General features: G+C 41.3%; 112 protein-coding genes, 3 tRNA genes and 1 riboswitch (1 of these 116 only partly in view). Of the genes, 56 read left to right on the forward strand and 59 right to left on the reverse strand.

The window, feature by feature from the left end:
- The 7 genes from KO511_RS01895 to KO511_RS01925 form a co-directional block, all read left to right on the forward strand.
- Positions 1-881, forward strand: the end of a protein-coding gene (locus KO511_RS01895; RefSeq protein WP_215985806.1) for an IucA/IucC family protein. Its footprint begins 931 nt before the window's first position; 881 of the gene's 1,812 nt are visible here — the last part of the coding sequence; its start codon lies beyond the left edge, outside the window; its stop codon occupies positions 879-881.
- A gap of 6 nt (positions 882-887) precedes the next feature.
- Positions 888-2,084, forward strand: a complete 1,197-nt coding sequence (locus KO511_RS01900) for an MFS transporter (RefSeq protein ID WP_215985807.1) — start codon at positions 888-890, stop codon at positions 2,082-2,084.
- Positions 2,056-3,903, forward strand: coding sequence for an IucA/IucC family protein (locus KO511_RS01905; RefSeq protein WP_215985808.1), 1,848 nt, complete (start codon positions 2,056-2,058; stop codon positions 3,901-3,903). Before KO511_RS01900 ends, KO511_RS01905 begins: the two co-directional genes overlap by 29 nt.
- Entirely contained in the window at positions 3,896-5,098 is a 1,203-nt protein-coding gene (locus KO511_RS01910; RefSeq protein WP_215985809.1) for a type III PLP-dependent enzyme, read from the forward strand. Before KO511_RS01905 ends, KO511_RS01910 begins: the two co-directional genes overlap by 8 nt.
- A gap of 504 nt (positions 5,099-5,602) precedes the next feature.
- Entirely contained in the window at positions 5,603-7,189 is a 1,587-nt protein-coding gene (locus KO511_RS01915) for a DUF4041 domain-containing protein (RefSeq protein ID WP_215985810.1), read from the forward strand.
- Between the two features lie 247 nt (positions 7,190-7,436).
- Positions 7,437-9,374, forward strand: coding sequence for an AAA family ATPase (locus KO511_RS01920; RefSeq protein ID WP_215985811.1), 1,938 nt, complete (start codon positions 7,437-7,439; stop codon positions 9,372-9,374).
- Between the two features lie 123 nt (positions 9,375-9,497).
- Positions 9,498-9,950 (forward strand): tyrosine-type recombinase/integrase, encoded by a 453-nt coding sequence (locus KO511_RS01925; RefSeq protein WP_252724207.1) that lies wholly within the window; start codon positions 9,498-9,500, stop codon positions 9,948-9,950.
- 119 nt (positions 9,951-10,069) lie between these two features.
- Here KO511_RS01925 and KO511_RS01930 read toward each other — a convergent pair whose 3' ends face one another.
- Together KO511_RS01930 and KO511_RS01935 are read right to left on the reverse strand one after the other, a co-directional pair.
- Complete coding sequence (locus KO511_RS01930; RefSeq protein WP_215985812.1) at positions 10,070-10,510, reverse strand: YcgN family cysteine cluster protein; 441 nt, start codon at positions 10,508-10,510, stop codon at positions 10,070-10,072.
- 90 nt (positions 10,511-10,600) lie between these two features.
- Positions 10,601-10,999: a DUF2850 domain-containing protein gene (locus tag KO511_RS01935; protein WP_215985813.1), complete on the reverse strand. Its 399-nt coding sequence runs from the start codon at positions 10,997-10,999 to the stop codon at positions 10,601-10,603.
- Between the two features lie 262 nt (positions 11,000-11,261).
- Between KO511_RS01935 and KO511_RS01940 the strand changes: the two genes are divergently transcribed.
- Positions 11,262-11,510, forward strand: coding sequence for a YkgJ family cysteine cluster protein (locus tag KO511_RS01940; RefSeq protein ID WP_215985814.1), 249 nt, complete (start codon positions 11,262-11,264; stop codon positions 11,508-11,510).
- A gap of 35 nt (positions 11,511-11,545) precedes the next feature.
- Here the strand turns inward: KO511_RS01940 and KO511_RS01945 are convergent, their stop codons facing one another.
- The 4 genes from KO511_RS01945 to KO511_RS01960 all read right to left on the reverse strand — a co-directional run bounded on the left by KO511_RS01945 (position 11,546) and on the right by KO511_RS01960 (position 15,266).
- Positions 11,546-12,745, reverse strand: coding sequence for a NupC/NupG family nucleoside CNT transporter (locus KO511_RS01945; protein WP_215985815.1), 1,200 nt, complete (start codon positions 12,743-12,745; stop codon positions 11,546-11,548).
- A gap of 216 nt (positions 12,746-12,961) precedes the next feature.
- Positions 12,962-13,903 (reverse strand): LysR family transcriptional regulator, encoded by a 942-nt coding sequence (locus KO511_RS01950; RefSeq protein WP_215985816.1) that lies wholly within the window; start codon positions 13,901-13,903, stop codon positions 12,962-12,964.
- A gap of 48 nt (positions 13,904-13,951) precedes the next feature.
- Positions 13,952-14,923, reverse strand: a complete 972-nt coding sequence (locus KO511_RS01955; protein ID WP_215985817.1) for a lytic murein transglycosylase — start codon at positions 14,921-14,923, stop codon at positions 13,952-13,954.
- 61 nt (positions 14,924-14,984) lie between these two features.
- Positions 14,985-15,266: a YcgL domain-containing protein gene (locus KO511_RS01960; protein ID WP_215985818.1), complete on the reverse strand. Its 282-nt coding sequence runs from the start codon at positions 15,264-15,266 to the stop codon at positions 14,985-14,987.
- 161 nt (positions 15,267-15,427) lie between these two features.
- On the opposite strand from KO511_RS01960, the gene minC reads away from it, so the two are divergent.
- From minC to KO511_RS01980, 4 genes are all read left to right on the forward strand, one after another.
- Positions 15,428-16,090, forward strand: coding sequence for a septum site-determining protein MinC (gene minC, locus KO511_RS01965; RefSeq protein WP_215985819.1), 663 nt, complete (start codon positions 15,428-15,430; stop codon positions 16,088-16,090).
- An 18-nt stretch (positions 16,091-16,108) separates the two neighbouring features.
- On the forward strand, positions 16,109-16,921 hold the full coding sequence (minD, locus tag KO511_RS01970; RefSeq protein ID WP_125320364.1) for a septum site-determining protein MinD: 813 nt from the start codon (positions 16,109-16,111) through the stop codon (positions 16,919-16,921).
- A complete protein-coding gene (minE, locus tag KO511_RS01975) occupies positions 16,922-17,185 on the forward strand; it encodes a cell division topological specificity factor MinE (protein WP_152430021.1) in 264 nt (87 codons plus the stop codon).
- Between the two features lie 427 nt (positions 17,186-17,612).
- Positions 17,613-18,053, forward strand: coding sequence for a hypothetical protein (locus KO511_RS01980; RefSeq protein ID WP_215985820.1), 441 nt, complete (start codon positions 17,613-17,615; stop codon positions 18,051-18,053).
- Between the two features lie 105 nt (positions 18,054-18,158).
- On the opposite strand, the gene KO511_RS01985 is transcribed toward KO511_RS01980, so the two are convergent.
- Positions 18,159-18,323 (reverse strand): hypothetical protein, encoded by a 165-nt coding sequence (locus tag KO511_RS01985; protein ID WP_215985821.1) that lies wholly within the window; start codon positions 18,321-18,323, stop codon positions 18,159-18,161.
- Positions 18,324-18,364: 41 nt separating this feature from the next.
- Here KO511_RS01985 and metG (KO511_RS01990) point away from each other — a divergent pair, with 41 nt between their 5' ends.
- Positions 18,365-19,921, forward strand: a complete 1,557-nt coding sequence (gene metG / locus KO511_RS01990) for a methionine--tRNA ligase (RefSeq protein WP_215985822.1) — start codon at positions 18,365-18,367, stop codon at positions 19,919-19,921.
- Between the two features lie 108 nt (positions 19,922-20,029).
- Here metG (KO511_RS01990) and adhE read toward each other — a convergent pair whose 3' ends face one another.
- The gene (gene adhE, locus KO511_RS01995) at positions 20,030-22,723 is read right to left on the reverse strand and encodes a bifunctional acetaldehyde-CoA/alcohol dehydrogenase (RefSeq protein ID WP_215985823.1); all 2,694 of its coding nucleotides are present in this window, start codon (positions 22,721-22,723) and stop codon (positions 20,030-20,032) included.
- Positions 22,724-23,307: 584 nt separating this feature from the next.
- Between adhE and KO511_RS02000 the strand changes: the two genes are divergently transcribed.
- A complete protein-coding gene (locus KO511_RS02000) occupies positions 23,308-23,946 on the forward strand; it encodes a YchE family NAAT transporter (RefSeq protein ID WP_171359849.1) in 639 nt (212 codons plus the stop codon).
- Between the two features lie 51 nt (positions 23,947-23,997).
- Positions 23,998-24,834 (forward strand): ion transporter, encoded by an 837-nt coding sequence (locus KO511_RS02005; protein ID WP_215985824.1) that lies wholly within the window; start codon positions 23,998-24,000, stop codon positions 24,832-24,834.
- 49 nt (positions 24,835-24,883) lie between these two features.
- Here the strand turns inward: KO511_RS02005 and asd are convergent, their stop codons facing one another.
- Positions 24,884-26,014 (reverse strand): aspartate-semialdehyde dehydrogenase, encoded by a 1,131-nt coding sequence (gene asd / locus KO511_RS02010; protein ID WP_215985825.1) that lies wholly within the window; start codon positions 26,012-26,014, stop codon positions 24,884-24,886.
- Positions 26,015-26,437: 423 nt separating this feature from the next.
- Here asd and nhaC point away from each other — a divergent pair, with 423 nt between their 5' ends.
- Together nhaC and KO511_RS02020 are read left to right on the forward strand one after the other, a co-directional pair.
- Positions 26,438-27,874, forward strand: coding sequence for a Na+/H+ antiporter NhaC (nhaC, locus tag KO511_RS02015; RefSeq protein ID WP_215985826.1), 1,437 nt, complete (start codon positions 26,438-26,440; stop codon positions 27,872-27,874).
- A gap of 176 nt (positions 27,875-28,050) precedes the next feature.
- Complete coding sequence (locus tag KO511_RS02020) at positions 28,051-28,659, forward strand: class I SAM-dependent methyltransferase (RefSeq protein WP_215985827.1); 609 nt, start codon at positions 28,051-28,053, stop codon at positions 28,657-28,659.
- Positions 28,660-28,686: 27 nt separating this feature from the next.
- Here KO511_RS02020 and KO511_RS02025 read toward each other — a convergent pair whose 3' ends face one another.
- The 3 genes from KO511_RS02025 to yejK all read right to left on the reverse strand — a co-directional run bounded on the left by KO511_RS02025 (position 28,687) and on the right by yejK (position 31,539).
- On the reverse strand, positions 28,687-29,925 hold the full coding sequence (locus KO511_RS02025; protein ID WP_215985828.1) for an Hpt domain-containing protein: 1,239 nt from the start codon (positions 29,923-29,925) through the stop codon (positions 28,687-28,689).
- 253 nt (positions 29,926-30,178) lie between these two features.
- Positions 30,179-30,346 (reverse strand): hypothetical protein, encoded by a 168-nt coding sequence (locus KO511_RS02030; RefSeq protein ID WP_215985829.1) that lies wholly within the window; start codon positions 30,344-30,346, stop codon positions 30,179-30,181.
- A 188-nt stretch (positions 30,347-30,534) separates the two neighbouring features.
- Positions 30,535-31,539: a nucleoid-associated protein YejK gene (gene yejK, locus KO511_RS02035; protein WP_215985830.1), complete on the reverse strand. Its 1,005-nt coding sequence runs from the start codon at positions 31,537-31,539 to the stop codon at positions 30,535-30,537.
- Between the two features lie 85 nt (positions 31,540-31,624).
- Here yejK and KO511_RS02040 point away from each other — a divergent pair, with 85 nt between their 5' ends.
- The 8 genes from KO511_RS02040 to KO511_RS02070 all read left to right on the forward strand — a co-directional run bounded on the left by KO511_RS02040 (position 31,625) and on the right by KO511_RS02070 (position 38,694).
- Positions 31,625-31,849 (forward strand): YejL family protein, encoded by a 225-nt coding sequence (locus KO511_RS02040; RefSeq protein ID WP_215985831.1) that lies wholly within the window; start codon positions 31,625-31,627, stop codon positions 31,847-31,849.
- A 27-nt stretch (positions 31,850-31,876) separates the two neighbouring features.
- Entirely contained in the window at positions 31,877-33,679 is a 1,803-nt protein-coding gene (locus tag KO511_RS02045) for a DUF3413 domain-containing protein (RefSeq protein ID WP_215985832.1), read from the forward strand.
- A 53-nt stretch (positions 33,680-33,732) separates the two neighbouring features.
- Positions 33,733-33,809, forward strand: a tRNA-Pro gene (locus KO511_RS02050).
- Between the two features lie 265 nt (positions 33,810-34,074).
- Complete coding sequence (locus tag KO511_RS02055) at positions 34,075-35,085, forward strand: TAXI family TRAP transporter solute-binding subunit (protein ID WP_215985833.1); 1,011 nt, start codon at positions 34,075-34,077, stop codon at positions 35,083-35,085.
- A gap of 33 nt (positions 35,086-35,118) precedes the next feature.
- Entirely contained in the window at positions 35,119-37,251 is a 2,133-nt protein-coding gene (locus KO511_RS02060; RefSeq protein WP_215985834.1) for a TRAP transporter permease, read from the forward strand.
- Between the two features lie 162 nt (positions 37,252-37,413).
- Positions 37,414-37,504, forward strand: a tRNA-Ser gene (locus KO511_RS02065).
- Positions 37,505-37,752: 248 nt separating this feature from the next.
- The gene (locus KO511_RS22185) at positions 37,753-37,944 is read left to right on the forward strand and encodes a hypothetical protein (RefSeq protein ID WP_252724209.1); all 192 of its coding nucleotides are present in this window, start codon (positions 37,753-37,755) and stop codon (positions 37,942-37,944) included.
- Positions 37,945-38,052: 108 nt separating this feature from the next.
- Positions 38,053-38,694 (forward strand): hypothetical protein, encoded by a 642-nt coding sequence (locus KO511_RS02070; protein WP_252724210.1) that lies wholly within the window; start codon positions 38,053-38,055, stop codon positions 38,692-38,694.
- A gap of 58 nt (positions 38,695-38,752) precedes the next feature.
- Here the strand turns inward: KO511_RS02070 and KO511_RS02075 are convergent, their stop codons facing one another.
- Entirely contained in the window at positions 38,753-39,487 is a 735-nt protein-coding gene (locus KO511_RS02075; protein WP_215985835.1) for a substrate-binding periplasmic protein, read from the reverse strand.
- A gap of 408 nt (positions 39,488-39,895) precedes the next feature.
- Between KO511_RS02075 and KO511_RS02080 the strand changes: the two genes are divergently transcribed.
- A complete protein-coding gene (locus tag KO511_RS02080) occupies positions 39,896-40,234 on the forward strand; it encodes a type II toxin-antitoxin system RelE/ParE family toxin (RefSeq protein ID WP_215985836.1) in 339 nt (112 codons plus the stop codon).
- Between the two features lies 1 nt (position 40,235).
- On the forward strand, positions 40,236-40,550 hold the full coding sequence (locus tag KO511_RS02085; protein WP_215985837.1) for a helix-turn-helix domain-containing protein: 315 nt from the start codon (positions 40,236-40,238) through the stop codon (positions 40,548-40,550).
- Between the two features lie 171 nt (positions 40,551-40,721).
- On the opposite strand, the gene KO511_RS02090 is transcribed toward KO511_RS02085, so the two are convergent.
- On the reverse strand, positions 40,722-41,204 hold the full coding sequence (locus tag KO511_RS02090) for an NUDIX domain-containing protein (RefSeq protein ID WP_215985838.1): 483 nt from the start codon (positions 41,202-41,204) through the stop codon (positions 40,722-40,724).
- A complete protein-coding gene (locus tag KO511_RS02095) occupies positions 41,201-42,139 on the reverse strand; it encodes a histone deacetylase family protein (protein ID WP_215985927.1) in 939 nt (312 codons plus the stop codon). Before KO511_RS02095 ends, KO511_RS02090 begins: the two co-directional genes overlap by 4 nt.
- Before the next feature lie 159 nt (positions 42,140-42,298).
- Here KO511_RS02095 and KO511_RS02100 point away from each other — a divergent pair, with 159 nt between their 5' ends.
- Positions 42,299-42,979, forward strand: coding sequence for an SDR family oxidoreductase (locus KO511_RS02100; RefSeq protein ID WP_215985839.1), 681 nt, complete (start codon positions 42,299-42,301; stop codon positions 42,977-42,979).
- Positions 42,980-42,987: 8 nt separating this feature from the next.
- Here the strand turns inward: KO511_RS02100 and KO511_RS02105 are convergent, their stop codons facing one another.
- The gene (locus KO511_RS02105) at positions 42,988-44,937 is read right to left on the reverse strand and encodes a DNA topoisomerase III (protein WP_215985840.1); all 1,950 of its coding nucleotides are present in this window, start codon (positions 44,935-44,937) and stop codon (positions 42,988-42,990) included.
- Positions 44,938-45,027: 90 nt separating this feature from the next.
- The gene (locus tag KO511_RS02110) at positions 45,028-45,366 is read right to left on the reverse strand and encodes a Grx4 family monothiol glutaredoxin (RefSeq protein ID WP_125320430.1); all 339 of its coding nucleotides are present in this window, start codon (positions 45,364-45,366) and stop codon (positions 45,028-45,030) included.
- 268 nt (positions 45,367-45,634) lie between these two features.
- Between KO511_RS02110 and sodB the strand changes: the two genes are divergently transcribed.
- The 3 genes from sodB to KO511_RS02125 all read left to right on the forward strand — a co-directional run bounded on the left by sodB (position 45,635) and on the right by KO511_RS02125 (position 47,717).
- Complete coding sequence (sodB, locus tag KO511_RS02115; protein WP_215985841.1) at positions 45,635-46,219, forward strand: superoxide dismutase [Fe]; 585 nt, start codon at positions 45,635-45,637, stop codon at positions 46,217-46,219.
- Positions 46,220-46,347: 128 nt separating this feature from the next.
- Complete coding sequence (locus KO511_RS02120; protein ID WP_171359868.1) at positions 46,348-46,857, forward strand: VC2046/SO_2500 family protein; 510 nt, start codon at positions 46,348-46,350, stop codon at positions 46,855-46,857.
- Positions 46,858-47,054: 197 nt separating this feature from the next.
- Entirely contained in the window at positions 47,055-47,717 is a 663-nt protein-coding gene (locus KO511_RS02125; protein WP_215985842.1) for an SDR family oxidoreductase, read from the forward strand.
- Positions 47,718-47,749: 32 nt separating this feature from the next.
- On the opposite strand, the gene KO511_RS02130 is transcribed toward KO511_RS02125, so the two are convergent.
- Positions 47,750-48,202: a low molecular weight protein-tyrosine-phosphatase gene (locus KO511_RS02130; RefSeq protein ID WP_252724211.1), complete on the reverse strand. Its 453-nt coding sequence runs from the start codon at positions 48,200-48,202 to the stop codon at positions 47,750-47,752.
- A gap of 91 nt (positions 48,203-48,293) precedes the next feature.
- Here KO511_RS02130 and cobO point away from each other — a divergent pair, with 91 nt between their 5' ends.
- Positions 48,294-48,899: a cob(I)yrinic acid a,c-diamide adenosyltransferase gene (gene cobO / locus KO511_RS02135; RefSeq protein ID WP_215985843.1), complete on the forward strand. Its 606-nt coding sequence runs from the start codon at positions 48,294-48,296 to the stop codon at positions 48,897-48,899.
- A gap of 69 nt (positions 48,900-48,968) precedes the next feature.
- Here the strand turns inward: cobO and KO511_RS02140 are convergent, their stop codons facing one another.
- From KO511_RS02140 to apbC, 3 genes are all read right to left on the reverse strand, one after another.
- A complete protein-coding gene (locus KO511_RS02140; protein WP_215985844.1) occupies positions 48,969-51,122 on the reverse strand; it encodes an AsmA family protein in 2,154 nt (717 codons plus the stop codon).
- 153 nt (positions 51,123-51,275) lie between these two features.
- Positions 51,276-51,917 carry a uridine kinase gene (udk, locus tag KO511_RS02145; RefSeq protein ID WP_215985845.1) on the reverse strand — a complete coding sequence of 214 codons (642 nt, stop codon included), beginning with the start codon at positions 51,915-51,917 and terminating at the stop codon, positions 51,276-51,278.
- A gap of 288 nt (positions 51,918-52,205) precedes the next feature.
- Positions 52,206-53,279 (reverse strand): iron-sulfur cluster carrier protein ApbC, encoded by a 1,074-nt coding sequence (gene apbC, locus KO511_RS02150; RefSeq protein WP_215985846.1) that lies wholly within the window; start codon positions 53,277-53,279, stop codon positions 52,206-52,208.
- 159 nt (positions 53,280-53,438) lie between these two features.
- Here apbC and metG (KO511_RS02155) point away from each other — a divergent pair, with 159 nt between their 5' ends.
- From metG (KO511_RS02155) to KO511_RS02165, 3 genes are all read left to right on the forward strand, one after another.
- Complete coding sequence (gene metG / locus KO511_RS02155; protein ID WP_215985847.1) at positions 53,439-55,514, forward strand: methionine--tRNA ligase; 2,076 nt, start codon at positions 53,439-53,441, stop codon at positions 55,512-55,514.
- A gap of 168 nt (positions 55,515-55,682) precedes the next feature.
- A complete protein-coding gene (locus tag KO511_RS02160) occupies positions 55,683-56,531 on the forward strand; it encodes a 2OG-Fe(II) oxygenase family protein (RefSeq protein WP_215985848.1) in 849 nt (282 codons plus the stop codon).
- A gap of 5 nt (positions 56,532-56,536) precedes the next feature.
- Entirely contained in the window at positions 56,537-57,736 is a 1,200-nt protein-coding gene (locus KO511_RS02165; protein WP_215985849.1) for an MFS transporter, read from the forward strand.
- A 149-nt stretch (positions 57,737-57,885) separates the two neighbouring features.
- On the opposite strand, the gene udp is transcribed toward KO511_RS02165, so the two are convergent.
- The 11 genes from udp to moaA all read right to left on the reverse strand — a co-directional run bounded on the left by udp (position 57,886) and on the right by moaA (position 69,753).
- Positions 57,886-58,644 carry a uridine phosphorylase gene (gene udp / locus KO511_RS02170; protein ID WP_215985850.1) on the reverse strand — a complete coding sequence of 253 codons (759 nt, stop codon included), beginning with the start codon at positions 58,642-58,644 and terminating at the stop codon, positions 57,886-57,888.
- Between the two features lie 253 nt (positions 58,645-58,897).
- On the reverse strand, positions 58,898-61,198 hold the full coding sequence (locus KO511_RS02175; RefSeq protein ID WP_215985851.1) for a zinc/cadmium/mercury/lead-transporting ATPase: 2,301 nt from the start codon (positions 61,196-61,198) through the stop codon (positions 58,898-58,900).
- A gap of 57 nt (positions 61,199-61,255) precedes the next feature.
- Positions 61,256-62,722: an MATE family efflux transporter gene (locus KO511_RS02180; protein WP_215985852.1), complete on the reverse strand. Its 1,467-nt coding sequence runs from the start codon at positions 62,720-62,722 to the stop codon at positions 61,256-61,258.
- Positions 62,723-62,803: 81 nt separating this feature from the next.
- Positions 62,804-63,220, reverse strand: a complete 417-nt coding sequence (locus KO511_RS02185; protein ID WP_215985853.1) for a CBS domain-containing protein — start codon at positions 63,218-63,220, stop codon at positions 62,804-62,806.
- Positions 63,221-63,435: 215 nt separating this feature from the next.
- On the reverse strand, positions 63,436-66,159 hold the full coding sequence (locus KO511_RS02190) for a hypothetical protein (RefSeq protein WP_215985854.1): 2,724 nt from the start codon (positions 66,157-66,159) through the stop codon (positions 63,436-63,438).
- 569 nt (positions 66,160-66,728) lie between these two features.
- A complete protein-coding gene (nrtS, locus tag KO511_RS02195) occupies positions 66,729-66,932 on the reverse strand; it encodes a nitrate/nitrite transporter NrtS (RefSeq protein ID WP_215985855.1) in 204 nt (67 codons plus the stop codon).
- 56 nt (positions 66,933-66,988) lie between these two features.
- A complete protein-coding gene (moaE, locus tag KO511_RS02200) occupies positions 66,989-67,438 on the reverse strand; it encodes a molybdopterin synthase catalytic subunit MoaE (RefSeq protein ID WP_215985856.1) in 450 nt (149 codons plus the stop codon).
- Complete coding sequence (gene moaD / locus KO511_RS02205; protein ID WP_215985857.1) at positions 67,439-67,684, reverse strand: molybdopterin synthase sulfur carrier subunit; 246 nt, start codon at positions 67,682-67,684, stop codon at positions 67,439-67,441.
- Positions 67,681-68,160, reverse strand: a complete 480-nt coding sequence (moaC, locus tag KO511_RS02210) for a cyclic pyranopterin monophosphate synthase MoaC (protein ID WP_215985858.1) — start codon at positions 68,158-68,160, stop codon at positions 67,681-67,683. Before moaC ends, moaD begins: the two co-directional genes overlap by 4 nt.
- Positions 68,161-68,169: 9 nt before the next feature.
- Positions 68,170-68,682, reverse strand: coding sequence for a molybdenum cofactor biosynthesis protein B (gene moaB, locus KO511_RS02215; RefSeq protein WP_215985859.1), 513 nt, complete (start codon positions 68,680-68,682; stop codon positions 68,170-68,172).
- A gap of 84 nt (positions 68,683-68,766) precedes the next feature.
- Entirely contained in the window at positions 68,767-69,753 is a 987-nt protein-coding gene (gene moaA, locus KO511_RS02220) for a GTP 3',8-cyclase MoaA (RefSeq protein WP_215985860.1), read from the reverse strand.
- Positions 69,742-69,876: riboswitch (molybdenum cofactor riboswitch) on the reverse strand. Its footprint overlaps the gene before it by 12 nt.
- A 179-nt stretch (positions 69,877-70,055) precedes the next feature.
- On the opposite strand from moaA, the gene yvcK reads away from it, so the two are divergent.
- Positions 70,056-70,943, forward strand: coding sequence for a uridine diphosphate-N-acetylglucosamine-binding protein YvcK (yvcK, locus tag KO511_RS02225; RefSeq protein ID WP_215985861.1), 888 nt, complete (start codon positions 70,056-70,058; stop codon positions 70,941-70,943).
- On the opposite strand, the gene luxU is transcribed toward yvcK, so the two are convergent.
- The 3 genes from luxU to uvrB form a co-directional block, all read right to left on the reverse strand.
- Positions 70,929-71,267, reverse strand: a complete 339-nt coding sequence (gene luxU / locus KO511_RS02230; RefSeq protein ID WP_171359885.1) for a quorum-sensing phosphorelay protein LuxU — start codon at positions 71,265-71,267, stop codon at positions 70,929-70,931. The genes yvcK and luxU overlap by 15 nt on opposite strands.
- Positions 71,268-71,271: 4 nt before the next feature.
- The gene (gene luxO / locus KO511_RS02235; RefSeq protein ID WP_215985862.1) at positions 71,272-72,666 is read right to left on the reverse strand and encodes a quorum-sensing sigma-54 dependent transcriptional regulator LuxO; all 1,395 of its coding nucleotides are present in this window, start codon (positions 72,664-72,666) and stop codon (positions 71,272-71,274) included.
- A gap of 328 nt (positions 72,667-72,994) precedes the next feature.
- Positions 72,995-75,025, reverse strand: coding sequence for an excinuclease ABC subunit UvrB (gene uvrB / locus KO511_RS02240; protein ID WP_215985863.1), 2,031 nt, complete (start codon positions 75,023-75,025; stop codon positions 72,995-72,997).
- 552 nt (positions 75,026-75,577) lie between these two features.
- Here uvrB and KO511_RS02245 point away from each other — a divergent pair.
- Both KO511_RS02245 and KO511_RS02250 read left to right on the forward strand, forming a co-directional pair.
- Positions 75,578-75,653: transfer RNA gene (locus KO511_RS02245), tRNA-Asn, on the forward strand.
- Positions 75,654-76,290: 637 nt separating this feature from the next.
- Positions 76,291-76,872 carry an outer membrane beta-barrel protein gene (locus KO511_RS02250; RefSeq protein ID WP_215985864.1) on the forward strand — a complete coding sequence of 194 codons (582 nt, stop codon included), beginning with the start codon at positions 76,291-76,293 and terminating at the stop codon, positions 76,870-76,872.
- Between the two features lie 50 nt (positions 76,873-76,922).
- On the opposite strand, the gene KO511_RS02255 is transcribed toward KO511_RS02250, so the two are convergent.
- From KO511_RS02255 to KO511_RS02310, 12 genes are all read right to left on the reverse strand, one after another.
- A complete protein-coding gene (locus tag KO511_RS02255) occupies positions 76,923-77,396 on the reverse strand; it encodes a hypothetical protein (RefSeq protein WP_215985865.1) in 474 nt (157 codons plus the stop codon).
- The gene (locus KO511_RS02260) at positions 77,383-78,108 is read right to left on the reverse strand and encodes a winged helix-turn-helix domain-containing protein (RefSeq protein WP_215985866.1); all 726 of its coding nucleotides are present in this window, start codon (positions 78,106-78,108) and stop codon (positions 77,383-77,385) included. The genes KO511_RS02255 and KO511_RS02260 overlap by 14 nt, the downstream gene beginning before the upstream one ends.
- A gap of 255 nt (positions 78,109-78,363) precedes the next feature.
- On the reverse strand, positions 78,364-78,804 hold the full coding sequence (locus KO511_RS02265) for a bactofilin family protein (RefSeq protein WP_215985867.1): 441 nt from the start codon (positions 78,802-78,804) through the stop codon (positions 78,364-78,366).
- Entirely contained in the window at positions 78,690-79,658 is a 969-nt protein-coding gene (locus KO511_RS02270) for a M23 family metallopeptidase (RefSeq protein WP_215985868.1), read from the reverse strand. The genes KO511_RS02265 and KO511_RS02270 overlap by 115 nt, the downstream gene beginning before the upstream one ends.
- A 173-nt stretch (positions 79,659-79,831) precedes the next feature.
- Entirely contained in the window at positions 79,832-80,278 is a 447-nt protein-coding gene (locus tag KO511_RS02275) for a flagellar export protein FliJ (protein WP_215985869.1), read from the reverse strand.
- 9 nt (positions 80,279-80,287) lie between these two features.
- Positions 80,288-81,634, reverse strand: a complete 1,347-nt coding sequence (locus KO511_RS02280) for a FliI/YscN family ATPase (RefSeq protein ID WP_215985870.1) — start codon at positions 81,632-81,634, stop codon at positions 80,288-80,290.
- Complete coding sequence (gene fliH / locus KO511_RS02285) at positions 81,627-82,376, reverse strand: flagellar assembly protein FliH (RefSeq protein ID WP_215985871.1); 750 nt, start codon at positions 82,374-82,376, stop codon at positions 81,627-81,629. The genes KO511_RS02280 and fliH overlap by 8 nt, the downstream gene beginning before the upstream one ends.
- 3 nt (positions 82,377-82,379) lie before the next feature.
- Positions 82,380-83,399: a flagellar motor switch protein FliG gene (locus KO511_RS02290; RefSeq protein WP_215985872.1), complete on the reverse strand. Its 1,020-nt coding sequence runs from the start codon at positions 83,397-83,399 to the stop codon at positions 82,380-82,382.
- Entirely contained in the window at positions 83,362-85,110 is a 1,749-nt protein-coding gene (fliF, locus tag KO511_RS02295; RefSeq protein WP_215985873.1) for a flagellar basal-body MS-ring/collar protein FliF, read from the reverse strand. Before fliF ends, KO511_RS02290 begins: the two co-directional genes overlap by 38 nt.
- A 3-nt stretch (positions 85,111-85,113) precedes the next feature.
- On the reverse strand, positions 85,114-85,470 hold the full coding sequence (gene fliE / locus KO511_RS02300) for a flagellar hook-basal body complex protein FliE (protein ID WP_215985874.1): 357 nt from the start codon (positions 85,468-85,470) through the stop codon (positions 85,114-85,116).
- 13 nt (positions 85,471-85,483) lie between these two features.
- Positions 85,484-86,815 carry a sigma-54-dependent transcriptional regulator gene (locus tag KO511_RS02305; RefSeq protein WP_215985875.1) on the reverse strand — a complete coding sequence of 444 codons (1,332 nt, stop codon included), beginning with the start codon at positions 86,813-86,815 and terminating at the stop codon, positions 85,484-85,486.
- A 2-nt stretch (positions 86,816-86,817) separates the two neighbouring features.
- Positions 86,818-87,774, reverse strand: coding sequence for a MotY family protein (locus tag KO511_RS02310; RefSeq protein WP_215985876.1), 957 nt, complete (start codon positions 87,772-87,774; stop codon positions 86,818-86,820).
- Positions 87,775-88,142: 368 nt separating this feature from the next.
- Between KO511_RS02310 and KO511_RS02315 the strand changes: the two genes are divergently transcribed.
- The 8 genes from KO511_RS02315 (at position 88,143) to lafA (ending at position 95,427) form a co-directional block, all read left to right on the forward strand.
- The gene (locus tag KO511_RS02315; protein ID WP_215985877.1) at positions 88,143-88,961 is read left to right on the forward strand and encodes a FliM/FliN family flagellar motor switch protein; all 819 of its coding nucleotides are present in this window, start codon (positions 88,143-88,145) and stop codon (positions 88,959-88,961) included.
- Complete coding sequence (gene fliN / locus KO511_RS02320) at positions 88,958-89,326, forward strand: flagellar motor switch protein FliN (protein WP_215985878.1); 369 nt, start codon at positions 88,958-88,960, stop codon at positions 89,324-89,326. Before KO511_RS02315 ends, fliN begins: the two co-directional genes overlap by 4 nt.
- A gap of 12 nt (positions 89,327-89,338) precedes the next feature.
- On the forward strand, positions 89,339-90,097 hold the full coding sequence (gene fliP, locus KO511_RS02325) for a flagellar type III secretion system pore protein FliP (protein WP_215985879.1): 759 nt from the start codon (positions 89,339-89,341) through the stop codon (positions 90,095-90,097).
- 11 nt (positions 90,098-90,108) lie between these two features.
- A complete protein-coding gene (fliQ, locus tag KO511_RS02330; RefSeq protein ID WP_215985880.1) occupies positions 90,109-90,378 on the forward strand; it encodes a flagellar biosynthesis protein FliQ in 270 nt (89 codons plus the stop codon).
- Positions 90,378-91,154 carry a flagellar biosynthetic protein FliR gene (gene fliR / locus KO511_RS02335; RefSeq protein WP_215985881.1) on the forward strand — a complete coding sequence of 259 codons (777 nt, stop codon included), beginning with the start codon at positions 90,378-90,380 and terminating at the stop codon, positions 91,152-91,154. The genes fliQ and fliR overlap by 1 nt, the downstream gene beginning before the upstream one ends.
- Positions 91,151-92,278 (forward strand): flagellar biosynthesis protein FlhB, encoded by a 1,128-nt coding sequence (gene flhB / locus KO511_RS02340; RefSeq protein WP_215985882.1) that lies wholly within the window; start codon positions 91,151-91,153, stop codon positions 92,276-92,278. The genes fliR and flhB overlap by 4 nt, the downstream gene beginning before the upstream one ends.
- A gap of 30 nt (positions 92,279-92,308) precedes the next feature.
- Entirely contained in the window at positions 92,309-94,399 is a 2,091-nt protein-coding gene (gene flhA / locus KO511_RS02345) for a flagellar biosynthesis protein FlhA (protein WP_215985883.1), read from the forward strand.
- A 200-nt stretch (positions 94,400-94,599) separates the two neighbouring features.
- The gene (lafA, locus tag KO511_RS02350) at positions 94,600-95,427 is read left to right on the forward strand and encodes a lateral flagellin LafA (RefSeq protein ID WP_215985884.1); all 828 of its coding nucleotides are present in this window, start codon (positions 94,600-94,602) and stop codon (positions 95,425-95,427) included.
- 146 nt (positions 95,428-95,573) lie between these two features.
- Here lafA and KO511_RS02355 read toward each other — a convergent pair whose 3' ends face one another.
- Positions 95,574-96,581: an LD-carboxypeptidase gene (locus KO511_RS02355; RefSeq protein WP_354668143.1), complete on the reverse strand. Its 1,008-nt coding sequence runs from the start codon at positions 96,579-96,581 to the stop codon at positions 95,574-95,576.
- A gap of 336 nt (positions 96,582-96,917) precedes the next feature.
- Positions 96,918-97,679 carry a hypothetical protein gene (locus KO511_RS02360; RefSeq protein WP_215985885.1) on the reverse strand — a complete coding sequence of 254 codons (762 nt, stop codon included), beginning with the start codon at positions 97,677-97,679 and terminating at the stop codon, positions 96,918-96,920.
- A gap of 575 nt (positions 97,680-98,254) precedes the next feature.
- Here KO511_RS02360 and KO511_RS02365 point away from each other — a divergent pair.
- The gene (locus KO511_RS02365) at positions 98,255-98,887 is read left to right on the forward strand and encodes an alternative oxidase (protein ID WP_215985886.1); all 633 of its coding nucleotides are present in this window, start codon (positions 98,255-98,257) and stop codon (positions 98,885-98,887) included.
- 25 nt (positions 98,888-98,912) lie between these two features.
- Positions 98,913-99,095: a hypothetical protein gene (locus tag KO511_RS02370; protein WP_215985887.1), complete on the forward strand. Its 183-nt coding sequence runs from the start codon at positions 98,913-98,915 to the stop codon at positions 99,093-99,095.
- 10 nt (positions 99,096-99,105) lie between these two features.
- On the opposite strand, the gene KO511_RS02375 is transcribed toward KO511_RS02370, so the two are convergent.
- On the reverse strand, positions 99,106-99,603 hold the full coding sequence (locus KO511_RS02375) for a DJ-1/PfpI family protein (RefSeq protein WP_215985888.1): 498 nt from the start codon (positions 99,601-99,603) through the stop codon (positions 99,106-99,108).
- Positions 99,590-99,934 carry a hypothetical protein gene (locus KO511_RS02380; RefSeq protein WP_215985889.1) on the reverse strand — a complete coding sequence of 115 codons (345 nt, stop codon included), beginning with the start codon at positions 99,932-99,934 and terminating at the stop codon, positions 99,590-99,592. The genes KO511_RS02375 and KO511_RS02380 overlap by 14 nt, the downstream gene beginning before the upstream one ends.
- 188 nt (positions 99,935-100,122) lie before the next feature.
- On the opposite strand from KO511_RS02380, the gene KO511_RS02385 reads away from it, so the two are divergent.
- Positions 100,123-100,695 carry a TetR/AcrR family transcriptional regulator gene (locus KO511_RS02385; protein WP_215985890.1) on the forward strand — a complete coding sequence of 191 codons (573 nt, stop codon included), beginning with the start codon at positions 100,123-100,125 and terminating at the stop codon, positions 100,693-100,695.
- A 69-nt stretch (positions 100,696-100,764) separates the two neighbouring features.
- Here KO511_RS02385 and KO511_RS02390 read toward each other — a convergent pair whose 3' ends face one another.
- Together KO511_RS02390 and KO511_RS02395 are read right to left on the reverse strand one after the other, a co-directional pair.
- Positions 100,765-101,016: a hypothetical protein gene (locus tag KO511_RS02390; protein ID WP_215985891.1), complete on the reverse strand. Its 252-nt coding sequence runs from the start codon at positions 101,014-101,016 to the stop codon at positions 100,765-100,767.
- Between the two features lie 273 nt (positions 101,017-101,289).
- Entirely contained in the window at positions 101,290-102,738 is a 1,449-nt protein-coding gene (locus KO511_RS02395; RefSeq protein ID WP_215985892.1) for an aerolysin family beta-barrel pore-forming toxin, read from the reverse strand.
- A 568-nt stretch (positions 102,739-103,306) separates the two neighbouring features.
- Between KO511_RS02395 and KO511_RS02400 the strand changes: the two genes are divergently transcribed.
- Entirely contained in the window at positions 103,307-104,740 is a 1,434-nt protein-coding gene (locus KO511_RS02400; RefSeq protein WP_289847763.1) for a catalase, read from the forward strand.
- Positions 104,741-104,854: 114 nt separating this feature from the next.
- On the opposite strand, the gene KO511_RS02405 is transcribed toward KO511_RS02400, so the two are convergent.
- On the reverse strand, positions 104,855-105,361 hold the full coding sequence (locus KO511_RS02405) for a Spy/CpxP family protein refolding chaperone (protein WP_215985894.1): 507 nt from the start codon (positions 105,359-105,361) through the stop codon (positions 104,855-104,857).
- 438 nt (positions 105,362-105,799) lie between these two features.
- Here KO511_RS02405 and KO511_RS22490 point away from each other — a divergent pair, with 438 nt between their 5' ends.
- A complete protein-coding gene (locus KO511_RS22490; RefSeq protein WP_354668146.1) occupies positions 105,800-106,822 on the forward strand; it encodes a bifunctional glycosyltransferase family 2/GtrA family protein in 1,023 nt (340 codons plus the stop codon).
- An 87-nt stretch (positions 106,823-106,909) separates the two neighbouring features.
- On the opposite strand, the gene KO511_RS02415 is transcribed toward KO511_RS22490, so the two are convergent.
- The gene (locus KO511_RS02415; protein WP_215985896.1) at positions 106,910-107,395 is read right to left on the reverse strand and encodes a porin; all 486 of its coding nucleotides are present in this window, start codon (positions 107,393-107,395) and stop codon (positions 106,910-106,912) included.
- 322 nt (positions 107,396-107,717) lie between these two features.
- On the opposite strand from KO511_RS02415, the gene KO511_RS02420 reads away from it, so the two are divergent.
- A complete protein-coding gene (locus KO511_RS02420) occupies positions 107,718-108,701 on the forward strand; it encodes a hypothetical protein (RefSeq protein WP_215985897.1) in 984 nt (327 codons plus the stop codon).
- An 88-nt stretch (positions 108,702-108,789) separates the two neighbouring features.
- On the opposite strand, the gene KO511_RS02425 is transcribed toward KO511_RS02420, so the two are convergent.
- The gene (locus KO511_RS02425; RefSeq protein ID WP_215985898.1) at positions 108,790-109,257 is read right to left on the reverse strand and encodes a DUF3429 domain-containing protein; all 468 of its coding nucleotides are present in this window, start codon (positions 109,255-109,257) and stop codon (positions 108,790-108,792) included.
- A complete protein-coding gene (locus tag KO511_RS02430; RefSeq protein ID WP_215985899.1) occupies positions 109,254-109,799 on the reverse strand; it encodes a glutathione peroxidase in 546 nt (181 codons plus the stop codon). Before KO511_RS02430 ends, KO511_RS02425 begins: the two co-directional genes overlap by 4 nt.
- Before the next feature lie 362 nt (positions 109,800-110,161).
- Between KO511_RS02430 and KO511_RS02435 the strand changes: the two genes are divergently transcribed.
- From KO511_RS02435 to KO511_RS02450, 4 genes are all read left to right on the forward strand, one after another.
- Positions 110,162-110,680: a hypothetical protein gene (locus tag KO511_RS02435; protein WP_215985900.1), complete on the forward strand. Its 519-nt coding sequence runs from the start codon at positions 110,162-110,164 to the stop codon at positions 110,678-110,680.
- Between the two features lie 54 nt (positions 110,681-110,734).
- The gene (locus tag KO511_RS02440) at positions 110,735-111,373 is read left to right on the forward strand and encodes an acyl-homoserine-lactone synthase (protein ID WP_215985901.1); all 639 of its coding nucleotides are present in this window, start codon (positions 110,735-110,737) and stop codon (positions 111,371-111,373) included.
- 318 nt (positions 111,374-111,691) lie between these two features.
- Positions 111,692-112,096, forward strand: a complete 405-nt coding sequence (locus tag KO511_RS02445) for a hypothetical protein (protein WP_215985902.1) — start codon at positions 111,692-111,694, stop codon at positions 112,094-112,096.
- Positions 112,097-112,601: 505 nt separating this feature from the next.
- A complete protein-coding gene (locus KO511_RS02450) occupies positions 112,602-113,318 on the forward strand; it encodes a class I SAM-dependent methyltransferase (protein ID WP_215985903.1) in 717 nt (238 codons plus the stop codon).
- Here the strand turns inward: KO511_RS02450 and KO511_RS02455 are convergent.
- Positions 113,266-114,555 carry an MFS transporter gene (locus tag KO511_RS02455; RefSeq protein WP_215985904.1) on the reverse strand — a complete coding sequence of 430 codons (1,290 nt, stop codon included), beginning with the start codon at positions 114,553-114,555 and terminating at the stop codon, positions 113,266-113,268. The genes KO511_RS02450 and KO511_RS02455 overlap by 53 nt on opposite strands.
- The gene (locus KO511_RS02460) at positions 114,527-115,291 is read right to left on the reverse strand and encodes a PAS domain-containing protein (protein WP_215985905.1); all 765 of its coding nucleotides are present in this window, start codon (positions 115,289-115,291) and stop codon (positions 114,527-114,529) included. The genes KO511_RS02455 and KO511_RS02460 overlap by 29 nt, the downstream gene beginning before the upstream one ends.
- Between the last annotated feature and the right edge of the window lie 52 nt (positions 115,292-115,343).

Genomic DNA, 115,343 nt, shown 5'->3' on the forward strand with positions numbered 1-115,343 from the left:
ATGGACACTGGTTTGAACGTTTACTCACTCATCTAGAGCAAAGCGATAATGATTTGCAAGGCTCGCTTTTTCACTGCAATGAAAAACATGGTGGGCATGTTGGCGAGGAAAAAAGTTTCGCCTACATAGTGCGAGAATACCCGCTCAATCATTCAACAGACAAAGCCCTTGTCCCTGTTGCCGCGCTCGCAAGTCCAATGCCGGATGGACGCCTGTTCTTAGAGCACCTCGCGCACCAATATTATAAGCAAGACACCTTAGCTTGGTTCAAAGATTATGTTGAGCTGTTATCTAAGGTTCATCTTACTTTATGGATTCGCTATGGCATTGCGTTGGAGTCTAACCAACAGAACGCCATCATTGCTTTTAATGACCAAGGTAAGATGACTTTAGCCATGAAAGACAATGACGCAGCGCGCATTTGGCCAGAGCGATTTAAAGCCTATGAGCAAGCCTCTCCTGTAAAGTGCGAGCAGCTTTTGGATCAACGTATCAAGGTCGACAATGAACTGGCGCTTGGTCAGATGTTCACCACGATTACATTACAGCTCGACATTGCCGCTATTATCGAAGCGATGGCCGCTAAAGGCATTGCAAGCTCGGCTTCCCTCTACAAGGTAGTCGCTGATAGCCTTTCCCAACAGCTTGAGCAGCTTAGTAGTCAGGGCCACAACATCAAGCTTGCTAAAGAGATACTGTTTGAGTCGCCATACTTGTACGCCAAGTACTTATTAAGCTCTGGCAGCTTGTTATCCAAACAAGCGTCGGGCGCTAGCGATATAAACAAGTTCTATGGATTATCCGCGCCTAACTTCTTGCTGCTTACTAGTGAAAAAGCACAAAAAGCTTACTTAGAGACCATAAAGGAAAGCGTGAGCTAATCCATCATGACCAAACTCATATATTGCGTACTGCTTTGCCACTTTATTGCGGCATTTTCAGCATTAGGAATGCCTTTGTTCTTGCCAATGGTATTACCCACCCTTGGCGCACACATTGACGCAAATTGGGCAGGTGCCCTATTTATTCTGCCTACCTTTTGCACGGCTTTGGCTGCACGATTTTGGGGGCAGTTTGCCGATAAATATGGCAGGCGACGCTCTCTATTGCGTGCTCAGCTTGGACTCGCAGCAGGGTTTGCTCTTTGTGGCTTGGCAGACAATCTAGCAATGTTTGTGTTTGGTCTTATTATTCAAGGAACCTTTGGCGGCACAATGGCGGCTTCTAATAGCTATTTGTCTAGCCAGATTAAAGATGCAAAAACTCTCGGAGCCTCTCTTAATAAGACTCAACTCTCTGCTCGCTTGGCGCTGATCATCGCACCAATTGGGCTGGGATGGAGTTTGTCAGAAACTAGCCCGCTCAGCGCATACCTTTGGCTATCTGTTCTGCCTTTAATTGCCATGGCAATTACTTTGACATTACCGGCAGATACTATCGCTAAGCCTAATGCCCTAGGCCAAGAAAAAGGTCAGCAACAAGATAACAAAAACGCTTCATTACGCTCTCTGTATTGGGTGTTCGTGGCGCAGTTTTGCTTTGCGTTTGCAATGGTTGTTACCTTCCCCTATTTCTCGCTTTTCGTGCAGCAGTACGGGGTGACAAATCAAGCATGGGTCGGCTTTCTGTATGCTCTTCCACATGGTGTCTATTTAGTTTTTACTGGCAAAGCACAGAGTTTATCTGAGTGGCTCAATCGTCATCATAAACTCAATACTTTGCTGCTTGGTTTTGGTTTGCTCTCGCTAGGTACTCTGATGCACATCATGCCTTACCAAGAGGTGTTGATCATCGCTCGTATTCTATTTGGATTGGGCATGGTCTGTTGCTATCAAGGATTACATAAAGCTTTAGCAGACCAAATCGACAGGCAACAAAGCGGTAAGATATTCTCACGCTTTGATGCAATGTCTAAATGGGGCGGAGTTGCAGCCGGGTTAAGCGCTTCTTTTATCTCGAGTTTGGGTTGGCTTGAGGTTCTTTTCTTACTTTCTAGTCTGGTCAGCGCTTGCACTGCGATAGCGCTGCTCATCCATTCAAAATTTGGACATCGACATGTTACACACACAACCATCTCCAACTGAGAACTTAACACAGAATATAGGCCTATTAGGTCATAAAAAAACTCAGCTCAATCATGAGAAAGCCCAGCTCAATACTATTATGAGCGTCGTAAATTGTTATCTGCGTGAATACGCCATACCAAATAAGCAGGTCAAGTGGGGCTTTAGCTCGTTCTCACTTCCACAGACATTGAAAAGAAGCTATAGCCCAAGTCAGCTCTTGGCGATCTGTCTTAATGAAGGCGAACTACTGGTATTACCCGTGGAATACATAAGCCAATTAGGCAAGGTAAAGCTGTCTGACAGACCTTGGTCTAAAACATCAGGGACAGGATGGTCTAAATTGGACGCAACCCAAACTCTGACTCTGCTTCTACAATACCTAACACAAGCATTAGTGATCCCATTTAATCACGATCTGATTGAGCAAATGGAAAACAGTTTGTTGATTACTGAACAATTCCTCAACTCGGAGCCTACCCACCAGCATCACAATCAATTTATCGCCTCAGAGCAATCATTGATTTGGGGGCACTCTTTCCACCCAACGCCAAAGAGCCGCTCCGGCGTCAGTATCGATGACTTGCTCATTTGCTCACCAGAAGTTGGCGCACAAGTCCCTTTGTACTGGTTTGAAGTAGAAAGCTCACTGCTTGACGTATTGCAGTCAGATAAGCGCAAAACTCCACAGACAATGCTGGACAAACTCGCTCCTGAAAAATGTCATGCCGAATCGACAGTGCTTTATCCATGCCACCCATGGGAAAGCTATACCATTTTACAAAACCCCGCCGTCAAACGTGCGATTGAACAAGGTAAAATTACTCCTCTAGGTTTAGGCGGTGAAAAACTCCTGCCAACGTCTTCAGTGCGTACGCTTTACCATCCTGATATGGACTGGTTTGCGAAATTTTCTATCAATGTGCGTTTAACCAACTGTGTGCGCAAAAATGCGTGGTATGAACTCGACAGTGCGGTTCAGTTGACCTCGATTTTGCGCTCGATAAAAGAGAGTGAGCAACTGCGCAATCCTGTGTTTAAGGTCATGACTGAACCTTACGCAACCACGCTAAATCTAGAATCCATCGCAGGGCTAGAACATGACGATGTAATAAAAGCTCGAGAATCATTCGGTATTTTGTACCGTGAAAACTTCACTCAAAGTGAAACGGATATCTTGGAGCCGACTTTAGCCGGAGCGCTTTTTGCCTACGACCGAGATGGTAATAGTTGCATCGCCACTGAGTTAAAACAAAAAGCAAAGGGAAACCAAAGCCAATACGAGGATGTCGCAACACTATGGTTCGAACGCTACTTGCACTGCTTAATTCCGGGCGTATTTAATTATTACTTTAAACACGGTGTGGCGTTTGAACCGCATTTACAAAATACACTCATTGGATTTGACAAAGGCATGCCTTGCTGTGTTTGGATTCGTGACTTAGAAGGCACAAAATTGCTTTCTGAGTTTTGGCCTGCAGACTCCTTAAACCAATTATCTGAACGTGCTCTACAATCGGTTTATTACAGCCGCGATCAAGGGTGGAATCGCATTGGTTATTGTACTTTTATCAATAACATAAGTGAGGCAGTATTCTTTATTTGTGAAGGTAACTCAAAACTTGAGCAGGCATTGTGGAGTATTTTGAGAGACGCCATCATATGCTGGCAGTCGATCAACGGCAAGCAACCAGAATTAGAAGCACTGCTCGATGGCGGATATTTCCCAAGTAAAAACAATTTTACCACTCGATTGATGCAAAACGCTGACAAAGAGTCGAGCTATACCCAAGTGTTAGCACCATGGACGACTCGAAACGAAGGTGAAAGCCATGATTAATTCTTTGCAACTTCCTTCATACATTGAACAAGAAATAAAGCAACTGGCCAAGCAACAGGAACAACCACTGTGTGCTTATCTCTATGACCTTAAAGCACTTGAAAATCACATCAAAGGTATGCGTCACGTACTGCCCAAAAACGTTGAGTTGTTTTATGCGGCCAAAGCGAATCCTTCTGAACCGATATTACGTACTCTAGCACCTTATGTTGACGGGTTTGAAGCTGCATCTGGCGGTGAGTTAAATCATCTTCACCAACAATTACTTAACAAGCCTCTGATCTTTGGTGGCCCTGGCAAAATGGTGAGCGAATTAGAACAAGCGATTAAACTGGATGTGGATGCGATTCATGTGGAAAGTATCACCGAATTACAACGTATTGGTGCCTTAACTCAGAAACTAAACCAAAGCGCGTCTATTTTTCTGCGCATGAACATCGACATTGGTGATATCACGCTCAGCAAATTGGCCATGGGAGGCAAACCAACACCATTTGGTTTAGATGAAGCCGAGCTAGATAACGCCATCATGTTGTTGCGTGATTATCCATTAATCCAATTAAAAGGCTTTCACTTCCACTTAATGTCGCATCAGTTGGATGTGAGCCGTCACTTAGCTTTGATGGGACGGTATTTTCAAGTTGTAAAAGGTTGGAAACAGAAATACTCACTCGATGAGCTCACCATCAACCTCGGTGGCGGTATGGGCATCAATTACCAAGACCCTCAGCAGCATTTTCCGTGGAGCGAGTTCTGCGACAAACTCGAATTTTTGATTGCCAAAGAACAAATGCAAAATTGGGTATTGCGTTTCGAGTGCGGACGTTATATCTCGGCGCCTTGCGGTTACTACGTAATGGAAGTACTGGATATTAAACAAAACCTTGGTGAAAACTTTGTCATCGCTCGTGGCGGTACCCACCATTTTCGCACACCCGCTGCCCAAAGCCATGACCATCCTTTTGTGATTCTAAACAATCAGCAGCGCCCACCGATTTCGAACCCAATCGGCCACACGACAGCGACTTTGGTCGGTCAGCTGTGTACGCCTAAAGATGTCCTCGCGCGCAATCAAGTCATAGAGCGCATCGACATCGGGGATTATGTGGTGTTCACTTTGGCAGGCGCTTACGCTTGGAACATCTCCCACCAAAACTTTTTAATGCACGAACCTCCCCTGTTTCATTACTTCTAAATTTGGGTGAATACACTCAAAAGAGATAGACGGACACAGGACAAAAAGAAAGGCGGTGACAAACTCATGTTTATCATCGCCTGAATATATCTTGATGCGCCTTGCTACACCTAGTCCCTATTAGGATGATTCAAAATATGGTCTTATTCTGTGACTGATTTTTACTATTAAATATCAGCCACTTAAAATTTCAGGTACTTATCAGCATCAAAAGAAGATACACATATTTAGAAAAAACTGATTTAAATCTCCAGTTTTCAACCATTTCGATCAAGTTAGGAATTCTGTCTCGAAGTTGTATTAAAAAAGTTCGAGCAATTTATATCTAGTGGACTCTATCTTCACCTCTAACTGTTGTGCTTGGACGTGGGCACTGACAATATAAAAACCATTCGCACCTAGTCATAGCTCACACATACACATTAATATGCACGCTTGCCCATATACTAACTAGTGAATTCGGTTACAATTTAGCACTCAGTTTGTTGGTTAGGAGCTAAATATATGAATATAGGTGCGTTAATTGGCATTGCGATTTTCTTTTTACCCTTACTAATACTCATCATAAATTTAGTATTAGGTAAAAAGAGAAAAAAAGCTTTCGAAGATAAACTAACCCAATCCAGTCTAGAGCTAAAACAGACTTACGAAAAACTTGCTAATGTCGAAATCGAACGAAATGAGTTAGTTGAAAAATACTCTCCTATTTTAGATACCGAAAACTACGCGGCTAAGTTACTAGATGATATAGAAGAAGATGCAGCAGCCAAACGAGAGCAGTCACTAAAGCTTCTATCAGAAGCAGGGCTAGAAGCTGACGAAATCCGAGATGATGCCAAACAGCTCCGTTTGGAAGCTTCCCAGCGAGTAAAAGACTCAAAAGAAAAGGCGGAAACAATAAAGAATGAGGCACGTGAAGAAGCATCTAAAATTATCAGCTTTGCAGATGCTCAAGCTAGGGAAATTGCTGGAGACGCGTATGAAGCTAAGGCCAAGGCTGATTCATATGACAAAGCTATCCGTGCAATGCGCAATACTATTGATGGGTACAAAGACGACTACATCATTCCTAATCACTCTGTATTAGATGACTTAGCAGATGAATTTGGCCATAAAGAAGCAGGTGACGAACTAAAAGCAGCTAGAAAAAGAGTTCGAGAAATGGTGAAAAATGGATATGCAGGTGCATGTGACTACGCAGAGCTCCACAGAAAAACCTATGCAATCCATTTTGCCGTTGATGCCTTTAACGGAAAAGTTGATAGTGCCTTATCAAAAGTGAAGCATGATAACTATGGGAAGATAAAACAAGAAGTCATTGACGCTTTTGCTTTGGTAAACCATAACGGGAATCCTTTCAGAAATGCACGTATCAACCAAGAATATTTGGACGCTAGACTAAACGAATTGAAATGGGCCGTCGCAACATTTGAACTCAAGAAGATTGAGAGAGAAGAGCAAGCTGAAATCAAAGCACAAATTCGTGAAGAAGAACGTGCTATCCGAGAGATGGAAAAAGCCCGTAAGGAAGCAGAAAAAGAAGAACATATGCTCCAAAAAGCTCTTGAAAAGGCACGCTCTGAGTTAGCAGCTGCAAATGATGAGCAAAGATCTCAATTTGAAACACAGCTCGCTGAACTAGAAGAAAAACTAAAAGAAGCCGAAGACAAAGGTCAGAGAGCTTTATCTATGGCTCAGCAAACTCGTCGAGGACATGTTTACGTTATCAGTAACATTGGCAGCTTTGGCGAGAAAGTATTCAAAATAGGCATGACGCGTCGATTGGAGCCAATGGATCGAGTGAAAGAACTTGGAGATGCTTCCGTACCCTTCTCTTTTGACGTGCACGCAATGATTTATAGTGAAGATGCTCCAACATTGGAAAAAGAGCTTCACAGGAAGTTTGATTTAAATTCTGTAAACAAAGTAAATCCTAGAAAAGAATTCTTTAGAACTACTATTGCGGAAATCAAACGGGCAGTTGAGCAACAAGGCGTTTCAGACGTCCATTGGACTCTTAAAGCAGAGGCCTCTGAATATCGTGAGAGTATCGCAATAGCAAAAGAACAGCTATCTGAGGCGGTGGCATAGAGAAAAGCATGGGTAATTAGCAATGTTACTAAAATTCATCGAAATTATTGGCATCAATGAACTAGTTAAAACACTTAAATGATCCTATCAATTGGGTTGCTTTTATTAGGCGCTACAATCTTTCAAAAAAAGAGCAGTTCCAGTGGCGTGACAGGTTTAACCTAGACCACTTATTTGATGGTGAGATGCAGGGCTGAAGCTGATTCCGATGTTATAACAATATGATATTTGAGGGTATATCAGAAGTATGAGCAAATCATTATTACTTGGTGAGGCTATAAATCGTCTTCATGTTCCCGATTTCGTTAAATCAGGATTTGTTACTGGAGATGATAAAGATTGGGAACTTTCAAATCTAAAACCTATCAATATTTTCATTGGTGCCAATAATTCAGGAAAGAGTAGACTGCTACGCTTAATGTTTAGCAGTACTCTATCAATCTATGAATCAGATAAATTGACAGCTACGAGCTATCCTGAGTATTTAATATCATTGTTAGATAAACATAAATTATATAGTTCTCTTAATCTTAAAACCTTACCTGGTACTATTGATGAGTTTAAAGAAAAACTTGTTAGAGAATTTAAAACAAATAGTCGTCTATGTGGCTATGAAAGAATTCAGATCACTACCAAAAGTGCATTGAGTAGTACATTACAATTAATGGACATAAATGCATTTTCAAGAAGGCACTCAACACAAGAACAAAACCCACTAATTGACGGTTTAATCAAAAGAATATCCGGAGAATTACCTTCCTTTCCAAGCATTTTGGACCCCAGCCAAAAATCAATATACATACCTCTTTTAAGGGGGTTACGACCTCTTTCTACAAGTCGTAACCCATGTTTAGAACGCACTATTACTGATTATTTCAAAGAACAAAAAACAACCAGAGGAGTAAGAGAGCAGTCTAAAGAAGAGACAGATTTTCAGAGCAGAATTTTTACTGGGGAAAGTTTTTATGAAGATCTAAAAAATTCATTATTAGGAAGTTATGAACAAAGAATTAGTGTCAGAGAATATGAGGATTTTCTTTCAGATGTTTTTTTTAGAGGCGAGCCTATTTCTTTAATACCACGCGTTAAGAGTGATGTAGTTCACTTTAAACTAGGAAATTCAGAAGAACGTCCAATTTATGACTTAGGTGATGGTATACAATCAATTATCATTCTTACTTATAAGATATTCACAACGAAATATCCAACATTTTTCTATATAGAGGAGCCTGAACAACATCTACATGCAGGTATGCAGAGAGTTTTAATCAAGGCACTAACTTTACATCCAGAACATATCTACTTTTTGACATCACACTCTAATCATCTAATAGATATTGCAATGGAACGTGATGATATATCAATACAACGAGTCTACCAGACTCGAAACGAAGATAAAGAAGAGTCTAAAATTTTACCCCTAAATAAGTATTCACAAGTTCTAGAAGACCTTGACGTTCGTGCTTCCTCTGTACTATTAGCCAACTGCAGTATTTGGCTGGAAGGTGTAACTGACAAGTTATACTTACGCTCTTTTATGAATAAATATTTAAGAGAGTTGGACGATACAGAAAAAGTCGATAAATTAACTAGCTACCTAGAAAACCTTCACTACACATTTGTAGAATACCAAGGCTCCAATATAACCCATTGGTCATTTGTAGAGGATACGTCGCAAGATCAAAAAAGTATTGCAACAACATTAAGTCAAAAAATATTTTTGGTTGCTGATGGCGATATTTCATGGAAAGGAGACCGACAAAAAGATCTTACAGAAGCATTAGGCAACAGCTTTCAGCAACTAGAATATAAAGAAATAGAGAACTACATTCCAATCGAGGTCATACGAAAAACCGTAGAAAATAGATGGGAAACGTTTCAAAACAGCAGAATCGATGGCTGCTCTCTGGATGTATCAAAGTTAAATCAAAAGGATATATATAATAAAACAATCGGCATCGGTAAAAAAATAGAGACCAAGTGTATTACTAAATCAAAAGACAATACTCATACTTTTTTCGAAGAGACGTCCAAAAGTTCTACTGGCACCATTAAAGATAAAGTCAAATTTTGCCATGAAGCTGTCAAAATAATGAACGACAGTGAATTTGAGTGGAGCCTGACTCCAGAGCTTAGTGTGCTATGCGAAAAGATCTGGAAGCATATAGAAGAGGCTAACGGTTAGGCGTGAGTGTAAGAAAAATCAATACAGACGATAAAAAGCGATGGCTTATGAAAAGTTTGTTCTAAAAGAAACGGATGGCAAACCGTGGTTAGGTGAAAAAGCCAAACTCGCAGCCTACTGGATATGATTGATTTATGGCAGGAACGCCCCAGCCAGTCATTAGCCCATTCAAAATACACCTATAACAAATTAAAAGTTATTGGTTTGGCAATAGTCGATCCGCTTTATCAAAAAGTCACGTTCACGCAGACGAAAGGCAAAAAGAAACGCTCGGTACCGATCAGCCCAGAACTTTATGATGTGATTTACAAAGAGGGTTCAGGCCCATTGTTCAACATTGGCTATTCGACGGTTTACCGATTTATCGTGCGCAATGTTCCACGACTAAAGCAGCAAGCCGCCCACGTTCTGCGCCACACCTTTGCGTCTTATTACATGATGAACGGTGGTAACATTATCGCCCTACAACGAATCCTTGGTCACAGTGACATAAAACAGACCATGCGATACGCTCACCTAGCCCCCGATCACCTAGAAGATGTGGTCACGAAAAACCCTTTAGCTAACCTCAAATAAGTGGCTAATGTGGACAATGTAATGTCCACATTATGTCCACAAATTTTCATAATATAGATAAATATTGATGATTATTGATGAAGTGACCACAAGCAAAGCCTTGATATTCCTTGCTGCGCCTAGTCTCTGTTAGGGTGGTTCAAAATGTGGTCTTCCCAGTTTACCACATCAATTTCGTATACCACTTTGCTACGGACGCTTTCTCCGGCAGCGTGCATGGCGGATTTGGAGCCAGTAATGAGTGGGTGCCACTCTGGAAGAGGCTGTTTTTCTGCTAGAAGGCGGTATGCGCAAGTATGAGGCAACCAAGTGAAGTCATCGATATCATCACGAGTGAGTTTAGTGCACTCTTCACCTGATGAGAAACGGTTAGGGTAATCTTTACACGAACACGTTTTACTGTTTAACCAACTGCATGCCACATTGGTATAATAAATTTCTTCTGTATCTTCATCCATGAGTTTATGCAGGCAACACTTACCGCAACCGTCACAAAGTGCTTCCCACTCTTGTTCGGTCATTTGCTCGAGAGATTTACTTTCCCAAAATGGCAGGCTCATAAACATTATTTAGATATTGGATAAAGGGAGGGCTTTATACCGTTATGGCAGATAAAGTGCAAGCTTGAAGGTAAAAATGTCAGTTAATCGTCAATTGCGCCCTTGGGTATATTGACCGTGATACCCTTGCTTTAAATACTGAGCTTTGTAGTTGCCATTGATGTGAACCAAAGTACCTTTTAAGCGATCGAGGTAATACTCTTGTCTCTTATTACCGTGTTTAAACTCAAGCTTTGCACCGTCAAAAGAGAAATGGGTGCTGATAAGATCACCATTCCAATAAACACCCTCGTTGGCGACCTGAAGCCTATTTGCAGAATAGCTCGCGACATTCGCTTCACGCCAAGTTCCTAGTAACTCTTTGCGAGCGATCTTACTTTGGTGATCAACAACCGAGTATACCCCAATACCAATCATAACAACGCCACATAATCCTAAAACCATTACGACGATGCCTAAAGGTTTTGTCCAAAAGTTACTACTGCTCATCGTACTTCTGTCCCGACTTCTGCCTTATTTAAACGCTACTGGCGCTCCCCTAACCACTAAGTCTAGTGGAACAATGGCATAAATAACAAAAATATTAATAGTGAGGGAATTGAAATTATTTCTGAAGTTTTTGCCTTAGGGGATTAATGCGACTTGTTGGCTATCAGAATTAAATTTTAAAAGTGTGTTTTAAACACACTTTACTGCTTCGATTGCTACTTTTTGCTAGACTGCGTCTTCGAATCAATCGAGGATAACTGATATGGATTGCCGATTAGGTTGCGGGGCTTGTTGTATTGCTCCAAGTATTTCATCCCCTATACCGGGTATGCCCAATGGCAAGCCTGCCGGAATTCGCTGTATTCAGCTCAATAAAGATAACTTGTGTAACTTATTCGGTCGACCAGAACGGCCTAAAGTTTGCCATGAATTTAAGCCTTGCCCTGTTGTTTGTGGTACAACTAACCAAGAAGCTATCAACAATATTACCCAGCTTGAAAAGCTAACATAATTAAGCCGCTTATTTATAAGCGGCTTTTTCATTTCTTATAATCCGAATATTACACCAGCAACAGCTGCGCTCATTAAGTTAGCCAATACACCTGCTGCAATCGCCTTAAAACCGTATTTTGAAATAAAACTGCGACGCTCAGGCACTAAGCTCCCCAAACCACCTATTAGCATTGCCATTGTTGATATGTTCGCAAAACCACACAAAGCAAAAATAACAATAGCTTGTGAGTGCTCACTAAGTTGACTTTGCACTTCCATTAACTGAATAAATGCTACAAATTCATTCACTACTACTTTGGTTCCTATCAAAGCACCAACAGTAATTGCCTCATGCCAAGGGATTCCTAGCAGCCAAGCGATAGGTGCAAACAGGTAACCTAAAATAAGTTCGAAGCTAAGCTCCATGCCCATTAGATCGCCAACCCAGCCCAAAATACCGTTCAACATTGCAATCACACTGACAAACGCGAGCAAAGTAGCACCCACGGCAACCGCAATTCTAAGCCCAGACATAGCACCATCTGCCATCGCCTCCACCACATTGGTTGCACGAGGTAATTCAACATTCTCAAGCTCCAAATCTGCGTTCACTTGCTGAGTTTCAGGCACTAAAATTTTTGCCATCAACAAGCCAGCTGGAGCTGACATAAACGCAGCTGCAATCAAGAAGTTCAGATCCACGCCCAATGAAGCGTATCCGACAAGAGTACCACCAGCAACAGAAGCAAGCCCGCCAGTCATAACTGCAAAAAATTGAGAATCTGACATATGACGAAGATATGGCTTTACAACCAAGGGGGCTTCAATCATACCCACAAAAATATTGGCTGTGGCTGAAAGAGACTCTGCACGGCCCGTAGATAAAAGTTTTTGCAACCCTCCACCAATTAAATTGATCACTTTAGGCATTAAACCAATGTGGTAGAGGCCTGAAATCAATGCAGAGAAAAATATAATGATGCACAAAACGTTAATCGCAAATATAAAACCACCTGTTGCCAGTCCACCAAATAAAAATGCTATGCCTTCTTGTCCATAGTTAATTAAATTAGAAACAGCTTCTGTAACACTATTCAGTACTTCTTTACCAGCTGGTACATAAAGAACCAGCAAAGCAAAAGTGACTTGCAGCACAAAGGCTAATGATACCGTTCTAAAATTTATATTTTTTCTATCAGTAGACAGCAGCCAAGCTATAGCAAAGATGGCTAGGATTCCTAGGATCGAGTTCATTAAAGTATCCGATGATTAAAGCGCAAAGAATGGCGCCGGATAATATTGACTTGGGCATAAGATGCAAATCTAAGATGTTAACACCCCGTTTTTCAATAATAGCAGTGTGGATGAATACTTTTTTAACCATCTGTTTTATAAAAAGATAAACGTTTGCGCCATGGGGTTATTTTCCATATTGAAAATATGTTTATTCATATGGAAACAACATGGGCTCTATTTACGATGAATATAAGGAGCTAACTTTTCATCCCAATAGCAGGGTAGACCAATCTTATTTTTAATAAATTCAATCACAGCAATGATCTTAGGCGATAGATAACGTCGACTGGGATAAACAGCATAAAACGGCATATTTTGATTTGGGTTCCAATCAGGAAGAAGTTGGATAAGCTTACCCTGTTTAAACTCATCACCGATAAGATAAGTGGCAAGATAGGCAACGCCCCAGCCAGCTACCGCAGCATCGCGCACCGCTCCGGCTAAATCGACTGAATAATTACCTGACACCTTAACAGTTAACTGCTCATCCAACTTAGAGAAAGCCCATCGAGTATAATCTCGCTCCCAACTTCGATAAATAATACAGTTATGATCAGCAAGATCGTTAGGATGTAAAGGACTAGCGTGATTAATTAAATACTCAGGTGAAGCCGCAACAACGAACTGACTATCAGCGAGCCGTTGTGCCACATAGCCTTCGGGCAACATCTCGTTGTTGGTAATCCAAAGATCCAATCCATCCTGTAGCATATCTATCCGGTTATCGAATAAGTGCAATTCAACTTGTAAATTGGGATGTTGAACTCGCAGTTCATCAATAGTCGGCAGGATATGAAGTGTCGCAAAAGACTGAGATAAACCAATTCTAATCAAACCCGCGACTTCATCTTTTTGAACTTCCACTTCCTGCTGCGCATCCGTCACTGTTTGCACCACTTTTTGGCAATGCTGAAAAAACTGCTCCCCCTCCGCAGTAGGAGTAAACGTGCGAGTTGTTCGTTGAACAAGCTTTATTCCTAACCCGTCTTCAAGCAATGCCAATTGCTTACTCACATGAGATACGGAAACACCGAGGCTTTTTGCAGCTTGAGTAAAATTTTTATGCTTAATTAGAGTGGCAAACACCACCATTTGCGCGGCACGATCTGCTAGCACACCATCTCCATAAACTAAAAGGAGCTCTTAAGAGCTCCTTGTTAATACCTAAAGAACAATTCTATCCGCTAGATGGCTCACTGCCAGCGCAAAGTAATAGGAACGATTCCATTTCATCAAAACATTGTAGTTATTGTAAACCAAATACACTCGCCCGTTGGCATCATCTGGTGCAATCAACCACGCCTTTATATCTTTATCTAATTTAGGCAACGGACGGCCATCATAGCGAGTAACACCAAGTTCATTCCACTCATGTAGGTACTTGCCTTGGTCTTCACCACGCCCCTGGATGCTAGTGTCAAATCCTCTCGGTAATTTAACTTGTCGTCCCCAAGTACGTGAATTTATCCACCCTGATTGACTCAAGTAATTGGCTGCTGAAGCAAACACATCCGCTTCGCTATCCCAAATATCTTTCTTCCCATCCCCACTTCCATCGGCCGCGAAGGAAAGGAAAGAACTCGGCATAAACTGGCACTGACCCATGGCACCAGCCCAAGACCCTTTCATATTTTCAGGTTTAATATGCCCTTCATCTAAAATAGTCAGTGCGGCCATGGTTTCTTTGCGGAAAAACGCCTCTCGGCGGCCGTCATAAGCCATGGTGGACAGCGCATCGATTACACTGTAATTGCCTGTAAAGGTGCCAAAGTTACTTTCAATTCCCCACAGAGCAACAATAAAACGTGGTTGTACACCATATTGTTCACCGACACGTTCAAGCGCTTTCTTATGCTTGGCATACAGTTCTTTCGCCTGTTTCACTTTCCAGTCTGGTACCGCCTTGGGAATATATTCATCCAAAGTTAGTCGTTTCTCTGGTTGGTTTCGGTCAGCGGTTACTGCACGTGGTTTATAAGCTACATTGGCAAAAGCAGCACTGATCGTTTGCTCAGAGATACCTTTATTGCGTGCTTCGTTTTTTAATCCTTCGACATATTGTTCAAAGCTCTGGTCATTGGCCCAAACAGAGCTCGCAATCGTCGCACCTAGTATGACTGACAATAATTTCTTCACATTGCCCTCCTTGAGCAACATTATGATTCACTGACAACTTCCCTATTATAGATGAGAGAAGTTAGTCTGATTGCTGGCGTGCTTTTTGTTGTTTATATTCATCTAACAGATTTTTTGGCGGCGGTGGTAATTGAAGAAAAAAACCATCCTCTTTAAGAGACTGAGTCACTTTATCTATATCAACTTGAGACAACTCTCGTCCGTCCAAATTCACCATCATCACTATGCTAGGTTTGCCAAACATTTGCATCAGTGTGTCAGGAACTTGTGAAAAATCACCCTTTTTGGGTAGATATAAATATGCGCCTTCTTTTTTGGAACTTTTGTAAATTGCACAAAGCATGGGAAGCCTTTTGTCTATTTGAATTAATATAACGTCAATGTTTCGCTAATTTTGAGAGCAAAACGCTCAATTGAGCACAAGAGATCTTGCTGTGCTTATTGCGGGAATATAACATGATACCCCTAATCGCAGGCAAAGCCTTTACGAGGTCCCCAAACAAAATGTCGAATTCACCTGATCTGAAAGGCAGTAGCTTTACTTTATCAGTTTTACACCTTTCTGATAACCATGTTGAAAATACGATTCAGTTTCTCAGCGAAAAAGTCGAACAAGCTCCGGCTTTCTTTGCTCAGGCTCCTGTTGTCATCAATATTTCAAAAGTAGCGGGTGACATTGATTTTTCGCGACTAAGAAATGGTATCGCCCAAGCAGGGATGATTCCAGTTGGGATCACGGGCTGTCGTGACAAACGCACGCAAAACTTCGCATCAGACGCTGACTTCGCTATTATGTCTGCCAGTAAATCACCATCTCAAGCACCGGCGGCTATGGCTCCAACCAAAGTCATCCGCACGCCTGTACGTTCAGGCCAGCAAATTTTTGCAAAAGACAGCGACTTAGTCGTTCTAAGCCACGTCAGCGAAGGGGCAGAAGTCATAGCTGATGGCTCTATACATATTCATGGCACTCTGCGCGGCCGCGCAATTGCAGGAGCTAGTGGTAACATTGGTGCTGTCATCATCTGCGAAAAACTTAACGCCGAACTGATGTCCATTGCAGGGCATTACTGGCTAACGGAGCAATTTGCTGAAGAGTATTGGCAGCAGAAAGTTATGTTCAGTTTAGAAAACGACTCGCTTAAATTCGAGTTGTTGACCTTTTAAGAAAATAAGGAACAAATAATGGCACGCATTATTGTTGTCACGTCAGGTAAAGGTGGTGTCGGTAAAACGACATCAAGTGCCGCGATTGCTTCAGGCCTAGCACTAAAAGGAAAGAAAACGGCCGTCATCGATTTTGATATCGGCTTACGAAATCTTGATTTGATTATGGGCTGTGAACGCCGTGTAGTTTATGATTTCGTCAATGTAATTAACGGCGAAGCAACGCTAAATCAGGCACTGATAAAAGATAAACGAACTAGCAATTTGTTTATCTTACCCGCCTCTCAGACCCGTGATAAAGATGCATTAACTCAAGAAGGTGTTCGCCGAGTATTTGATGAACTTGATGAAATGGGTTTTGATTTTATCATCTGTGACTCACCAGCAGGTATAGAGCAAGGCGCTTTAATGGCACTCTACTTTGCAGATGAGGCCATAGTTACCACCAATCCTGAAGTCTCTTCAGTGCGAGACTCAGACCGTATTCTTGGTATTCTTGATTCTAAATCTCGTCGCTCTGAAGAAGGGTTAGAGCCCGTTCGGCAGCACCTTTTATTGACTCGCTATAATCCAACGCGAGTAACACAAGGAGAGATGTTAAGTGTCGAAGACGTTGAGGAGATTCTACATATTTCACTTCTCGGCGTCATTCCAGAAAGCCAAGCGGTTCTCAACGCCTCTAACAAAGGTGTACCTGTGATATTCGATAATGAGACAGACGCTGGTATGGCCTATGATGATGCTGTAGAGCGCCTATTAGGCTCTCAGGTAGACTTCCGCTTTTTAACCGAGCAGAAGAAAGGCATCTTCAAGCGACTATTTGGAGGCTAAATGTCATTACTTGAATTTTTCCGACCACAAAAGAAAACTTCTGCCAACTTAGCTAAAGAGCGCTTGCAGATTATTGTTGCAGAGCGCCGTAGTCAGGGCGATCCTGCGCCATCCTACCTGCCGCAACTCAAAGAAGACATTCTAAAAGTCATTGCAAAGTACGTTGCCGTTGACCCATCTATGGTCGACTTATCTTTTGAGCATAAAGACGATGATATTTCCGTCTTAGAGCTCAACGTCAAGCTTCCAGAAGACGAAAAATAGACATCTAGGGTTAGCATCTGTGCTAACCCTTTGGTCCAGCGGACAATGTAGCTAAAAACCGTTTGTAGCTTTAATATTTATCTAAACCTTCACTCGTCTTGGACACTTAATATTCCAATAATTTTTCCAAAGTTTTCAGCTAAAGCGATCCTTAGCATCATTATTTTCATACTTGTGGTTAAGAATAAAGCTAATGTTCTTACGGGGAAAAATCGCGTTCAGCGAAAACAAAACATAGGCTAGGAGCAGCTAGTAAAAAACGATTCAGTTGTCTCAATTTTCTTTCTTTAAACCCTAACTCGCTGTTATTTATATAGTTAAAAATTAGCACACAAATTCACACAAAACTTCTCAATTAGTCTCATGACCTTGGCTGGGCGAAATGGATAATGAGCTTCATTGAAATCAGCAATAGAGAAATGTAGAAATGAATTTTATTAATAACTTTCGAGCCCATAGAAGTGACATGCTACAAGCATCAGCAACAGCGGCAGATAAACTAGGTGAAAGTCAGCTAGCAAACGAGATCCGCGCCGTTAAACAGTTAAATAAGGACATGAAGGCATTTAACGCAGAGGCTAAATACGTTATCAAAGACAACAAAAGAGTTGGCCCCCATAAACAAATTCCATCCTATCGCTTAGATGAAGAACTATCGATCTTAAAGGAACAAGCAATTAGAATAAAACTAGACTTAAGTTCAATTGGGCCCAAACATCAGAAAGCGCAAAATATCTCCGCGTTCAAAGTAAACAGCCGTCAATTAGATAGAATCGACTTTAATCGTAATCAACCAGCTCGATCTATTGAGCCAAGCCGTCTTCCTAAAGGCGTCGAAAAAAGCTACCTAGGAGATGGAAACAGTTAATCAGTGAATTAGCCCCACACTCGCATACAGTATGGGGCTAAACAGCCAAACCGTCTATTGCCCACGGTTAACAAGTCTGTTAGCCTAGAGCCATGAATACAAAAACTACTCCAGCCACTTACCGTGCTTTAACCACAAGCATGATGATGTACATGCCTTCACAGCGAATGCTGCGAGGGATGGTCTGCGTGTTCTAAATTTATCCACCACTGCAACACCATTCCCTAATACACGGTTGGGAGGGTGATGTAACCTAATTGCAACTGGCATCTCTTTTCAACCTTAGAATTGAAAAACAAGGAGATCGGCCAATGAATATTAATCACCGCTTTAACCTAAATTTATCTAAATCTTCAAAAACAGAGTTTATTACCACCCCGATATTTTACGCCAACGGCGAACCACATTTAGGACACGCCTACACTGGCATTATCGCTGATATTTTTTGTCGATATGAGCGCCTTGCACAGACGGATATCGGCTGCAAACTCATCACAGGCACTGACGAACATGGCCAAAAAATTTCCTCAGCAGCTCAGTCAAATCATCTTCCAGCGCAAGATTTTGTCGATACGCTTTCACAAAGTTTTCAAGAGTTATGGCCAAAGCTTGCTATTGAACCAGATGCTTTTGTACGCACTACAGATACACAGCACAAACTAAACATCCAGCGTATTTGGCAGCAGCTTGAGCAGCAAGGAGATATCTATCTTGGGCACTATTCTGGACACTACTGCATCGCGTGCGAACAGTTTTATCCTGAAAAGGATCTTCTCGATGGAGCATATTGCCCAGTCCATAAGCGCGAAGTAATTTTCAGTCAGGAAGAAACCTACCTATTTCGCCTAGAGAAATATCGCCAAGCACTCCTTGATTACTATCAATCAAATAAAAATTGCCTAGAGCCCCCGCATTATCAACAAACCCTAATCGAGCAACTAAAATCAGCACCGCTCGACGACTTATCTGTTTCTCGCATTAATAATCAATGGGGAATCCAAGTACCGAGTAATCCAAACCACACTGTATACGTTTGGATTGATGCTCTGTTTAGTTACCTCTCCGCCATACAGAGCAGTGGCGCGGACAAAAGTGCGCTTGCTCATACCCAACATGTGATTGGTAAAGATATACTGCTTTTTCATGCGGTATATTGGCCTGTTTTTTTGCTGGCTTTGGATATCCCCCTGCCGCAAAAACTGATAGTCCATGGTTGGTGGACCATTGGCGGAGAGAAAATTTCTAAGTCAAACCCTGACACCACGGTGAACCCCAGCCTCTTTTCTGAGAAACTAACCAGCGATGGGCTACGCTACGCACTTACACGTCACAAGCCGCTGCATCGAGATGGTAATTTAGTCCTAGATGAGTTTGCCCAAACCATTAATGCCGATCTGCTCAATAATCTTGCCAATCTCGTCAAACGAAACCACACACTGATCACGAAAAGCTTCGCTGGCGAAGTAAAACTCGCCGAGCTATCACAACTTGATGAAGAGAACATTACTTGCATCAACAAAATAACTCCTGTGCTAGAAAGCATCATTAAAGCTTATCAAGTGCGTGATCTTCACCGCGTGACCAAAGATATAAACACGGTATTAACGGAGCTAAATAGTTTCTTTCACCAAAGGGCACCATGGCTGGTTAACAAAGATCAACCTGAAGCTAAAGCGAAGCAAACCTGCCTAGTGGTGAGTAATATTGTTCGCGAGGTTGTTTGGTTACTCTCGCCCATCACCCCCACCCTTTGTCAGGCGATCATCGAAGAAAAAGGCAACCCTTCATCATCTATCTTTGAGCATCAAGCCTTGATCTTAAAAGATGCATTAGCACTTTCTGCCAAAAGCCATTGGCAAAAAATTTAGGACAAAAATAAAGCCCCAGACTTTCGACTGGGGCTAGATATGTCTGATAATTAGCTTTCGTGCTAGCAAAAACCTAATTGATCACACATACCTCATAACACATACCGACTATGCGTTGGCTTTGGTTTTTTTCGCCTTGGGTGCAACTTTTTGATCAGCTTTTTTCTTAATCACAGTAGTGCCTTCAAAAGTATCACCTTCGACAAAAGCCTTACCGTAATATGAATCGAGCAATACCGCTTTAAGCTCGCTGATCAATGGGTAACGAGGGTTGGCCCCAGTGCATTGATCATCAAACGCTTCAACTGCTAGCTCATCAAGTTTGGCTACAAAATCCGCTTCTGTAACGCCCGCGGCTTGAATAGACATAGGAATATCAAGAGCAACTTTTAGCTCATCCAACCATGCCAGCAAACGCTCTATCTTTTGAGCAGTACGGTCACCCTCTTGACTTAAACCTAGGTGATCAGCAACTTCTGCATAGCGGCGGCGTGCTTGTGGACGATCATATTGAGAGAACGCCGTTTGCTTAGTTGGATTATCATTTGCGTTGTAACGTACCACGTTAGAAATCAATAATGCATTAGCCAAGCCATGCGGCAAATGGAACTCAGCACCAATCTTATGCGCCATTGAGTGACAAACACCTAGGAAGGCGTTAGCAAAAGCAATGCCCGCGATGGTTGCCGCATTATGTACTTTCTCACGTGCAATTGGGTCATTGGCACCATTTGCATAGCTCGATGGCAGATATTCCTTAAGCATCTTAAGTGCTTGTAGAGCTTGACCATCAGAGTATTCATTAGCTAACACTGAGACATACGCTTCCAAAGCGTGAGTCACTGCATCATAACCACCAAATGCAGTGAGCGACTTAGGCATATCCATCACTAGATTCGCATCAACGATAGCCATGTTGGGTGTGATCTCATAATCTGCTAGTGGATACTTAGCACCTGTTTTGTCATCAGTCACCACTGCAAATGGAGTGACTTCTGAACCTGTACCAGAAGTCGTGGTAATACAAACAAGCTCTGCTTTCTGGCCCATTTTAGGGAATTTATAAATACGCTTGCGAATATCCATAAAGCGCATCGCCAGTTCCTCAAAGTGTGTATCCGGATGCTCGTACATAACCCACATGATTTTCGCTGCATCCATAGGTGAGCCACCACCAAGAGCAATGATAGTATCAGGCTGGAAGCTCTTCATTGCTTCCGCACCTTTTTCTACAACAGACAACGTAGGATCAGCTTCCACATCGAAGAAAGTTTGCACTTCCATACCTTGAGCTTTAAGTAAGCTAACCACATCGTCCGCGTAGCCATTGTTAAATAAGAAACGGTCAGTCACTAGGAAAGCACGTTTTTTGCCCTCTAAATCACCCAGTGCAATTGGAAGGCTACCGCGACGGAAATAAATAGACTTAGGGAGTTTATGCCACAACATATTTTCAGCTCGCTTCGCTACAGTTTTCTTGTTGATTAGGTGCTTAGGACCTACGTTCTCAGAAATAGAGTTACCACCCCAAGAACCACAGCCTAGCGTTAAAGAAGGCGCAACGTTGAAGTTGTAGAGATCGCCAATACCACCGTGCGTGGTTGGAATATTAATCAAAATTCGCGCAGTTTTAAGCTTGTCACCAAAGTAACGAATACGATCAGCATTAGTATCTTGGTTGGTGTATAAACCAGATGTATGACCAATACCGCCAATTTCCACCATAGTAACTGCCTGAGCAACCGCATCTTCAAAGTTATCAGCACGGAATAAGCCTAAGGTTGGAGAGAGCTTTTCATGTGCAAAGGCATCGTCATAAGAAACTCTAGAAAGGCCTTCACCAACAAGCACTTTGGTATCTTCTGGAACAGAAATACCTGCCATTTCAGCAATCGCGGGGGCTGGCTGGCCAACAATTTTGGCGTTCAATGCACCTTCAATAAGAAGAACGCCACGAACTTTCTCAGCCTCAGTTGCAGTAAGAACATATGCTTTGTGAGAAGCAAAACGTGCTTTTACTTCGTCATATACTTGATCAACGACAATTGCCGCTTGTTCTGACGCACATACAACGCCGTTGTCAAATGTTTTAGACATTAAGATAGAAGCAACCGCGCGCTTAATGTCTGCCGTTTCATCAATAACAACTGGAACATTACCGGCACCAACCCCGATTGCCGGTTTACCAGAAGAGTACGCGGCTTTCACCATACCTGGACCACCCGTTGCGAGAATAAGCGCAATGTCATCATGCTTCATTAGGCCATTTGAAAGCTCAACTGATGGTTGATCAATCCAACCGATGATATCTTTGGGTGCACCAGCTGCAACAGCTGCGGCTAAAACTAGTTTTGCCGCATCATTGGTTGAGTTTTTCGCACGTGGGTGAGGTGAAAATATGATGCCGTTACGAGTCTTGAGAGAAATAAGAGATTTGAATATTGCGGTAGATGTCGGGTTAGTTGTCGGCACAATACCACAGATAATCCCTACCGGTTCAGCAATCGTCATAGTGCCAAGATTGTCATCTTGATCTAGGATGCCACAGGTTTTTTCATCTTTGTATTTGTTGTAGATAAACTCAGAAGCAAAATGGTTTTTGATCACTTTATCTTCAACGATACCCATACCCGATTCTTCAACTGCTTGCTGAGCCAGCGGAATACGTGCTTGGTTTGCAGCCAAAGAGGCAGCTCGAAAAATCTTGTCGACTTGTTCCTGAGAGTAGGTTGCGAACTCTTGCTGCGCTTTTTTAACGCGTGCGACCATTGCATCCAGTTCAGTCATATTAGTGACAGGCATAGGGAATCTCCTAAAATTAACAAATTGTAAAAACTATTTATTAACAAGACCCATCGTAGACTTACTGCTTGAATCCACCGGCATCTCTTAGTAAATAGCTTTCACGACTGATTATATTCTTTCAGGTGGTGAAAAAGATTGACCCAGATCAGTTCGGAAATACTATTTGATGACTGACTGACTGAGAAGGGCTAAAAAACTTGAAAAACCATACGTTTATAGAGTGTTAACTTATGCGGAAAAGTTTATAAATAATGTAGAATATAATTTACCTAGCTGATTTCCAGCAGTTTTGTTGTAAAAAAATTTCAGTTTCAAACTCATTAATTACATGTAAGTCACTAATATCGTGCTACTAGTTGGAGCTTTTTGAGTGATGCAAAGCCATTGAATTGTACAATTTTAGAACAAAGTGGTACTAATTATTAACCTTGCTATAAAGGACTTGCCATCAAAAGTAACTTAAAAGCATGCCGGTCAATATTTTTGCCAATAATTAGATTTTTTCACTCGTGACTCACTTAAATTTCAACTATATTCAGCATGTTATAGATAGTAGACTTTTTCATTTTTAGGCGTAGATAATGCAAACATTCGAATTCGCAATTTTTTTACAGTTTTTTCTTGGCTTAGTCGCAGCGGTAAACCCTGTCGGCATAATGCCTGTTTTTGTTTCTCTGACAGGCCACATGACAGCAGAAGAAAAACATAAAACAGCCACTACAGCGAACCTAGCAGTGGCGATTATACTGATTATTTCACTATTGGCAGGCCAACTTCTGCTCGATATGTTTAGTATTTCATTAGATTCATTTCGTGTTGCCGGTGGATTACTTTTACTTAGTATTGCGTTTTCAATGATGAGCGGTAAATTAGGTGAAGATAAGCAGAACAAACAAGAAAAATCAGAATACGTTAGCCGCGAACAAATTGGTGTCGTCCCACTGGCGATGCCTCTTATGGCTGGACCTGGTGCTATCAGCTCAACCATTGTTTATGGTGCTCGCTACCCTACTACCCTCGACACTGTGGGTATCAGCATAACTGTTGGGTTATTTTGCTTTTGTTCATGGCTACTGTTTCGCTCTGCACCACTGATTGTTCGGTTTTTGGGACAAACAGGGATCAACGTTATCACCCGAATTATGGGACTAATACTTGGCGCCTTGGGGATCGAATTTATCGCCAATGGATTACGAAATCTATTCCCTGGGTTGGCTTGAGCAAACGGATAAAGGTATGATTGGCGCTACTGATTAAAAGGTTTTTTTCATATGCCGCGTCATACTTTAAAGCACTATTTATATATCATCATTTTTGGCACGCACACCAAAGCTGGGCGAGCATTTGATATCACTCTAATCATTGCTATTTTTTCCTCTTTAGCAGTGCTTGTACTTGAGTCGATACCAAGTATTGCCTTGCAATGGAAAACCGAACTTCGATACTTAGAGTATGCCTTTACAGCTCTGTTTAGCATAGAATATCTACTTAGATTGTATTGTTCTCCCAAACCTGCTGCTTATGCGAAAAGCTTTTACGGAGTCATTGACCTTCTGGCAATTTTGCCTACTTATCTGGCATTTTTCTTCCCCGGGGCCTCAATCATGGGCGTTATTCGCCTGCTCCGAGTCATGCGGATTTTCCGCGTACTCAAATTAGTACGCTATCTACAAGACTCAAATATTTTATTGCGTTCATTATTGATGGCACGCAGAAAGATATTGATTTTTTTCAGTACGGTAGGGATACTCGTCACTATTTTCGGCTCATTAATATTTATCATTGAAGGGCCGAGTAATGGTTTTACAAGCATACCCAAAAGTATTTATTGGGCGATCGTCACTATTACTACCGTTGGCTATGGTGATATCGTACCTCAAACACATTTAGGCAAAGCGCTTGCCTCACTGACCATGCTACTGGGCTATTCCATTCTTGCAGTACCAACAGGCATTATTACTGCCGAGTTAAATAGAGAGATGAATTCACATAAAGAATTAGTTAAGTGCCCAAATTGTAATCGAGCAGGACATGACTCTGATGCTATGCACTGTAAACATTGTGGCGGTGAGCTGGCTGAGCCAGACAAGCGGATAGTCAAACAATAAAGCAAAAAAGGGCTGATATAGTATCAGCCCCAATAGGATTTAAGAGTAATTAGGCTTTCTCTGCCAAAATAATTCTTAGTGTACGTCTCAAAGGTTCTGCTGCTCCCCATAGTAGTTGGTCACCTACAGTAAACGCATTTAAAAAATCATCACCCATTGCCATCTTGCGTAATCTGCCCACAGGAACAGACAAGGTTCCTGTCACTTTCGCAGGGGTCAGCTCTTGGGCCGTAATATCCCGTTCATTTGGCACTACTTTAACCCAATCATTATGAGTAGCTATCATTTCCTCAATCTCATCCATTGGCACATTTTGCTTAAGCTTAATGGTCAGTGCCTGTGAATGACAACGCATCGCACCAATACGAACACAAGTACCATCAATAGGCACAGGAGACTCTTGGAAACCTAAAATTTTGTTCGCTTCAACACCTGCTTTCCATTCTTCTTTGCTTTGGCCGTTATCACGTTTAACGTCAATCCAAGGAATAAGAGAACCAGCTAATGGCACACCGAACTTATCCGTCGGGAAAGAGTCACAGCGCATAATGTCAGCAACTTGCTTATCAATATCGAGAATAGAGCTTGAAGGATTAGCCAACGTTGAACTTACTGAATCATTGATATTGCCCATCTGAGAAATTAGCTCGCGCATATTTTGTGCACCAGCGCCAGAAGCAGCTTGATATGTCATGGCACTCGTCCACTCAACCAAGCCTTTTTCAAATAGGCCGCCTAGGCCCATCAACATCAGACTTACAGTACAGTTACCACCAACAAAGGTGTTAGTACCTTGGTGAATACCTCGTTGAATCTGCGAGTGATTCACTGGATCTAAAGTAATGATCGAATCTGACGCCATGCGTAATGTTGAAGCAGCATCAATCCAATACCCTTTCCAGCCCGCTTTACGTAACTCAGGGTAAACTTTCTCTGTATAGCTACCACCTTGACATGTCAAAACTGCATCAAGCTGCTTTAAACTTTCAATGTCATAGGCATTTTGCAGTAAACCTTCCTCTCCTCCAACTTGACCGTCAGAAAACACAGGAGCTGGAATACCCACTTGAGATGTGCTGTAAAATACCGGCTCAATATGGTCAAAATCTTTTTCTTCAACCATGCGTTGCATAAGTACTGAACCCACCATGCCACGCCAACCGACTAAACCTACTCTCATTTCTCAACTCTCCGTGTGTAATATTTAATAAAGGGGATCATCCAATATTTCAATTTTCCACGCAAAATCTCAAGAGAAAATTGATTTATTTCTGTCTATTTTTCTGACTTTGTAAATTGCTGCGAAAAAGTTCGCAAGATTTCATTTAAGACTTTGAGCACAGCAACCAGAAAGTTAACTTAAAAACACCATTTAAAAAACAATTTATTTACATTTGATAATAAAAACAATAACGAAATTCAATATTTTTAACCAAACATAAATAGTTCGATAGATTTAAATCACATCAAGATAGTATTTGTTCGAAATATTATTCTAGCTAATGTAAAGTGCCTGCCTACTAAAAATGAGTAAGTACTCTCAATATATTCCATGAATAACTCTGTGGGGTATGCGAGACAAAACACATATAAGAGGTTCTGCATGACGCAACTCAACCCCCGCTTACCAAATCTAATGCAAGTGGTCATTGCATTAGGTCTATTCTTGCTGATGGCTTTTTCATTCACTGCCCAATTAGATTTGCCCATTCAGTTGGCGCTCTATATAGGCTGGTTCATTATTATGATGCTTGGCGTAAGGCTCGGCCATCAATATAAAGATTTGGAAAAAGCAGCACTCAATGGCATTTCTAACGGTCTTGGAGCAGTATTAATTCTACTCGCTGTTGGTGCTCTTGTCGGCACCTGGATTTCAGGTGGTATTGTACCGACGATTATTTACTACGGTCTTAACGCTATTCACCCTTCTATTTTTCTATTAGCGACCATGGTAATTTGTTCGCTAACAGCATTGGCAACAGGCACATCTTGGGGTGCAGCAGGTACGGCAGGCATTGCCATGATGGGTATCGGTCAGGGTTTGGGCGTCCCTGCCCCTATTACAGCAGGTGCGGTATTATCAGGCTGTTATTTTGGTGACAAGATGTCACCACTATCAGACTCGGTGATCTTGGCTTCATCCATGTCTAACGTTGAAGTGATGGAGCATATCAAAGGAATGCTACCAATCGCTCTTATCAGCTATATTATTACTGGGATCATGTTCACTGTGTTTGGCTTCCATTACGCTGGCAATGTCGACATGACTCAAGTTCAGTCTGTTATTGATGCGATGGACAATCAGTTTTACATTACCCCATATTCTTTTGTACCCGTTGCTATTGTCCTTGGTTTATTGGCTATGCGCATGCCTTCATTCCCAGTAATTAGCTTTGGCTCTCTGCTCGGCATCATTTGGGCTGTTATGATTCAGGATGTGGATTTCCTACAAGCTTTCAATACCGCTTGGGCACCATTTCATATCGAATCTGGGGTCAGTTTTATTGATTCCATCCTAAATCGAGGCGGGATGTCATCCATGCTAGGCTCTGTAGCCGTAATCGTATTTGGTTTAGGATTTGGTGGATTACTTGATAAAGTCGGCGTATTAGAGACGATCGCTAAGCTATTTGAACGTCGTGTACAGAGTGCAGGTTCTTTGGCAACCAGCACAATAGGGACAGCCTTCCTAGGAAACGTATTTGGTTCAGCCATGTATGTATCATTGATTCTCACACCAAAGATTTGTGCCAAGAACTATGACCGCTTAGGCTACAAACGCAAAAACTTATCTCGAAATGCAGAGTTTGGCGGCACACTAACTTCTGGTATGGTGCCTTGGAGTGATAATGGCATTTACATGGCAAGTATCCTTGGCGTCGCAACCTTATCTTATGCACCTTTCATGTGGCTAAGCTTCGTGTGTATCTTAGTGACTATATTCACCTCTTACATGGGCTGGTTTGTTGATAAATGTGAGCCTACAGCAAACGAAAATCATATCGATGACAATGTCGAGTTAACGAAACAAAGCGTTTAAATTCATCAACCAGGTAAGCGCATTTATCACGCTTACCTGGTACTTCAGATCAACTTTCCCCACTTATATTCCCAAATAGTTTCAATCATCTACCTACTTGATATAGGCTTACAGAGTGCTGTTGGTATAAACAACACATAATCATTACTTCGTTCTGATACTCAGACAGGGCCGCTATGCATGTTATCGATCGCTTAAAGATTTATTTTTTCCACAGAAACCGAAGTCAGAATTGGTATGGACTAAGCCATAAAATGCAGGGTTGGTCTAGTTTAGAAGAGCAAAAAATACGCTTTAAAGCGATAGCCAATGGCGTCGACTTTTCAAATAAACATGTACTTGATTTAGGCTGTGGATTAGGTGAACTTTATGACTATCTTAGCGAAAGTAAACACTTAGGTTTTTATTTAGGCATGGACCAACATTGGTCTTTTTTACGACAGGCAAAAGCGCGAATAGGATCAACACAGTGTCGATTTCAATATGCAGACATTAGCCGTGTAAGATTACCTAAGATGGATATTATCATCGCCAGCGGCTCATTAAACTACCGATCGAGCCAGCCTGATTATTTAGAACTCATGATTGGCCGCATGTACAACGCCGCTAAAGAAGCCGTCATTTTTAATCTATTAAATAGCAAAAGTTTTAACCAGCCTAAGCTACTCCAGCCTTATAATAAAGACACTGTAACGGAGTATTGTAAGACTCTAACACCCAACGTGATTGTTATTGATGATTATTCTGCTAACGACTTCACTATAGTCCTAAAGAAAACACCTTAGTAACATTCATAAATATTACTCACCATTTTATTGCTGGTTTAGAAATGCTTGAGCTTCATCAATCGCCTTATCAAGTCGTATCTTAAGTTCATCAAGAAGCTCACTGACTGAACCCGTACCATCCTTAATCGCTTGCTCAACTTTACCTGCAGCCTCACGAAGTTTAGGTGCCCCTAAGTTCCCACCCACACCTTTAAGGCTATGGGCTTTACGTAATGCTTCTTCAGGCGAGCTATGCAGCAGATCTGCAATTTTTTCTGCATCTCCGGTATGATCATCAACAAATACTTGCAATAACATACACACGGATTCATGGTCACCGCCAAGTGACTCTAACATAGCTTCTAAATCAATCTCAGGTTCATCAATTGCTTTTTCATCATTTATTACTGGCACTGTCTCACTCTCGCTTATGGATTCCATTTCTTGGCTTTCAATAATGTGTTCTTCAACTTCTTCAGGCTCCTCTTGCTCATACTCTAATTGAGTACCCTCTGATTTCCCTACAGGAATACGGTAACTAACACCCAGCATAGCCAACAAGCACAAACCACTCAGCACAAGCCCACTCAATACAAACTGATTTTGCTGAGCATGAAAATCACTTTCTACTAACGCGATCTGAGAATATATTGAGTTGTTCATGATTTTTTCAATTGCATAATTCCCCTGGGCATAACTACCCAAAAGTGCCGATGTTTTAGATAACAAATGCTGTAAATGTTTTTTCTGCAAAACTGGCAGTTTTTCTGATTGGGCGTAAATCTGATCAAGTTCACGAAACACTTGCGGGTTTGACTGATTAGAGCTGAACAGAGCCGCCAGAACATTAGTACCTAGCTGAGCATAATAACCTGCCAATTTGCTGTCTTTTTGATATGTGGTACGCAAGGTTTGTATCTGATCAACTAAAGCGACTAGCTCAAGTTCATTATCTAAAAACGTCTGCATCTGCTCAACAAAACGGTCCGTAGTATAAAGCAGTTGCCCCATGTCAAGCGTCAACCAATTTTGTTCATAAGTCGCAGACATTTGTAATCTCAAAGCATGGATCAATTGTAGTTTTAGCGCTTGATCATCTGTCTGATTCACCCGATAGGATGGCTCTTCGAACATAGAATACTTAAGTTCATCAATACTGTTGCTCAGTTCACTAACCTGGTTCATCGTTACAACACTAGATCGATACGCAAACATCAATGTCATCATACCCAGTACCCAGATCACCATAACCAACCAAACCAGCTTGATCATCTTGCCTTCCATATCCTGCTCTTCTTCGAATAAATTGCATAATTACAAGCATATACGCAATGGGCAAGAATAGTAGGCCAAAGTCGTGATTTCTTCGACCTAGTCCGATTTTCATCATAGAGTTCAAGGTATTTAACCGCCAATATAAATGTCTTTTCTTAAGTTTATAAGGGATTGGCTTACCCAGCATTACCTGATGTCATACGCTAATGTCAATAAACGAGGTGGAATACTGATGGAGGTTCGTCCTGTCATACCTACAAACTCACCTGCTTTGATGAGCAAATTGAGTTTTTGACCGTTCCGGAAAGTCAGGGGCACAGCGAAAGCGAACTTGATGAAACTCTATTGCTCCTTTCACCTCTGGGATAGATACAAAGCCTTCGATTCCAGCTTCTTGCAGCTCGTCGAATATATCTCCTGCACGGCACAAAGAAATTACTGAACATAAGGTATACCGAAAATCCTAGCGAATTTGTGCTAGCCGTAAAATAGGCTGAGTAACTTTGCCTGCCAGTATATGTAAGGCATGGCAAAACCTTTGAGCTACATCAGCCTTTTTCAGATCCCTTTTTCAGCTAGGTTGTTAAACAAGAATGCAGCGAGCTTCTTTTACAACTCTTAACCTTGATTTCTGGTTAATTGGTCACGTAAATTCGGCGGCGTTCCTTTGATAGTTAAGGTATCTGTTTGTGGGTCGTAAAAAATGCGTTCACCTAGTAACATACTATCAAAGCTCATATTTAGTCCGCCTCCGGCCCCAACGTATTTAGTCAGCTTTCGAACTGCTGTACGATCGCCAGGGAAACTATCTTCTAGCTCATAGCCTTGATTTTGGGTGAAATCTAAAAAGCTGGTGCCATCATCAGTTGGAGGCAATTCTCCAGACAGTTCTCTAACCTGAACTTCATCACCCATTTTGATTTGTTCATTACAATAATCAGCCACTTGTTTCTTGTAACTAATAGCGTCGTCTTTTTCGAGTTTCGAATCGGTACAAAAGTCTTCAACCGCCTGTATTAACACCTGATTTTGCTGTTTAGAATCCAGCCCCACTTCTGCCTGCAAAAAGTCTAAAAAGAAGTCCGAGACTTTTCTACCGACACGCCCTTTAATATAAGCAAGGTATCGATTAGAGTCTTTATCTGTTTCATAGCTGGTCAAGTCAATACGCGCCGCTATATCCATTTTACTCAAATCCAAATAATCGGTCGCACTAATATCAAGACCTTCGGTCACTTTGAGACTCTGATTCGATGGTACAATGGCAACAAATAAATAATCTGTCGCCAAAGACTGGTATTCTGCAATCACCAAAATACCTTCATCAGCAAAAGGGTATTTGCTTAGCTCATTTTTGAGACGATTGGCACTAAACTGAGAAAAATCATAAAAGTTTCTTTCACCTTTGCGAAGTTCATGCAACCAGATCTGAAATTCACTGTCAGACTTAAAAGAACCAAACCCTTTGCCAGCTTTAGAATTGAACACTCTGTGAAGCTCAGCCACCAAGTTTTCAGTTGATGCATCATTTGCAAGACATTCGGTTCTAAAGTTAACAATAAGCTCGTCGGAGTCGTTTTTTCGTAGCTGATGCAAGATTACATTTGAAAGATGAAGGCTCATGATGAATTTTTATCGTCGTGTAGGTTTCAGTTGCGAGGCATTGTAGGTTATCATAAGTCGCTTTACTATCACCACTAGAGTCTTTATGCCGATCACATCTAAATACAGCGATAACACAGTAGAAACTATCTTATCAGAGGTAGCTGCTGTTCTAGACAAACATGGAGCAGGACCTGAGTTATCTTTGATGATTGCAGGTAATATCGCCACCAATGTCTTAAATCAAAACGTTAATACTTCACAACGGAAAGCACTTGCTGAAAAATTTGCTCAGGCACTGTTGTCTTCTATTGAAGAAAACACTCACTAGAATAACCAACGGACAATAGAACAACACATGGTAGATAACGGAAACACATACGGCGAACGCGTTTCGCGTCTAGTAGGTTGGGGGCACTGGTTTGCCTTCTTCAATATCATAGCCGCCATGCTAATTGGCACCCGTTATATCACAGAATCCCCTTGGCCTGAGACACTACTCGGCCAATTTTATCTCGCGATATCTTGGGTCGGCCACTTTGGCTTCCTTGTATTTGCGCTCTATCTGCTCGTTCTATTTCCACTGACATTTTTAATACCGTCTCGAAAACTATTTCGATTGATCGCAGTTTGTTTTGCCACTGTAGGCCTGACAGTATTACTCATTGATACGCAAGCCTATCAAAAAATTAACCTCCACCTTACACCCGTAGTCTGGGAGGTATTACTTAATGAAGAAGGCAGTTCGATAAACATTGATTTGCAACACCTATTTGTCGTGTTACCGCTGATCTTCCTCTTGCAGATTGCTTTATCTGAATGGGTATGGAGAAAACAGCGTCGCCTTTCTCACAAACATGTAGGTAGACCAATAGCCGCGCTATTTTTCGTCAGTTTTATTGCTGGTCATCTCATTTATGTCTGGGCTGATGCTTATTTCTATAATCCGATCACTGCCCAAAAAGCCAACTTCCCTCTCTCATATCCAATGACAGCTAAATCCTTTATGGAACGGCATGGATTACTTGACAGAGAGGAATACCTTCAACGCTTAAAGGAAAGCCAAGCGCATTCAGAATTAGTTCGCTACCCACTAGAAAAACTTGAATTTAGCCGTAGAGTTAATTCTCTCAATATTCTAATAGTAAGCGTCAACAATTTGCGCAGCGATGTATTGACATCAGAGTGGATGCCCAATGCAGCAAATTTTGCATCGCAGAACCTGACTTTTACCAACCACTACAGTTCAAGTAACGATACGTTCGGCGTATTTGGTCTTTTCTATGGTCTGCCAAGTAGCTATATCAGTAGTATAAAAATGCAAGGTTCTCGTCCCATTATCCTCGATACTTTGCTAGAAAAAGACTACAGTTTCGGCCTCTTCAGTGGCGACAACTTTGGTGATAACCTGTATGGCGAAACCATTTTCCGAGGACTGAACTTCACTGGAATTGCGTTCAATGATGCCTCTTCCCCAGACACTCAGGCCATCAATGCTTGGGCTGATTGGGTTGCACAACGTAAGAAAAATCCATGGTTTAGCTTTATTGAACTGACAACCGTTGATGATTTCAGTTCATATGATACCAAAGGCAATCACTCAACGTTGGATAAGCTTCAAAATGGGTATAACACCTCTGTTAATCATGCAGATGAAGAGCTTGGTGTACTGTTTAAAAAGATTGAAGAGCTTGGGATTAGCGAGTCTACCGTCGTCATTTTGACATCCAATCATGGTACTGAATTTAACGAAACAAAGACCAACAGCTGGGGTTCTAATAGCAATTACAGCCGTTATCAACTTCAAGTCCCTATGGTTATTCATTGGCCTGGCAAAGTACCTGCCACTTATGACCATAGAACTAGCCACCTTGATTTGTCCGTCACCTTGTTGCAGGACTTGTTAGGCGTGTCATCAAATCCTTCTGATTTTAGTAGTGGACAAAATTTATTCGATGAAAGCCCCAGAAAGTGGATTCTTGCAGGAGGGACTAGAGAGCTAGCCCTAATAACCAACAAAGATACAACAGTGATAGATAAGTTTGGTAACTACAAACTATATGATGGAAACTACCAACGTTTACAAGATAAAAACCCTACTTTGCCTGTATTAATGCAGGGTTTAACCGAGTTACAGCGTTTTTATGCGAAAAGTAACTAAGTCGTTATCTTAGTATTTGACCTAAAGATAAAAAATAGGTACATTACTTCCATCGGACTGTAGCGCAGCTTGGTAGCGCACCGTCATGGGGTGTCGGGGGTCGGAGGTTCAAATCCTCTCAGTCCGACCATACACCTAGAAAAAGAGAGCTTCGGCTCTCTTTTTTGCCATCTAAATTAATGATCCTAATTGCTTTTCTTCAAAGTTAAGGTAAATATCACTCCCACGAGAAGAAATGCGAGTGGCGATTAACTTACCTTATATATCCCAATGATTATTCGCGGAAATAACTAGGCCCAACCCTTCGCCCATTTTTTAGTGGCACAGAAAGGCTCGAAAATATTTGCTATTCCCTCGTCCATTTTTCGAAAATGATAATCATATGGAGCATGATCATGATATTAAAACACTTACTGAAAACAGCAGTACTAGCCATTGGATTACTGGGTACCACTCAGCACACTTTTGCTAATGACCGTAGCTACATTCTCGCGACTGCGTCAACTGGAGGGACCTATTACCCCGTTGGCGTTGCACTGGCGACATTAAGCAAAATCAAACTGGCCCCAAAGCAACATTTCTCACTGGCCGCCATTAGCTCAGCAGGATCAGGGGAAAACATCAAACTACTTAACGATAATCAAGCTCAGTTTGCTATTTTACAAGGGCTTTATGGCGCATGGGCTTGGCAAGGAAAAGGACCTTATGAGCGTACAGGGAGCCAAAAACAATTACGCTCAGTTTCAATGCTTTGGCAAAACGTTGAACACTTTATTGTTCGATCCGATCTTGCCTCAACAGGTACAATGGCCGATCTTGAAAAGTTAAAAGATAAAAAGTTCTCCATTGGCAAAAAAAGCTCAGGAACTGAAAATTCAGGCAGACAGATCATGCGTAGTCTAGCCATCAATCCCGAGAAGTTTAATCTTGCGTACATGGGCTATGGTGGAAGTGCCAGTGCGCTGCAAAACGGCACCATTGATGGTATGAATACCCCAGCAGGGGTACCCGTCAGCGCTGTGACTCAAGCTTTTGCTGCTTTGGGTAATGAGATAAAGATATTGTCTTTTACCGACGAACAAATCAAACAAACCAATCAGCAGTACAATATCTGGTCGAAATACGACATTCCAGCTAATACCTACCCAGGTGTTGACCACGTCATCACGACCATCGCCCAGCCTAATTTTCTTGCCGTACGAGAAGATGTATCAGAAGAAGATGTTTATCAACTGACTAAAGCCATTTATGAAAACCTCTCTTTCTTACAAGGTATTCATAAAGCGACCAAAGTGATGGCGCTAGAAAGGGGCGCATCAGGCTTACCTATTCCCTTGCATCCTGGCGCTGCCCGTTACTATCGAGAAATGGGGATAGAACTTTCTCCTGATCTTACTATTCGCTAAACCTGTGCGTAATCAAACCCGAGCGAGGCGAATATGAACGACAATAATTCGATGCAGCAAGAGCTGCAAAAATTTGAACTCTCTACCCGTAATCATTTACCTATAGCGGGTAAGTGCATCACACTATTTTGCGTGCTGCTATCTTTGCTACACATTTGGTTCAATCTCACAGCCAGCTTACCTGAGCTGTGGATCTCGGCAATTCACTTCGGTGGTTTTGCGATAATATGCACGCTGCTCTACCCTGCTCATTCCTCTCTCAAGCACAGTAAAGCCGCACTATCATTTGATGTCATCCTTATATTGGCTATCGCTAGCTGCGTGCTTTATCTGCCTTTTGCGGAGGACGCGCTCTATGAAAGAGGCATGCATTTTGTCACCAGTGACTGGGTATTCTCGCTGCTAGCGATCGCAATTGTAGTGGAACTTGTACGTCGCACTATGGGGTGGTTTATCCCTGTGCTGATCGTCTTATGTTTAAGCTATGTGGTGTGGTGGGGGCAATGGGCATCAGGCTTATTCCATTTTCCGGGGCTCAGCGCTGAGACCTTGCTCTATCGCAGCTTTTACTCATCAGAGGGCATGTTTGGTCCAATTTCCCGCATCAGTTGGTCCTTTGTGTTCATGTTCATCTTGTTTGGCGCTTTTTTGGTCCGCTCTGGCGTCGGTGACTATATTATTGCCGTGGCTAAAGCGGCAGCTGGAAAAATCATTGGCGGTCCAGGTTTTGTTGCTGTGTTAGGTTCAAGTTTAATGGGGTCCGTATCTGGCTCAAGCGTCGCCAACACAGTTTCTACTGGCGTCATTACCATTCCGCTGATGAAAAAAGCCGGCTTTCCCGCCCGATTTTCCGCAGGCGTAGAAGCCGCTGCCTCAACAGGCGGGCAGCTTATGCCACCAGTAATGGGGGCAGGCGCATTTATCATAGCCTCATACACCCAAGTGCCCTACGCCGACATTATTCTACTGTCTCTTCTTCCCGCCGTGATTTATTTTTGTTCAGTGGCTTTTTTTGTGCGGATAGAAGCCAAACGCAGCGGCGTGCAAAAAGCGGCCTCAGACAATCAGTCTTTGATGCAAGTGCTCGTCTCAGGTTGGCATAATCTGATCCCCTTAGCGGTTTTAGTCGCGCTGCTTATCCAAGGTTTTACACCTACCTATGCAGCAGGATTGGCCATTTTGTCAGTCATTGTTTCATCTTGGTTTTCAAAGCATCATAAAATGGGACCAAAAGCGATATTGGAAGCGCTCGCTCAAGGGGCAAAAAATATGGCAACCACTGCTATATTGTTGATTGGGATTGGTTTAGTCGTCAACGTTATTAGTACCACAGGAATAGGCAATACGTTTTCATTGATGATTCAACAATGGGCAAACGGAGAGTTGTTCCTAATGATAGTTCTTATCGCGTTAGCCTCCCTGATCTTAGGTATGGGTCTACCCGTTACGGCATCTTATATTGTGCTCGGTACACTCTCTGCACCCGCCCTATACCAATTGCTGGCTGAAAAGCAGCTTATTGAGTTAATGATGACTGGGCAACTTCCCCAGCAAGCAAGCGCAATCTTTATGCTTAGCACTCCTGATAGCGTTAGCTTACTCAGCGGTCCAATGTCACTTGAAACCGCTCAAAGCCTGCTTGCTCAGATCCCTACCGACTTTATGCCAACCTTATATGAGCAAAGTCTAGGTATTGAAACCATCACACTGGCACTACTTTCTGCCCACCTGATCATTTTCTGGCTATCACAAGACAGTAATGTCACGCCACCTGTGTGTTTAACAGCCTTTGCAGCTGCCACCATTGCCCACACCCCTCCGATGCGAACTGGCTTTACCGCTTGGAAGATTGCCAAAGGTTTATACCTAGTGCCACTGCTGATTGCCTATACAAACATCGTCAGTTGGGGCCTTATCTCTGTGATTGAAGCTGGCGTATTCGCGGTACTCGGTACTTACGCTTTTGTTGGCGCTCTAGAAGGCTACCTAGAGGGGCAGATTAAGGTTATACATCGACTGATTCTTACAATAATTGGCTTAGTGCTGGTTTGGCCTCAAGTGGCACTAATCATAAAACTGATTAGTGCCACAATATTAGTTGGCTTGGTCGTTTACAGTCATCAAAAACATACAGCGCTATCTCTAACGCCGAGTACCTCTCCATAAACACATAAAGTGCAGCACTTTAGCTGCACTTTTTCACATCGAAACGGGCCTAATTAGGTAATAAATTAGCCAATGGTAGTAAGATCTGCTCATAAATGAAGCATTCAATAAAATTAGGGGTTTACAACAAATTCTAACCTCTATATTATGCGCTTCAACAACGGAGAGATGGCTGAGTGGTTGAAAGCACCGGTCTTGAAAACCGGCATACGTTAATAGCGTATCTAGGGTTCAAATCCCTATCTCTCCGCCACATTCTAAGCCCTAGTCGAAAGACTGGGGCTTTTTTGTTTTCTACCATAAATACCCCCACCGCTGATAATATGAAAACTATTCTTATACCCTCAGCTAAAAATCATTAGCCATATTTAAAAATAAATTAAATTCAATGATTTATAAAGTGGTATAGATTAACAGGTATTTTCATAAATAATCTCATGACACCAACACACTCGTAAAGATAATGATATCTATAGACCCTTAAATCAGTAGAGAATATCTATGAATGTGTTCACCAAAGCTAACCATATGATCCAAGTGAAAAATGGAAACTTTGAAAAAGCTTCATCATCTTATGCATTCAAGTTAGGTAAAACAGAGCTTGCGAAAGAGATTATTCGTGTTAAACACGTTCGCGATGATGAAAAACTTGAGAAGCTTGAAGAAAGAAAGAGCCAACTTTTATCTGACTAACCAAAAAGCAATGCGACAAAGATTCGACTTGTTGATAAGTCAATTGAAAAGACACAGGATAAAATAAACAAAAGAGAGCGCCAATTAAGCCAGCATGGCCTCCCTAGTTTGTTAAAAAACGATACCGCTTCAAAAGCTGTTGCTTCATCCATAACTGAGACCACCTCTAAATCAGAGTCATTTGATAAGTCTAACTATGTGTTCCTCGGCAAAGGTAGTCGCGGTAACGTGTATCGCGATGGTAGTAATGTGATCAAAGAAGTTACTGGGGCGTCTAAAGCTCAAATAGATCACGAGCTCAACACATGTAACCAATGGCACAAGAAAAGTGGAAGCTCTTATTCTGAGGCCCGCTTGCTTGGAGAACATCATCTGCAAATGCCCTTTAAAGAAGGTAAATCACCAACAAATGATCAAGTAAAAGCTACCATTTCCGACATGCATAGCAAAGGATTTATGATAGGAGATGCCAAAAGCAATAATTTTGTTGTCGATGAACAAGGTACCGTCCATCCGATCGATTTTGGACTAGTATTCCAACGTTCAGATATTGACAATATGGCTAGTGATATCGCAGCTGAGATTGTGGGTGATTACGTAAAAGGCGGATACAGACTTGTTCCGAATGAGCTTAAAGCCGAATACTCACGTTGCATCAGAGATTTAGACTCAAAGTGCAAAGTACTTGGAAAGATAAATGTCAGAGACCAAAGCAGAGCTGGCTTACTAAACTTTAATAAACGCGCATAGCTCCATTTAAGCCCTAGCCTTCGACTGGGGCTTTTTTACCGTCTACATTAGCGCAAGATCACTCTGGCCAATTGCTAAGCACCTCAGCTTCATATTTAGCTATCATGGTATCCAGTTCACCACTGTCTCTTAGCTCAATAATTTTTTTGTTAATGATCGGAACCAGTTCAGCATGATCTTTGTGGATATAATGATAGAGTCCGAGCTGAGCAAGAGAAGGGCCAACTAGCTCCATCTTATTCTCACCTAATTGTTTAACAAGTATGCTGCCAAGTAGAGGGTTTGTTAGTGCAATTTGCGCTTGCCCATTAGACACAGATTGAATCATAGCCTCTGGGCTATCCACAATTTCAATACTGCTCTTTTTCATGTCTCGAGTGATTCCAGCGGTATGCTTAACCCCTCGAATAATAACCACTTTGTATTGGCTTAACTCTTCCTTATTGTTTACCTTTATTCCACTGTTGCTCAGAGCGTAACCTACCGTTTTAAGAAAATAATAGGCTGTGGGAACACGAATAACATTGGGTGTTTGATCGCCATACTCCCAGATACGAGCAACTTCACCGGCTACCTTGCCTGAATTTGCAGAACTTTGAGCTCTCAATCCAGGTAAAGGCTTAACCTCTATATAGTAACCAAGTTGACCATATATTTCAGTCATAATGTTGGCGCTGATCGTCTGTTCAGGATGGTTTGCTAATGAAGCAAAGATGTATTCATCTGCGTGTACACTAGATGAACAAATAATCAGTCCTACTGCCCCTAAAAATAGTTTCTTTATAAGATCCATGTGCTATCACTTTGATTCCCTCAATAGACAAGTAATAGTAGATGAACTAACTAGTGGTCAAACTTATATAATTAGCAGGAAAAGGCGACAATTGGCACTTGCGTTAGCAATAGTATGAGGAGAGGCAATTTAGACTCTGAACGATTGATAACACTTCTCCTAGCTAACTTCACATTCGTAAAGTGGATTACAAGGCAGCAATCTTATCGATACACTGCCATTTTTACATCGAAAATGCCCTATTTTGAGCTGCCAACCTAAGTTTTAGAAAAGATTGTTAGGTAGATTTGCTAAAGAAAACTAATGTTTAGCAAAAATCAAGATCTGACCCAACACTATTATCTATATAGATTGCAATCTATATAGATAATAATCTATACTCTACCCCAACAAGAGTAACTAATTTCCATGTATGATATAAAACCGAGGGAAACCTTCAAAGAGTGGTTCTCTGGATTAGATGAAGCCGACAAGATAGAGGTTAGAGCCTGTATCGATGTTCTAAAGGAGTACGGTCCAAACTTGCAACGACCTCGTGTTGGCAAGATAAACGGATCAAAATATCCAAATATGAAAGAATTAGTTGTTCAAAGTAAGGGAAATCCGATAAGGATATTCTTTGCTTTTGACCCCAATCGAACTGGTATCCTTCTTTGTGGAGGGGATAAGTCAAATAAGAAACGTTTTTACGATGAACAGATCAAGATCGCAGATAAGGAATACCGCGACCACTTGAAAGGAGAGTAACATGACTAGCAAAACAGGCACTTTAGCGGAATTAGATGAGCTTATGTCACCTGAAGCGCTTGATAAAGCGAAGCACAGAGCAAAGGACATTCTACTTGGAATGCAACTGGCTCAACTTCGTGAACACCTAGGGCTAACACAAGGTGATGTAGCGAAGAAAATGGGTGTTACTCAGCCAACTATTTCAAGCATGGAGTCGAACGGACTCAACTTGAAGGTAGAGACGGTTGAGCGCTATATTGCCGCGTGTGGAGGACATCACACGACTATTCAGGCGACTATGCCTAATGGTGAGCACATCGAAATGGCGTTGTGAATAACACCCGACACCTCAAACCTGTCCAATTTTGTGTTTAAATCAGAGAACAGAATGTCACCATATTGAGTTTCTATAAGTAACCTTAAGCATTATGTCTAAGTCAATTAACTTAGACACTTGTAATCAATTTGCATGAGTAAGCGTCAAAAACTTTTATTGATAGATAACTTACAAATAATTAACCTCTTCTTGTTCACCCTGAACATAACTGCCTAAGTGGGTAGAAAATTCTTGGTTGTCGATAAGTTCGAGTAGCTTGTGCTTAAGTTCTTTGGGGTATATGCGTTTTTCGGCAAGTTCAGACAAAGGCACCCACGCGACCTTTTGAATGTAATGCTCATCATTTAGCCCAACAAGGTTATTAAGGTGGGGCTCGCCGCGATAACTTTTGACATGGTAAAACAGCTCACAGTGGTAGCGGTTTTTCTGAGTTTCTAAAAACTCACGCACACACACAAGATCGCCCACATCTATTTCTAAGCCGGCTTCTTCTTTAAACTCTCTGACTAAACACGCTTTTGAGCTTCTGTCACCTTCTTCCAACCCTCCGCCAGGTGGAACCCAGTATTCACCAGTGAAGTCTTTGACTTTTAACAGCAGTATCGAGTGATTGTCGATAAGAATGCCTGCTGCTCTTATTCTTTGTTTCATAACTCTCCTTCACGCTTAGCATAAACTTCAAAAGCGGCATGCAATAGCTGCATATGGATAGGAACCAGTTCACTGTGATCGCTACGATATCCGCCACCAACTACACATGCAATGGGCAACGATCTTTGCTTCGCTATCTGGAACATACGTTTATCGCGCACAAAAATCGCCTCAGTGCTGATGTTAAAATAGCCTAGCTCATCATCTCGGTGTATATCCACACCCGCATCATACAAAATGAGATCGGGCTGATGGAGGTTGATGGCCATTTCCACTACAGAATCAAAAGTGCTGAGAAACTCATCGTCAGTGGTATCACGAGACAAGGCGATATCCATATCTGAAGCAGGCTTTCTGGCCGGGAAGTTCTTATCACAATGAAAAGAAAGCGTGACAATCGAGTCATCATCTTTACATAGAGTTGCCGTACCATCACCATGGTGAACATCACTATCAACGATAAGGACTTTATCGATATCCTCATGATTTAGTGCCCGCTTTGCAGCCAAGACCAAATCATTGAGCAAACAAAAGCCGCTGCCAAAATCATAATGCGCATGGTGATAGCCTCCACTTAAGTGAATAGCAATGCCGTGCTCCAAGGCAAGCTCTGCGGTCAAGCAAGTCCCTCCAGCAGACGTTAATGTGCGCTCAATCAGACGCTCACTCCAAGGAAATCCGATTCGCCGCATGGGCGAAATGGGCAACGTACCAGAAAATAGTTGCTCTATATAATGTTCACAATGAGTCTGCTCTACTTCTTTTCTTAATAACGGCGCTGGCTCATGATAGCAAAACTGCTTTTGCCACTGACTGTCCTTCAGACACGTTTTCACTATTTCCTGATAAAGCAGTCGATATTTATATATCGGATACCTGTGCCCATCTGGCAAAGGAAGCTCGGAATAAATGGGGTGATAAATCAATGGAATCATAAGAGTATTTGAGCAACTATCTGCGCATATTTTGATGCTTCGCATGGTAACAAGTTGTCACCTGATTGCAAAACATGCTTAAATTGTTTTTTGCTCATATCAAGACGCAAAATGTCTTTTCTTTCGTGCTTAACGTTCCCTAACTAATAAGGATTTCCCATGACGACAGTGGTTATTACTGGTGCAAACCGAGGTATAGGCTTGAGTTTGGTTAAACATTACCTTGCCAAAAACTATCAAGTTCACGCGACCTATCGCTCACAAAGTCATGCCAGCGAACTATTTAAGCTCGAAGGATCCAACTTATATTGCCACCAACTTGATGTCACAAACTACGCGCGGTATCAAACACTCGCCAGTCAGTTACCTGAGATCGATATTCTGATTAACAATGCCGGATACTATGGCCCGAAAGGATATGGATTTGGCCACACTGATATCGAAGAGTGGCGTAAAGTATTGGAGATAAATACCATAGCGCCAATGAAATTGGTTGAAGCCCTCTACCCTAACCTTGAGCAGGGAAAGCTGAAAAAGATCGCCTGTATCTCTTCTAAGATGGGTAGCATGGGTGATAATACTTCCGGTGGTGGCTATATCTACCGTTCTTCTAAAGCTGCGCTCAATTCTGTGGTTAAGAGCTTAAGTAACGATCTCGCCAGCCAAGGTTTCACGGTACTAGCGCTACATCCTGGTTGGGTACTCACTGAAATGGGCGGGCCAAATGCGTTAATTTCAACAGACACATCGGCTGCTGGCTTAAGCGAGGTTATCGATTCTGCCAGTATCGACAATTCTGGTGAGTTTATTAACTATGACGGGACATCTCTACCTTGGTAAAGAACAAGCTAACTGGCCGCGCGCTTTTTCCCGCTGTATTTAGCGCGCCCGCCACGCTTACGTTTAAATGCAGGCCGTTCCACTTTTGGCAGGTGTCGTAGCGATTCAGGCACAGGTTGTGATTTTATTTGTTGCATCAAACCATCAATTTGGCCTTGAAGCGCCGACATAAAGGGCTGATAAGCTTGATTTCTTTCTGCCATTCCCTGCAACTGATGCTCCCAGTGGGCGGTCATGTCAGGATAGGTTGATTCAGCAGGCAGAGCATGAACTAAGCCTCTTCCTGCGGGAGAGCTAACAATCGTTTTACCCTGCCTTTTTAACAATTGGCGTTTAAATAAAGTGTCTAGAATACCGGCTCGGGTCGCCTCTGTTCCTAGACCATCTGTCTCTCTTAGAATTTTCTTTAATTCTTTGTCAGCAACAAAACGGGCAATACCTGTCATCGCTTGCAGCAAACTGGCTTCGGTAAAATATTTGGGGGGCTCTGTTTTTCTATCTTTAATTTCACCTTCCCGGCAAGTTAATACGCTGCCTTGAGGCAGAGGCGGTACGGCGTCCACTCCTGTCTCTTGTTCATCAATTTTACCCAACAGGGCTTTCCAACCGGCAGAGACAAGCTGGCGTCCCTTAGCAACAAAAGTGCCTCCCGCAATATCAAATACCAGTTTTGCTTCCGCATACACCGCCGCAGGATAGAACTGCATAAGATACTGGCGAGCAATTTGCTGATAAACCTTCATCTCGTTTGCAGATAACGCATTCACTGAGGCCTTTTTAGGCGTTGGGATAATCGCGTGGTGAGCATCCACTTTTTTATCATTCCAAGCTTTGGATTTAAGGCTTAAATTTGCTCCGGATACTGCACTAGTGAGATCCTTTGCATTCTGGCTAATCGCATCACACACACTGCTTGCCTCGGCATAATGCTCTACCGGTAAATAGCGGCTGTCAGAACGAGGATAAGTGATCAGTTTGTGTTTTTCATATAAAGCCTGACAAGTATCAAGCACTTGCTGCGCACTCAAGCCAAAACGTTTTGCAGCATCAATTTGCAAAGCAGACAAAGAATACGGTAAAGGTGGTGCTTGCTTGGTTTGCTTTTGTTCCGATTCAACCACTTTTGCGGTTTGGTTAATTATCCGGTGAGCGACATTCTCCACCAGCTTTCGATTAAGCACTCTGCCTTCTTCATCTTGCCAAGGAAGACAGGCTTCACTCGGTTTCCAACGTGCACGTATATCAAATTGACTCACACCATCTTGATAGGGGATCAGCGCGTGCAATGTGAAATAATCACGAGGTACAAAGTTTTCTATTTCTTCATCGCGACGCACGACAAGGCCAAGTACTGGGGTTTGAACTCGCCCAACCGAGAGAACTCCCTGATACCCAGCTTGCTGACCAAGCAAAGTATAAGCGCGAGACATATTCATACCATAAAGCCAATCTGCTCTTGAACGCGCCAATGCAGAGACAGAAAGCGGAATAAACTCTTGATTACTTCGCATCTGATTCAGTGCACGCTTAACCGCAGGAAGGTTGAGATCACTAATTAAGAGGCGTTGCGCACTGGCCTGCTTAGCTTTAGTTACTTTGCAATAATCTAATACTTCATCAACCAGCAATTGGCCTTCGCGGTCAGGATCGCCTGCATGAATAATATTCGAAAAATCTTTTAGTAGTTTTTTAACAACGGTTAACTGTTTACTAGCCGATTTCCTAGGCCTAAGTTGCCACTGCTGCGGAACGATGGGCAGATCAGACATACTCCACTTTTTGTATCTGTCATCGTATGCATCAGGCTCAACCTGTTCAAGCAAATGTCCAATACACCAAGTCACCACATCGCCATTTCCACAGCGAATAAAGCCTTGATCTTTTTTTTGCGGATTAGGAAGTGCCGCCGCAATTGCGCGGCCAAGGCTAGGTTTTTCAGCAATAAACAGACGCGACATAGTAATAATCCGCCAGATAAAATAAGGGCTACATTATCGAATGTAGCCCCTAAAAATCAAGAAAAACTGTAAATTTAAACAGTGGTTCTTTTATTCTTCTTCACCAGAACCCGCTCGCTCAGCCGCTTCTTTGACCAATGGCTGCAACTCACCTTTTTGGTACATCTCAATAATGATGTCACAACCGCCAATTAGCTCACCTTCTACCCATAGTTGCGGGAAAGTTGGCCACTGCGCATAAGTAGGCAGCTCTGCTCGAATATCTGGATTTTGTAGAATATCCACATAAGCAAATTTCTCACCACAAGCCATTAGGGCTTGCGACGCTTGTGATGAAAAGCCACAGCTTGGTAGCTTTGGAGAACCTTTCATGTACAACAGGATAGTGTTCTCTTCAATTTGCTGCTTAATTTTATCGATGGTTTCCATTACTTCCTCTTTATATGGCGTTACCGAAATTACTGACACATTTTAAACCATTGTCAGAGAATAAAAAGCCTATAATATCTGTGGCTTTAGATCACAAAGAAATTTCATATACAATTTAACTGCGATGCTTTTAATAAAGTAAAAACTTGCTAAACTATAGCGCAGTTACCAAAACGACATGTCATGCCAAAGGCACGACATGATAATAAATTACACTGGAAGCAATTGAGAGACCTAGCCTCTCTCACATTCAATGGAGAATCGAGCAATGGCATTTGAATTACCAGCTCTTCCTTACGCAAAAGACGCATTAGCACCACATATCTCAGCTGAAACTTTAGATTTCCACCATGGTAAGCACCACAACACTTATGTTGTAAAGCTTAACGGCCTTATTCCTGGCACTGAGTTTGAAGGCAAAACACTCGAAGAAATCATTAAGACTTCAACTGGTGGTGTATTCAATAATGCAGCTCAAATTTGGAACCACACTTTCTACTGGCACTGTCTAGCGCCAAACGCTGGTGGTGAACCTACAGGTGCGGTGGCAGATGCAATCAATAAAGCATTTGGCTCTTTCGCCGACTTTAAAGCTAAATTCACAGACTCTGCTATCAACAACTTTGGCTCTTCTTGGACTTGGCTTGTTAAAAAAGCTGACGGCTCTCTAGAGATCGTTAACACGTCTAACGCAGCAACACCTCTTACTGAAGCCGGCACAACGCCACTTCTAACGGTAGATTTGTGGGAGCACGCATACTACATTGATTACCGTAATGTGCGTCCAGATTATATGAACGGTTTCTGGGCTCTAGTTAATTGGGACTTCGTTGCAGAAAATCTAGCGAAATAACCCATAAATAAAGCAGACTCTTTTGTCGCTTAAAAAGCCAGCACATGCTGGCTTTTTTCTTTTCTAGTCAATCATTTCTCTAAAGTTTACCTTCGCAATGCCGCTAAATAACCATCAAGCGAGGTGACATGCAAACTCAGATTCATACTTTAGATAAAGCAAGCATAATTAATGAACTTCAATTCGGTAATGGTATTAACCATGCTGTTCATGAAGGGCGTCGTGCTGACTTTGCTTTGATAATATCGATGTTTTCTGAAGACGTTAGAGATAATACACCTATTGATAAAATGACTGAGACAGAAACAACGGAAGAAGCTTTAAGACGTCGTTTTGAATTGCCGCAGCCTCAACGACTAAGATCTGATCAAGAGTCTTATCCAGTTGCAGCGTTACAAGCTGAACTATTCCATGCTTCAGGGCTTCCTAGCACCAAACTCAGCCATTATATAAAACCTGATGCACTAACTTACTTGCCTGAAGATACTTTTAATCTTCCCGAGGATGTCTACCACAACCTATCTGGGCATCAGCGGCGTCAACTTGGCGAAACCGAAAACAAATCTCTCATGCCAATCGACCTCTACAACCAGTTGGTCGCAGCTCAAAGAAGCTTCCAAATTCAAACACAAGTTTAAAGATCTATTCAGATCACATTAACTTTTACCCCATTCACTTAATACTCAACAAGTTGCTTACAAGTGTGAATGAGTGCAAATTATTTACTCCAGACCAAAGATATACACAAGTTATTTGAGCTTATTCACACCAAATACACAATTAATCTACCATGATATGTGGACAAACTTTAATGCCCCAAATGGAGGCGCCGTGTATGGATATAAAAAGTGCTGTAATATTAATAACTTCTGCAGGTTCTCAACTTGGCAGCACATTAGCCATGCACTTTGCGTCTTTTGATGGCATTGTCATTATTTGTGATACAAACGCAAAGCAATTAAACGATACTTTTACAAGATGCAAAAAAATCTCATCGAATATTTATCAGCATGCAATGAATGATCATTCGTTAGGTAGCATTAACTCACTATTTGAATTTATTGAACAATCAGTCCACCAATCACCTGATGTACTTATCAATGCGATCACAAGTCAAACCATGCCAAAATTCTTTGACGAGCGAGCGAGTGATATATTTACGCAGCATTTATCTCTGATGGCAGCAACGTTGTTTACCTTTGGTCAAGCGACTGCCGAAAAGATGCGCCAAGACAAAAAAAATGGTGTGATTGTTAATGTCATTGCCCACGCTGATTACAGCGATATGTCTGGTTTTGAAAACGCAACTTCAATGGTTGCTGGGTTTACCCAAAGCTGGGCAAAAGAGCTAAACCCATTCAATATTCGAGTCGGGGGGGTCGTGCCTTGCTACGAACAAAGCAATATTCATTGGGCTAAAATTAGAGAAGATTTAATTCGAAACACCGAGTACATAGTTTCCAATGATTATTTTAGCGGCCGCGTGATGGCAGCTTAGAAACAATAAGCTATCATCATGCTCATTTATCTCTAAAGTGTTCTAAGCAGTTTATCTGAAGCTTGTTCGATTAACTCAACGACGAGTTCAAACCCGTTGTCACCGCCATAATATGGATCGGGAATTTCCTCTTGCTCGCTCTCTGCGTAGCTAAGAAATAGCTTCAACTTATTCTGATACTGTAACGGGCATTGCGCCTTAAGATCAGCTAGGTTATCTCTGTCAGCAGCCAAAATCAGATCAAAATAGGCAAAGTCTTGCTCAACCACTTTACGCGAGCGGATCCCTTTAAATGAGTATCCTCGTCGCTCTGCCGTTTCTTTAGCACGAGAGTCTGGTAAATTACCTTGGTGATAACCTATGGTTCCGGCCGAGTCGACCTCAATTTCAACGCCCATTTGTTCAGCCTTAGCACGAAGAACTGCTTCACCCGTTGGTGAACGACAGATATTGCCCATGCATACCACTAATAGTTTCTTGGCCATATTTTTCTTTCCCTTAAAAAACCATGGTTTTTTGCAGCACTGCAGATGCGTTATCATAGCCACAGTTTTCTGAAATTAAAAAGGATTTCCTGTGACATCTGAAAGTCATAAACAAGATCGCCACCAGGCAAGACAACAAAAAGTCAAACAACAAGTCGATGCTAGAGTCGCTGCGGCTCAAGATGAAAAAGGCCTGTTGCTGATTATTACGGGTAATGGCAAAGGCAAGTCCACTTCCGGTTTTGGTACCATCGCTCGCGCAGTAGGTCATGGCTTAACCTGCTCAGTGGCTCAATTTATCAAAGGGACTTGGGATAACGGTGAACGCAATTTACTAGAAAAGCTGGGCGTTGAATTTCAGGTTATGGCGACAGGGTTTACATGGGAAACGCAAGATAAATCCCTAGATACTGCAGCGGCGCAGAAAGTTTGGCAAGAGTGCAAGCGTATGCTGAGTGATACCTCTATCGATGTCATTTTATTTGATGAGCTCACTTACATGGTCAGCTATGGTTATATCGACTTAGAAGAGGTTGTTGACGCACTAAATAATAGGCCACCAATGCAGTCTGTTATCATTACTGGCCGTGGGGCTCATCGAACCCTGATTGAAATGGCCGATACAGTCTCTGAAGTCAAGAATGTAAAGCATGCTTTTGATTCTGGTATCAAAGCGCTAAAAGGCGTGGATTGGTAGCCGCTCATAAAAAAAGCTATTAAAAAGCGCACTCTGGGTGCGCTTTAGTCATTTTATGTTGTGATGTAACTAATTAAATAGACCTTTAATCAAACTATTAACCGCATCCTTGGTCTTTTGATCTTTTATCTTGTCGCCCAATTTTTCATCTAACTTTTTCAGGCCACGATCAACTTCTTTCTCCACTTTCTGTTTCAATACATCATCAAAGACCAACTTGAATTTAGGCTTAGCCCAAGAGCCAGATATATTGATTGGAATGGTTACATCTTTCAGCTCATCAATATTTTTCCCGCCTTGGCCTTCTAATGAGCCAACAATCGAAGTACTAACGGTAAAATCAACTGTTTGAGCAATATAATTAGCCTTGCCCTTGCCCAGAATACGCAGCAGCGGTGACTGCATAGATAAATCATCCGTCGACACCACACCTTTGTTAAGTTTCAACGTTGCTTTCATGGCGCTAAAGTCTGTTTTTTCGGCTTGATTAGAAGACTCTACTTTTTGGCCTTTAAACTTGGCGTAGTTTTCGCGGATCAATTGGGCGACGTTAATACCATTGACTGCACCATCGGTAAAATTAATTACCACAGTACCAACTAGGTTCTTTTGAATACCGGTTGGCGTTAGACTGCGGCCTTTAACATCAACATCAATATTACCCGTGCCTTCCAACTTATCATTATTGGCAACATCAGAGAGCAATGGTTGAACCTGAACGCCCTTAATGCGTTTTTTAACGGTGTAACTCGCTGGACTCTTTCTCGCATCAAGTTTTGCAGAAGCGGTAATCGAACCTTGATACAAGTTAGACGAGAAAGAAGTCAGTTCTGCAACGCCACGATTAACTAAGAAACGGGTTTTGACATTTTCCATCCTAGCGTTGCTGGCCTTAAACTTATCGATAGTGATATCCCCTTTAACATCCAAAGTTTTGAGCGCGGATAAATCAGGTTCAACCTCTTTTTGCTGCACTACCTTGCCAGACTCCTTTTGGCTTGATGTTTCGGATTGATTAGGTTTTTGAGTTGTTGCCTCGCCAGAATTAGCAGCATTGAGACCTAAAAATTCGTCCAAGTCTATGTCCGGGCTGTGCAGTGAAAAGCGAACTTTGGCAATATCACCTAAAGTCACGTTTGCTTTACCATCAAATGCTAGGGCGTTAGCCGTTAACTTCTCTAAAACGAAACTTAAGTGACTGTGTGTTAAATCAAATGATAAATCCGAGGCCATATCCACTTTCATAGGAGATTGCGGCAGAGCTTTACCTTTAAACGTAGCATCAAGGGTTAACTTATCCATCGTGACTTTTGAGATGGCTTTATCAATTGTTAAACTGCCACCGCCTTTCATATCGATGTCTAGGTCTGCAGCACGGCCAACAAGATGATAGGTCAGTGCATTCACTGTATCAAAGTCGAACGTCTCTAAGCCCAATTTAATCGAATCAAATTGATTAGCAGGATCGCTAAAACCAGCATTCAGTTCGATGTTACGCAAAGAATAATCGCTAAAACCTTTGGCAAGCTTAAATTCAGCGCTTCCTTGAGCGTTAAACTTCTGCTGATTGTTTTCACCTTTAACGGAAAACTCAGCCTTTGTCCACGTATCAACGGCAAACTCTGACAAGTTCAGAGAAACGTCATAAAGCTTGGTGTATGAGCCAGCTTGTTTATCCTGAATCTCAATAGCGGCGTTTGATACAGTCACCCCTGCAAGATTAATTGCCCAATCTGACGCAGGTTTTTCAGAAGATCCAGTTGGTGAAGACTCTACTGTAGAGTCATTGGCAGCAGAGTCTAGTGATGGTTGCTCACTTGGGTCAGTCTGCGCTTTGGTTAAAACGTCAATGTTCTTACGACCATCTTTAAGAGTTTCAAGATAAAACTCAGCGCCATCAAGAGTGATATTCCCGATTTCTAACTGCTGACTAAATAGAGGCGAAACTGATACATCAATACCAACCGTATCAACCTTAAATAAGTTCGGCTTAGAAAAACCTTGCGGATTTCGCAGCTCAGTCTTCCCTAACTCAAAACCAAGCGATGGAAAAAACTTCCAACTGATATCACCTTCGATAACCAACTCTAAGCCAGTTTGTTTCTCAGTTTGCTCTACGATAAGAGGTTTAAACTGGTTTGGATTGACGAACAGTATCAGTGCCACAATCCCACCAAGTAGTACGATGATAGGAATGGCAATCAATAGGAACAGTTTCTTCATCAAAATTATCCTTGCGATTCAGGGTTGTCATACATCTAGCCATCTCAGCCAATGAGTCGTTTGGGCTATTAGGCTTATTACATGTAAAAAGAAAGTGGCACCTAAGGTGCCACTTCTTGCGAAAAAAATAAAGCGCTTGAATAGGATAAAGGCTTAAGCTTTCAAAAGTTTTGCAATATGCGCTTTTAAAACATCAATCGCTATGCGGTTTTTACCACCACGAGGCACGATAATATCCGCGTGCTGCTTAGATGGTTCAATAAATTGCATGAACATCGGGCGCACAGTTTCTTGATATTGTTTCAGTACTGATTCCATTGTACGGCCACGATCTTCAACATCACGTCTCACTCGGCGTAATAGACAAATATCTAATGGTGTATCCATAAACACAGTGGCGTGCATCAGTTCACGCAGACGAGGATCGGTTAAAAGTAGAATACCTTCCAAAATAATCACCTTTTTCGGAGTCATTAGAGTGGTATTTTCAGTACGAGTATGGTCAGAATAGCTATACTCAGGCACCTCAACAGAATCACCTCTTGTAAGAGTTTTTAAATGCTCACAAAGTAAATCATGGTCAAGTGCGTTCGGGTGGTCATAGTTAGTTTTGACACGCTCTTCCATGCTCAGATGGTCTTGATCGTTATAGTAGCAATCTTCCGTAATTACACCAATTTGATGATCGCCCACTTTCTCACGAAGCTCATTATAGATAGTACTGGCGATTAAACTTTTTCCAGAAGCCGATGCGCCAGCAATACCGACGATGACGCATTGATTATTATCAGACATTATTCTTGCACCCGATGAATTGAATTGGTGTCATGTTCTAATACTAGCATCGAGCAAATATTGCCCATGTAGTATTAGTGTGTAATATATAAACCGCACGATTATAGGGAGTTCGCTCTAGACATGCTAGTGAGGATTTCACCCAAATCGCTAAATAGGATCAATAACGGTAACGCAAACGATTACCGCATCGATACCAAATTGAGCAATATTATAACAGTAATGGCTCTGTTGGACGAAAGGCCTTTCGACCAGCTGAAAATAACTTAAAAGACCAACCGCTTGTGATCATTCAACCATTTTGAACTGAATAGTTTGAGGTTTTTCTTGTCCGTGCCAATACATTCGTGCGCACACTGACTCCGCTAGCTGAATATAATAAGCAGCTTGCTCTGAATCGGGCCGAGCGACGACACTAGGACACCCATTATCGATATCTTGACGCAAAGAAATGTGTAGCGGTATCTGAGCCAATAAATCAAAGCCATATTCACTCGACATTTTTTGCGCGCCACCGACACCAAAAATGTCCTCCTTGCCACCACAATGACTGCAGATGTGGTAACTCATATTTTCCACTAAACCAATCACTGGCACCTGCACTTTCTCAAACATTGCCGCTCCCTTTCGGGCATCTGCAAGAGCAAGATCTTGTGGAGTAGTGACAATCACAGCTCCCGTAACGGGTATTTGTTGAGCTAAGGTCAACTGAATGTCCCCCGTCCCTGGTGGCATGTCTATCACAAGATAATCGAGTTCTGGCCACTGCGTTTCATTGAGTAATTGGGCTAAAGCTTTCGACGCCATAGGACCACGCCAGATAGCGGCCTCATCTTTAGAAACCAAGTAACCGATAGAATGGGTATAGATGCCATGAGCGAAAATAGGCTGCATCCATTTATCATCTCTTACTTGAGGTGATGCCCCCTGCTGACCCATCATGATAGGAACTGAAGGACCATAAATATCCGCATCTAGTAAGCCAACCTTTGCTCCCGACGTGGCAATTGCCAGTGCTAAGTTCACTGCTGTGGTTGATTTACCAACCCCACCCTTGGCTGAAGTAACGGCAATAATGTTCTTCACACCAGTCACCTGATGATCAACTTGTGTATGGAGCGGCTTAGGCACCGCTTTTATGTCACACTTAACTACCGAAACATGGCCACTTTGCTGCTGTAATTGAATCCAGTCAGATAGCATCTGCACTACTGATAGAGTCGCAAAAGGGAATGCAATGGTAAGTCTGCCCGAATCCAGAGTCACAATACCTGCAACAGAGGCCCACTGCGCAACCAAGCTTGAATGCTCAAACTGGTTGAGCCAACTACAAAAATCTTCTTTGCTAGATAATAGACGCATAGATCCTCCTTATGAGTCTAATCCTAGCATTGCTCGTTACAAGACTGAACCCCGAAAAAACTAAGATAATCACGCTGATGATACCTTGGAGTCACAATGTGGATAAGGTAGTATTAGGGTCAATTTTTAAATACCTATCAGAATAAGCGAATATTAAGTATGGCAAACGATCCAAGAAACCTTGATCCAAGGAAACTGCTGGTAACTTGTGCCCTTCCGTATGCTAACGGTTCGATCCATTTAGGTCATATGCTTGAACACATTCAGGCAGACATCTGGGTTCGCTACCAACGCCTACGTGGCAACACGGTAAACTTCATTTGTGCTGACGATGCCCACGGCACGCCAATCATGCTAAAAGCACAACAAATGGGTATTACACCAGAAGAAATGATCGCTGCCGTTAGTGAAGAACACCAGAAAGACTTTGCTGGCTTCGATATTAGCTTTGATAACTATCACAGCACTCATTCTGAAGAAAATAGACAACTAGCGTCACATATCTATCTTGAGTTAAAGAAAAATGGCTTCATTTCTAGCAGAACTATTTCACAACTCTTTGATCCAGAGAAAGAGATGTTTCTACCCGATCGCTTTGTAAAAGGCACTTGCCCGAAATGTAAGTCTGACGATCAGTATGGTGATAATTGTGATAGCTGCGGAGCAACGTATAGCACGACAGAGTTGATTGACCCTAAATCAGCCGTATCTGGTGCAACACCTGTCATGAAAGATTCTGAGCACTTCTTCTTTGATCTCCCCCAATTTGAAAGCATGCTTCAAGAGTGGACCCGCTCTGGTTCATTACAGACTGAAACCGCAAATAAAATGCAAGAGTGGTTTGAATCTGGTCTTCAACAGTGGGATATATCTCGTGATGCACCTTATTTCGGTTTTGAAATCCCAGGTGAAAAAGATAAATTCTTCTACGTGTGGCTAGACGCACCTATCGGTTATATGGGTTCGTTTAAAAACCTATGTGATAAACGTGAAGATCTAGATTTCAACGAATACTGGAAGAAAGACAGTACAACAGAGCTCTACCACTTTATTGGTAAAGATATTGTTTACTTCCACTCTCTGTTCTGGCCTGCAATGCTTGAAGGCAGTGGTTTTCGTAAACCAAATAATGTTTTCGTCCATGGTTACGTAACCGTAAACGGGGCGAAAATGTCTAAGTCAAAAGGCACATTTATTAAGGCAAGCACTTACCTAGATCACCTTGATCCTGAGTGCCTACGCTACTATTATGCAGCCAAGCTAAATAGTCGTATCGATGACCTAGACTTGAACCTTGAAGACTTTACTCAAAGAGTCAATGCTGACGTCGTCAATAAGATTGTTAACCTTGCCTCACGTAATGCCGGTTTTATCACTAAACGCTTTAAAGGTATGCTTTCAGACGAATTTGCAGAGCCTGAACTGTATGAAGAGTTTGTTGCTGCAGCCGATCGCATCGCAGAGCTATACGAAACGCGAGAATTTGGCCGTGCGATACGTGAGATCACAGCACTGGCAGATAAAGCAAACCAATATGTTGATGAGAAAGCACCATGGGTTGTAGCAAAAGAAGAAGGTAAGGACCAACACTTACAAGATATTTGCTCTGTCGGCATCAACTTATTCCGTGTACTCATTACTTACCTAAAACCTGTTATGCCAGCGCTAACTGCGCGCACAGAGGCTTTCCTCAACCAAGAGCTAACTTGGGATGGGATAACCAAGCCATTAACAGGCCATGAAATCACTAAATTCAAAGCACTTTTCAACCGTATCGACCCGAAAAAGGTTGAGTCTATGATTGAATCTTCTAAACAAGATGCTGAACTAGAAATGGCGGCTAAAGAGAAAGCTGAAGCAGCAAAGAATCGGGCAAGTCAAACTGAGCTTGATAAAGACCCTATTGTTGCAGAGATTGATTTTGATGCCTTTTCGGCTGTGGATATGCGTATCGCACGTATTATTTCTTGTGAAGAAGTACCGAAAGCGAACAAGTTACTTAAGTTCCAGTTGGATATTGGTGGTGAAACTCGCCAAGTCTTCTCTGGCATTAAGTCAGCATACAGACCTGAAGATCTAGAAGGTAAATTCACTGTGATGGTCGCCAACCTCAAACCTCGTAAGATGAAGTTTGGTATGTCAGAAGGCATGATTTTGGCTGCTGGACCAGGTGGAAGCGATCTTTGGATTCTAGAACCTCATGAAGGTGCTAAGCCAGGCATGCGTGTCATGTAAAATAAGTTCATGCAATAACTCTAAGCCCTGCTAAAAATAGCAGGGCTTTTTCGATGATATAGGACTCAAATCACTAAAAATACAAACAATGTCAAATATGAAACATAACACTTATAATTGCCTATGATAAAATTCGCTTCCTATTGTTTTACATAGAGAAGAAATACATTGAAAATCATAAGTATAGGTGACAATAATCCTTTCGCACCTCAAGAATTCGCTCAAGCTCTTCACCAATCAGGTTTTGTTGTGTTGACCGACACAGGCATTGAACAAGTAGAAATTGAAGGTTTGTATTCAAACTGGCTGAACTTTTTTTATCAAGCTGAGGAATCTAAGCAAGAGTTTCTATATAACAAAGAGACTGTCGCAGGTTTTATTCCTCGAACAGTGTCAGAAACGGCAAAAGGGTTTACGAAAAAAGATCTCAAGGAAGTTTTTCATTATTATGAAGATAAAGCGTGTCCCCCAGATCAACAAAAAAGAAGTGATGAAATAAGACACCGCCTGCTTAATTTATCTGCCAAACTACTCGGGTGGCTGAACAATCACCTGCCATCTGAAATAAAAGATGAACTCGACGAGCCATTAGATAGCATGGCAAAAGACTCGCCAAAAACCCTATTTAGAATGAACTATTATCCACCGTTGGATAACTTTTCTGATAGCGCAAAGCTCGGCGCACAACGAGCAGAATCACATGCAGATATCAACCTGATTACCTTACTACCCAATGTATCTAGTTCAGGTTTAGAAGCAAAAACCAGAGATGGAACGTGGACAGCGGTTCCTTATATTCCGAACAGTATCGTGATTAACGCTGGCGATATGCTTGCTATGCGTACCAACGATTTTTATCCCTCTTTCTATCATCGAGTAATACAGCCCTCTAACTCTACTGAAGAACGTATTTCTCTGGCCTTTTGTGTCCACCCTAAAGATGAATGCAGGCTTTCTGACCAATACACAGCCGACAGTTTTTTACAGCAACGCTACAAAGAACTTAAGGTGAAATAATTACTATGACACGCATGATGCCCCTGCTTGTTGCGGTTTTGATAGGCATTGCTTATCAGGTTTTTGTCGATATTTATTTAGTCGCTCTTCCTGATATACAAGAATCGTTGAACATGAGCTATCTCGCCGCTAATTCATCGCTAATCTTGTACCTTGGGGCTAATGCAACATTTTTGCTGCTAGCCGGTATTTTATCAGAGCAGTTAGGTCGAAAAAATATCATTATCGCCGGGTTGTGCATTAGTTTAGTAGGTACCGCGATTATACTTTCCATGCAACATTCTGTGGCCTTCTTAATTGGCCGCACACTTCAGGGAGTTGGTTTAAGTGCTTCTATTTTAGCAACCCCGGTCCTAATGGATAATTACAAGGGTAAACAACTTACCTACGGCTTTTTATGTTTCGAGTTTTTTTACTCAATTACACCCATTATTGCCCCATACATAGGAGCAACTATTACTTCGCACTATTCTTGGCAACATATTTTCACCATTTTATTCATATATCAATTAGTTACCCTACTATTTACTTTTAAGCTTAACAAACAAAATTTGGATAAAAAGAGAATAGGAAAAAAACGCAGATTGGTCATTTTTAGGCGAATATTAGCGAATAAAAAGTTCACTGTACTCACCGTTCTAATGGCTTTATTTTGGGGAGAAATGGTCATCGCTCATCTGCTCTCTCCATATATTTTTCAAAATGATTTCAACTATTCCACATATGAATATGGTTTATTCACATTAATTATGGGTGTTTTTTACGCTGTCGCCGCAATCAGTAATCTGCTTTTATTAAAATTCTATACAGAAGCACGTATTATATCTTTTTCAGTATGGGCCAATGCTATTTTAGCCGCTATATTCTTAGTCAAACAGTTGATACTTCCTCAATCAGAATGGGATATTAGTATTTACCTATGCCTGATGGCTATTTTCTGTGGGTTGTTTTTTATCAATGCAATGACCAGCTCATTAAGAATATTCGCCGACTATTACTCTGGATACGCAGCCGCATTACAAGGTTGTATATGCATTGGTTTCTGGAGCTTACTGAGTTTGGTCTGTTCACAAATTCAGCCCAATGAAATAGCACTAATTCTAATATTATCATCAATGGCAGCAGTGGCAACGACACTATTAATTAAAAAGCGTACCATCATTTTCTACGTCAAGCACGATCCTCATGAAGGGCTATCCTGCTGAACTAATCCGCTCACAATTTGAGTTTCCAAATTATAAAAATATGGCTTAAATACTAATATTTTTATTAAAATACTTCATGGAAAAATATAAAAATCCCTCACAAGCCATGGCTTATGAGGGATTTTTATATTTAGTCTGTTGCTTTGGTACTAAAGCATCTTACGCGCCGCTGCAACGACGACTTTAATTGAACGTGATTCTGTTTCTTTCAAAGTAGCATGATCAGGAGTTTCTTTTTGAGTACGATTGATAATAACCCCAGCTACACACCCCGCTTTTAAACCAGAAGTCGCACACATTGTTAACAAGGTGGCTGATTCCATTTCAAAGTTCAACACCCCCATATCTTGCCATTCTTTCATCGAACCTTGGAACCGCCTCACCACTCGACCCGAGAAAGTATCATAGCGCTCTTGCCCAGGATAAAAAGTATCACTAGAGGCGGTCACGCCCATATGAACTTGAGCACCAGACTCTTCAACTGCCGCTTTCATCGCCGTCGCCACAGAAAAATCCGCCACAGCCGGGAATTCCATTGGCGCAAAGTGTAGACTTGCACCATCTAGGCGAACCGAGCCTGTCGATACAATCATGTCACCAACATTCACATGTGGCTGGATAGCCCCCGTGGTGCCAACACGTAAAAAAGTATCGACACCAAGCTGAGCCAACTCTTCAACCGCTATTGACGTTGACGGGCCACCGATACCTGTTGAACACACAACAACAGGTTTGCCATCAAGCTCAGCACGATAAAGTGTGTACTCGCGATGACTGGCCAAAAAGACCGGATTTTCCATTTCTTCAGCAATTTTCTGAACGCGAGCAGGATCACCAGGAATAATGGCAAGCTTTGCGCCAACAAGATCATCTTGAGTGACTCCTAGGTGAAATACAGCTTGAGACATGCGGGGCTCCTTGTTTGACGAAATAGGCTGATTTCTATTGGCCTTTTCGCTCTATTCATTTGTTTGGGTACAGGCGTAATGTATCTAACTCGCCAGATAAAAATAATGACATCGATCACAAACATTGCTTGCATTATCATAAAAATTACAAATAAAATCGTTTTGCATCACATTTCAATAGTCACTAGAATAACTTAGTTGCATAAAAAACCTGAGAACGTGTCCCAGGCTTGATATGTAAAAAAGATGTCTATTATTTAGGCTTAAACTTAAGTAAGCGCAGTGCATTTAAGGTAACAATTGCTGTCGCACCACTATCGGCAAGTACCGCAACCCAAAGCCCAGTAATACCAAGCAAACTAGTCACCAAAAAGATACTTTTCAGTCCCAAAGCAAGAGCTATATTCTGGCGAATATTGTTAAGTGTGGCTCGAGACAGCTCAATCATTCCTGCTAATTCAATCAAGCGGTTATGGGTGATTGCTGCATCAGCAGTCTCAAGAGCAACATCTGTTCCTCCTCCCATCGCAATACCAATACTTGATGCTTTCATCGCCGGAGCATCATTTATGCCGTCTCCTACCATGGCGACGTTCGATGTCGATGATAAGTTTTCTACGTAAGTGACTTTATCCTGAGGTAATAAGCCCGCTTTAAAATCAATGTCTATCATTGAGCTTATCGCTTTGGCACTGCGTGCATTATCACCAGTTAGCATAATTGAGTTGATGCCAAGATTCTTAAGCGCTTTAATCGCTATTGCAGAATCGTCACGTAATGTGTCTTGCCAAGCAACCAGACCAATAACTGTAGTTTCTCCCCGAATAGCAACAACAACCGTTTTACCCTGGTCTTCCATTTTTCGAATATCTTCTACCACCTCAGAGGGCAACACAAAATTCAGCTTGCTTGGTGCAATAGCCTGATATACAACACCATTAACCAAGCCACGTACACCAAGACCAATCAAGGCTTGCTTGTCCGTTGCCTCAGGTACATCGATACCAGATGATTGCGCTTTCTTAACTAATGAAATAGCAAGTGGATGACTTGACCCCACTTCAATTGCCGCAATGCTTTTGAGCAATTCAGTGCCTTCAAACTTACCGACTGCAATAATATCTGTTACTTCCGGCTTTCCTTGAGTTAACGTCCCTGTTTTATCAAAAGCAACCGTTTCAATCTTACCCAATTGCTCAAGTGCCGCGCCTCCTTTAATTAGAGCCCCTCGCTTCGCAGCAGCAGCCAAACCAGAAGTAATCGCAGCTGGGGTGGAGATCACCAATGCACATGGGCAAGCAATGAGCAATAAAGCAAGCCCGCGGTAGACCCAAGTTTCCCAAGGCTGGGCAAAAAATAGTGGTGGAACAAGAATGACAAACAAGGATACCATCATCATCAGTGGCGTATACCAACGACTAAACTTGTCGAGAAAGCGCTCTAGTGGTGCTTTGCGCGATTCTGCTTCTTCTATAAGGTGTAAAATTCGGTCAATGGCATTTTCACCTTGCTTGGAAGTAATAACAAACCGTACGACTTTATCTACTGCCACAGCACCTGCCATCACAGAATCGTTATCAAAACGTTCAACAGGTATGGACTCACCTGTGAGTGCGCTTTCATCAAAACTGGCAGCTTGTCCGATCAACTGACCATCAGCTGGGAGCCTAGACCCAGGTGAAACCTCAATAATATCACCTGGCTGTAATTCACTTGCAGACACTTCGACACGTTGATCATTGACAATTTTAGTCGCCGTTTCAGGCACTAATTCCATCAGTGACTGCACTCCACTTCGAGCTCGTGAGGCAGCAAAAGCTTCTAACCGCTCGCCAATCATAAAGAGTAATAACACCATGGCCGCTTCTGCAGTCTCACCAAGATAAAGTGCCCCGATTGCCGCGACGCTCATCAAGGTTTCTATTGCAAAAGGTGTCCCTGATCTAGCCAATTGTAATGCTTTTTTACTGATGGGATAGAGACCCGCTAAACAGGTCAAGACAAACAGCCACTCACTAATCGTAGGTGAAAAAGGTTTAATAAAGGCAGCAACAACCATAGAAAATGCGATAGCTATGATAGCGGCATTTTGTTTAACAATCGTTTTCCAACCAGACTTTGATTGCGGCTTTGAAGAAGAGAGTACAGTACTAAAATTAAAACCAGACTTAATAATAGCTTGCTCAACCTGCGGAGCAACACTAGGACTCTCTGTTTTGACCACTAGCTTCTCAGTGGCAAATAGAACTTTAGCCTCTATAACGCCAGCGACCTTATTGACTGCGTTTTCAATTTTTTTTGCGCATGACGGACAATCCATGCCATTAATTTTCCAGCTATGGGTCACTTCTTGTGTTATGGAACTTCTGGGGTCACTTTCCTCATCAGCAGGATCAAGTCCAGCTGAACAACTATCCAAGTTGCAACAATCCGACTCCATACCATTGCTCCCTGAAATCTGTATTGTAGCCACTTTAGGGCTTGAGCAAGAAGCTGCATGTGCAGGCTTGAACGCGACTTTTTCTGAACGGCAGGCTTTATGTTTTGTGCACATAACTTTATCTCCATTGGATGTACACTCAAAGCATAAACCTTGGAGTAGACTCCAAGGTCAACTATTTTTTTCATTTGTTAACAACATTTCTTTTTGGCTAGCAACTTCATCAATTAAAACCGCATCATGGGTACAAAAAGGTTGCGAATTAATACTTGTAATAGAAGGGTCTTTGCCTTCTAACGCGACGAATTCACCTTTAATTAAATCGTTAATGTGCTTACGCAGTACAATAATTGCTAACACCCCAAATACAATCGAACCCACAGCTTGCCCATATAAGACACCAAGCGCGCCAAACCAATGTGACCCAAAATACACGAAAGGCAAGGTCCCGAGTGTCGCCTTACCTAAATTTAATGCTGTAGAATAAAAGGGTTTACCTAGATTATTGAATGACGTATTCGCCACAAACTGAGCGCCATTAAAAATGAAACTAAAAGCGACATAAGTACAAAAAGCAGAAACAATGATGGCTGCATCACCTTGTAAATTAAACCCTGTGATCACCAACGATTGGACGAAGTACAGCGAAATACAAACCACTACTGTATAAACCGTGGTGACAACCAAAGAATTCGTCAAGGTTTCACGAACTCGATCAAGCCTCTCAGCACCAAAGTTTTGGCCAATAATAGGCCCAACAGCACCTGACAGAGCAAAAAGTACCGCAAAACACACAGGGATAAGGCGTCCTATAACCGCATAACCTGCGACAAAGTCCTCTCCATACTTTGCAATAGACGTTGTGACAATCGCATTACCTATTGGCGTTGCAATATTCGTAATAATTGCTGGAACAGCGATGGTTAATATCGCCTTAAGACTATTACGCCAAGCGATTAACGAAGGAAAAGCAAGCAGGTTATGAGTACGAATTAGTGGGTATAGGGAGAAAAATAATACCGTGAACCGTGCGAATACTGTTGCCACAGCAGCACCTTCAACATTCCAGTCCAGAGCAAAGATAAAAATGGGGTCTAATATCGCATTAATTATCCCACCTGCTAAAGTCGCCCACATAGAGCGTTTTGCATCACCAGCAGCCCTTAAGCCTGCGCCCGCTGACATTGCAATCGCAATCACAGGCCCACTCGGAAGCAATATTTGCAAATACGCTTGAGCACGTTCCGCAACATAACCTTTCGCCCCAATGGCAGCGAGAAGTTCAGGAATAAACATAAACATCAAAGCGCTGATCACACTGCTGATAACAAATGCGGTAAGAATAATACTAGTGCTGAGTCTTCTAGCATGATCGCGTTGTTTTGCTCCAATAGCTTTAGATACTAAAGCTCCCATAGCTATCGAAGTACCTATCGAGATTGAAGTAGAAAAGAAAACCAATGTCCCAGCAAAACCAACTGCCGCAGCTAACTCAACCTGACCCAACATACTGATAAAAAGCATATCCAGCAAGTCAACCAAAAACAGAGCCATTAAACCGACAGAACCAGCCCCCGACATCACTAATATATGCCGCATAGTCGAACCTTCAACAAATTTAGCGCTCTGATTCTCCATGCCCAGCCTCAGTCGGTGTTGTCGGAATAATAAAAAGAGGCGCTGAACAGCGCCTCTTTATGTCACTAGATTCACTTTTTACTATACCGGATGTTTGAAGCAATCGTCTAGGTTCTTAGCAACCGCACGCAATACATCACGCCGAGTAATAATTCCAACCAACCTACCATTATCTATAACAGGGTAAACTTTAGGCTTACCTGATTTCATCATGTCGGCTAACTCAATAATCGACGTATCAGGCCCAACTGAAAGAACTTTTGAGTGCATACAATCAGAAACAATATGCGTATCTTGGCAGTAATAACTTACCTTAACCAGCTTATCAAGCAAATCATGTCCAGAGAGAAAACCAATAACTTCCTCTCTTTCATTAATCACTGGGCCACCGAGGTAACTAGATTTCAACATTTTTTCCAATGCAGCACTCAAAGACATCTCAGGCTTAAACGTTACCGCCTGCAAAGTCATGTAATCCTTCACTTTCAATGATTCCATTTGCGTCTCCTTAGCGTGCAAATCTCATCTTCTTAGTGTAATTGTTGTCTAATTTCTTGATTTTACTAAATTGAAATCAACAATTTTTCTAATAGCTCTGGCCTATCACATAAAAGTATCCATTCAATGAACGTTATGTCTACCTCAATAAAATAAGCATAAATCACGCTTACTCCACTGAATTTAAAGAGCTGCAATAGAATCACTATGAAAATTTATTGGCGTTGAAGCTTATTGGCTCTGAGGTGTACACCAAGTCCTTTGATGAGTCTCGACTTCAAATCAAGCCCAGAATCTGCACTGGATTTAAATTCTAAGTCCTTCCAGCGATTAGTATGAGCTTCCCACCAAGGGGCGGTTTGCTTCTCTAAGTAATCTTCTAAGCAGCCACGAGCAATATCAAACTTGTGCTCATTATCTTCGTCAGCTCGATATTCTGCCATAGTGTCAAAAAACGTTTGTTCTCGTTGAATAAGGTCCTGTTTTTGTGCTTCTGGGGCACGTTCAATCAACTCATTGAAGAAAAATTTCACTTCTTCTTTCATTAGGTGCTCTTCAGAACCAAGGAGAGAGAACATCTTTTTATACTGAGCTTTATTGTCAGTAAAGAATTGGTTCCATTCTGCATTATCAGTATTTAACTTAGCATCACGGTATAAACGATTAAATCGTACCATGGTAAAGGTAAGATCATCACTGGCGATTTTCTCACCGATTATCGTCGTTTTATTCTTGTTAATGCCAATATTTGCTCCCGCATGCACGCCTGCTGCAACCGTACCAGAGCCACCAACATTTGCATTCACCGATAGAGTTTTAGAGGAGCGAGTAAACTGTTTACGCCAATCTTTCTTGCCTTGGTAATCTTCGGCCTTACTATAATCTGGCTTAAAGAAACGAGTTGTGTGTGAGAATGAAACGCCAGCTCCGATATCAGGCGCAATATCAAGGTCTCCAGGTAACTCAATTCCCTGTTGAGCTATCGCTTCTTTAATTGTGGCTCCATTAACCAAACCTTGAAGTGAGCTTGCTACAGCACCGGTTAAAACAACATCAATATAACGACCTTCACGAATTCTACTAGGGTGAATACGCTGACGCTCGACTATATCCAACTGACCTTTGAATGGACCAGCGGTGATTGAGAAACTAGACCGAGTATCGGCTACCTGCAAATAGATTTCTTGCTCAAACGTGGCAATTTTGTCCAGCCTTGATTTGGAATAATCAATGGAAGGATTCTGTACTAGGACACCTGTTTGACCAATTAAGTTTGATAATTCTTGTTCTCTGCTTGAGTTTATTCCAGAGACTAGATGTTTGTTTGGCATTATTGTACTAGCAAAAAGTGCATGAGAGGCAGATGCAAACTGTAAAAACTGATGCCGTCCAATCGCTCCCCAGCGATTTTCAATTGCATGTTTTTGGTCTCGTAACGCTTTTAATTCAGATTTTTTAGCACTACCAGATGACTTAAAATAGTCGTATTTTTGAACTGCTTCATAGTAGTCACTTACTTCTCTTTTTAACAAGTTCAGCCCCCCAATGGCCGCTTTGGGGTCATTACTAGTTGCTAATATTTGTTTTGCATGGTGAGTGAAATTATCCGGTAGTTCATCTAACTTGGCTTTGTTTTTCAGCACAACATCAGCCAGCTGGTTTGGTACGAATTCGTAGATATCTGTGGTGCTTTTCGAACGACTAGCACCAAATCCACCACCAAAGTTAACATCGAGAGCGCCAACATTGAAAGAGGTACCCGCATTTACTGACACCCCGACATCACCAGCCTTTGTCGTATAAAAACCTGTAAGTGGCTTGGTTCTCTCTGGAGCGGGTGCATTAACATTAGCATTAATCTTCAAGGCAGATTTCAATAAATCATTAAGCCTATGCTGGCTATTAGAAGCTAATTGCTTTTGTTTTTTTAGCGCTTCGGTTTTTTTCGCATCGGGTCCATTTTGTGCAATATAATCTTTTGAGTTGTTCCATTCCTTAAAGTAGGTCAGATTTCCCTGCCCTGAAGCGTTAACTTGCGCATTTAGACCAACTGTTTTCGATAGATTAGCCTGTAAGCCAGCTTTCAAACCGGCACTCACCCCATGACTTTTTTCCTCAAACACTAGCCCTTCATCATCTGAATTAAATCGTCTTTCAGTTGACAAACCCCATGATAAGTCAGCAAAAGGACCTACTTTAACGTCAGTCCCCGGTACTGCCAATAAACTTGCTCCTGCATTCACACCAGCACTATATGTCGTTGCTTTACCTGCCCCAGGCTTACCTAGTTCTAGATATTCTGCTAACTGTTTAGATTGCAACTTCTCATGCTTTATTTGCATCCAATCACATTTAGTATGCTGAGTCAGAATGGTACATAACTCTTTTAGCTCGCCTTGAGGTAATTGCTTAGCCAGCTTTTTAAATGCGACATGCACTTGTTTTGTATCTTGATAAGATAAATGACCGTCTCTACCCTGATATTTTTTTAGCGTCGGTTCTAGTTGTGTCTCCAGAATACCTATTGCTTTCTGATAGCTAACCGGTGACTTCGCCATTTCTTTAGCAAATGCATGTTGAATGGTTTTGATGTCTTTTGCTATAACACGACGCTCTGGCGTACTGCCTTTACCTTTATCTAGGCTACTTAATTGAACCTCAGGTAGCGTATTATTGTCAGCGGTTGTTAACGTGGTTAGAGTCGGCGCACTATTTGACCGTGATAGACGGATAGTCTTGTTCGGTTTACAATCTTGTAAAGAAACACTTGCCGCTCGATGGCGTTTATTTGGGCTTTTATCAGACTGAGTAGAGCCAATTACCTGGGTAACATTTTTAATATTTCTTCCCACTTCCTGCCAAACATTTTTGGGTGGTGATGAATTGGCAGGACTAGTACTCTCACTTCTATTAAGGTTAACAATTGCGCTTGTTCTCATAGTAATACAACCCTCATCTTCAGGTTACAAAACACTAACTAATCCAAAATAAAAACGACTTATATCAATTCGATAGTCAGGTGTGGTGAAATAACATGCTATTCATACAACCATATAATGAATAAAAATGCACCTCGATATGTTAATGCATTGTTTCAACTGTTAAGTTGAGCTGCATTTCATAAGTTTTCCAAGATTTTCACAACCAAAATAATGACTTATTTGATAAAAGTGTACATAAAAAGTTTATTTTAAGTTAAATGAAACGGCATAAAATAAAAACCACTCAATAAAAATATGATAAGTGACTAGTTCTTGAATATGAGAATTTAATTTTACTTGTCAAATTAATACTTAAGAGAAAGAAAATAACCATGCAGCGTTAATAAAGTATTAACATAATATATAGAGCTTTTATTCAGTTTAAGAAAACATCGGCATATAGTAGAAGTTCGTATCAGGGAGGATGTTTGAAATAGGGATGTAAAATTGGCCGTTGTATTTTTTCTCCTCAGTGTTTGTCTTTGATTTAATGGATACATTCTCACTCAGCAAAATACTATCTGAATCTATTGACCATTATCCTTGGTGTCACGAACTGCCAACCAACTACTAAATAGTGAAACACAACAAGGAACACAGTACGTCAGTATTGCTTTAAGCCAGTTGAAAGAACTATCGCCCACAAATGAGTCATATTGGTTGATAATATTAAGTAATGTTCCCACCACAATAGCGATCAGTATGGCCCGTTTTATAATCTGCCTATTCATAATAGCTCCTTTAAAACAACTCATTACGGCTATATCGACAAACGGACCCTAGGCGATCACTCCCAGCGCTGAGCAGAAAGCGTGTCAGTATGTCTCGATTCAATCCACCGAGACGCTCCATCCGTGCGCTCTTTTTTCCAAAAAGGCGCCTTAGTTTTAAGGTAATCCATTATGAATTCACATGCTTCAAATCCGTCTCCTCGATGAGCACTTGACACACCGACAAATACTATTTGATCGCCAACTTCAAGATCGCCAACACGGTGAATAACACGAATACTGAAAAGGGGCCACCTTTGTTCTGCTTGATCACAAATCGCCACCAGCGCCTTTTCTGTCATTCCTGGATAATGCTCAAGAGATAAGCCAGTCACATTTTTGCCAAGATTCATATCACGCACCTTTCCTACAAATGTCACAATAGCACCGGTAGCGCTATCCCCGGCGAGCATTTGATATTCATTTCCAACTGAAAAGTCTTCATATTGTACTGACACACGTTCCATTTATCCTCCTGTAACCGGAGGGAAAAAAGCAACTTCATCACCCTCATTCAGAGGGTGTTCAAGTGAGACAATTGACTGATTAACAGCTGCAAGCAATTTACTTGGATCTAACGCCAAATCCCACTTCCCTTTTTGAGTAGCAAGACTCGCTCGCAATGCTTCCACTGTTTCAAAACAGGGTTCCACTTCTAACTTTTCAGTACCAACTAATTCCCGAGTTTGAGCAAAAAACAAAACCTTTATCATGCTATTACCTTGAATGTGCCTGACTTACCGCCTGTTTTTTCTAGTAAACGAACCTGACCAATAACCATATCTTTTTGTACGGCTTTGCACATGTCATAGATGGTTAAAGCCGCAACAGAAACTGCTGTCAACGCTTCCATCTCAACACCAGTTTTACCTGCTAATTTACACATGGACTCAATACGTACCACACTTTCTGTCTCAATTGTTTCAATCTGCACTTCAACTTTTGACAATAAAAGCGGGTGGCATAGAGGGATCAGATCCCAAGTTCTTTTCGCCGCTTGAATACCGGCTATACGAGCCGTTGCGAACACATCACCCTTGGTATGTTGACCAGAAATAATTAACTCTAGTGTTTCCGGCAACATATAGACTAATGCCTCTGCACGTGCCTCTCTCACCGTTGATGTTTTTTCAGAAACATCAACCATGTTAGCTTCACCACAAGCATTAATATGGGTTAGCTCACTCATAAAGACTCCTTATTCACCTATATGTGGCATAAAGTTGCAAGGCCGGTGCCGTGCATCCAACTGTGGCTCAATAATATTGCTCCACCCAGTGCGACAAGCGCCTGTTGAACCTGGCATAGCGAAAATGACAGTATGATTAGCAAATCCACCCACAGCACGCGATTGAATCGTTGAAGTGCCTATTTCTTGATAAGATACGTGGCGAAACAACTCACCAAAGCCTTCTATCTTCTTATCAAACAATGGGATCAGTGCTTCAGGTGTACTATCTCGAGAAGTAAAGCCCGTCCCTCCGGTGACCATTACCACTTGTACACTCGAATCTGCAATCCACTGCGACACTATGGCGCGAATCTTATACTTATCATCGATGACTATTTGCTTATCTATAACCTCATGCCCAGCATGAATAGCACTCTCGACAAGATAGGCACCAGAAGTATCGTTTTCTTCTGTGCGTGTATCAGATACTGTCAATACAGCGATATTAGCTGGTTGAAATTTACTCTCCGCGTGTCCCATTAGCCCACCTATTTATTCTAAAATTGTTATTCAACCAAACATTCCGTTTGGTTAAGCCTGAAATGATTGCAAAGGTAAAAACGTTCAGCCGCCAATAGACGCTAGGTTCGGTGTCATGCCCGAATTTCCATCATGAAGAAAATGACTGACAGCCTTAGTCTGTAAATGGCTTTGGATACGTTCTATTAATGGCACCTGCTGAGAATCTTGCTGCAATAAGTCGCGCAGATCAATACCATGTTCGCCAAACAAACATAGATGAAGCTTTCCTTTTGCTGACACTCGCAAGCGGTTGCAGCTTGAGCAAAAACCTCTTTCATAAGGCATAATCAAGCCTACCTCTCCTTGATAATCAGGATGATAATACACCTGAGCAGGTCCATCGTAATTCGCGCGCTCCTTTTGCAGCCAGCCATTTGCAATTAATAGATTACGAATTGATACTCCCGATACATGATGCTCATGGAATAACTGGTCCATCTCGCCAGTCTGCATCAATTCGATAAAGCGCAGCTGTATTGGCCTACCTTTAATCCACTGTAAAAAACTTGGCAACGATTGAGAATTCATACCTTTAAGTAACACTACATTGACTTTAATCTGCTGGAAGCCAATTTCAAATGCACGATCAATCCCTGAAAGCACATCATGAAGCTTATTTTCACCTGTAATTTGATAAAACATTCGAGGATCAATACTGTCCATACTTACATTGATATTGGTAAGCCCGGCTAACCTCCAGTTTTCAACCTGCTTTTTCATCCGGTAACCATTAGTGGTCATCGCAACACGAGTAATCCCCTCTGTTTGTGCCACAGTTTGGATAATGTCTGTAAAATCTTTACGTAAGCTTGGCTCACCACCAGTGAGACGTACTTTAGAAGTCCCACAACTAGCAAACGCATCTGCAATGCGCTGAATCTCAGAGAGAGTTAAAAATGTGTTACTTTTCCCCGAAGGTTTATAACCATCAGGAAGGCAATATTGACATTTAAAATTACAAACATCGGTCACCGAAAGACGCAAATAATAGAATTTGCGCTGAAATCTATCTTCAAAATGTTGTGCCATGGAACACCTTTCCAAATACGGGAGGCATAATCATTTCTAGTCATGCCCTGGTGACAACATGTCACTGGCTTAGCGCGCCTATTCTTAATGAACTTAGCTCGGTAAACTCGGAGTTATGGCAACTGCTTTATGACTCAAGGCCGACAGCAGTAGCTAACAATAAAATACTGAATATCTATGTCTGTTTCTACCCTAAGGAGAATAAAATTTTAACCGAACACTTAAATACGCCATATTGAGTACTTTAAGTGAATCAATTATTCTAGATTGTAGATAAAGATGAAAAACTAAGAATACGCTAAATGACTTTGTATAAAGAAAAGCATGTGGTTGCTATCGGGGGCGGACATGGCCTAGGACGTATACTCTCAGCCTTAAAGGATTTTGGAGAAAACGCTACTGGCATAGTTGCAACAACGGATAACGGTGGGTCAACAGGCAGAATTCGTCACTGTCAAGGCGGCATAGCTTGGGGAGACACTCGCAATTGTATTAACCAGCTGATTACCTCTCCTTCTATAAGTTCAATGATGTTCGAATATCGTTTCAAAGGTGCAGGTGAACTGGATGGACATAATTTAGGCAATTTAATGTTAACCGCACTCGACAACCTCTCGGTGCGCCCATTAGATGCGATTAATTTGATACGAAATATACTAAAAGTTGATATCAATATTATTCCAATGACAGAGCATCCTTCAGACCTAAAAGCACTCGCCAAAAACGGTCAATGGGTAACAGGGGAAACCAGTGTCGACGAAATGGCTGAGAGACTCGTTCGGCTAGACCTTTGGCCAGAAGTTCCAGCGACCAGCGAGGGTGTACTTGCCATCGAGCAAGCTGACGCTATTATTCTTGGACCCGGCAGCTTTCTAACCAGTATCATGCCTCCATTGCTTCTGCCCGAAATTGGTCGTGCCATAGAAGTTAATTCAGACGCAAAACTCATATTTATTGAGAATCTATCACCTGAATCTGGACCGGCAGGTAAAATGAGCTTAAAAGAAAAGCTGGAATGGTGCGAAAGAGCCTGTCGAGGACGAAAAATAGATATCATTGTGGGAGAAGGAAAACACCCAGAGTTAAGCAACTGGAACTGTTTTACGACCTCACTCGCCTCCCCTAACCGAGAATGGCGACACGACAGGGATAAACTTCAATCCGTTATTGAATCATTACTTATCGAGTAAGGTTTTATAGCGCTGCTGTGTTTCATACAGTAGCGCTATCATCTTCTCTTGCTCTTCTGTAACATCAAGTACTTCATCAAGTTTTGATTTTGCATCAATTTCTATCGCAAAAGCACACAGAGATTCAGCTCCGAAGCTAGCGGCACTACTTTTTAATGCGTGGCTAATTTCTTTTAAATACGCTTCTTGGTCTCTATCGTCATCATTAAGAGCATCTATGTACTGAGTCATTTCATTAAGAAATATGTCGAGTAATATAGGGACATTGCTGGCACCAATTTCACTCGCCAGTTGGTCTAGCTTATGTTTGTTAAGTAATTCCATTCTATTATTGTGTTTCCTTTACATTCCAATTTTGAAGCTTACGATAAAGCGTCGACGGGCTGACATCTAAATAGCCTGCGGCTTTGGGGATATTCCCATCACAGGCATCAATAGCTTGTTCAATCGCTTTCTTCTCTGTCAACCAGAGAGGGAAGATATCATTAACTGTGAAATTTTCTTCTTTATCCCAGTTTACCCTGATCTGATTATCCGTCGGCACATTAAGTGGTGGAGGTAACATATCCATTGATATATTTTCTCCATTATTCAGAACCACAACATTACGCAATACGTTTTGCAACTGACGAACATTACCAGGCCACTCATATTGCGCAAAACGATTCACCACCTCTGGTGTGAGCCTAACAAAATCTTTGCCTTCCTCCTTGGACATAAAGCCCAAAAGAGAATAAGCAATTTCTATGACATCATCTCCGCGCGCTCTCAATGGAGGTAAATGTAATGGAATAACGTATAGTCGATAGTATAGATCTTCCCTAAACCGCCCCTCTTGAACTTCCTTCCACGGATCACGGTTTGTAGCACAAACAAAACGTACATCCACACTCTTCATTTTCGAAGAACCCACTTTCTGGAATGTTCCTGTTTGGATAAAACGCAAAAGCTTAGTTTGTAAATCTAGGTCCATTTCGCACAATTCATCAAGGAACAATGTGCCACCATCCGCTAACTCTGCAGCGCCTTGTCTGTCAGTCGCAGCGCCAGTAAAAGCTCCTTTCACATGACCAAAGAGCTCACTTTCGATAAGATCTTTAGGGATTGCTGCACAGTTAATCGCGATGAAAGGTTTATCGCCACGCTTACTTGCCGCATGAATCGCTTCAGCACAAACTTCTTTCCCCGTTCCACTCTCACCTGTGATAAAGATACTAGCCTTGCTCGAAGCTGCAGAATCTATAGTTCGGTAAACAGCCTGCATAGTCTGGCTGCTACCAATAAAGCCTTGGTAGTTTTGGTTGCCAGGATTATTAGCCGCATTTCTAAGTTTGCTTGCTTTACGAATCGCATTATTGACTGTCACGCGCAGTCGATCAGCTTCACAAGGTTTGATTAGAAAATCTTGAGCTCCGTGACGCATCGCTTCAACAGCAGTGTCAATTGAGCCATGAGCAGTCATAAATATAACTGGAATATCAGCATTCTTTTGCTTTACCGCATGCAAAACATTCATCCCCGTCATATCGGGAAGCCTCAGATCAAGTAAGATTAGATCAGGAGTACGAAAGCTAAGGCTTTCAATTGCATCCCGCCCAGTACCAACAATATTGATGTCGATACCAAGGGGAGTAAGATAAGAGCGGTATAATGCTGCTACTGAAGCAGTATCTTCCACCATCAACAAATATTTTGACTTCTGTATATCAGTATCTTGTTGCATAATTAAGCCGAACTTTTTGTTGCAAGTTGTATAAATGATTGCATTACGCTTTGCATTTTGCAAATGCAAAGTATAAAAACCGCGAAAAAAACCCAGTAAATAGAGGGCTAAGTAATTGGCATGTTAAATGCATATCTAATAATTGACCCGCAAGGGTCACCTAGCCAACTGACGTTGTTAGTGAATATATTATTCACATATATAGCCATTAGAGTTTTACTACTGGCTTTTTTTTTGCCTGATAAGTAATCAGGTATATCTAAACATTCTTGAGCTGACGATATGCTCATTGTGGTCAACTCTCCCAGCTGCCCGACATATTGCTTACTTAGCTATTAGCAATAAATTGCTTGCGTAGCGCTTCTATTTCATCTCGTTTTTGCGCTGCAAACTCAAATTCCAGATCTTGAGCATGTTGGTACATTTGTGCTTCGAGCTGAGCAATCTTTTTGTCTATTTCTTGAGGCGTCATTTCTGTATATAGCTGTGTTGGCTCAGACACCTTAGATAATGGAACAAACTTCACTACTCGCTGCTTTTTGCTTCTAGCAATATCTCCAAGCTCCATAATGTCTTTAACATTACGCTTAAGCGCTTGAGGTTCAATTCCCATCTTATGATTGTGCGCCTGCTGCTTAGCTCTACGGCGGCTGGTCTCATCGATCGCTTTACGCATCGACTTGGTCACTCTATCTGCATAAAGAATCGCTTTACCATTAATATGACGAGCAGCCCTGCCAATCGTCTGGACGAGCGAACGCTCAGAACGCAAAAAACCTTCTTTGTCAGCGTCCAGAATCGCAACTAACGACACCTCCGGCATATCTAACCCTTCACGTAGCAAGTTGATACCCACTAACACATCAAACTCGCCTAATCTTAAATCCCGAATAATCTCCACCCGCTCCACTGTATCAATATCCGAGTGGAGGTATCTAACTCGTACATCATGTTCAGTGAGGTATTCAGTGAGATCTTCTGCCATACGCTTAGTTAATGTAGTCACTAATACTCGCTCGTCTTTCGCTTCACGGATACGAATTTCAGAGAGTAAATCATCAACCTGAGTTCCCACAGGCCTAACTTCCAGTTCAGGATCTAAAAGCCCAGTAGGCCGAACAACCTGATCAGCAATTTCATCTTCTGATTTTTCCAATTCATAATTGCCAGGTGTTGCGGAAACAAAAATAGTTTGAGGAGCAAGAGATTCAAATTCATCAAATTTTAGAGGCCTGTTATCGAGTGCTGAAGGCAACCGAAAGCCAAATTCTACGAGTGTTTCTTTGCGTGATCTATCACCTTTATACATAGCACCTATCTGAGGAACCGTCACATGAGATTCATCAATAACGAGTAACCCATCATGAGGTAAATAATCGAAAAGGGTCGGAGGTGGTTCACCTTCACTACGTCCACTGAGATAACGTGAGTAGTTCTCGATACCAGAACAAAAACCCAGCTCAGTCATCATCTCAACATCAAATTGTGTTCTCTGAGAAATACGTTGTTCTTCCAATAGCTTATTGTTGTCTAACAAGTATTTTTTTCTATGACCCAACTCAATTTTTATGTTTTCTATTGCATCAAGGATTTTATCCCGTGGCGTCACATAGTGTGTTTTGGGATAAATAGTGAAACGTGGTAAGTCTCTTTGCTTTATTGCGCCAGTTAATGGATCGAAAATGCTAATACAGTCAATTTCATCGTCAAACATTTCGATGCGAACTGCATCCTGATCTGACTCCGCGGGAAACACATCTATTACTTCCCCCCGAACTCGAAACTGACCCCGCTCAAATGCCACATCATTGCGACTATATTGCAGCTCCGCCAAGCGACGCAAGATGTCACGCTGAACCATGGCATCACCCCGACGAACATGCAACATCATCTGCAGGTAAGATTGAGGATCGCCAAGTCCGTATATCGCAGATACTGACGCCACTATAATGGTATCTTTACGTTCAAGTAGCGCTTTGGTTGCCGATAAACGCATTTGTTCGATATGGGCATTGACGGATGCATCTTTTTCAATGAATGTATCCGTTGTTGGAACGTAAGCTTCAGGCTGATAATAATCATAATAAGAAACAAAATATTCCACGGCATTATTTGGGAAAAAAGCTTTCATTTCTCCATATAATTGTGCAGCCAGCGTTTTATTAGGTGCAAGCAAAATCACAGGGCGTTGAGCCTTAGCTATAACATTGGCTAAGGTAAATGTTTTACCAGATCCCGTGACCCCTAACAGTGTTTGGTGAGCAAGACCAGAATCTAAACCATCAAATAGCTGTTGAATCGCTGTAGGTTGATCACCCGATGGCTGGTAATCAGAGATCAACTCAAACACTTTGCTCATATATTCCTCGATCTACTCTAACAATATGACTGAGTCTATTTTGTCTGTATATATATACAGATACAATAGCTCAAAATAAAAAAATGCATTTTCTCTTGATATCAAATCAAGCATACACCCGAAACTAGGCAGTCGACGCACTGATACATTCAGTTTCGTATACTGTAGTATTCTTAAACACCCACACAAATAAACCACAGCTTATCCACAGGGCTATGGGTGCTCTGAAATGAACCACATAGATATGTTTTTATTACTACCGATGAAAACCACCAATAAAGCCAATAAAAACATTAAAATACAAATTTTTACAAGCAATTAATTAGTATTTTTCTATACTTAGAAATACCTACCCATGTGGCTTTCTTTTATTTCCCCACATCAATCTACATGGTTATCCACAATTTTGGTGGATAACTAAATTTAGCCTTTTCTCCAAAAGGCCTACAAAAAAGTAAAGTGATTTTTGTAAAAAAAAATCACTTTTTCATACCATTTTATAGTTGACACTAAAGTGCCTCATCGCTAATATTCACGGCGCTTTAGAGCAATTCCCCCTTAGTTCAGTTGGTAGAACGGCGGACTGTTAATCCGTATGTCGCAGGTTCGAGTCCCGCAGGGGGAGCCACATTTAAAAAGACGCCTTAAGGCGTCTTTTTTCATTTTACTCTCTATCTTTTTTCTTGACTGACTGGCCAAACGCTTTCTGGCTACGTTTTTAAGCCAACCTCTATACTCAATCGCTCATTGGCCATTAAGGTTTGTTCAATTTTCAAAAACCTGATGACTGCAGCCTCCTATTTTTTCTATCGATATGCGAAAGCTAGACATCACAGCTTGCCATCCATTTACATAAACCATTGCGCTCTTTTCTGCTAAAACCATTCTCAAAATACAGCTCTATCGCTTTTTTATGACGTAATGACAAAGAAAAGAGTAAATTAACGCGGAAATTAATCCGTTTTTTTCTAAAAATACACAGCTAACCACTAAGACAAAAAATCAACAAAAAATTAAAATACAATAATAACAGCAACTTAAAATGACAAAAAACCAAAAATAAATAAAAAATTAGGCTTTGTTTTTTTTCTGCGTGATTCCGTGTAATTCCTTTCTGTTTTTAGACTCAAGGCTCTAACTTAGTCACCACTTTCACCGCAGCGTGAAACAAAATTGATAACAAGATCGATATCGATAACACCATCGATAACGACATAACAACAGAGTTAGCTACTTGTTAGCTTTAGATACTTAGGAAAACCATTATGCAAAACAAAACAGTAAAACTTTTCGCTTTAGGCGCATTGGCAGCAGCAACTACATTTGGTGCAAGTGCAGAAAATACCTATGACTACTTTGTCGGTTTTGATGCGGGTGTGCATTTAAATAGTGAAATTGAAGCAATGGGCCTAGCAGCAAAGCTTGATCGTTCCGAGATTCTGGGAATGAGTGGTGGTGTAACTATTAATGATCATCACCGTATTAAAATGGGCCTAGCGTACAACCCTCTCGAAATAGACGTAGAAGATGGAAAGGAAGACAGAGTTGATTTAAAGGTGAGCTATGACTATCTAGTCCCTATCTCTGAGAAATTAAGCTGGACTGTTGGTGGCCATGTAGGTTATGAAACATTTGAAGACTATGATGATGGTGACTCAAATGAAATGAACGGCTTTATTTACGGACTACAAACAGGTTTAGACTACAGGTTCGCAAAAAATTGGAGTGTAGGCGGGGAAATCGGTCGTACGTTCCATCATGCTGAACGTGCTGATGAATCTGACGCTCTATATGTACAAATCGTTGACGACTACACTGTAATGACTAACATTCAATACCACTTCTAATTGAAGCTAAACACTGTCCTTATCACTCCCGGCTTTTGCCGGGAGTTTTTTTATCTCAACACAGAATCACGGCTGCGAGTTAACATCACCGAACTTCTTGGCCCCTCGAGCATAACAATATCTTCATCCTGATAAACCAGTACATTACTTGACTTGCCCGATAAAAACAGCGAGGTATAACTGACCGCATGGTAGCCATCAATCACTTTTGATGTTTGAATAGGATCAGTTGAATAGGACAGCTCAAAAGCTCCGTCCTTAGCTTGTGTTACCTCACCATTAACTGCAAACAATGCCACACCTTCAAGCCCATCCCCTTCCACGGAAATGGTCGATTCAATACGCTCACGATCAAGGTTAACCTCTAGTCTCTCTCTCCACTGGCCATTGGTGGTAGAATATCCATGAATACGTGCCACATAACGCCCTTCAATCAACAGTTGCTGACTACTAAAATACCAAGAGCTGGCATAAACAAGCAGTGAGGCAATAAAAATCCCTATCCAGATTTTAAGGCTTTTCATTGATTAACTCCTTGGCTAATTGGGGGAACATAACCTCTTCTACCAAGTAGGTTTCGCTTCTGTGAGATGCCTTGTTATGTACTGAGATATGGTAACGTCCCGTATCTTTGTTGCGACCAAAGAAGAAAAGACAGTCACATTTGGATGACTTAATTGCTTCTAATACTGGTTCAGGGATCTCAGTTCCATGCTTGCGAAGTACTTTCTTGCCATCAAGATTAACTATTTCGTAATTGGGATTGAGATAAGAAACTAGACGAGTGTTGGTCACCTTAGTAAATTCAAGTGCGGACGCGCTAAGCAAGACAGCACTGGATAAACCAAGCACTAATTTGGCCCATGTAGTGGGTTGCCATTTGTTACTTTTAGGCTCTGGATGTGAAGTATTCTCTGCTTCTGCCACCCACTCAGCGCAATTACACGAGAGCATATACCCAACTCCCACCACAGTTTTTAATTCAACAGAGTTAGAAATAGCAATCACTAAACGGATCTTCTGAATCGATTTTTGCAAGGAAGAGTCCGTCACTATGGTGTCAGGCCAACCTGCCGACTTAAGCGCTTCTTTTCCCAATACCTGATTGGCATTGTCTAACAATGTTTTTAGTAATAAACATTCGTTGTAGTTAAGAGAACGACTATGGTGCGTGGTACTCACCGTCATTTTTTCTACGTTAAATATCAAATCATCACATGTATACTGGCTAGTCACGTCTATCCTTGTTCCAAATGCAAAAATGGCCTTAGTCAATCAAGAGCACATATTCCAAGCTAGGGTATCTCGCACTTGGATTTGTACGTTACCTGTCATAAAGGAACAGGTGAGTTATCTGAACTAAAGGACCTCTTTATGACAATAAAATAACATTACTTAAAGCTTAGCGCAGGTTAATATAAATAAACTTATCAAAAAAACAAAAGCCATGCGGGCAAAACACGGCTTTTTTCATTTTAATTTCAGTTCCCGTCAAGCGTATTGTTGTGCGTCTTTTTTACTTTGCTGAGGTAGTGTTTTATCATGTTTCTTCACACTCTCTAGGGGAACCACTTCGTCTATTTTTATATTCTTTGAGCTGCCCAAAAATACGCCACCTTTTTCTATCGTAAACTCGGTCGCCGAGACTTCGCCTTCAAGATATCCGTGCTCAAGTATTTGTAAGGTTTTGGAATACACTTTACCTAAAAAGCGACCATTAACAATCAAGCATTCGCAACGTATTGCACCTTCCACTGAGCCCGTAGCACTAATGGTAATACATCTATCTGTTTCTATATTACCCTTTACCTGACCATCTATCTGGATGTGGCAAGTAAGTTTGAGTTGCCCTTCGATAAAGGTGCCTTCTGCGATGACAGTTTGAGAACTGTGACCATTTGATTCTCTATTCTGTTTACTAAGTAATCCCATTGTACATCCTCGCTCGATTTAAAAATCGCATCAAAATCATTCATTTCCCACTTGGTAAAAGGCAACGGATCTAGAGAGCGCCCAACCAAGCGAATTTCATAGTGAAGGTGGTAACCCGTCGATAACCCCGAATTCCCTGCTAGGCCGATTAATTGACCCTTTTTTACATATTCACCACGCTTAACTTTAAACGCACTGAGATGTGAATAAGATGAAGTAAAACCGTAAGAATGAGCCACTCGAAGAAAGTTCCCAGAGCCCTTATTACTTTTCCTGACAACGTCAATAACACCTTCAGCAGGGGCAAATATTGGTGTCCCAACATTCACCGCGTAATCAATGCCCCGATGCATACTTTTTACCTTAGTCACCGGATGAATTCGATGTCCATAGTGTGAAGAGAGATAACCTGTCTTAACTGGTCTCCCATTTGGTATCATCTGCATCATTTGATGACGAACCGCAGTGGCCAACGCGGCATTGTCTACTCTTTCTCTTAGATTCAAAGACTCATTGGGCAAAGCCAAGGCAGATTCAATATCACTGAGCTTATCAGCGATATAGACAAGGTCCTGCTGTTTCCTATTTAGACTCAGCTCTAAATCATCTTGAGATTCATAAGAAAGATTCAATGCTTTTTCAAGTGAGTCGGCTTTATTGAGTAGGTAAGTTTTTTCTTGGCTTGAATCAGACATATTGCCTGCGAGTATTGACACTCCTGCAATTAAACTGGCGATAGTCACCAAAATAACCCCAAGACCATACTTAATGGCTGTCACCCTTGGTTGAGAAAAAATAAAAAATCGTGTTCCTTTATAACTTGGAACCATGACTGTAAAATGTGCAGGCTGCATAACATCCTCTATCACTAGGCCGATTGAACTAGCAAACTCAGTCAAATTTTATCAATGACATGGAATAGAAAAAGTGGCTTTTTCGAGAGTCTGAAGGCTCATTCCAGAGATGGTAGCGCTATTTAATCACAGCTTGGTTTAGGTCGCTTATTGATACCAACCCAATAAACGACCTAAATGGCTAACACTTTACATGCGGCGCCATTATTTATCGCCTCTTCTAACAACACATCTTCATGTTTCTGCAATGCCATTTTTTGTTCTTGGTGCCAAGCCTCTAATTGACTCTCAAGGCCTATAATTATGAGCTGCTTTTGCTTAATTGTGTTTTGCATCGAATGGTGTTGGGCATGCATCAATTGAAGTTCATATTGCTGGTGATCAATCATCTTACTGAGTGCCCCATCAACTCGGCATTGATTGAGTAATATCTCCCGATGAAAAGGCACATTTATTGAGCCTTTACGGCGAGTCTGATTTTTTAGTTCTAACAGCTGTTGCATACGCAAACTAGCTTGGTGACATTGCTGCTGTAGAGTGTCAAGTTCACTACACATTAGGTCACGTTGCTTGTATGCTAATCTACAAAGTGTCTTTATCGCTTTCTGTTTTGACTGCATTCATTTCCCTTATGTCTGCTGAAACAATTGCGCCAGTTCTGCTAAGCTTTGTGGAAAATCAACCGAGCAGTCTGCTTCTTGCTGAAGATACATACTGAGTCGAGGGTACATGACAACATAACTATCTAATTTAGGATCCTGCCCAGGCTGATAACCGCCTAAAGGGATGAGGTCTTTCACTTCAAGGTAGCTGGAATATGCTTTTCTGAACTCATTGGCAAGTGCCAAATGCTCAGTTGGTACGCATGAATTCATACAGCGGCTGATAGAAGCGCCAATATCTATTGCAGGATAATGCCCCTGCTCTGCCAATTTTCTAGACAAAACAACATGGCCATCTAGAATCGCTCGCGCTGAATCGACCACGGGATCTTGTTGATCATCCCCTGCAGCAAGAATGGTATAAATTGCTGTCAAGCTTCCAATCGGGTTCTCCCCATTACCCGAACGCTCGAGTAATTGCGGCAAAACATTAAATACCGAGGGTGGGTAGCCACGGGTTGCTGGAGGCTCTCCCAAAGATAATGCAATCTCACGTTGGGCCATGGCATAACGCGTTAGAGAGTCCATCACCAACAACACATCTTTGCTTTTATCACGAAAATACTCTGCAACTCGGTGACAGAGCAATGTCGCTCTCAATCTCATTAACGGCGATTCATCTGCGGGCGCAACAACAATAATGGCTTTACTGCGCGCTTCTTTACTTAAATTAGTTTCAATAAATTCACGAACTTCACGCCCACGCTCACCGATTAAACCCACTACAATTACATCCGCTTCGGTATTTTGAGCCATCATACCGAGCAACATACTTTTGCCTACCCCGCTTCCTGCCATCAAACCAATACGCTGACCTTTGCCAACCGTGATCAGCCCATTAATTGCTCGAACACCTATATTTAGCGGAGAGTCAACAGGCCTGCGCTTTAGCGGGTTGATGACTCTGGGTTCCAAGGAGACACGATCGCCACCGCGCAATACCGGGCCATCATCCAACACCTCTCCTAATCCGTTGACGACCCGTCCTAACCAGTGTTCCCCCAATTCAATTGTGCTATCTCCATCCAGCGGTATTACTTTTGCTCCAGCAAATAAACCGCCAAGGCGTCGTATCGGCATCAAAAAAGCGATGGCATGATCAAAGCCCACAACTTGAGCTTCAATCATATCGCCTTGAGAGGTTTCAACGAGGCAACGTTGATCCAGTTTAAAACGGCAACCCACAGCCTGAAGCATGGTGCCCGTCACTTTTACCAACCTGCCTGTAACTCGAGCAATTGGAATCGAGTCAAGTGATGCAATCGCTTCATTGGTACGCTCGGAAAGCAGATCAAAAGCTTGTGAGTTAGTCATTGGCCTCTTCACTTATTTGAGTGACTTCATCGAGCAAATGCTGCTTTACATTATCCATACAAGCCTGCAAACGCGAGTCACAGCTTGCATCAGCCTCAGCATCTTCTGTGACCAATTGGCAACCACCTGGTTGTAGATCTGGGTTTGCTACTAGCTTCCATTCTTTAGCAAATTCCGTGTTAATTTGTTCAAGACGGTCTAAATCTTGCGGATTAAGATGAACCGTAACCTTTTCGGTTTTACCCGGTATCGCCTCTAACGTTTCATCAACTAGAGATAAAATCTGTTGTGGTATCAAAGTCAACTCCGCTCGAATAACCTGTTGAGCCACCTTCTGAACCAGCTCACAAATAATATGTCTTTGTTGCTGTTCACGTTCTGCTTGCCAATGCGATAAAGATTGGTAAATGGCATTAACAGGTTTGGTAGCTTCAACAAACGCTTGCTTACCTGACTGTTCTCCTGAAACAAAGCCTTGCTGAAACCCCTCTTTCTGCCCCTCAAGTAAACCTTGTTGCTGCCCTTGAGTTAAGCCCTGGCGAAGCCCTTCTTCATGCCCTTGTTCAAGTCCCGTCTCAAAACCTTGTTGCAACTTGTGTTGAATATCAGCTTGTGGATCCTGCCAATTATCATCAAGAGCAAAACTGTCATCGACTTCTATTGGCTTGGCCAAAGGAGGAAAACGATGGATACGATAGCCTGATGCTGAGAGCTCAATAAAATCAGATTCGGTTAGTGACATGGGCTACTCCACTCTAGGTTCGTCATAAAGGACTAACTCTATTTCATCAGCTTCATCAAGCTCACGAACCATCTGCATAATATCTTGCCTTGCGCGTTCAACACGACTTAATGGAACAGCACCTCTAACCTCCATATCATCTTCCAGTGCTTTAACCATACGCTGGGGCATGGCACTTTTAATGGCAAGTTGAAGTTGAATCTCAGCTCCTTTAAGCGCTAAAGACCATAATTCCATTGGTACTTGTTGAACCAAGCGGTCCATAGTTTCTTCTGGCTGACGCCCCAAAACCATGAAATCAAACATATTTTTCTCAATTTCATTGACTACTTCTTCGTCATGTAGTTTGAGCATTTCCATCAGTGATCCTCGATCACCTTCGAATCGGTTAATAATGTCGGCTACTTGTTTTACCCCAGATAATGGTGCACTTTGGCTAACAGATGCCTGCTCAATACAGCGTTCAATAAGATCGTTAAGATCACTCGCCACTTGATGATCAATATCTTGCATTTGCGCAATCCGATACAACAACTCATCATGATCGTTTTCGGGCATACTTTTTAGCACAGCCGATGAGCTTTCTGCAGGCAAATAAGCCAGGAAAATAGCTTGCATCTGGGGGTGCTCTTTAGCAATAAATCTTGCCAAGACATCTGACTCAACCCACTGCAATCGCTGCATGTTGTTACTAATTTCATCCCCATAAAGCGTATTGAGTAATCCTTTCGCTAGATCGTTCCCTAAAGCTTTTCGTAACGTTTTAGATAGGTACTCTTTAGACGCACCTCTAATACCACTATGCTGACGAAAATCTTCAAAGAAATTTTGAATAACACCATTAGCATTATTACTTTTTATTCCATTTAACTTAGCCATGGCTTTCGTCACTCGCTGAGTTTCGTCACGAGAGAAGTGACGCAGTACCTTAGCGGCAGCATCTTCTCCCATTCCTAAAAGTACTAAAGCGGTTTGTTCGACATGGCTAAGCATTGGCTTTTGCTTTAATTCTGCTGTGTTCATTTACATTCACCCATTGTTTTAGTACTTCAGCGACTCGTTCAGGTTCTTCATTAGCGATAAGCTGCAAATGTTTGAGCTGAATTTCTAATGGTGAACCTGCCGGCGGTAACATATCGTGTCCCATATCAAGCCCAGACGATACGGAAATCCCTTTTTCTGACAGTTTTCGATTGAGCACTTCTTCTCTTTCTCTTTCTTCTCGTGTTTGTATGTCATCAAATATTGTATCTTGCTGAGGATCAACAAATTCCAGCTCTTTTGAGTTAAGATCAGATCCAGTTAAATGAAGAATCAAAGGACGCAGAACAAAGAAAATCATCGCCATTCCTAACATACCGCCAATTACGTATCTCATCGGCTGTTGAACCGTAGGATCTTGCCACCAAGGGATGCTCGGTGGTGCTTCAATCGACAATGGTGTAAAGCCAAAGCTCATTAAGCTGAGACTATCGCCTCGTGCTTCACTGATACCAATCGCATCAGTGACCATGGTGGAGATCTGAGTTTTCTCCTCATCAGTCCACGCTTGACCGTTTGGTGCAACAGCTTGATTGAGCAAAACCGAAACACTTAGCTTATCTATTTTTCCTTGCTGATATTGCGTGCGACGGACGCTACTTCCTACAGCATACTGGCGATTAACCTCTGAACGTGCGTTTGTGTTTTGACTATCATGTGTCGGTGATTCACCAGTGACTGGAGGCTGGTTACTCAAGGTACCGGGTACACCTAAAGCAATATTATCAATAGAATTGTTAGTTATGGTATGTTCTTTACGCACAATAGGCGTATTGTCCAGTACTTCCTGTGTTTCTTCGACCTGACTAAAATCCATATCCGCTGCCACCTGAACTCGAAAATTGCTCGGCCCTAGGATAGGTGTCAACATATCGGAAGCACGTTGAATAATTTGTTTCTCGACATTGCGTTGATATTCTAAATACTTGGCATTCACTTTACCCGCTTGGGCAGAACCAACATCAGCACTTAGCAAGCGCCCATATTGATCAATCACCGATACTTGCTCTGGCTTCATGGCTGTAACACTTCCGACTACTAAGTTAATAATGGCCTCAACCTGCTGTGGCTTAAGATCTTCACCTGGTTTTAGTTCCAACATCACAGAAGCAGAAGGTGCTTCACTATTTTGCCTAACAAATAAGGTTTGACGAGGTATTGCTAGATGAACTCGAGCATTGGCTACTGCATTTAAAGAGATAATCGTGCGAACTAATTCCCCTTCTAATCCATGACGATACCTCGCGGTTTCCATAAATTGACTGGTGCCCAGTGAGCTATCCTCTTTTAACGAATCAAGCCCTGTCGGCAATTTGGCTTTAACGCCTTTTGCAGCTAGAAGCATTCTGATCCTTGCTACTCCACCTTCAGGCACCAATACTTGGCCATTTTGTTCTTGCAACCGGTAATTAATTCCTTCAGATTCAAGTACCGAGATAATTTCACCAGTATCAAACCTCTCTTGCTGGCTATATAGAGGTCGATAGCTTTGAGTCGAACTCCAGAGAGCCACCACAATTATCGCTGCAACAATTGCAGCTAAAACCGCAGATAAGACCAAATTTCTCTGGCTATTTGACCAAAGCTGCTTGAGTTTATCGGTAAAGTCTTGTAATGCACTCTGGGACGACATTCCAGAACTCGTGGCATTTAACGCTGCGCCACCAGCAACTTGTGTGGTTAATTCTGACATGGGCTACACCGGCATCTTCATGATGTCTTCAAATGAGGTCACCACCTTGTTGCGTACTTGCATCAAAGCATCGAAAGACAGACTGGCCTTCTGACTCGCTATCATCGCGCCAACTAGATCATCACTCTGACCTGTTTCTACAGCGGTCACTTTTTGACTGGCAGATGATTGGTACTGATTTACTGCATCAAAAACATTCGTCATTGCATCAGAAAAAGATAAGGATGGTATGATGTTTTGTACATCTAAAGGGTTAGCCGAAACAATAAGTTCAGGCTGAACAATAGATTGCATTGCTTCCATTTTAGATAACATCAGCTGCTCTGCGCTTACCGCAGTGTGGATAGAGTTACTTGCCATTAATTTTCCTCCTTTACGCAGCCGAGCCAAGGGCTGACTGTAGATCAATACCTTGTTCACGCATTGCTGCTAATTTGTAACGTAATGCACGCGTAGTAACACCGAGTGCATTCGCCGTTTTGGTGCGGTTACCGCCATAGTGACGAAGTTTTTCGAGAATATATTGGTACTCTGCCTGCTTCTTAATTTCGACATGCCCCATACTTTTAGAAGGAACGGCATCATAATCAGAATTTAGTAATTCAACCGGTAACATCAGATCAAGTGCAGTTATGTAATCGCCATGACGCATAACTAAGGCTCGCTGTATCACGTTTTCTAATTCACGGATATTCCCAGGCCAGTGATATTGACTAAGCGCTACAGTGGCATCATGGGAAAGATGACACTGGCTGCCGTCTTGGTACTTGGAAATGAAAAACTGGCTAATAGGCAAAATATCGTCACTACGTTCACGCAGTGGTGGCCAGTGCAGAGGTAAAACATCTAATCGGTAATAAAGATCTTCACGAAAATGACCATTTTTGACTTCTTTACGCAAATCTTTATTGGTTGCTGCAATCACTCGAATATCCAGTTGAACTGCTTTATGGCTGCCAACACGCTCCACTTCTCGTTCTTGAAGTACTCGCAGCAATTTCGCTTGTACGGAAGGTGACATTTCTCCAATTTCATCGAGGAATATCGTGCCTTGATCGGCTTCTTCAAATTTTCCGCTTTGAGAATGAGTCGCTCCAGTAAATGCCCCCTTCACATGCCCGAATAATACCGCCTCAAGCATAGATTCTGGAATAGCTGCACAATTGACTGCAATGAAAGGTCCACTCACTCTAGGGGAGTGCTGATGTACATATCGGGCAAGAACTTCTTTCCCAGTGCCAGACTCTCCCGTAATTAAAACACTGGCTTTTGTGCAAGCGGCTCTATGGGCCAGTTGAAGGACTTGTTTGCTTCGCCATGAAGTAGCAACAAGATTTGCTATCGGCTTACCAACGACCTCAACGCGGCGAAGTAAACTCACTAGCTGACGACTTTCAAACGGTCTCAATAAATAATCGGTCGCTCCTGCCTTCATGGTTTCGGCAGCAAGTACACCTTGGTTTTGCTCAACAATCGCAATAACCACGCCTGTCTCTGCCTTTTTATTGTGGCAATGAACAAATTCTCGCACACACATATCTGGCAAATCTGAACTGACTAAAGTAATTGGGGTACTCGTTTCAAGCAATGCACTTCGACCCGTTCGGACATGTGTTATTTTGTATCCAGATTGTTCAAGTACTTTAATGATGGTGTGGGCAAGTTCATCCTTGGGCTCGACTAACAAAATACTAGTCTTTGTCATTTTTAAGCCTCTTCCATATCGTTAATTTTTTGAGTTTGTTGGGGGACTATCTTTTCGTCGCTTTTAACTAACCTAATGGTTACACGACGGTTTTTCGCTTGTCCTTCTATGGTGTCATTGCTGACAGTGGGATAGCGTGAACCATGTGACCTTACTTGTATCTTCTCCTTGGATATACCTTTGCCTATAAGCCCGCTAGCTATCTCGTCAGCTCTCAGCTTAGAGAGTGCTAAGTTACTTAAATCAGAACCAATATTATCGCTGTAACCATCGATGAGAATACGTGAGATGCTCTTATCAGCATGCAAATAGGTGGAAAGAGCCTTCAAGGTTTGTTTGTGTAGTTTGTTTAAAGTCCGCTCACCCTGATCGAAATTGAATGTAATGTTTCTCGCTATCGAGTAGGGCATTTGGGGAAGATAGGACAGGCAACGGCGAAATTGCGCAAGAGGCTGTTGAATACGAATGGTCGGTAGAAGTAGAGATTGAAATTCGGAAGTTTGATTTCCGCTTAAGCTAAGTTTAATCCAACTACCTTGTGTTATTTTATCCAGCAGGCTGCTTATATCAGTATGAAATGTAAAGTGGTCTTTGGTAATCGGCACATGATGCCCTATCCCCTTAGACTTATTATTGTTACTCCATGGCTCAGGAGTGCTATATAGTTGACCATACTCTAAGTGTGAATTATTTTTAACCAAATTAATTTTAAAATTAATTTTTCCTATTTCTTCTGAGCGGAAGATAAACTTCCCATAGGAAGTGTCATTAAAAACCAAACTGCACTTTAGACTGCTTCCTTTATAAATCCAATTTACTTTATCCATTGGAACTTCATATTCAAATTTAGCCATAGCTGATGAAAAATAGAAGATAATAAGTAATAAATATTTTTTCTTAATTTTGATATTCATAACTTTATTTAAGAGCCATTTTAAATTATTAAGATAGTTATCCATTGAAAGTCACTTCATACTTAGATGGTATTCACTGAAAGATTTAACCTGAAAACCTCAATGGTTTAACCATTAATCTATCAATGCGACCATTATGTACCAAATCAATAAAATTCTTTTAAAACCAATTTCATACAATGAGTAGGTGTGCATCAAGTGGCCTAACAAAGCATTCACCATCTGCATGTATTGCAAACTAACCTTTTTTATTTTTAATGAGAAGATATGGTTAAGGAATTAAAATCAACATATGGAGTAAAGTCACAAATTTTATAAACAAGACTTATTTACAACAAAAAAATCTATGTAGACTGGCATGAATTGAGGTAGAAAATTATAAAATAACTTTGTCAGAGCATGGTAAAATATAAATGGAAATATTAAGTAATAAATCTATTCCTGCTTTTCAAACTCTAAGTGTTGAATCTCTAGGAAAGCCTATTCACATTATTAGAGATAAGCTTGATATTTTAATATCAAATTCATGCAACATGTTAACTTATGATCTTCAGAATTGGCTAAAGTCCCATAATGTAACAAGTAAAATAAATATAGTTTCACTTCACACCTTTACTGCTAATGAAATGAAAAAATCATTAATAAGTACTTTTCAACACCAAGATGGGGGACGAATATTCACCTATATTGACAGTACAACACTGACTCGGCTTGCCGATAGTTTTTATGCCGCAAAAGTCGCCAGAAGCAGTAGTGAGATAAGCAATAGCGACCTACGGCTACAAGAAAAAATTGGGGGTATCATTGCCAGTTGGCTGGCACCTGCAGATATGTGGACCCGCTGTGGTTTTGAACTAGCTCAAGGGACAGGGCTTTACGCCACCATACAGGTCGATTTTGACGATCACCAAGGGATGATTCACATTAAGCTAGATGAATGTTTAGTCAAGACCTTAACACAAGAATTAGATCTTCAACCCCAAGAATCTATGTATCAACCCTTCAAGCAATCTTTAGAGTCCACCCTCGTCAACCTCAACGTTTTACTTTGCAAAAAAGACATCCCTCTAAGTGAACTTCTGGCGTTACAACCCAACGATATATTACCTGTTGAGTTGCTGTCTTCTGCTCCTGCCAGTATCGGTCAGCAACATTTATTCAACGGCACTGTGGCAGACAATGATGGCCAACTTGTATTAATTCTTAACCATGATAAGGAATCTTTTCAATGAATGAGTCAAATGATATCCCAGCTTTTAACGCTGATGAATTAGACTTCGATGACTTTCAACTCGAAGAAGCACAAAACGATATTGTCGAAACAACCCCATCCACTCCAGCGCGTGACTTGAATTTTTTCAAAAACATTCCAGTTACGGTCACATTAGAAGTCGCCAGTAAAGATATCGCGCTTGGTGACTTGATGAAAGCTGGGGAAGGGAGCGTGATCGAACTAGACAAACTTAATGGGGAGCCTCTCGATGTCAAAGTGAATGGTTCGTTAATGGGACACGCTGAAGTTGTAGTAGTCAACGAAAAATACGGTCTGAGACTCATTGACGTCGTCAATTCAGCCCTTACTTCAGCAGCTCAGTAAAGGCTTTAAAACATGAAAAAATCTTCTTCCTTAGTGAGGTGGATAACATGCATTGGCTGGTTAAGCCTGTTCATCGCCTTCCCTAGCACAGCGAATGAGTCAGGTTTAACTATCCTCTCTGTCACAGATGGAACATCACAGCAAGAATACAGCGTAAAACTGCAAATTCTACTGTTAATGACGGCACTGAGCTTTCTACCAGCATTTATTCTAATGGCCACCAGCTTCACTAGGATAATAGTCGTTTTGGCTATTCTTCGTCAGGCACTTGGCTTGCAGCAAAGCCCACCAAACCGAGTATTAGTTGGGATTGCACTCGCACTTTCTCTGTTGATCATGCGGCCTGTTTGGACTGATATCTATCAACATGCTTTCCAACCTTATGACCGTGGTGAAATCACCTTAATTCAAGCTTTTTCAATAGCAGAAAAGCCTGTAAGACACTTTATGTTGGCCCAAACACAGCAGAACTCATTAGAACAAATGCTCCGTATTGCTAATGAACCTTTAAACTCTGCCATAGAAGACATATCACTCGCAGTTATTCTTCCAGCCTTTGTAATAAGTGAGCTCAAAACGGCATTCCAAATTGGTTTCATGCTATTTATTCCTTTTCTAATCATTGACCTCGTTGTTGCAAGTGTGTTGATGGCAATGGGAATGATGATGTTGTCACCACTTATCATTTCATTACCCTTCAAACTCATGGTCTTTGTATTAGTAGACGGATGGGCAATGACTGTTGGTACCCTTTCAGCCAGCTTTGGTTAACCGGAGGAAAAATGACGCCCGAAATGACCGTTACTCTGTTTTCCAATGCAATATGGTTGATTATCTCAATGGTCGCTGTATTGGTTGTCCCCGGCCTAATTGTTGGCCTCGGTATTGCCATTTTCCAGGCTGCCACACAAATAAACGAGCAGACACTGAGCTTTTTACCACGCCTTTTAGTCACGTTACTGATGGTCATATTCGCAGGCCACTGGATGCTACGTAAAATCATGGACTTATTCGATTATTTATTTCACAACATTCCAGGAATGATCGGCTAATGGATATCACCTTTGCAGACATATCTCGCATTATTGGCCAACTTTGGTGGCCTTTTTTTCGGATTGGAGCTGTTTTTATCTCTATGCCGTTTTTTGGTGATGCCCTAATTCCTGTTTGGGTACGCAGCCTGTTAGCACTGGCCATTGTTGTCATCACTGCACCCATGATGCCGGCTATGCCAGTGGTGGATCTTTTTTCACTCACCTCGCTATTTTTAGCATTCGAGCAAGCAATTTGGGGGCTATTTTTCGGTCTGATACTTCACTTGCTATTTAGTATTTTCACTACTCTTGGCCAAATAATTTCGATGCAGATGGGGCTAGGTATGGCAATTATGAACGACCCTGTCAATGGGATGTCTGTTGCTATCCTTGGGCGAATATTCCTAATTTTTAGTACTTTACTATTTTTATCTCTTGAAGGACATCTTGTCGTTATCGACATACTCATTCAAAGTTTTGTTGTGTGGCCTGTAGGATCAGGGCTAACGTCGGCTTCACTTAAGGGCATCATCTCTCTTTTTGGCTGGATGTTTGCTTCTGCACTCGCACTTGCTCTTCCTGCCATTGTTTCTATGTTATTAGCCAATATTAGTTTTGGAGTTATGAACCGAGCAGCACCCTCTCTCAATGTCTACGCACTGGGCTTTCCTATGACCATGCTATTAGGCTTGTTCAGTGTTTTAATTTCCATATCTGGCGTTCCGAGTCGTTACACCATATTGGTCAACGATACCTTACGCTTTCTAAACCTATTTATAACGGGGGGCGGATGAGCGAGTCATCTTCTCAAGACAAAACCGAAAAAGCCTCGCCACAAAAAATAAAAAAAGCACGTGAGCAAGGCCAGGTCCCTAGAGCGAAAGAATTTACCACCGCCGCGATTTTTCTCGTAGTAGCCGTGTATTTCCATAGTCAATTAACGTTAATTTGGGACAATATTGCTGGTATCTTTCGATTCAATATGGCCTTAACAAGACAAGACCTAGAAAACCCAATGCAAATGATCGAACAGTTAGGACAAAGCCTTGGCGTGATCATTACTTTGCTCCTTCCATTGTTCATCGTCATTATTATCGTCACTCTTTCCAGTACCATGGTGCTAGGGGGCTGGATGTTTCGAGTTGCTAATGCCTTTCCAAAGCTTAGTAAGCTCGATCCTATAAGTGGTATAAAACGCATGTTTTCAAGTCGCTCTGTAGTCGAATTACTGAAATCTACAGTAAAGGTATTGGTGATTTTTGCCGTCCTTTATGCCTACCTGAGTAATCACCTTCAACCTTTACTTGGCATGCAAAGGCTACCTCTTACACAAGGTGTGATTAATCTCATGCACATACTCTTCGATGGTCTTTTACTTATGGGACTGGCTCTACTCATATTTGGGGTGATCGATATTCCTTATCAAAAATGGGAGCATGGAAAAGAACTAAAAATGACGAAGCAGGAACTCAAAGAAGAGTTTAAAAATAATGAAGGGCGCCCAGAGGTAAAACAGCGTATTCGTCAGATACAGCAGCAATTCGCTCGTAGACAAATTGACAAAATGGTACCGAGGGCTGATGTCGTTATCACCAACCCTACCCATTATGCCGTTGCCATAAAATATGACCTAAGTCGATCGGATGCCCCTTTTATTGTGGCTAAAGGCGTCGATGAAACCGCGATGCATATTCAAAGGGTCGCACGTGATAATCAGGTTGAAATAATCAACGCTCCACCATTAACTCGCGCTATTTATTACACCACCGCCATTGAACAAGCCGTACCAAGTCAGCTTTATGTGGCTATTGCACATATTCTCACTTACGTCTTGCAACTGAAAGCGTTTAAAACTGGCAAGGGAGAAAAGCCTATGCCTTTACCTCACTTAGCAATTCCAAAGCACTTGCAACATTGATCATCCGTTTTTAACCAAGGACACCTTCTCATGCTCAATCGGATAGCACAGATACAAAACTCCACCAAAGGCTATGTCGGTATACCGCTGGTCTTATTAATGATATTAGCAATGGTTATCCTCCCTCTTCCACCATTGCTACTTGATGCTTTGTTCACATTTAACATAGTACTCGCCATTTTGGTTTTATTGGTCAGTACAACAGCCAAACGTCCACTGGATTTTTCTATTTTCCCGACCATATTATTGGTCGCGACTCTACTACGATTAACGCTCAATGTTGCCTCTACACGGGTAGTATTATTGGAAGGTCACAATGGAGGTGATGCCGCTGGTAAAGTAATTCAAGCTTTTGGTGAAGTGGTTATTGGTGGCAATTATGTCGTCGGTATGGTCATTTTTGTCATTTTAATGATCATTAACTTTGTGGTTATTACCAAAGGTGGAGAACGAATTTCAGAAGTGTCAGCACGTTTTACCCTTGATGCTCTGCCGGGTAAGCAAATGGCCATTGATGCCGATCTCAATGCAGGCCTTATTGATCAGCAAGCCGCGCGGCAGAGACGACGTGAGGTTGCCAATGAAGCTGATTTCCACGGTTCAATGGATGGTGCATCGAAGTTTGTTCGCGGCGATGCGATTGCTGGTTTATTGATCCTGTTTATCAACATAATAGGTGGGATTAGCATTGGTGTTTTTGAGCATGGTCTACCCGCTTCAGAAGCCTTCAAGACTTATGCTCTACTCACTATTGGTGATGGTTTAGTCGCTCAGATCCCCTCTTTACTGCTTGCAACTGCGGCCGCAATTATAGTGACCCGTATTAACGACAGTGATAATGCATTGTCAGAAACAATGCAAAAACAGTTATTAGCCTCCCCTATTACATTATTTACAGCTTCCGCTGTCATGTTCATTATTGGTATGGTCCCTGGCATGCCACACTTGGCATTCTTTAGTTTTGCTGCTGCACTAGGTTTTGCAGGCTGGCGGCAAAACAAAACAATGCACCATGATCCCGCACTTGACCAAGTGGAAGTCATGACTCATGCGATGCAGCAAGATGACACTCCACTTAACTGGGAAGATATCCCGCACGTACACACTCTTTCGCTTGCGCTCGGCTATCGCCTAGTTCACCTAGTCAATACCGAGCAAGGCGCACCACTCACTCAGAGAATTCGAGGAGTTAGGCGTAACCTTTCAGAGCAAGTCGGTTTTTTGTTACCTGAAGTACGCATTCGCGACAATCTGAGCCTAAAGCCGAATCAATACACCATAGCCCTAAATGGTGAAGTCATTGAGCAAGGTTTTATTGAACCCCAACGTTTAATGGCCATCGCCGTGGGTGAAACCTATGGTGAAGTAGATGGTATCCTTGGTAGCGATCCAGCCTATCATTTACCGGCTGTTTGGATTGAGCATACAGATAAAGCCAAAGCATTGAATATGGGCTATCAAGTGGTCGATGATGCAACCGTAATTGCAACCCATATCAGTAAAATCATCAAAACCCATCTTGCGGAGTTATTTAATCACGATGATGTAGATGCCATGATGCAAAGGCTCACACAACAAGCACCAAAATTAGCGGAAGCTTTAGGTGCGGCACTTAACCCAGCTCAGCAGCTTAAGGTATTTCGTCAGTTACTGCTCGACCAAGTCCCGCTGCAAGATATTCGCACTATTGCCAATACAATGCTGGAATCATCAGAAAATACCAAAGACCCTATTCTACTTTCTGCCGACATTCGATGTGCTTTAAGGCGAACTTTAGTCAGCCTTATAGCAGGTTCTAACAACGAACTTAAAGTCTATGCCTTATCCGATGAATTGGAACAAATGCTTATAACTTCGCTACAACAAGCGCAAGCTAATGGCAGTATAAGCTTAGATAGTTTTCCCGTTGAACCCAATATTCTCAGTCAGTTCCAGCAACACTTGCCACTGATTAAGCAGCAATTAAAACAGCAAGGACTAGCACCTATTTTACTCGTCATGCCACAACTGCGCCCATTACTTGCCAGATACGCACGTACTTTTTCAGAGGGACTCGCCGTATTGTCATACAATGAGATCCCAGAAAATAAACAAATTAATATTGTGGGTAACTTGGGGTAATTGGTTTTTGAACAATTAAATTCATCACTAACTGGGTTTCATCTACCAGTTAGTGGGAGAAAGATCACTAAAAAGCACTGATATGATTAGAAATCAACTTTTTTGATTAATTTTGGATAGATAGCGTCCGCCTCTTGTTAGTGACCAGGGGAAATCCTGAAGCCAACATCTGAGTATTGTTACCAACCAAGGAGACCAAGATGGCCTTATCAATGCACACTAACTACGCATCACTTGTTACGCAAAACACACTAAGCAGCACAAACGACCTACTAACAACGGCTATGGAACGCCTAAGTACTGGTATGCGTATTAACTCTGCATCTGACGATGCAGCTGGCCTAACTATCGCAAATAAACTTGAAGCGCAAACTCGTGGCATGTCAGTCGCTATGCGTAACTCTCAAGATGCTATCTCTATGTTGCAAACAGCAGACGGTGCTCTTGAAGAACTGACTAATATTGCTTACCGCATGAAAGATCTTGCAACTCAAGGCGCGAACGGCACAAATGGGGCAACTGAGCTAGATGCACTCAATGCTGAGTATCAAGAGCTTGAAAGTGAAGCAGTACGAATCATGGGTGAAACCACATATGGCGCAGGTCAAAAACTACTTACTGGTGGTAAACTTGCCGCAGCAGTTGATTTTCAAATCGGAGCATCTGGCACTGAAAAACTCACTGTAGATGTCTCAGCTGCACTAGGTGACGTCGATTTTTCAACGACTGGTGGCTTAGCATCAAACGCCGATTCTAACGCACAAATCGCTGTTGTTGATGGTCTATTTGATAAAATCAACAAAGTACGTTCATCACTTGGTGCAAACATCAACCGCCTTGATCATACCATCAATAACTTAGCTAATATATCTGAAAACACAGCAGCAGCGAAAGGCCGTATCACAGACACTGACTTTGCGATTGAATCATCAAACATGACTAAGAATCAGATGTTAATGCAAGCAGGAACAACTGTTCTTTCTCAAACTAATCAGTTACCTGGTATGGCGATGTCTCTACTTCGTTAATAAATAGCTACACCCTTCTAATATTAACTCCGTAAACTGTAGGCATTCTATTTATACCAATTGAATGCCTCAGATAAATTTGCCCTCAAGCATAGCTTGAGGGTTTTTTCTGTATTGTGGATAGAAAGAGTATCTCTAGAATCCGATCAATTTACTTTCTGTTCTAGCGAGCAATATTCATTACCCCCATTACACAGTAACGAAACCCCTGCTCCCAAGATTAAAGGGTGATTTTCTCTACCATGGCCGCTCGCCGGATAAAAATAAACGGGCTTTTTGAATTTTTTAGCGAACTCAGTAATCACAGTTTTAAATATAAGCCTGTCGGCATCGTCAGCCTCTAAAGGATAATACTGACCAAACACAATAGCGCTGACGTTAAAATCATTCAAAAATAGTAACTGCTGAAGAGACCTATCAAGCTGGCGATAAGACACTCCAACATCCTCTAAAAACAACACTTTTCCGTTAAAATCTGGAGAAAATCGAGTACCAATCGTTGCCGCAACAAGAGTGTGGTTTCCACCAATCAATACGCCTTCAACAGGAGACATTTCTGCAGCTTGGTTCATCGGTAATATTTGATCATAATAAATGCCATCGCTGAAGATACGATCAATGTTTGGCAAAGGCTCCAAGTCATTGATACGAGGTTTTGAATCACCAGCAGCATTCTCCTGGGCATCTAACACATTGGCATTAAGCGTTGCTACAACACCGTGAACCGAATCCCAGCCCAATTTCTCATTCAAATAATTATGAATCGCGGTAACGTCACTAAAACCAACGATTATTTTGGGCTTTGCTTTTGCTAACTGGCTATGCGCTTGCTCTAAATATGGAAGAAGATTCATTGCTCCTCCTCCCCCTAAAACAAACCAAACAACATCAATATCATCATCGAGTAATGCATCGATTAAATTTTTTGCTCTCGATTTATCACTACCAACATAACCAAAATCTGATACAAATTGATTTAAGTATTTGGTAGATACTTTATAGTCACACTCCATTAGTGACTCTCTAATTTTACCTATTTTTTTAACATTATATTTCGATGATACTGAGACTAAAGCTACTTCTTTGTAATCGGCAGAAAAAGAAGGCGATGAACCAACGAAAAAAAATAATAATATCAAAGTTAACCTATACACTTAAAAACCTCTTCACTTTTTATCTTATATCTGATTTAATTTATCATCATTTTTAACATTATTTATTTACTATAATAAAATTTTATTTTTTATTTAATTAATTAGTCATTCATCCTTTTCAATAATATAAGAACTCTCTAACTGGGCTCATAGCACACAAAAACTATATTAGTCCTTGATATTTCTAACTTTTATTAGACTCATACAGCAGGAGGTTATCAAAAATAGCATTTCAATAATGAACAATAAATCAGGTAAACACCTGATATTTACAATAGAAAAGCCTAGTTATATAAGGCAATGTTTGAGGGATAGAAAGTTGCTTCTTAGTGCTTACTAACTTCTACGAGCTTTCATAGTATTGATATTATCTGCTGACCTCTGAGCATCAATTTTTTTCATTGCCCCATCAAAGATATAATCTACAGATTTGCTTGTAAGAAATTTATCATTGATCATAATTTTCTTCTTCACACTATACTCATCAACCACATTATTTAACTCACAATGCACAGCTTCAAACTGTTTTTTCGTTAAGTCATCTCTTACAGCCGTTCGCAAGTTTTTAAATCTATAAATCATGGTAACATCAGCCAGATTATATGGGGTTAAGACTCCCATAGTCGCGCTTTCAAGCGCACTTTTTCCTGCACCCGAACTTACACCAAGCCAATTTGAAATTGTACTCAATACAACGCTCTTTTCCTTTGTCGTGTATGTACGTGCTAACTCTGGGTTAAGGCTCTCAAGATACAAGTCCCACTTACGTGCAGCATAACTCATTAAATGTTGTATAATAGCCGATTTTTTAGTTTCTGATTCCTCTACTTGGCAGTGATGTTTATATTTTTCAGCTTGCGAAGAATTGACAAAATAGAGAGCTTTTTTTACTAACCCAACATCAGGTAACTTACCTAAACCTTCAAAGGCTTTTTTACAAGCCAATTTGACAACCTGATCCCCATCACGGCTAATCCAATATTCATTCGAAATGTCAGCAGGAACATTCTCCATTTGAAGATCCTTAAAGCTGGTAAGTTGTACTGCTTCATCTTGAGAAGACTTATTAAATGGATGTAAAGACAGGAAAAAACTCATATAAATCCTCATTTAAACTCGATATTACTGGATAAATATCTTATCCTTCGACTAAATAGTATTTATAATTTAGCACTGAGTAGACTAATAATAACTCAGGTAAACACCTGATATCATCAATAGAAATTAATTGAATAACAAAAGCGATTTTATTAGATATCTATTCATTATTGCGCTTTTATTTGTTATACCTCGCATTCATTAGAAACGAGCAGAATTTAACTGGATAAGGCCAGCAGCACCATTCAATAAATCTGTGCTCATAAGGACTAAAACCCTTTTTCAGACTTCACCGAAAAATAAGAGTAGCTTCTACTTTGTCAACTCGGAACATGAAAAGATTACCCTGCTTATTTTCCAACTTACTTACCAAATATTTTCTCAGAAATCATTAATGTCTATTTAGTAAACAATCCATCCATCCCTCATCGTGTCCTTATGACACACAAGGTCTTTTTGACCTTCATTTTAAGTGTCTTTATGACTCGTGAAATGTGTAAAACTTACTATTTTACAGCGATTTAATATATGGCATGAAAAATGTAAGTTAACTATCAGAATTAGGAGACTTTATTATGAAATTTGAAGAAAAACACTACGTGGCTAATAGCGGCTCTGAGAAAATAGCTCTACTAGTGACCAAACTACTTAAAAAAACATTAAACCTTTTCTATGGCGGGAAATACGCTAGGCGTGCGATGTTACTTGAAACCATCGCTGCTGTACCCGGTATGGTAGCAGGCGTATTTAATCACCTCAAAGCTCTGCGCAGAATGAAAGATGATGGCGGATGGATCAAAGAGTTATTGGACGAAGCTGATAATGAACGTATGCATTTGATGATTTTTTTACGCATCACCCAACCTTCGATTCTAGAACGTGCATTAGTGATGATGATCCAGTTCTGTTTCGTTTTGGTTTATGGGGTAATTTATATTTTATCTTCAAAAACCGCGCACCGCATCGTTGGCTATTTTGAAGAAGAAGCCTGTAATAGCTACAGCGAATTCATTGAAAAAGTACTGGATGGTACAGTCGAAAACTCACCAGCCCCTGAGATCGCGGTTCGTTACTACCAATTGGATGAAGGGGCCATGCTCTTGGATGTTTTAGAATGCATCCGAAAAGACGAAGCCAAACATCGTGACAAAAACCATGATATTGCAGATGCATACAAATATCGCAACCTGCCAGAACATCAAAGTTAGTTAGCTGTTAGGGGGGACCAGATAAATGACAAAAGATAACCACCATATAGATGAAACTGAGTTTGGATCATCAGTAGGCATTTCCCACTTAATGATGGAAAAAGGAGAGATTTTTTACTCTAGTGAGCGCGACAGTATCAATACCCAACATTCAGTACTGTCGGCGCAATGGAAAAAGATTAAACGGCGCTTAAGGTTATCGCATTAATATCTAAGCATTAGCCTTTTGATCTATCTCGAAATAGTTCTGGTGCAAGCTTTCTTACGTTTGCTTGCACATTCTTCTTGAGTTGTCTCGGATCCGTGTGGGGGTTACCCGTCTGAAAAGGTGGCTTGGGGTCATATTCAAATAATAGTTCAATATGTTGTGCTCGCTCTCTATTTGACAGTTCAGCCACCAAAGTTAGAGCAAAATCTATTCCTGCTGTTACGCCCCCACCTGATATCCTATTTCTATCGACAACAACACGTTTATCAACATAAGTCACTTGGGGATAGAAACTTAAAACCTCTTGATACGCCCAATGAGTCGCTGTTTTATAGCCATCAAGCAATCCCGTTTCGGCTAAAATTAAAGAGCCAGTGCATACTGAAGTGATGTATTTTTCCCTTTTCCCCACAACTTTTAGATATTGTATGACTTGGGTATCATTAATTTGTTCTATCGGATTTCCGCTGCTTGGTACCAGTAAAATATCAACCCTAGGACAGTCCAATATCAACCCTAGGACAGTCCGAAAAACCATAGTGCGGAAGCAGATCAGTTTTAGCATCTGAATAAACAGGCTTGTTATGTTTGGCAAAGGTAAACACATTGCAACTGTCACTAACAGCCAAAACCTGCAACGGCCCATATGCATCAAGCATAGTAACATTTGGATAAAGATAAATCCCAACGTTAAGTTTGTCTGGATCAATCGATAGCTTAAACTCATTGCCTGAAGGGATGGCAGCCAAACCTTTCATGCTGCTCATACTGCCATAAGCAAGTACTGAGGCGGCTGAAACATTCTTTAAAAACTTACGTCGGTCGATTGGATGACTCATACGGTTACCTATAACTAATAAACTTAATGCTAACTTAGCGGATTGCCTTCTCCAACCGTAGGGCCAATTTATCCAACCCATACCAAATGGGACACTTGAAGCAAAGCGTTCCGTTGGAGGTATTGGGCTTCGGTAAAAGGTGCGAAAAAAGCTTATAATGCGATGTCCAACCGTAATGATGAGATGAAATGACAATAAGAAGCCGACGCCGAATTATGAAGGCATTTCAGCAACTGCTGCAAGAAAACGACTATTGCGCCATATCGGTAGCCGACATAATTCAGACAGCCGATGTTGGAAAGACAACTTTCTATCGCTATTATCAACGAAAGCTAGATGTTTTTGTTGAAATGCATGACTCTATCTTTGATATCGCGCTGCAAGACTTTACGACAAAAGGTGACTGGCTTAGTGTTGACGCGAGAGCTTCTTTTATAAATATAGCGTTAATGGCAAGCAAAAAAGTGGGTCGACGTTCCTCAATGGCTCATCAACTGGGTAATGATTGGCCACTAGCACTTCGCCGATTAAAACAAAACCTTGCCCAAGTAGTTGAACAGCGTTTACTCGATACTTTTGGTCAAGATGTGTGGGGTATTTCACTCAAAGAGGTAGCCAGTGCTATCACTTCTCTATTTAACGATTACTTACAAAGAGTGAATACGTCCCCATCAAAAATATTGGCCACTGAGCGCGCTCAAGCATTACAACTTTTTACCCGTGCCATTATTCTCGCTGCTCTCATAAAGGATCTCGACTAAGGTATTCATAACCAAACTAACAAGGGAAGTAAGTACCGATTATTATATCTTCGGAAATAGCCAATACTGTTATGCTGTTTCCCTTTCGTCTTGTGTTGACCACCAACCTATTAAACCCAACTTGGTCAGAGCAACAAAAAAGACGCCAATCGTCATTACGGTAGTGCCCATTGAGATTTGCTCAGAAATAGCAGGCAAAATAAAGAATATGGCTTGAGGAATAAAAATGCACATGCTTATCATTAAGCAATCCAACAATAAATGAAATCTCGTTGACGTCTCTATTCCTTTACCAATCAAAGAAAACAAATTTACGTTCATGGTTTCTCACTCCAATAGTTCTCATATCACTTAAGGAGCATATAATGTGCCATCGCATCATAAATAAATATTATTCATATAAAAATCAAAATATTAAACCTAAATATGCAAGGAATAATTATAGCTTGCCAAAAAAACGGCACTCATAAAAGTCATGAAATTGCCGCTTTATTTACTACCATCTTATGTATTCCCAGCTTATGTATTGCCACCTTAAGTAAAGTTTCGATACCCTAATATTTGGCGAAGCTTAGATCAAAAAACACCAAGGCCTCATAATCTTTCAATCTCAACTTTAACGTAAGGTAAGGCATCACTGGTATTGATTGTTTTCCAATCGGACAAGTCACTTAAAGATCGCCTAAAGCGATTTGTATCCTCAAGTTCGATCGTCTCTCCGAAATACACCTCTGCGCCATAAACACTTTGTAGCGACAAGTCACCACCAACTTCAGTGACGATCGGCCTTTGGATTGCATCAATAACTGCTTGCGTATAGGGAAGTCCAAATAGATTAACTACCCATGGCCAGTCCCATGTATGCTCTTGTAGTGGGATATTTCGGTTATCAAATTGATCATCAAGGTTATTACCATTTGAACTTTTTCTACCAATTTCCCATTGATAATATTTGTGCGGACGGTGTGTAGGGTGTTCGATATCCGCATTACCCGACCATGATAGAAAACCGTATAAACCAAGGTCATAGCTAACTCTTGCTTGGCCCTTGTATGGATAAACCTTTGATGTTTTATACATGGTCATCAGCACTTCTTGTCTGCGCTTTGGAGGCACATTAACCACTATAGTATCAGTGACCAATTCACTAGTCGCTCCCGAGCTTTCTTCTCCCCAGCTTTGTCCAGCTGAAAATGACACTTCTACTTCACTCTCTCCAATAAATGGTAACGTAAAGTTACTCTTTACCGAGACAGCTTGCTCAAAATTAATTGAGCTTTTAAACTTCCAACTGGTTTGCTTCTTATAAGTCAAAGTTACTCTATACTGCTGATTCACATCTGAATCGTTGTTGACCATCGCCCTTCTCACTCCCAATATTTCTTGAACTTCATCAGTACTGTTTTTCTGAGTGACAGTGCTTGGCAACAATTGATATTTAAGATCCGAAATGTCGATGATAAGCCTGTCATCACAGCGATACCCTGAGCAAGGCAGGCCGCCTCCAACCGCGTCTGACTTGATATGGTATACACCCGAATCATAAATAGAAGTCACCATATCTTCACCGCTTTGTCGGCCATCAACACCACCACTCCATGCGTAACCAAGTAAGTTGGCAAGTTCAGCCAATGGCTCATAAAATTCCCTAGAATTAACCATTAACCACTCTAATTTTTGTCTATTTGGCGCCTTTAACATCAATGGTAACGATACATCAGCTTGGTAGGTTCTCTTTTTGTGAGATTCAATACACCAACTTTCATACGCCAACTGGTTAGCAATTTTGATATTACCTTTATGACCTGGCCCCATAATAATTAGACCATTGGCGATATTGGTCAGTTGCCACTCTCCCATTTTTTCAGCTAGCCTTTGTTGATACATCATGGCCGTGCTTAAGCTGATTGGTTCATAGCCACTTCGGCAGGGTTTTTTTTGTAGCTTAATGTCATCCAATTCGACATACACACTTGGAATGTTGGCCAAAAGATCCTTGGCCGGAAAGATAAAGAACACCACCAGATACAGAAACACTTTCATTGTAAAGACTCTCATTGCTTAATTTTCTTCCAAACCTGCGAGCAATCGTCGTACTTCCTTGAGTGATTCATCTCAAGGTTAAGGTATGCACCTCTATTGGGCGTTCTAGTAGAAGTATCATTTTGAAATCAAAAAGAGGTATTACCCTACGTGGGTAGACATTAAGCAGCAATGCAGTCGGCTTCTTATTTAGATTATGTGGCAAACACATCGCCACCAAATCTCTGGCTTTAACCATCCGCTGCTCTGTTGCATTGCACAGATCAACATATAAAACACGATATTCATCATAGTGAATATGGCTGATATTTCAATACACTAAAAACAGGGTCTTTAGACAAGTTAAGCACACGACTTGGAAAACGCACCTTGTTAAGCCAGCTCCCCTCTCGTAATCGATTTATCGTATTGGTTTAACCAAATTATTAGTATTTCTTATTCCATTATTAATAAATTTATCTTTAACCACATTGAAATCAGCGCTATACATAGTCTACTGCCTTGATGGCACCAGCAATTCAAATAAGGCACTTTGACCTTAGTAATTAAACTAAATATGGAAGAGATGATGACTAAAAAGCTGACAACTGCTGCGGGCTGCCCTGTTAGTGATAACCAGAATGTAATGACGGCTGGCCCTCGAGGTCCACAACTGCTGCAAGACGTGTGGTTTCTTGAAAAAATGGCACATTTTGACCGTGAAGTGATCCCCGAGCGACGAATGCATGCTAAAGGATCCGGAGCCTACGGCACATTCACTGTAACTCATGATATTACAAAATACACACGCGCTAAGATATTCTCTGAAATCGGTAAGAAGACCGAGTTATTTGCACGTTTTACCACCGTTGCTGGTGAGCGAGGCGCTGCGGACGCTGAACGTGATATCCGAGGGTTTGCACTAAAATTTTACACAGAAGAAGGCAACTGGGACTTGGTTGGTAATAATACGCCAATATTTTTCTTGCGTGACCCACTCAAATTCCCCGATCTTAACCATGCCGTTAAGCGCGATCCTCGCACCAATATGCGCAGCGCCATCAATAACTGGGATTTTTGGACGTCACTTCCTGAAGCATTTCACCAAGTCACTATTGTCATGAGCGATCGCGGCATCCCTGCTTCTTATCGTCACATGCATGGATTTGGCAGCCATACGTTTAGTTTTATTAACGCCGATAAAGAACGCTACTGGGTGAAATTTCATTTTAAAACTCAGCAAGGTATCAAAAACCTTACCGATCAAGAAGCGGCAGAAATTATAGGTAACGATCGTGAAAGTCACCATAGAGACCTATATCAAACCATCGAGAATAAAGATTTTCCGAAATGGAAAATGTATGTACAGATCATGCCTGAAATTGAAGCCGATGACGTCAATTTTAACCCATTTGATTTAACCAAAATCTGGTCACAGAAAGATTACCCGCTCATACCTGTTGGCGAGTTCGAACTCAATCGTAACCCAGAAAATTTTCATGCGGAAGTGGAACAATCAGCTTTTAACCCTGCCGCTGTCGTTCCTGGTATTAGTTTCTCGCCAGACAAGATGTTACAAGGGCGCCTATTTGCCTATGGCGATGCACAGCGTTACAGGCTTGGTGTTAATCATCATCAGATTCCGGTTAACGCGCCTAAATGCCCTGTTCACAGCTACCACCGTGACGGCGCAATGCGCGTAGATGGCAACTACGGATCAACCATAGGTTATGAGCCTAACTCTCAACAAGAATGGGCAGAACAACCTGATTTTTCTGAGCCACCAATGCGAATTAGTGGTGATGCTGATCACTACGATCACCGTGTGGATGAAGATTACTTCAGTCAAGCCGGTGATTTGTTCCGCCTGATGAATGATGATCAGCGTCAAACTCTATGTGATAACACGGCTCGCGCAATGCAAGATGTTCCAAAAGAAATACAAGAACGTCATGTAAGACATGCTTTCCTTGCAGATGAAAACTACGGCAATGGTCTCAAGAAAGCCCTTGGTCTTGATTAAGTTGTGAGGATGCTTGCTATCCTACATCCATAGCTAAGGCCCAATAAAAAAGTTCGCTTGATTTTGCCGATGGCAGCAAGCGAACTTTTCATTGGAAAGGGTTTTAGATTGGTACTACTTGTTTTGCGCGTTTACTTTTTCTTGTGCCTTTTCCATGATCAACTTCATCTGTTCTTTCTGCTTTTGGCGGCGCTCCTCTAGAGTGTTTTTTTGCTCAGGCGTTAGAATTTGGTACATATCGTGTTCAGCTTTTATTTTCATCACTTGAACATCAAGCTGCTTTTCATTGTATTGACGAAGCGTCTGTTTCACTTTTTCTTCATCAAACTTTTCGTTTTGCACTACCTTGGTCCATTGCTCAACTTCCTTCGCTACTTTCTCTTTACTTGGGCTTAAAGCTTGAGTTTTCGTCTGCAGTTCAACTTGGATCTGTCTAATTTTGCTTTCTTGCTCTAGGGTAATGCTTTCAAGTCCAAAAGGCTTGGGGGGCGCGACCTTAGCGGGCTGAATAGCCTGACCAGATGGCTGGCTAGGCACAGAAATGGCCGATTGGTTATTATTGCTAGCAAAAGTGGGTAAACTCGCAAAAGTTAGTAGTGCAGTAATTAAATAACGTTTCATATATCCTCACACATTGTTTAAATCTATAGGTAAACCATTATTCATAAAACATTGGTTATGTATATTTAAAATAAAAAGCTTGAACTCACTAGACATCTTATTAAAACAAAAAGTTCCTATTATTAGTTGAAATTTACCAAAACACAACATTACTAGGTAAATGTGACGATTTTCACAACATAAAATTGACAAAAGACCTAAGAAATTCTGTATTTTAGATTAGATTACGTCAACATATAGATATTAAATAAAATAATATAATTATAACAATAAGTTTAAAGCCATAATAATTAATAATTATCCAAAAGAGTAGGTAATTTATCCTTGGCTGTTTTTTAACAGCATTTGAAAAAAAATATAGATAGAATTCATCAGTACTGATATCACTTAAATAATAGAGAGGCTATTATTATAACTTCACATAAAAAGGTAATATTAATACCGGCATATAACCCAAGTGATGCCATTATACACCTTATATCAGATATAAAGGCACTGTGTAACTGCTCAATCGTCATTGTAAATGATGGTTCAAGTAACAATCGTAATTACATATTCAGCCATTTAAAATCTCTCAACCAAGTGAAAGTCATCGCTCATAAGTCAAATTCAGGCAAAGGCCAAGCACTAAAAACTGGTTTCTCTTATATCATTGAGCATTTACCTCAAGTTAACGGTATCATTACCGCCGATGCCGATGGTCAACACTCACCTAGAGACATTATACGTATCTTGAGTGAATCAAAACATCAATCACATTCAGTAAATAGCCTATTTATGGGCACTCGTAGCTTTAGTGGGAAAGTGCCGCTTAGAAGTAAAATAGGTAACCTCATTACTGAAAAAATTTTCCAGCTTGTGACTCGTACTCGTATCACGGACACTCAAACAGGGCTTAGATATTTATCGATTGATCTCGCCCAAAAGAGTACAAGCATTGAGTCTAATGGTTATGAGTTTGAAACAGAGATGCTACTTCTAGCTACTTGTGAAAACTGCACAATAAAACAAATAGATATTGAAACCATATACATTGACGACAATAGCTCATCTCATTTTAATCCCTTGAGGGATTCAATAAAGATATATTGGACATTCCTACGCTTTACCGGTATTTCCATTTCCAGCGCGCTTATAGATTATTTATTATTTTACCTAGTACTGTTATCAACTGACTCAACTCTAAAATCCTTTGTCATTGCAAGGCTTATCTCTGCTTGCTACAATTATATAATGTCAAAACGAATTGTATTTAAATCGGAAGAAAAAAGTTATAATACGATAGTAAGATATATAATGTTGGCAATTTTTCTACTCGTTTCATCCATGGGACTAACTAAATTACTTATCTTGTGTGGAATCAGTATCATGTATGCCAAGTTCATCGCCGAATGTTTGCTATTTATCGCTAGCTTCTTAGTACAAAAGTTTTTTGTATTCAGTCAAATTCAACGAACGTAAAACTTCCCTTATACAATAGTCCCTTTTAAAATACATCCTCCCTTCAATAAGGAAGGATGTCACACTTATTATAAAAATTTATTTAACTTATAAGAAGTTAAATGACACCGTCAATGAAACCGTATCAATATCATTATTACCAACAGCGTAGTTCATGTAGTTTGCACCAAGAGAAACCGGGCCAAATACGGCATAATCAGCCCCGACTCCCCACATAAAATCTAAGTCATCTTCGTCTTTATAACCGATAGAGCTTGAGTCTTGATCCCAATAATGTGCTCCAGCTTTGGCGTATAACTGCAAAGGACCAAAGTTAATGCTTGGCTTAAGCGCAGCATAAAATGAAGACGCTTCTACCTTACCATTACCAAAATCAAACTCACCAAAATTATTGTAACCGGCTTCAACACCGATAAAAGGTAAAATCCCAGTTCCAACATGAACTGAGTAAGTTGTAGTGTCTTCCGAGTTAAGATCGGATTGACCAATTGATGCGCCGCCATATAGCCAAGAATCAGCAGAAGCTGAAGCCGACACACTAATTAAAGCTAGCACTAAAAGAGTATTTTTCATTTAAAACCTTTGATGGACTTTCTTACATCACTTAAAAACAAAAGTGTCAAATACTATATGATCGCTGTGTTGTACACTTGTCAAATGAAAGTAATATATTAAAATATAAGGATTTTACTTGTGAATGATAAATCGCTCAACTATTAATTTTGGTAAGGTTAATCGGCGTATAGTCCCCTTCGTAAATGGCCAATTTTTCTAACTATGGACTTAATTTAAAAAACTGGTTCAACCAATTCATCAATCCTTGTAACAATTTTGGTAGCAACACTTGCTAAAAAACATATAGTACTCATTAATTATCTGAACAGTGAAATGACCCATGTATAAACCTCTTTCAGTGCCCAAAGCCAATGCACCTCTAGCGATTTGTCTTTTTGCTCTTTTAGCATTAGCTGGTTCACAAGCTAATGCGAGCTCGACCTATGTTGAGCCTGATCTTCAATTTACTTCCAAGGAAGAACAACAGATCATCGACAAATCGACCTCAGAATATGTACTTAGATACGCAAAGCTGTCTCAAGGGGCATTTGTTTCTGTAGCAAACGTCAAAAATACACAAGATGGTTTTCGACGTATCAGCACTGAAGAGGCAAATGTTATTCAAAGCTCGCACAAATCAACCGAATCTCAAAGTATCTCTTTTCCTCCTTATATCGATGTTGATAACAAAAACAACGAGCAGTTGAAATACATAGACAAACACACCGGGTTAATGGCAACCGTTCTTATGCCTATCGATGAGCAAGATAACCATGTCGTTCTCGCTTTTGCCGGAACAGATACTCGCTTTTCAATAAAGGGACGGACAGAACGAGGCGTAATAAATAGTAGCTCTGCGTATAATCAGATTAATGGTCAGCTACCTGACGATTTCAAACAGGCTGAAATTCTCGCACAAGCAATCAAGTCAGCTTATCCAGAAAAACAACTGATTGTAACGGGTACCTCTTTAGGTGGTGGCTTAGCGCAATATGCAGCTATGCTCACTGATTCAAAAGCTTATGCATTTAATGCACTCGGTCTAGGCAAAAACAGTCTTGAACACATCATACAAAAACGCCAGTTCGAAAGTTTAGAAGAACTCAACAAAGCTGCAGAGGAAAAGATTGTCAATGTGAATCTAGAGGGTGAAGCACTGACGTACTTGTTTGGCTGGTACATGCCACCTCAACTTGGTGATATATACACTCTTCCATTTTGTAAAGGTGAGGATGACTGGTACGAATATCTCACCAGTAACCGATTTTATTTGCACAATATTCCCCAAGTCATTGATAACCTTCAATGTGTTGTGGATAAATAGAAAATATTAAATATTCTTATCACAGCAAGGCGAGCAAGAGCTCGCCTAGTAACTACATAATATTATTATTTTTTTTCTGTTGAGCCCTTCAAGTTAACATCACTATGCCATGCATCAAGACCACACTAGACGTTAACCTTGTTCGCATATCAAAGTATCCTTCTGGTCCGGTACTTTGGTGCTCTAATCGCATTGATTTCTCTGCCCGCCAAACTGTGATATAGCCAATGAGTAAAATAAGCAGACTCACAGACTCGTTTTGCTCACCAAGCAATACAGACAACCACGCCGATAACACAACCAAGTTGCTAAAAATTAATGATTTATTGCTCAATCGGCTTTCAAAGTTTTCAATGCTATTTCCCCATAAAATACCCGATAAAAAGCTCAAAATAACGACGCTATATGTAATGAAAAATTCTTCACCACTATGTCCAATGAAACGGCTACCTGTCAGCGATAAAAGCAACCCAAACAAAAAAGGAACTAACCCCATGTAACCCAGCTTAGCCATGGTGTTGCGAGTGTGAGTACTTACCAAAAAGTCAGACTTCATAGCTGCTGCTCGATAGCGTTTTTGAGAGTCAAACTCACAGGCGATGTAGAACTAGGAAAAGTGGCGATGACCTTACCTTGTTTGTTAATCAAGAATTTGTAAAAATTCCACTGAGGAGAGATGCCAGCTTGCGCTTGTATCTGCATAAAGACGGGATTAGCGCCATTACCCGTTAATGGTGTTCTCGCCATCATAGGGAAAGTGACGCCGTAATCTAAATAACAAATTTTAGCCGATTGCGCCTCGCTCCCTTTATCTTGCCGAAAATCATTACTAGGAAAACCAACAACAGTGAAACCTTTAGATTTGTATGTCTGATACAGCTGCTCAAGTTCTTCAAACTGTGATGTATAACCACATTGACTAGCGGTATTAACGACCAACAACGTCTTTCCTTGAAATTCCTTACAAAGCTCAATGCTTTCAGTTGAGTTAAGCAGCCGTTGCTTGCTGTTAAGTATGTCAGGGCAAGCTGCTGAAAAAGCAAGAGGGCTCATCAAGCATGCAATTAGAGCGGTTGAAAAAACGAGTGAATAGTTCATAGAGTAAGTTTGTTTGTGTAAGTTTATTTATTAGTACTCTTACATTAGATCAAATGATCACTTTAGCTAGTATTAGCATAATGAAAGCTACCTAATTGATAGGCAGCGAGGCAATCTGATATATCTCCTTTTCATCTCGTTAATATCGCGTTTTAATACCTCTCTTTAACCTCTCCGAATTGCTTGTGTTATATCAATTAAAGATCGCCATACCTTTATTGTGTGATAAGTATTTAATTAATATGAAATGTCTATTTTAACCATTACACAATATGATCTGCACAATCACAAATAAAGGTTATTAATGTTGTTTGTATAAGGTGTATCAATAATTATCCCATTTCTTATATATGGTCATTGCTATGAAAATTATTAATATATCATTATTGCTTGCGGCATTTTCACTCTCAGCACAAGCGAACTTTGCGCCTACAAATGTTTACCTTGATGGAAAAGCCTATCCTGTTGTCGAACTGGAATCAAAAGTGGTTACCAAAAGCTCTGTCGAGATGGACCTCAACAAAGAAGAAAGCCAACAAATGAGTGATCAAGGCTTTGCTGAACTATCAAAGTCTTTTAACTTTTTATGCCGAATCAATCTGTCTAACACATTTTATTTCACCAATTTACGACCTGGTGATTCAACAAAGCTCTACTCGTTTGATCAAACGTGTGCCTATAAAAGAGCGTCTGGAGTATTGACAAACTTATCGAATGCTTGGCTTAGCCTACAGCTTGTTGACGGGAGCGGCTCTGTGATTGGGGGGCCTAGCCGCTCTGTGTATTCTAACCCGGGCAAAGGTAGATACCACTGGGTTGTCATCAATCGTTCAAGCGGCAGCCGGGGTGACGGATACATCAAAACAACAGAAATTCACTAACCATTATATCGATGGAGCATTCTGCTTCATCGATTTTTCATTGGCAGCTAAACTATGACAATTGAATGTATAACAGTGAGCACGCTGCATAATTTTAGAGGTAACCCACTTGCCGATCAGTTTCAACTTAGATATAGAAGCGTCATTGAAAGGCAATCGTGGGATGTCCCCTATATAAATTGTATGGAATACGACCAATACGATAATCCTGCAACTATTTATTTTGTCTGGCGTGAAAACGAGAAAGTGAGAGGAGTCGCTAGACTGTATCCAACAACTCGGACTTATATGTTGAAAGAAGTATTTCCACATTTAGTGACATATGAGCCTTTGCCTTGCGATGCCAATATTTGGGAAGGCAGCCGGTTCTGCTTAGATAAAGGCTTGTCACCCGCTCAAAGAAAACGTGTGATCCAGGAACTCGTTATTGCTTACCTAGAATATAGCTTGATACATGGGATCACTTCAATTGTAGGACTTATGCTTCCAGCTTACTGGAAAAGTGTTTTTATCAATAATGGCTGTCCAGTATCCTGGCTAGGGGAGTTTTCAGTTGCTGGAGATGGGAAAAAGATTCGTGCTGGAAAGTTAATCATAACTAAAGATATTCTACATTCAGCTAGAATAATAGCGGGTATCTTTGGCAGTGTACTCTCCTTTGGAGAAGAGCAGGTTATGGTTCAACACAGCTAAAAGCGATTAAAAAAGCAATCAAATGTACTGGATGTCGCTTTGGTATTATTTTATTCTCGCTTTGACATGATATTAGTTTACCAACTGGTATTTAGATATTTCCCAGTGATCCCCTTCCTATTTAAAAATATCGGAAGGCTCATATCATGCTACTTGGATATGAGCCATTCGGTGAATAATAGCTACCCAGCTATAGAATATCCTTAAGTTTCGCATTTCTGTGATGAATATGCTTATTTATTGTTTGTTTATTTTTTATTTCACCACATTGTGTTATAAAACAAAATCATAACAATAATGAGGCATTTATTTAACATCATGAATATTAAGGCTATTATTACACTCGGCATTCTGGTTTTAACATCAACAACATATGCAAATACTTCAACCTATGTTTATTGTGGCCTGCCCGACGGCAGTGATTGGGATTGGCTTCTTGATGAACATGACAATTACAAGACGATTGATGGGCAGTGGGCACGTGTGACAGAGGAAAACGGCCAATACTATAACGTTTTCCGTCTTGATGAGGTAACCTTTGAGTCAAAAGCATTTAGCTGTCCAGCAGGTTATATAACGCAACCAGCAGAGAGCGGAACTTCTCGCTGGGAAATATTTGAAATTATCAGACCGGATGGTTCGAGTTACTTTATTGATGGTTACAAAACTTACTATTCGTCAATCAATCACCAGACGACTCGTAACGATTATTTCCGTTTGTAGTTAAAATGAAGCTGGTGTTACAGGCCCATAAGGCAATAAAGAGTGGCCCGGTTCGATAGCGCTGTTAAATACTCACTTGGAGTGATAGCGGCTGCTTTAAAGCATGTTGCTATGGTGTGTGTTCCCTCCTCACTCTCCCTCAACCTTCTATTTGCATTCCTTTAACTACTTTATAAAAAGTCCCCACTTAAGTTAAGTGGGGAACGCTTTCACGTTGTTACCCAAAATACGGACAATACTATCAATTGGTTATGTAAGGGTTTCAGGGCTCTAAAACCGGATTGATATAAGGATAAAAAAACACACTTATATCTCATGCTTATCGCTATACCCTTAAGTTAGGGCCAAATAAAATAAACACCCATGCACACAATATACACTTTGATAAAATTTAACATACGGGGAAAACCCGTCTATTTTTCGAATGGATAGTTTGCAATAATTACTCGTTTATTCTTCAAAAAAATAAAAAGCACCTGCTGACTTAAATGGATTAATTATTCCAATGAACACTTTTATCCAAAAAAAACACCTACTGGCAGAAATAAGAAATGGGGACTTTACTCACCCAAAAGATAGAGAAGCGGTGAGCTTTGCAATAAACAAGATCAACTTTGCTTCAAAAGAAAGCATATTGGACGTAGGATCGGGGTTAGGCGGCACAGTAGACATGCTAAACCAAGATGTAAAAACCATTGGGGTAGATAAAGATATCCAAGCAATAAATTACGCAAGAAATCAGTACAAGGATTGCGACTTCCTCCATGGTGATGTTTTAGACATCAACAATTTAACTGAAGAAACCTTTGATCTTATTACAATGTTTTCTTCTTTTTATGCATTCGAAAACCAGAATCAAGCTTGCAATGTATTAATACCCAGAGCAAGAGAAAAGGCAGATTTACTCGTCTTTGAGTATTCATCAAAAACCCCATTTAAAGGCAACCTTTTTGATGATGACCACTCTCCTTTCAACCCCGTCGCTTTAGATAGGATCGATGCCATTTTTTCGCCTTGGTCAGTCGTTAACGTCTACGACCTTTCAGAGATGTTTTTTGACAGCTACCAAAGTGTACTGGAAAACATGAGAAACAATGAATCGTCTCTTTGCCACAATCATGGCAAAGAGGCGTATCATAGAGTCTATGATTCCTTTACTAAACTTACCGTCAATCTTGATACTGGAGTTCTCGGTGGTTGTCTAGTTCACGCTCAAACTTAACAATCACACATAAAGTCAAGATTAATACCAGCCCAATCATTAATGCTGGGATCATAAGAACTCCAGTTTGATTTATTAACCAAGTCGCAATCAATGGAGAAAAACCGCCAAAGAACACTGCGGGCAGTGTAAATGTCATGTTCATTCCAATTCCCCGTATACTCGACTTAAATAATCCGCCTAAAAATCCAAGCGCAATGGCATCAATAACCCCAATTAAAATAGAGAAAACAATACTAATGCATGCCAGTGTTACGTAACTTTGATCATGAGTAAGCCAATAGAAGGCGCCAATCACTGCAAGAACTTCAATATAAAGAAAATGAAACAGGAGCCTCTTTCCTTCAAAACGAATCAAGGCCAAAGCAGTCAATATCACTGTGATAACCATAATAAAAAGACTCATGGTATTAAACGCGGACGCAGTAAGCTTTGGCACTCCAAGAAATAAATTTAAATCACTAGGAAACCATATAAACATCAGGTAGAAAGAAATTTGCAAAGAAGCGATGACTGAAAAACCAACTAAAAAAGAATGCCTATGCTGGTAGATTTGCGCTAGATAACCGCCCTCCTTCGGGCTCTCCGTCTCTTCTTTTGCAGAAGAATCCAGTAAAAATAAATCTTTTCGCAACCAATAGATAAACATTATTAAAGGTACAGAAAGGTAAAATGGATATTTCCAGGCTCCTGCTATAATTTGATCTTGAGTGAGAAAAGCATTCATTAGCGTAATTGTCAGAGATGAAAGCAAAACACCAATCAAAGAGCTGCAATTGACTAAAGCGCAGGCAAAACGTTTAAATTTTGTTTCAGTATGGTTATAAGCAAAGGTCGCCGTCACTGGTAACTCACCGCCAGCGGCAAAGCCTTGTACCAATCGAGCAGCAACCAAGGCGATAGGAGCTGCAATACCAATACTGGCGTAACTTGGTATCAGAACAATGATAATCGGCGGTACTGCCATCATCATCATAGAAATTCTGGCTGCTTTCGATATTGAATCACTATCTGACAACCAGCCAAAGAACATACTGCCAAATGGCCTTGCTAAATAACTGAGTGCGAACACACCAAAGGTTTCTATTGCAGCGGATATAGGATCCGATGAAGAGAAAAAATGTTGTCCAATCGACGCGTATAAATAGGCAAAAATAATGTATTCATACCATTCAAAAATATTGGATACGGTAGTGATTTGTATAACTTTACTTAATTTTAAGGTTTCTGCGTTCATTTCTTATTAATTCCAAAAGTACAGACCATAGATATTCATTGGCAAGCTTATTCTGCTTAATTTTTCGTATATTTTCTTCTACTGTTCTCGTCGAGATCCCCATCTGATTTGATACTGATTTTTGATTACCTAATGCTGCTATTCGCAACACGGTTTCCATCTCTCTTAATGACGGCGTTTTAATAAATAAGGACTCGATTGATAGGTACTTTAAAAAATAGCGGACCGCCACAAGGTGTGAAGAATAAAACTCAACATAAAGACTAAGTAAAGCCAGCCTATCTATATTATCGGTTAAGTTTTCACTAAAGGTAAAAATAGAAGTGACTTTGTCCGATAGGTTACTAACCATCGGCTTTTTGATCATATCTTGGATACGTAATGTACCGTCTTGGCAAGGGATAGCTCGCATGTTATCTCGCCCTGACAAACGTTTTTTCACCACAAACGAGTCTAAATCTGAGATAGCTTGTTCGAATGTATCATGCCAGCGATGTGTCACTTTACCTTTGAGCTCTTTCGAGTTCAGACCCACCACATCATTTTGATGGCTTAAGCCAAATAAAGAGATACTTGATTGATTCGCATACAAATATCGTCCCCTGCTGTCTTTTAACATTACAGGGTTAGACATCTGTTCCGCTAAATCTACCACATCGTCGATAACACAGGCACTAAGAGCTAATTTTTTATCCAAATCGAGTAGCACAACCATAACAACCCACACGCAATGCATGCTATCACATATATATCTGTTAATTAAAGTTTATAGTTCTACTAGTAAAAAA

The sequence above is a fragment of the Vibrio hepatarius genome (assembly GCF_018860525.1).
In the GTDB taxonomy this organism is placed as follows: domain Bacteria; phylum Pseudomonadota; class Gammaproteobacteria; order Enterobacterales; family Vibrionaceae; genus Vibrio; species Vibrio hepatarius_B.

Excerpts from the sequence above, each read along its gene's own strand:
- KO511_RS01925 (WP_252724207.1), top strand. The coding sequence starts at position 9,498 with ATGATTGATTTATGGCAGGAACGCCCCAGCCAGTCATTAGCCCATTCA.
- yejK (WP_215985830.1), bottom strand. The coding sequence starts at position 31,539 with ATGAGCCTTCATCTTTCAAATGTAATCTTGCATCAGCTACGAAAAAAC.
- KO511_RS02165 (WP_215985849.1), top strand. The coding sequence starts at position 56,537 with ATGACACGCATGATGCCCCTGCTTGTTGCGGTTTTGATAGGCATTGCT.
- KO511_RS02110 (WP_125320430.1), bottom strand. The coding sequence starts at position 45,366 with ATGGAAACCATCGATAAAATTAAGCAGCAAATTGAAGAGAACACTATC.
- KO511_RS02380 (WP_215985889.1), bottom strand. The coding sequence starts at position 99,934 with ATGAGTCATCCAATCGACCGACGTAAGTTTTTAAAGAATGTTTCAGCC.
- KO511_RS02440 (WP_215985901.1), top strand. The coding sequence starts at position 110,735 with ATGACAATTGAATGTATAACAGTGAGCACGCTGCATAATTTTAGAGGT.
- moaD (WP_215985857.1), bottom strand. The coding sequence starts at position 67,684 with ATGATAAAGGTTTTGTTTTTTGCTCAAACTCGGGAATTAGTTGGTACT.
- minD (WP_125320364.1), top strand. The coding sequence starts at position 16,109 with ATGGCACGCATTATTGTTGTCACGTCAGGTAAAGGTGGTGTCGGTAAA.
- flhA (WP_215985883.1), top strand. The coding sequence starts at position 92,309 with ATGCTCAATCGGATAGCACAGATACAAAACTCCACCAAAGGCTATGTC.
- KO511_RS01920 (WP_215985811.1), top strand. The coding sequence starts at position 7,437 with ATGAGCAAATCATTATTACTTGGTGAGGCTATAAATCGTCTTCATGTT.
- KO511_RS02390 (WP_215985891.1), bottom strand. The coding sequence starts at position 101,016 with ATGAACGTAAATTTGTTTTCTTTGATTGGTAAAGGAATAGAGACGTCA.
- uvrB (WP_215985863.1), bottom strand. The coding sequence starts at position 75,025 with ATGAGCAAAGTGTTTGAGTTGATCTCTGATTACCAGCCATCGGGTGAT.
- fliN (WP_215985878.1), top strand. The coding sequence starts at position 88,958 with ATGAATGAGTCAAATGATATCCCAGCTTTTAACGCTGATGAATTAGAC.
- KO511_RS02430 (WP_215985899.1), bottom strand. The coding sequence starts at position 109,799 with ATGAACTATTCACTCGTTTTTTCAACCGCTCTAATTGCATGCTTGATG.
- minC (WP_215985819.1), top strand. The coding sequence starts at position 15,428 with ATGTCGAATTCACCTGATCTGAAAGGCAGTAGCTTTACTTTATCAGTT.
- KO511_RS02305 (WP_215985875.1), bottom strand. The coding sequence starts at position 86,815 with ATGACAAAGACTAGTATTTTGTTAGTCGAGCCCAAGGATGAACTTGCC.
- KO511_RS02255 (WP_215985865.1), bottom strand. The coding sequence starts at position 77,396 with ATGAAAAGCCTTAAAATCTGGATAGGGATTTTTATTGCCTCACTGCTT.
- apbC (WP_215985846.1), bottom strand. The coding sequence starts at position 53,279 with ATGCGTCTATTATCTAGCAAAGAAGATTTTTGTAGTTGGCTCAACCAG.
- KO511_RS02360 (WP_215985885.1), bottom strand. The coding sequence starts at position 97,679 with ATGAGTTTTTTCCTGTCTTTACATCCATTTAATAAGTCTTCTCAAGAT.
- adhE (WP_215985823.1), bottom strand. The coding sequence starts at position 22,723 with ATGCCTGTCACTAATATGACTGAACTGGATGCAATGGTCGCACGCGTT.
- fliR (WP_215985881.1), top strand. The coding sequence starts at position 90,378 with ATGGATATCACCTTTGCAGACATATCTCGCATTATTGGCCAACTTTGG.
- KO511_RS02445 (WP_215985902.1), top strand. The coding sequence starts at position 111,692 with ATGAATATTAAGGCTATTATTACACTCGGCATTCTGGTTTTAACATCA.
- KO511_RS01940 (WP_215985814.1), top strand. The coding sequence starts at position 11,262 with ATGGATTGCCGATTAGGTTGCGGGGCTTGTTGTATTGCTCCAAGTATT.
- KO511_RS22185 (WP_252724209.1), top strand. The coding sequence starts at position 37,753 with ATGAATGTGTTCACCAAAGCTAACCATATGATCCAAGTGAAAAATGGA.
- KO511_RS02085 (WP_215985837.1), top strand. The coding sequence starts at position 40,236 with ATGACTAGCAAAACAGGCACTTTAGCGGAATTAGATGAGCTTATGTCA.
- KO511_RS02290 (WP_215985872.1), bottom strand. The coding sequence starts at position 83,399 with ATGAACACAGCAGAATTAAAGCAAAAGCCAATGCTTAGCCATGTCGAA.
- moaE (WP_215985856.1), bottom strand. The coding sequence starts at position 67,438 with ATGGAACGTGTGTCAGTACAATATGAAGACTTTTCAGTTGGAAATGAA.
- KO511_RS02450 (WP_215985903.1), top strand. The coding sequence starts at position 112,602 with ATGAACACTTTTATCCAAAAAAAACACCTACTGGCAGAAATAAGAAAT.
- KO511_RS02180 (WP_215985852.1), bottom strand. The coding sequence starts at position 62,722 with ATGGAGAATCAGAGCGCTAAATTTGTTGAAGGTTCGACTATGCGGCAT.
- KO511_RS02185 (WP_215985853.1), bottom strand. The coding sequence starts at position 63,220 with ATGGAATCATTGAAAGTGAAGGATTACATGACTTTGCAGGCGGTAACG.
- KO511_RS02275 (WP_215985869.1), bottom strand. The coding sequence starts at position 80,278 with ATGCAGTCAAAACAGAAAGCGATAAAGACACTTTGTAGATTAGCATAC.
- KO511_RS02045 (WP_215985832.1), top strand. The coding sequence starts at position 31,877 with ATGGTAGATAACGGAAACACATACGGCGAACGCGTTTCGCGTCTAGTA.
- KO511_RS01910 (WP_215985809.1), top strand. The coding sequence starts at position 3,896 with ATGATTAATTCTTTGCAACTTCCTTCATACATTGAACAAGAAATAAAG.
- KO511_RS02175 (WP_215985851.1), bottom strand. The coding sequence starts at position 61,198 with ATGTGCACAAAACATAAAGCCTGCCGTTCAGAAAAAGTCGCGTTCAAG.
- KO511_RS02250 (WP_215985864.1), top strand. The coding sequence starts at position 76,291 with ATGCAAAACAAAACAGTAAAACTTTTCGCTTTAGGCGCATTGGCAGCA.
- KO511_RS01900 (WP_215985807.1), top strand. The coding sequence starts at position 888 with ATGACCAAACTCATATATTGCGTACTGCTTTGCCACTTTATTGCGGCA.
- udk (WP_215985845.1), bottom strand. The coding sequence starts at position 51,917 with ATGTCTGATAATAATCAATGCGTCATCGTCGGTATTGCTGGCGCATCG.
- metG (WP_215985822.1), top strand. The coding sequence starts at position 18,365 with ATGAATATTAATCACCGCTTTAACCTAAATTTATCTAAATCTTCAAAA.
- KO511_RS02080 (WP_215985836.1), top strand. The coding sequence starts at position 39,896 with ATGTATGATATAAAACCGAGGGAAACCTTCAAAGAGTGGTTCTCTGGA.
- asd (WP_215985825.1), bottom strand. The coding sequence starts at position 26,014 with ATGAGAGTAGGTTTAGTCGGTTGGCGTGGCATGGTGGGTTCAGTACTT.
- luxU (WP_171359885.1), bottom strand. The coding sequence starts at position 71,267 with ATGGAATTACTTAACAAACATAAGCTAGACCAACTGGCGAGTGAAATT.
- KO511_RS02365 (WP_215985886.1), top strand. The coding sequence starts at position 98,255 with ATGAAATTTGAAGAAAAACACTACGTGGCTAATAGCGGCTCTGAGAAA.
- KO511_RS02025 (WP_215985828.1), bottom strand. The coding sequence starts at position 29,925 with ATGGAAGGCAAGATGATCAAGCTGGTTTGGTTGGTTATGGTGATCTGG.
- sodB (WP_215985841.1), top strand. The coding sequence starts at position 45,635 with ATGGCATTTGAATTACCAGCTCTTCCTTACGCAAAAGACGCATTAGCA.
- KO511_RS02095 (WP_215985927.1), bottom strand. The coding sequence starts at position 42,139 with ATGATTCCATTGATTTATCACCCCATTTATTCCGAGCTTCCTTTGCCA.
- KO511_RS02435 (WP_215985900.1), top strand. The coding sequence starts at position 110,162 with ATGAAAATTATTAATATATCATTATTGCTTGCGGCATTTTCACTCTCA.
- KO511_RS02425 (WP_215985898.1), bottom strand. The coding sequence starts at position 109,257 with ATGAAGTCTGACTTTTTGGTAAGTACTCACACTCGCAACACCATGGCT.
- minE (WP_152430021.1), top strand. The coding sequence starts at position 16,922 with ATGTCATTACTTGAATTTTTCCGACCACAAAAGAAAACTTCTGCCAAC.
- KO511_RS01915 (WP_215985810.1), top strand. The coding sequence starts at position 5,603 with ATGAATATAGGTGCGTTAATTGGCATTGCGATTTTCTTTTTACCCTTA.
- KO511_RS02040 (WP_215985831.1), top strand. The coding sequence starts at position 31,625 with ATGCCGATCACATCTAAATACAGCGATAACACAGTAGAAACTATCTTA.
- KO511_RS01935 (WP_215985813.1), bottom strand. The coding sequence starts at position 10,999 with ATGAGCAGTAGTAACTTTTGGACAAAACCTTTAGGCATCGTCGTAATG.
- moaC (WP_215985858.1), bottom strand. The coding sequence starts at position 68,160 with ATGAGTGAGCTAACCCATATTAATGCTTGTGGTGAAGCTAACATGGTT.
- fliF (WP_215985873.1), bottom strand. The coding sequence starts at position 85,110 with ATGTCAGAATTAACCACACAAGTTGCTGGTGGCGCAGCGTTAAATGCC.
- moaA (WP_215985860.1), bottom strand. The coding sequence starts at position 69,753 with ATGGCACAACATTTTGAAGATAGATTTCAGCGCAAATTCTATTATTTG.
- KO511_RS02405 (WP_215985894.1), bottom strand. The coding sequence starts at position 105,361 with ATGAAACGTTATTTAATTACTGCACTACTAACTTTTGCGAGTTTACCC.
- moaB (WP_215985859.1), bottom strand. The coding sequence starts at position 68,682 with ATGGGACACGCGGAGAGTAAATTTCAACCAGCTAATATCGCTGTATTG.
- luxO (WP_215985862.1), bottom strand. The coding sequence starts at position 72,666 with ATGCAACAAGATACTGATATACAGAAGTCAAAATATTTGTTGATGGTG.
- KO511_RS02460 (WP_215985905.1), bottom strand. The coding sequence starts at position 115,291 with ATGCATTGCGTGTGGGTTGTTATGGTTGTGCTACTCGATTTGGATAAA.
- KO511_RS02105 (WP_215985840.1), bottom strand. The coding sequence starts at position 44,937 with ATGTCGCGTCTGTTTATTGCTGAAAAACCTAGCCTTGGCCGCGCAATT.
- KO511_RS02130 (WP_252724211.1), bottom strand. The coding sequence starts at position 48,202 with ATGGCCAAGAAACTATTAGTGGTATGCATGGGCAATATCTGTCGTTCA.
- fliE (WP_215985874.1), bottom strand. The coding sequence starts at position 85,470 with ATGGCAAGTAACTCTATCCACACTGCGGTAAGCGCAGAGCAGCTGATG.
- KO511_RS01930 (WP_215985812.1), bottom strand. The coding sequence starts at position 10,510 with ATGAGCCTGCCATTTTGGGAAAGTAAATCTCTCGAGCAAATGACCGAA.
- KO511_RS02415 (WP_215985896.1), bottom strand. The coding sequence starts at position 107,395 with ATGAAAAATACTCTTTTAGTGCTAGCTTTAATTAGTGTGTCGGCTTCA.
- KO511_RS02400 (WP_289847763.1), top strand. The coding sequence starts at position 103,307 with ATGACTAAAAAGCTGACAACTGCTGCGGGCTGCCCTGTTAGTGATAAC.
- KO511_RS02020 (WP_215985827.1), top strand. The coding sequence starts at position 28,051 with ATGCATGTTATCGATCGCTTAAAGATTTATTTTTTCCACAGAAACCGA.
- yvcK (WP_215985861.1), top strand. The coding sequence starts at position 70,056 with ATGACTTTGTATAAAGAAAAGCATGTGGTTGCTATCGGGGGCGGACAT.
- fliP (WP_215985879.1), top strand. The coding sequence starts at position 89,339 with ATGAAAAAATCTTCTTCCTTAGTGAGGTGGATAACATGCATTGGCTGG.
- KO511_RS02270 (WP_215985868.1), bottom strand. The coding sequence starts at position 79,658 with ATGCAGCCTGCACATTTTACAGTCATGGTTCCAAGTTATAAAGGAACA.
- KO511_RS02125 (WP_215985842.1), top strand. The coding sequence starts at position 47,055 with ATGGATATAAAAAGTGCTGTAATATTAATAACTTCTGCAGGTTCTCAA.
- KO511_RS02395 (WP_215985892.1), bottom strand. The coding sequence starts at position 102,738 with ATGAAAGTGTTTCTGTATCTGGTGGTGTTCTTTATCTTTCCGGCCAAG.
- KO511_RS02000 (WP_171359849.1), top strand. The coding sequence starts at position 23,308 with ATGCAAACATTCGAATTCGCAATTTTTTTACAGTTTTTTCTTGGCTTA.
- fliQ (WP_215985880.1), top strand. The coding sequence starts at position 90,109 with ATGACGCCCGAAATGACCGTTACTCTGTTTTCCAATGCAATATGGTTG.
- KO511_RS02265 (WP_215985867.1), bottom strand. The coding sequence starts at position 78,804 with ATGGGATTACTTAGTAAACAGAATAGAGAATCAAATGGTCACAGTTCT.
- KO511_RS02090 (WP_215985838.1), bottom strand. The coding sequence starts at position 41,204 with ATGAAACAAAGAATAAGAGCAGCAGGCATTCTTATCGACAATCACTCG.
- udp (WP_215985850.1), bottom strand. The coding sequence starts at position 58,644 with ATGTCTCAAGCTGTATTTCACCTAGGAGTCACTCAAGATGATCTTGTT.
- metG (WP_215985847.1), top strand. The coding sequence starts at position 53,439 with ATGGCAAACGATCCAAGAAACCTTGATCCAAGGAAACTGCTGGTAACT.
- KO511_RS02190 (WP_215985854.1), bottom strand. The coding sequence starts at position 66,159 with ATGAGAACAAGCGCAATTGTTAACCTTAATAGAAGTGAGAGTACTAGT.
- KO511_RS02060 (WP_215985834.1), top strand. The coding sequence starts at position 35,119 with ATGAACGACAATAATTCGATGCAGCAAGAGCTGCAAAAATTTGAACTC.
- KO511_RS02280 (WP_215985870.1), bottom strand. The coding sequence starts at position 81,634 with ATGACTAACTCACAAGCTTTTGATCTGCTTTCCGAGCGTACCAATGAA.
- KO511_RS02055 (WP_215985833.1), top strand. The coding sequence starts at position 34,075 with ATGATATTAAAACACTTACTGAAAACAGCAGTACTAGCCATTGGATTA.
- KO511_RS02370 (WP_215985887.1), top strand. The coding sequence starts at position 98,913 with ATGACAAAAGATAACCACCATATAGATGAAACTGAGTTTGGATCATCA.
- KO511_RS01985 (WP_215985821.1), bottom strand. The coding sequence starts at position 18,323 with ATGCCAGTTGCAATTAGGTTACATCACCCTCCCAACCGTGTATTAGGG.
- KO511_RS01945 (WP_215985815.1), bottom strand. The coding sequence starts at position 12,745 with ATGAACTCGATCCTAGGAATCCTAGCCATCTTTGCTATAGCTTGGCTG.
- KO511_RS02315 (WP_215985877.1), top strand. The coding sequence starts at position 88,143 with ATGGAAATATTAAGTAATAAATCTATTCCTGCTTTTCAAACTCTAAGT.
- nhaC (WP_215985826.1), top strand. The coding sequence starts at position 26,438 with ATGACGCAACTCAACCCCCGCTTACCAAATCTAATGCAAGTGGTCATT.
- KO511_RS02100 (WP_215985839.1), top strand. The coding sequence starts at position 42,299 with ATGACGACAGTGGTTATTACTGGTGCAAACCGAGGTATAGGCTTGAGT.
- KO511_RS01905 (WP_215985808.1), top strand. The coding sequence starts at position 2,056 with ATGTTACACACACAACCATCTCCAACTGAGAACTTAACACAGAATATA.
- KO511_RS02420 (WP_215985897.1), top strand. The coding sequence starts at position 107,718 with ATGTATAAACCTCTTTCAGTGCCCAAAGCCAATGCACCTCTAGCGATT.
- KO511_RS01980 (WP_215985820.1), top strand. The coding sequence starts at position 17,613 with ATGAATTTTATTAATAACTTTCGAGCCCATAGAAGTGACATGCTACAA.
- KO511_RS02310 (WP_215985876.1), bottom strand. The coding sequence starts at position 87,774 with ATGGATAACTATCTTAATAATTTAAAATGGCTCTTAAATAAAGTTATG.
- flhB (WP_215985882.1), top strand. The coding sequence starts at position 91,151 with ATGAGCGAGTCATCTTCTCAAGACAAAACCGAAAAAGCCTCGCCACAA.
- KO511_RS02455 (WP_215985904.1), bottom strand. The coding sequence starts at position 114,555 with ATGAACGCAGAAACCTTAAAATTAAGTAAAGTTATACAAATCACTACC.
- KO511_RS02120 (WP_171359868.1), top strand. The coding sequence starts at position 46,348 with ATGCAAACTCAGATTCATACTTTAGATAAAGCAAGCATAATTAATGAA.
- fliH (WP_215985871.1), bottom strand. The coding sequence starts at position 82,376 with ATGTCACTAACCGAATCTGATTTTATTGAGCTCTCAGCATCAGGCTAT.
- lafA (WP_215985884.1), top strand. The coding sequence starts at position 94,600 with ATGGCCTTATCAATGCACACTAACTACGCATCACTTGTTACGCAAAAC.
- KO511_RS02005 (WP_215985824.1), top strand. The coding sequence starts at position 23,998 with ATGCCGCGTCATACTTTAAAGCACTATTTATATATCATCATTTTTGGC.
- KO511_RS02385 (WP_215985890.1), top strand. The coding sequence starts at position 100,123 with ATGACAATAAGAAGCCGACGCCGAATTATGAAGGCATTTCAGCAACTG.
- nrtS (WP_215985855.1), bottom strand. The coding sequence starts at position 66,932 with ATGAATAGGCAGATTATAAAACGGGCCATACTGATCGCTATTGTGGTG.
- KO511_RS02075 (WP_215985835.1), bottom strand. The coding sequence starts at position 39,487 with ATGGATCTTATAAAGAAACTATTTTTAGGGGCAGTAGGACTGATTATT.
- KO511_RS01960 (WP_215985818.1), bottom strand. The coding sequence starts at position 15,266 with ATGCTTTGTGCAATTTACAAAAGTTCCAAAAAAGAAGGCGCATATTTA.
- KO511_RS02140 (WP_215985844.1), bottom strand. The coding sequence starts at position 51,122 with ATGAAGAAACTGTTCCTATTGATTGCCATTCCTATCATCGTACTACTT.